Below are 113,248 nucleotides of genomic sequence, written 5' to 3' on the forward strand. Positions count from 1 at the left end.
GAATTTCTCCGCTACCACACCTCATCCCCGCACTTTTCAACGTGCGTGGGTTCGGCCTCCATCCAGTGTTACCTGGACTTCACCCTGGACATGGGTAGATCACCTGGTTTCGGGTCTACGACCACATACTCATTCGCCCTATTCAGACTCGCTTTCGCGCTCCGTCTCTTCAACTTAACCTTGCATGTAATCGTAACTCGCCGGTTCATTCTACAAAGGCACGCTATCACCCATTAACGGGCTCTAACTACTTGTAGGCACACGGTTTCAGGATCTCTTTCACTCCCTTCCGGGGTGCTTTTCACCTTTCCTCACGGTACTGGTTCACTATCGGTCACTAGGAGTATTTAGCCTTGGGAGATGGTCCTCCTGCTTCCGACGGGATTTCTCGTGTCCCGCCGTACTCAGGATCCACTCTGGAGGAACGAAGTTTCAACTACAGGGCTTTTACCTTCTCTGGCCGGCCTTTCCAGACCTGTTCATTTACCTCGTTCCTTTGTAACTCCGTATAGAGTGTCCTAACCCCAGGAGGCAAGCCTCCTGGTTTGGGCTAATCCTGTTTCGCTCCGCTACTCAGGAATCGCGTTTGCTTTCTTCCTCCGGGTACTTAGATGTTTCAGTTCCCGGGTCTGCCTTCAATACCCTATGTATTCAGGTAAAGATCCTATCCCATTACGGATAGGGGTTTCCATTCGGAAATCTCCGGATCAAAGCTTACTTACAGCTCCCGAAGCATATCGGTGTTAGTACCGTCCTTCATCGGCTCCTAGTGCCAAGGCATTCACCGTGCGCCCTTTCTAACTTAACTACTTCGGTCGCTGATCGACTGCGGATCTGCGTCAGCTCTCGCTCCGCTCTCACGTACTGAAGTACGCTCCGGTGCTCACTCGGTCGCTTCCTTGATCTCCTTGCCGCTCATCGTCTTCATGGTTTGTGCTCTTACTTATTTTTAAATAAGAGAAAAAAACTAAGATGGCGATTACTCGGTTATTGCTTCTTCATTAACATTATCTAGTTTTCAAAGAACGAATCTATCATTGAGAGATTGGACTCTCAAAACTAAACGAACAAAACGCGTCACGTTTCATGTAAATATCCTTAGAAAGGAGGTGATCCAGCCGCACCTTCCGATACGGCTACCTTGTTACGACTTCACCCCAATCATCTGTCCCACCTTAGGCGGCTGGCTCCAAATGGTTACCCCACCGACTTCGGGTGTTACAAACTCGTGGTGTGACGGGCGGTGTGTACAAGGCCCGGGAACGTATTCACCGCGGCATGCTGATCCGCGATTACTAGCGATTCCGGCTTCATGCAGGCGAGTTGCAGCCTGCAATCCGAACTGAGAATGGTTTTATGGGATTCGCTTAACCTCGCGGTCTCGCAGGCCTTTGTACCATCCATTGTAGCACGTGTGTAGCCCAGGTCATAAGGGGCATGATGATTTGACGTCATCCCCACCTTCCTCCGGTTTGTCACCGGCAGTCACCTTAGAGTGCCCAACTGAATGCTGGCAACTAAGATCAAGGGTTGCGCTCGTTGCGGACTTAACCCAACATCTCACGACACGAGCTGACGACAACCATGCACCACCTGTCATCCTGTCCCCCGAAGGGGAACGCCCTATCTCTAGGGTTGTCAGGAGATGTCAAGACCTGGTAAGGTTCTTCGCGTTGCTTCGAATTAAACCACATGCTCCACCGCTTGTGCGGGCCCCCGTCAATTCCTTTGAGTTTCAGCCTTACTGTACTCCCAGGCGGAGTGCTTAATGCGTTTGTCGCAGACTAAAGGGCGGAAACCCTCTAACACTTAGCACTCATCGTTTACGGCGTGGACTACCAGGGTATCTAATCCTGTTTGCTCCCACGCTTTCGCGCCTCAGCGTCAGTTACAGACCAAAGAGTCGCCTTCGCCACTGGTGTTCCTCCACATCTCTACGCATTTCACCGCTACACGTGGAATTCCACTCTTCTCTTCTGCACTCAAGTTCCCAGTTTCCAATGACCTCCCGGTTGAGCCGGGGCTTTCACATCAGACTTAAGGAACCGCCTGCGCGCGCTTTACGCCCAATAATTCCGGACAACGCTTGCCACCTACGTATTACCGCACGCTGGCACGTAGTTAGCCGTGGCTTTCTGGTTAGGTACCGTCAAGGTACCGGCAGTTACTCCGGTACTTGTTCTTCCCTAACAACAGAGTTTTACGATCCGAAAACCTTCATCACTCACGCGGCGTTGCTCCGTCAGACTTTCGTCCATTGCGGAAGATTCCCTACTGCTGCCTCCCGTAGGAGTCTGGGCCGTGTCTCAGTCCCAGTGTGGCCGATCACCCTCTCAGGTCGGCTACGCATCGTCGCCTTGGTGAGCCGTTACCTCACCAACTAGCTAATGCGCCGCGGGCCCATCTGTAAGTGATAGCCGAAACCATCTTTCAGCTTTCCCTCATGTGAGGGAAAGAATTATCCGGTATTAGCCCCGGTTTCCCGGAGTTATCCCAGTCTTACAGGCAGGTTGCCCACGTGTTACTCACCCGTCCGCCGCTGACTTCAGGGAGCAAGCTCCCATCAGTCCGCTCGACTTGCATGTATTAGGCACGCCGCCAGCGTTCGTCCTGAGCCAGGATCAAACTCTCCATATAAGAGTTGATTTAGCTCATAAGTTGTCTTTTTAAAAAAGACTAAAGAATTAACGTTGACGTTTTTGTTCGTTCAGTTTTCAAAGATCAATTTCTCTTTGTTATATTTTACCTTATCGCTCAGAAGCGACTTTAACAATATAACATGTTATCCATTAGCAAGTCAACAACTTTTTAAAATCTTTTTTCTCTGTTTAACATGCCTTGTTGAGGACAAGAATTAATATACCATGACTTATTAAATGTTTGCAATATAATTTTTAAAAATGTTTATCTTTATATTTTCAGTGCACATTATTATAAATCTCTTCTCTATATAAATTGTTGTTTTGGAATCAATTTAAAAGACGGTACCTTTACGAAAACTTTATTTATTTTAATTGTTCTGTAGCCAGATCTCATAAAATGTGCATTTTCTTAACATCAAATTTATACGCATTTCACCTGAACTTTTGAAAATTCATTATATCAGTAACATATTATTCGAAATCTTCATTTCACATACCCACAAACTTATCCACCACTAAACACTTATTAATTCAGTTGTCAACAAAGTTATCCACATCACGTGGATAACTTTGTTCAGTTTTCCACACTTTTATAAGCTTCTTTTAACAATAATTAAATTTATACATAATTTATTGATTAGCCGTCACGGGAGTGAGAAAACAAGTTTAAATAATAACAATATAAAGATATAGTAATAGTTTTGGTTATTTTTCATAAAATCTATTAACTCTACTATAAACGGAAGGTGTGAATGACACTGGAAACCGCAGCACTATACCTATCAGTAATCATGGCTATATTTTTATTTGCTTACGCCTATTCAGAGGGCATAAAAATTGCAAATTCAGATGAAGAGGTCTATGGGGGCACCTTCATCTTTTCTGTTACAGCCGCATTTATCTTTTCTGCTCTAACCTACGTATTTAGATAAAAAAATCTCCCCATCCCAGGGAGATTTTTCTCTTATATAACTATAGATAGATTATCCATTTATCCGGAAACCGTTGTTTTTTTCTTCAATTCTTTCATCCGGATCCTTCTCTCATCTAATAAGAAGAGAGTTATTCCTCCAATTACGATTGTTCCACCGAGTACTTGTGTCCATAAAATCGACTCATCAAGCAAATAATAAGCTAGAATTGCAGCACCAACTGGCTCAAATAAGATGGCCATAGAAATAGTTGAGGTGCTTAGCCATTTTAGTGACCAATTAAATAATGTGTGTCCTAGCAGGGTTGGAACTAGAGCCAGCAATATAAAATATACCCAGTCACTGGTTCCATATGAGATTAAAGGTTCATTAACGATTAACACGTAGAATAACAATGTAACAGTGCTTATACTGTAGACAACAAAAGTGTAAGTAACGAGCGATATCCTTTTTCTGACGGTTTGACCAAACATTAAGTAAGCCGTTACCAGGGCACAGGCAATGATTGCAAGTATATCCCCGAATAAAGCGGTCCCGCTGATTTGAAAATCTCCCCAGCTGATAATAACACTGCCCACAATTGCGAAAAGCCCGCTTAATATTGCTTTCCAGGTAAACTTTTCTTTAAAAAAGAAATATGTGCCTGCAAATGCAAATAAGGGCTGTAGTGTTACAAGGACTGTAGAACTGGCTACAGAGGTGTAGTTCAATGACTCAAACCAAAGAATAAAATGAAAAGCAAGAAAAACACCGGCAACGATTGAATAGATCCAATCCCGCAGTGTAATAAGACGAAGTTCCGGAACATACTTTAAAAGAAATACAGGCAACATGAAAAGAACAGAAAATAATAATCTGTAAAAAGCAATGACTCCCGATGGGGCGCTGGATACCTTCACCAATATGGCTGAAGTAGAGACAGAAATGACGCCAATTGCCAGGGCAACATAGGGATTTATTTTTTTATCTGACATTTTTTAATACTCCTTGTTTCTGTTTCCTAATAATTAGGGTATATTTCATTTTACAACGTATAGTCAAACTTTTACTACGGTTTTATTTTAGCAGGATTTTAAAGATCATATTTTGGATATATAATACTTAAAAAAGCAGGAGATATTATGAGCAGTTTAGAGATAGAAATATTAATGAAGCTGGGTATTTCAGCAGTCCTGGGTCTTGTTATAGGCCTGGAGAGAGAATTAAAAAGAAAGCCGGTCGGCCTAAAGACCAGTTTAGTTATTTCCATAGTAAGCTGCCTGCTGACTATTGTGTCTATAGAATCGGCCTATATGTTTCCCGGTAATGATGACATCAACATAACGATGGATCCGCTCCGTTTAGCTGCCCAAATTGTTTCAGGAATCGGCTTTTTGGGTGCAGGCGTTATTTTAAGGCGGGGAAATGACAGTATTTCGGGTCTTACAACAGCAGCTTTAATTTGGGGGGCAGCAGGAATCGGAATTGCTGTAGGAGCAGGCTTTTATATTGAAGCAATGGCAGGAGTCGCGCTGCTTATTATTTCAGTAGAGGTAATTCCTCTTATCATGGGCATAATTGGCCCTAAACGCTTAAGAGAAAAAGAAATCAATCTGCAGCTGAAAGTAAGGGATAAAGAAAATATCGCTGACATCATCCCAGCGGTAAAAGACCTTGATATATCTATAAAACATATTCGCATTAAAGATTTAGAAGATGAACATCTGCATCTTGTACAGCTGATAGTTGCCGTCGACTATAAAAGAAGAACTACGGATGTTTATTACAGCGTTTCAAGTATCCCTGGAGTGCAGTGTATGGAAATCGATAGTATGCAGTAAAATTTTTTAATAATTCCTCTTGCAAGATAACTCCGATGTGGTTATAATTTTTCTTGTACCACTTCTCGGGGGATTAGCTCAGCTGGGAGAGCGCAACGCTGGCAGCGTTGAGGTCAGGGGTTCGAGCCCCCTATTCTCCATAAAACAAAAAAGCTGCAAGGCCTAAAACAGGCTTTGCAGCTTTTTTTATCTCATTAACTTGTTATTCCTCCACTCTTTCATCCTTCCCCGCCAGCCAAAAAGCCGCGGCAATGGAGGCAATGATCACAATAAACGGTGCATAAAACATCACAAATTCCGCCATAATTTCCTCCTATGCATGGTCATCTCTCTTCCCCTGAACATAGTCTTTATTGAACAGGAACAGTCTAAGCAGCAGGTAGAGGGACGGCAGGAGCAATCCCAGTCCTGCTATGAAGGCAATGATAAGGGCAATGGCCATAGCTTCGTTTGTAAAACCGTCATAAATGGTCAGGTATGGATAAAGCAGGTACGGATAATGCGAGATTCCGTAGGCAAAGAACGCCACTAGGAATTGGCCTGCCAAGAGCCCAAATGCGAGTCCATACAATTTACGCTTCCATATTAGATAAACAGTCCCGGCAAACAGGATGAACGAGATGCCGAACAGCCACCATAGGTCCATTAATCTGCTGAAATGCTCAGGATTGTGATTCCGCAGTTCGACAATAATGCCTGTCGCTGTTACAATAGCAGGCACCGCCCATATAAGAGCGTATTTTCTAAGCAGCTCTGTGGCCGGTTCATCGTTTGCTTTATTGGCATACCACGTCAGGAATACTGCTGATATATATAAAACTGCTGCTATACTCAGTACAACGATGCTCCATGTCAGCGGACTGGTGAACAATGCCCAATAGTCAAGCTCCAGCCCTGATGATGTCTCACTAACGAATCCGCCTTCTGATATGGTCAGGACAATGGACAGGGATGCAGGAATGAAAAGACCTGAAAGTCCATACAGGTAGGTCCATTTTTTTTGTCTTAGCCCGCCGTAGGTGGTAAAAGCGTAATAAGATCCACGGATGGCAAGCAGGACGACCGCAATGCTTGCCGGCACCAGCAGGACCGTTCCATAATAATAGGCTGTTTTTGGAAAAAATCCGACAATCCCTACGAAGAAGAACACCAGGAACACATTCGTAACTTCCCAAACCGGTGATAAATAACGCTGAATAATACGGGTTAAAATATGCTGTTTTCCACGGAAAAGACTGTATGCGTTGAAAAATCCTGCTCCAAAGTCAATAGAGGCAACGATGACGTATCCAAATAGAAACAGCCATAAGACGGAAATTCCGATAATCTCAAGCGTCACCGCTGATCACCCTCTTTCTCCAGCTCACGGTCGGCCAATTCCTGTTCGACCGGATTTTTGCGGAACATTCTGGTGAGGACAATGATGCTTCCAATTGCCAGCACCAGATATAATCCTGCAAACAGCAGAAGCATAAGGTCGACCTGGCCGCTTGAAGTGGCAGCCTCTTCAGTACGCATGATGCCCCTCAGAATCCACGGCTGCCGGCCCACTTCCGCAAACCACCAGCCCGCTTCAATCGCAATTATGGATAAAGGACCGCCCAGAACGATGAGCCACCGGAACCATTTCGACGTAACAAAGCGCATTTTAAACCAGGTGCCTAAGACATAGATGAGTGAAAGTGCCGTCATCCACATACCGATGGTCACCATAAGGTCAAACAGGTAATGGATATATAGCGGCGGAATTTCATCCTCCGCAAATTGGTCAAGTCCGATCACTTCGGCATTCGGATTGCTGTGCGCAAGGATGCTGAGTGCATATGGAATCTTAATTGCATATTTCACTTCGCCGTCATCAAGAACCCCATAGAGCATTAACGGTGCCCCTTCTTCTGTTTCAAAATGCCACTCGGCAGCAGCCAATTTTTCAGGCTGGTATTCCGCAAGGTATTTTCCGGAGAAGTCACCAATTACCGCTGTAGCGATCGAGAAAATCAATCCGATTTTCATTGTGAGCAACAATGCCTTCTTATGGTAGATATGATTCGATCCTTTTAGAAGGCGAAAAGCTCCTATTGATGCCAGGACAAACGCTGATGTCATATAGGCTGTTGAAAGCACATGTGCAACCTTCGTTGGCATGGCGGGTGTGAACATTGCCAGTATCGGGTTAATATTTACCAGCTGGCCATTCACAATGTCAAAGCCCTGCGGTGCATTCATAAATGCATTTACCATTGTAATGAAAATAGCAGAAAATGAAGCCCCAATTGCAACTGGTATTAATAAAAGCATATGCTTCTTCTGATTCTCAAACCGATCCCATGTATACAGATAAATCCCAAGGAAAATCGCTTCAAAGAAAAAGGCAAAAGTCTCCATAAACAAAGGCAGCGCAATGACATTGCCTGCTAGTTCCATAAAGTTAGGCCACAGCAATGATAGCTGCAGGCCGATGGCTGTCCCCGTAACAACACCGACAGCCACCGTAATAACAAAACCGCGCGTCCATCTTCGGGCGAGCAGAATATAATGTTCATCCTGTTTTTTTATCCCCACCCATTGTGCAATCATAATCATGAGCGGGATGCCGACACCAATGGTGGCGTAAATGATGTGGAAGGATAATGTCAGCTCAGTTAAGACACGGCTGAAAAAGACAGATTCTTCATTTCCCATTTAACATTCTCCTTTTCCTATCCTGCAAAAATGCGTCCAATAAAAGAAAGCCCCATAATGATAGCCACTGTAAAGGCAAGCCACATTAATATGCGTTCCTGTTTTTTATACATTCACTCACTCCTCTTGAATGCTCATTACATCACATTATTCCACAGTTTTGAAGAAAAAGCTGTGACACTAAAACAACATTTGTATGAGGAAAATATGAAATCTTATGTATTTCCTTTTACAATTCCCTATTCCCTTTTGAGAAGCAATTAAAACGAAAAGGACATTGGAATTTGCCAATGCCTGGTTCAACTAATCTTCTAACTTATATGTGTTTTACGTATAAGCAGCCCTTAAGGCAAAATCTCAGCTTTTGTTAATTCTACTCTTTTCCTCCATTGGGCAGACTCCTGTTTTTTCTAATTAAATTTTCTCTAAGCGGTATAATTTATACTTGAATTTGCCGAAAAAATCCCGGTGCATACACACCGGGCAAGAGTTATATATTTTTCAATGCTGTTTCTGCATCTTCTTCACCTGAAACCAGATCAAATGCGCGTTTATAGGTGTTCTCATTATCCAGGACAGCATAAAGAGTTTTAGCTACATCCTCACGGGGAATGAAGCCGCGCTCCAAATTTTCTGCTGCTTTGATTTTGCCGGTTCCCTCTTCATTTGTCAGGCCGCCTGGACGAACGATTGTGTAATTCAAGCTGCTGTTTTCCAGAATCCTGTCGGCATAATGCTTTGCAGCGTAATAAGGCTTGATCGTATCACTCCACTTATCGCGATTATTCGCCTGTATGGCGCTGACCATTACAAACCGGTCCACACCAGCCCTCTCAGCCGCTTCTATTGTTTTTACCGCACCATCTAGGTCGATCAGCAGAGTTTTGTCATAGCCGGTATTTCCGCCTGAACCTGCAGTAAACACAATTGCATCGCAGCCATTGGCTGCTTCAGCCAATTCATCAACTGTTCCTTCAAGGCTTGCGACTGCCGTCTCAACACCCATATCCTCAAACCGCCGGGCCTGCTCTTCTTTTCTGATCATTGCTCTTGCTGTATGTTTATCAGCTTCTTTAATAAGCTTTACCAGCTGCTTTCCGATTTGTCCGTTTGCTCCCACGACAAGAACTTTCATGAATACCTGCCCCTTTCTGTTTATGTGGTCTTAATTATTTCAAAAGAAAATAGCGATATCAATGAACTGTTTAGGACCCCATACGGACAATCCGCTTTTTATAAAGAGCCGCAATTGTGTTCATGATTAATACAGGGATCTTCTTTGGAAAATATCTTTTTCTGTAAAATTTATAAAATGCATGCTTCAAGTCGTCCCACTGTGTACAATTCTTCGTTTGTTTAAATCGGGCAACATCAATGATTTTAATATGGCCATCCTCTGTAAGAATAATGTTGCGCAGGTGGATATCCGAAGGGTTAAGCCCTCTTTCCCTTGCCAGCTTTAAAGCCTCATCTATTTGCCTGATTTTCTCCTCTTCTATCGGGACTCCTTTTGCAAGACATTCAAACAAAGTCAGCCCCTGTACATAATCAATTACAATATAGTTATCTCCAGAGCCGTATAAAGAGGGATAGTACGGATGGTCAGGCAGCGCCCTGTATATCTCCGCCTCTTCCCTGGCCGTTCTTTTAAACTCCGGAAAAAATACTTTTAATACAAGATTAGTTTCTTTTATCCTAAAAGCAAATGCACTTCTCCCTGCTCCTATAAATTCCAGACTGTCGTCCTTCTCAAGAAGTCTGGTCCAATTAAGGCTTCTGGAAAATTTCACACTCTCTGCAAGCTGCTGATATGGTTTCATCATTAAACCTCCCTTTTCCAAACTCTTCCTGAAAAATAAAAGGCACTGAACCATTTATTGGTCTCAGTGCCTTTTAAACAAAAGAGACCTTACCAAATAAATGGTAAAGGTCTCGCAAGCAACGTTGTGTTGCCAGTAAAGCCGGAGATTCATCATCTCGTATTGACGACTCTACTTAACAGCTACTCCCCTTCAGGAAAAATCCGAACTATTTTGTTAACTTAATTATATGATTCAATAATCCATTAGTCAAACGATACGTTCCTGGAAACTGAGTGGATACTCCCTAAGCGGCTTTTACTTTTCAAAAATAGAATTTGAAAGCAATCGGAAAAGGTAATCAGTATGATCACGGAAGCCGGCTTCAATGCCAATTAGTGTAACATCCTTATCCTGCTCTTTCACCATGATGGCCTGGCCCTGTGCAGCACTGCGGTTTTTCCAGTGTCCTGCTACGAAGAAGTCTTCTTCATCAGCAATGGCTGCTAGCACTTCATCATTCTCTGTACCTGTATACCAGACTGGACGGTAGACAAATCCAAGATCATCCCCACTGTATCCTGCTGATGCACCGGTGCCTTTATAATCTACCTTAATGATTCCGTTGCTGTTGGACCCGCCAGTATTGATCATATCATCTGTCAGGCCCAGAGTCTTTGTTGCACGGGAAGCACCGGCACCAACAGCTATATATTTTCCGCCTTCAGAAACGAATCTTTCCACATTTGCTTTAAATGCAGCCAGTTCTTCCTGACTTTCAAGGCCGAATTCTTTGTTGGCATTACTCAAATTCAGAGAAATTAAATTTTCCGTTCCGCTGTAAACAAAGACATCATGGGAAGCAAGGCCATTATTAGCGACTTCTGATGGAGACAATTCAGTCACACTAAATCCTAGCCTCTTAAGAGCCAGTTTGGTGCCAGAGTGTGATTGCGCTTTGTTCATCCCTCCATCCTTTAATATGGCTACACTCACTTTGTTAATTGCCTTTGCGTCTGCAGGCACTTTTCCTGACAATATATTTAAGCCGGAATCCTTTACGGCTGAGGAAATAACATTGGCTGATCCTTCAGCATAGAAGTTTCCTTCACTGTCGCGTTTAACCATAACCCCCTGCTCAAGAAGTTCGTTCACAAGCTGAACAGCTTTCACTGAGCTGTTCGGTATGATAAATGGCCCGTTTCCGCTTAGTGAACCCTGTTCTTTTACATTATTTATCTTTGTTACTGCTGCCTTTACATCATTTTGAACAGCGATTGCTTCAAAGCCCCATAGCTCCGGAAGACTCCAGGCGGAAATATCATACATGGCCGGTGTATCATCTGTTATATCCTCGCCATCCCACAGCATCGTGTTTGCCAGACCTGCTTTTGCCTGATCCATCGGAACGATGTAAGTGCCCTTTGGATATGACTTGCCATCTGCTGCAAATGCTTTTGATGCCTGAACAACCTCGATATCATTCTTAATTAAATGATTAACTGCCTTATTTACTGCGGTTGGATCTTCCTCATTCACTGGAAGAATATATGCCTTCGGGAAATGGCCTTCTTCATGAAAAGGATGATCAAAATTAATGCCGCGCTTGAACATTTCAATTTGATCTGTAATCATTGCTTCCTTGTTATCGGTTGAATATTTCAGTGCTCCCATTATGGCATTGTACATCCAGCGCACGCCGTCCTCGTCATTTGTCGGAGCTTCAAGCGTATGGCCATAAGCACCATGGTACATGGCATACATCGGTGTGAAAATTGGCGGATAATCATCCCATCCAGCGGAATCATCCCGCTGCGGAATATATGCGCCATTCATTTCTTTATACAGGGTGCCTGTGTAAAGAGCCTTGTCCTCCATAATTTCAGCTTCCATCGCTTCTGCCTGATGATTAGCCCATTTTTGATATAAATCATATTCATAGTTAGGATTATGCGGAGGTGTACAAGGTTCAATCAAACCCTGTTTGTTTGGTGCATAATTTTTCACATATCCGTGAGTATCCAGGAAAACCATCGGATTCCACTCTTTAATAAGGGAGACGGTTTCTTGCGTTTCAGGCTGTGATTGCGTGACAAAATCACGGTTCAAATCAATTCCTTCCCCATTAAAACGGGTCGCATCCACCCGGCCATCAGGGTTTTGGACCACGTTGAAAATAAGGATGTTATTGTCCAGAATCTCCTTTGTTTCCTTGTCATTCTGTGTAGCAAAACGTTCAATCAGCTGCATCACTGCATCGCTTCCCACAAACTCCGTTCCATGAATCGATCCATTGATCATGATTGGCACTTTAAAATCCGGATTATTCGCAATCCAATTCTGGGCTTTCTCCGGGTTTTTGAACATTTGTTTTCTTAAGGCCTGAATCTTACCGAACTTGCCCTGTGCACCCGGATCTGCAATAGTCACGACATATAGAGGATATCCATCCGCGGAAGTACCTTTTACCTCCACCTTCACTCTATTAGACTGTTTTTCAATTTCTGCAAGTTTGGTCCCTATTACTGAGAATTTCATAAAATCATAGTTTTCGCTATTGAATAAACTTCCATCCATTTCCTCTGACACATTAACATTGATCCACTTGGGGCTGATCGCATGAGCAGCACTTAAAGGAACAGATGCCAAAATCCCCGCTGCCAAAATTCCAGATAAAGCTTTCTTTTTATTCATTATGTACCTCCAGATGCATTAGTTTGTATATTTATGAGATGAAGTTTATTTTAATTCAATTTGTTCAATTGTGGCAATGCTACTATTTTACTAAAATAGTCTATTTAAAAAGAAAAGAGGGACCAAGAAATGATCCCTTTTATTTACCTACTTAAATGCTTTAACTCCACCTTGCAGAGGAAGCAATATATGGCTTCTTTCCGGATCAATGGTTATCTTCGTGTCCGACTTTGGTCTAATAGTATAGTTATAATCACTAGATAGAACGACGACCCCCAGACGATCACCTTCTTTAAATACATAATCATCAGGCTGCATATCCCATGTAAAAGTATATTCACGGTCCGGTGTAAGCCCTGAAGATCTATTTTCACTGTGAATGTTTTGCGGATCCATCCACCCTCTAGTAACAATTTCCGGCTTTCCTTCCCCATATTTAACAAGGAGGGCTGTTAAGTTGGCTGTTTTCCGATCAATGCTAGCCCGAATTTGAATTTCCGGGGTTCCGCTCATGCGAATATCTTTTTCTAAAGGCGGAGTCAAATAGACGAGCCTATTAGCTAATGAAGCATCAGGATCCATAGCCAATTCTTCAGCCTTGATTGTGGCATCATCCACAAAATGCTGATCCTCCTTATTCTTGTTCGGTACAGGCTGCAGTTCTAAGCTGCCGCCTCCATCGGAAGCCGGCTTAAAATGCAATTTTGCATCAGAGGTTCCCTTAGCCGGCCAGTTTGCCTCTGTATACCATGTCTTATTCTCCCTCTGGATGTCAACCATTGGTTCATCCATGACATCATTTTTAATATCATATAGCCAGTAATCAAACCATTTATTTAAAGTAGGGAGCCATACATCGCGCCTGAAGCTGTAGGGGCTGGAATGGCCGCCTTGATGAAGCCACATTTTTCTGGGAACATCATTCTCGCCAAGCGCTTGCCACCAATCTGAAAAATGCTTTGTTTTAACATTCCAGTCATTTAACCCATGGACAATAAAGACACTTGCTTCAACCTGATCAGCATCCTTTGTATAATCTCTTTTACTCCAGAATTCATTGTAATCCCCGGTTTCCCTGTCCTGGCCTTCCGTTAATCCTTTTATGACATTGCTGCACGCTTCAGGGTTTTGCCTCGTTAAAATGGCTTCAGCCATATTATCCGCATCTTCACCCTGGTATCCGCCTGGCGCAATCACAGCACCGTTTGAACGATAATAGTCATACCAGCTGCTTATGGCCGCTATTGGCACAATCGTTTTCAGGCCTTCAACTCCTGTTGCAGCCACAGCATTAGGAAGTGTTCCATTATAAGATACTCCTGTCATCCCCACATTCCCTGTTGACCAATCAGCTTGTATTTCCTGTCCCTCTGCATTAAAAGCTTTCGTTCTGCCATTCAGCCAATCGATTACAGCACGTGTTCCAAGTATCTCATGCTCATCGCCGGTTGTAGGACATCCATCCGACAAGCCTGTCCCTACACTTTCTGCAAGAACAACCGCGTAACCTCTTGGTACAAAATAGTCATCATAATAACCTGGGAGATTTGCCTGCGGGTTCCCTTTTTCACCTTTACTTTTCCCTTTCTTCGGCACAGAGTTCAGTTCTACATCCACGTCATAAACCGGGACACCTTTAATTCCAGAACGGTAAGGACTCATTTCATAAATAACAGGAACCTTTAAACCTTCCTCTGTTTCCTTTGGCCTGATAATATCAGCACGTATTCGATCCAGTTTTCCATCTCCATCACTGTCAGTTGCTGTTTCAACAAATACTCTTTCGACAATGGCATCATCCAGAGAAAAAATGGGCTGTGTCATGCCATTTTCGACTTTAATCCGAGATTCAGCCGAGGCCATGCTGCTTTGGCTGTCTTTACCTGCTGCAGGCAATACCCCTCCGGCAATTAGCGGGAAAGCGATAACTGAGGTTATGAACACTTTTAATGCAGCTTTTTTCATAAAAATCCCCCTATACAAAATGATGTTATAATTTTCAGAATAAATTAAAAATGCTTAAGTTTCGATAGTCGAAAGACCTGTATTTTTTAAGTTGTATTTGATAATAAACTATTGGTCTCCTTCAAAGGTCATAATTTTACATGGCTAGTGTCTTGATTTGGTACTTTAAATCTACCATTTTTTACAATTTGGAAAGGTAAAGCCTTTCTTTTCTCACACATCTGAAAAATCTGCTAGTCTAATAGAATCGTTTTAACTCTTTATTAAAGGAAGCGAAGGTATGTAAGCGAATACATATAGCTGGATTACTAGTCGAGGAGGAATAAAAGATGAAAGTTGGAAAGAAAGCTTCTTCAATTATGCTTGCAGCTGTTCTGACAGCTTCAAGTTTGTATGCAGCGCCTGGTGAATTTGTGCAGACTGCTGAAGCAGCAGAAATCACAGCTGGAAACCCTGGCTCCAAAGCATTTGACCAGAAGGTAATTGCAAGGGTAGATGCAGTCCGAATGATGAAGGATGTCAGCTATTTATCCGAAACCATAGGGCCGCGGGTTGCAGGAACAGAAGCGGAAAAGCAGTCAGCTGATTTTATCCGCAAACGCCTTGAATCCTATGGCTACACAGTAGAAACACAAGAGTTCAGCATTCCGGATAAAATGGCTGGAGATTTGCACACTAGTGACCTGAAGGAAGTTCTTATAACCATTCCTTCCGGGTCAGGATCAACGCCTGAAGAAGGACTTACCTCTGAATTATATGATGCTGGATTAGGCAGGGCAGCTGATTTTTCAGAGGAAGCCTCAGAAAAAATAGCACTTATTTCACGCGGAGAGATTACTTTCTCGGAAAAAGTTACAAACGCAGTGAATGCCGGTGCTGCGGGGGTTCTAATTTATAACAATGCGGATCAGCCAGCACCCATGAATCCCTCAATTGGGGGCCCATATGACATACCGGTGGGAAGCATAACGAAGGCAAGCGGAGAAGCACTCCTTCAAGATGTTGCGGCACAAAACAAAACGGTAACGCTAACTGTCAAGAGCTTTAAAAACATAAAATCACAAAATATTATTGCCACCAAGTATCCTAAGCCTAATAAAGGCGGAGAAACTGACATTGTCCACATTTCTGCACATTTCGATAGTGTACCATTTGCTCCGGGGGCAAGCGATAATGCATCCGGAACTGCTGTTGCCTTAGAGCTGGCCAGAGTCCTGAAAAGCTATCCTGCTGACAAAGAATTGCGATTTGCATTTGTAGGTGCAGAAGAAATTGGTCTTCTTGGTTCTGAGTATTATGTCAGCCAGCTGAGCGGCAATGAAATAGAGCGAAGCATCGCAAATTTCAATATGGATATGGTAGGCACAGCATGGGAAAATGCAACTGCGATTTACATGAATACCCTTGATGGCCAGGCAAATATCGCAACAGAAACTGCCCTTGCCACAGCCGGGCGGATTGGCACCCCATCTGAGCTAGTTCTTTATCAGCGCGGAGCTTCCGACCATGTTTCTTTCCATGATGCAGGCATCCCGGCTGTTAACTTTATCAGACGTGAACCTGCCACTGCCAATCTTGAACCGTATTACCATACACCACTGGATTCCATCGAGCACATTAGTGCCGATCGGATGAAAGAAGCCGGGGATCTGATAGGCGCTTCGGTTTACAGCTTAATTCGAAAATAGGATTGACTTGAATCCCCGGATTTTCCCCGGGGATATTTTTTTTCGTTTTTTTACTTTCCAGCTATTTAGCATAAACGATGTGTTTACGTGCAAAATATGAGGGTAAACTATACTCGTTCTAAATTTCATGTTCAAATTATTAAGGGATTTACCGTTTAAATGGAAAAGAAATCGGGTAACATAATTGTAACATTACAAAAGAATTTACTATCTGCCCGATAGTCCTATATATCCCTAAAGGAGGGAGTCATCATGGATTTTGAACACGAGGCTGTCATACTAAAAAGAGAACTCTCCCTTCTCATGGATGAATATGAAAGGTGCGAGATTGACGACGTGAAAAATGAAATATCAAAGGATATTCAACTGCTGAGCCGTGCAATAGACGATATACTTAATTAAAGTATATGCTGGCATGGCTTTTTTTTATATTCTGTACAGCTGGCATTTTTTAGCAGTCAGCTGCTGAAACCTTTTGTAAATTAGGAGGGGTACTTTATGCCTCAGCACATCTATTACAGTTTCATACGTCTGCCCTTAGTAATCAGAATTCTGCTGATTGCCCTGATGGTGATCTTTCTTTTTGGCGGATTAATACATATTATTGAGCCCTCCTCCTTTCCGACATTTTTTGATGGAATCTGGTGGGCGGTTGTAACCGCTTCAACTGTCGGTTTTGGAGATTTTTATCCAAAAAGTACTGCAGGGCGCATAGTGGGCATTGCGCTTATTTTTACAGGAGCGGGCTTTCTGTCTACCTATTTTATTTCACTTGCAACAGCAGCAGTTACCCGGCAGAATGACTTCCTTGAGGGGAAAATCGAATATCGCGGTCAAAACCATATAGTTGTAATAGGCTGGAACGAACGTTCAAGGGAGATCGTTAATACTCTTGGAGGCGATGGGATGAACCATTCCATTGCTTTAATTGATGAAACACTAAGGTCAAATCCTGTTCCCCACAATAATGTACATTTTATTCAGGGACGCGCTAACAGAGATGATGTCCTCATGAAGGCAAATATATTTGATGCCCAAAAAGTAATCATAACAGCTGATCAGAACAAAGATGAACTGCATGCAGACATGAATTCAATTTTAACCTTATTGGCCATAAAAGGATTAAATCGGGATGTTCAATGCATCGTTGAAATATTAACTTCAGAACAGGCAGCCAACGCCAAAAGAGCGGGAGCTGATGAAATTGTTCAGACGAATGTCCTTACGAGCTTTGTCATGATTAACAGCGTTTCTTCCCAGGAGCTTGTTACTTCATTCCTTGATTTGCTGGGGCAGCTTGATAAACGCAAATTAACTTTTCAGCCTGCATCAGAAGATGTAGAAAATAAGACTTTTGCTGAACTTAGTGCCGAGCTTATGAAAGAAGGCATTCTGCTTTTGGGTGTTAAAAGAGGGGAAGAAACCCTTGTTAATCCTCCCCAGCCTTTTAGAATTCTTCAGCAGGATCAGCTGATTGTTATACTCGGTTAATCTTTTAATAAAATGGACTCCAGCTCTTCGACAAGCGCTTTGCCGAGATTAATGAATTCTTCCGGAAAACTGGCGTCCTTATCAACAGGCTCCGAGAATTGGTCGAAGGAGGCGCTGAAATTCCCTGTATAGGCGTGGTCATCCAGGCCGCGCTGGTACTTATGGGAAAGCAGAAACGGCCTGCCTATTTCCACCGTACAGCTTGGATCATCAAGCTGCCCATCAATCGCCTTAAATGGGACCCTTAAAAACTGATACCCCACCTCATCATCAATTTTATAATCAAAAGACCCGTGATCATAATCCCAGTTTCCGCCAATTGAATAGCCAACCGGCTTTAGAGCCTGCTCCAGCTTATATAAATCAAAATGCTTTCCTTCCACTTTTGAAGGTATCTCAATCACTGAATCCATCCCCTTTTACGCTTTTTGCTTAGTTTCTCCAAAGTAAGGGATATCATGAATGCGATTATCGAAGAATTATGCTTAGAATTAGAAGTTTCGCGGTTATATTGTTGTTTTCGCGGTTATTTGTAGAAATTCGCGGATATATCTGTTTTTTCGCGGATATATGTAAAATCTCGCGGATATATTAAAATTTTCGCGGTTAAACGGCATTTTTATCTTTGGATTAGAGGAGTTTCTTTCATAAAAAGGCAATTATTACTATTTAGAAAGGAGTGAATCTTTTTTTGATAATAAAAAATCGTTTAATACCTATCAGAATCCGACAAAATGAGGCCCTAATTAGGCGTATCCCAGCAGCTCATCCACAGAGACCAACTATTGAAGGTGATTTAGCTAAAAGAAAAGCTGGTTATCGAGGGGAACAGTCATTGGATTATTATTTAAGTCACCTACCTGATAAAGAATTTACTATCCTGCATGATTTAAGGCTTTATAGCGGATGCACTTATTTCCAAATCGACACCCTCATTCTTTCTCCATGTTTCGCTTTAATTATTGAAGTGAAAAATATCCTTGGAACGCTTCTATTCGATGAAACCTTCAATCAGTTGATAAGAACCAGAAATGAAAAAGAAGAAGGCTTCCCTAATCCTCTAATTCAAGCCAAACGCCAGAAAGCACAACTAAAAGCCTGGCTAATCCAAAACTTAGCAGTCGACATACCCATCGAATATCTAATTGGCATAAGCAGCCCCTCTACTATCCTGAAAACTTCTGCAAATCGCTCACATATTCCATTTCGCGTCATTCACATTGAAAACCTTATTGAAAAAGTAAAGATCTTTAAACAAAATTATCCAATAGAAGTTATTACATCCCGACAGATTAAAAAGATTTCGAGGGCACTGGTTATCAACCATATTCCTGGATTTATAAACGTCTTGGACCATTATAATATCTCTTCTCAAGAAGTTATTACAGGAGTGCAATGCCCAAACTGTCTTATTTTTCCAATGCGGCGTATCCATGGAGATTGGCTGTGCCCCCACTGCGGATGTAAAGATAAGAAAGCTCATCTGCCTGCTATCCAAGATTATCTTCTTCTGATTAGCCCCACTATAACAAACAAGCAAGCCAGAGTCTTCCTTCATTTAGCTTCTGAGGATACGACATTCCGCCTTCTGTCAGCAATGCCCAGTTCAGGCACTAAAAAAGGCAGAATATATTTTCTCCAATAAAAAAACGCCCACCCGCAGGCAGACGCTTCTCGCTATTACTTCAATCTCTTTTCAAGTTCAGCTTTTTTCTCTTCAAATCCTGGCTTTCCTAATAGGGCGAACATGTTCACTTTGTATGCTTCAACACCAGGCTGATCGAACGGATTCACTCCCAGCAGGTAGCCGCTCATTGCACATGCTTTTTCAAAGAAGTAAACCAGATAGCCAAATGTGTAGGCATCCATTTTTGGAATGGAAACGATCAGGTTTGGCACTCCGCCGTCTGTGTGTGCAAGCATTGTCCCTTCAAAAGCTTTGTTATTAACAAAGTCGACAGTCTCACCCGCAAGATAGTTCAGGCCATCAAGATCATTCTCTGCTTCTTCAATCGTAAGTTCATGGCGTGATTCTTCCACCTTGATAACCGTTTCAAAAAGGTCCCGGCGGCCTTCCTGCACATACTGGCCTAATGAATGAAGATCAGTGGAGAAGTTTGCTGATGAAGGGAAAATTCCTTTCTGGTCTTTTCCTTCACTTTCACCGAACAGCTGCTTCCACCACTCTGCAAAATATTGAAGTCCTGGTTCATAGTTGATCAGCATTTCAATCGTTTTGCCTTTGTTATAGAGAACATTGCGGACAGCAGCGTACTGATATGCTGCGTTCTCCTGAAGCTCAGATTTGCTGAAGTCTTCGCGTGCCTGTGCAGCACCGCTCATCATATCTTCAATGCTTGCACCGCTGACGGCAATTGGCAAAAGACCTACTGCTGTAAGGACCGAATAGCGGCCACCGACATCATCCGGAATAATAAATGACTCGTAGCCTTCTTCTGTCGCAAGAGTCTTCAAAGCACCTCTTGCTTTGTCGGTTGTAGCATAGATTCGTTTACGTGCTTCTTCCACACCATATTTTTCTTCCAGCATTTTGCGGAAAATACGGAAAGCCATTGCAGGCTCAGTCGTTGTGCCTGATTTGGAGATGACATTGATGGACCAATCTTTGCCGTCAAGAAGGTCCATTAAATCCTTCATATAAGCGGAACTAATATTGTTGCCCGCAAATAATACCTGCGGAGTGCCGCGCTTTTCTTTTGGAAGTGCATTATAGAAGCTGTGCTGAAGCATTTCAATAGCCGCACGCGCGCCAAGATAGGAACCTCCAATTCCAATGACGATAAGAACATCGGAATCGCTTTTAATTTTCTCAGCCGCTTTTTGAATGCGGGAGAACTCTTCTTTGTCGTAGTTTGCAGGCAGATCAATCCAGCCTAAAAAGTCGCTGCCAGCTCCAGTTTGTTCATGAAGGGAGTGATGTGCTACCTTCACGGCATCTTGCAGATATGTAATTTCATGTTCGCCAAAAAAAGGAAGTGCTTTTGCGTAATCAAAACGAACGTGTGTCATGAATGTCCTCCAATTTTTCTCAAATTTAAACAGCCTGCAGTAATTCTAGCTGTCATCCTTATACCACTTTAACGAAAGCCTCAAAGTTAATCAAGAATCATCCCCTAATGTAAGCGTGTCCAATTTTGACATATTTTTTACGCGCTAATGGTGATTGTCATTTTTCGGCGGAAAATGTAAAAGGACTCTGCTTTAGGCAGAGTCCAGCTTGGTATTATAAAGAAGCGCGGTAGATTGAAACCACGTCATCATGATTTAATTTCGCGAAATTGCCGAATTCACCGTTGACAGTCGCTTTGTCTGCCATCAATTCGATCTTGCTGTCATCGATATCATAATCAGCCAGGCGTGAAGGTGCACCAATGCTGTTCCAGAATTCACGAAGCTTTTCAATGCCTTCAAGCGCAGTCTCCTCATCTGTTTTTCCTGCCGGATCCACGTTAAATACACGGATAGCCAGCTGCTTGAATCGCTCAGGCTTCACGTTCAGATTATGCTTCATCCAGTTCGGGAACAGAATGGCCAGACCGCCGCCATGAGGAATATCATAAACGGCCGATACAGCATGCTCGATATTATGCGTAGCCCAGTCTCCCCGGTAGCCCATATTCAGAATACCGTTCAATGCCATTGTGCCGGAATATAAGATGATCGCACGATGCTCATAGCTTTCAAGGTCGTTAAGGAGCTTAGGAGCTGCTTCCATAATGGTAATCAGCAGCGATTCACACATACGATCCTGAAAATCGGTATTTTCTTCAAGATGGAAATAATGCTCCAGTACATGGGACATCATGTCCACAATTCCATATACCGTCTGATTCCTTGGCAAGGTGAATGTATTAACAGGGTCAAGGATTGAAAATTTAGGGAAAGTCACAGGACTGCCCCATCCATATTTTTCATTTGTTTCCCAGTTTGTAATAACAGAACCTGCATTCATTTCAGAACCGGTAGCCGCTAATGTAAGAACGGTTCCAAACGGCAGAGCTTTTGCAGCAAATGCTTTCTTGATAACCAGATCCCAGGCATCGCCAGCATATTTAGCACCAGCTGCGATAGCCTTTGTGCAGTCGATTACACTCCCGCCGCCAACTGCCAGCAGGAAATCGATATCTTCAGCTTTACAGATTTCAACGCCTTTGCGGACAGTGGAAATTCTTGGATTAGGCTCAACACCTGATAGTTCAAACACTTCAGCACCAATTTCATGGAGCTGCGCCTTCACTTTATCATATAAACCATTGCGCTTAATGCTTCCACCGCCGTACACAACAAGAACCTTCTTGCCATACTGCGGGATTTCAGTCTGCAATTGGGACAGCTGATCTTTCCCAAAAATTAATTTAGTCGGATTATAAAAGGTAAAATTTTGCATATCACCATCTCCTTTTCCACATCATTATCTTTCATATTTTCAGCTATTGCAAAAAGTACGATTCGAAAGGTGAACATTAGATATCCCGGGTTCTCAGATCATCTTTTTCATTATGGCTCTTAACGTTTATTACAATGAATATTTTTTATTTCCGTGCAGCAACATAATAGTGAACCTATACTACAAGGAGGAAACATCATGAGTGGCATTCAGCGTATTGCACTGGTTCTAACAATTATTGGCGCTATTAACTGGGGTTTAATCGGATTCTTCCAATTTGATCTTGTGGCAGCTATCTTTGGCGGTCAGGATTCAGCCCTTTCAAGAATTATATACGGTCTTGTGGGCATCGCGGGCTTAATCAATCTGGGGCTTCTTTTCAAACCAAATGAAGAACTGGAAAGAGAACCTGAAGCAAGGCCAACCCGTTAATGAATGCAAAAAATCCTTGCACATTGAGTGCAAGGATTTTTTTTATTGAATCAGTATTTATATACCGTTTACCGAATTAAACCCAGCCTCTGAAGCGGGATGCTTCAGACATTTTTCTCGCGCCGACCATATAAGCAGCAAGGCGCATATTTACTTCTCGCTGCTGTGAAGTCTGGTATACGTTATCGAAAGCCTGAACAAGCACTTTTTTCAGCTTTTCTGTAACTTCCTCTTCAGTCCAATAGTACCCCTGGTTGTTCTGCACCCATTCGAAATAGGATACGGTTACACCGCCTGAGCTGGCTAACACATCAGGAACAAGCAGGATTCCCCGGTCTGAAAGAATTTTTGTTGCTTCAAGAGTGGTTGGGCCATTTGCTGCCTCTACAATGATGGAAGCCTTAATATTATGGGCGTTTGCAGCGGTAATCTGATTGGACACAGCCGCAGGAACAAGGATATCGCAATCCAGTTCAAGCAATTCTTCGTTTGTCAATGTGTTATCAAATAGGGTCGTTACCGTTCCAAAGCTATCGCGTCTATCAAGAAGGTAATCAATATCCAGTCCATTTGGATCATATAGAGCACCATAGGCATCTGATATGGCGACCACTTTAGCGCCTGCATCATGCATGAATTTTGCCAGGAAGCTTCCTGCATTTCCAAATCCCTGAACAGCCACACGGGCTCCTTCAATGGAAATGCCTCGCTTTTTCGCAGCTTCCTCAATGCAGATCACTACACCCTGTGCAGTTGCCTTTTCCCTTCCTTGCGACCCTCCGAGAACAAGCGGCTTGCCTGTGATGAACCCAGGAGAATCATACTCACGGAGGCGGCTGTATTCATCCATCATCCAGGCCATGATCTGTGAATTCGTATAAACATCCGGAGCAGGTATATCTTTTGTAGGGCCAACGATCTGGCTGATTGCCCTTACATATCCTCGGCTTAAGCGTTCCAGCTCCCCCATTGACATGGAACGGGGATCACAAATGATGCCGCCTTTACCTCCTCCATAAGGAAGATCCACAATTCCGCACTTTAAACTCATCCACATGGATAAAGCTTTTACTTCATCCTCATTTACTTCAGGATGAAAACGGACACCGCCCTTTGTCGGTCCTACCGCATCATTATGCTGTGATCTGTAGCCGGTAAAAATTTTTATCGACCCGTCATCCATCCTTATCGGGATTCTTACCGTGAGCATTCTCAGCGGCTCTTTCAGCAGCTCATACATCTCATCTGCATAGCCGAGCTTGTTCAAAGCTTCCTTGATTACAACTTGAGTTGAAGTAAATAAATTTAAAGACTCTTCCATTTTTTGTTCAGTTTCTTTACCAGCTACTCCTGCAGCTCCCATCATGGCACCTCTTGATTTTAATATTTAGGAAAATTACAGCAATACTCCATAACCAGCGGGCCTGCATCACAAATTCAGATACAGGGGCCAACTGTCCGTAATTTTGTATTAGCTTAATACTTTATTGATTCTTTCAATTGCCCAATCAAGCTCTTCTTCAGAAATGACTAAAGGCGGGGCAAAACGAATAACCGTGTCATGCGTTTCTTTGCAAAGCAAACCCTGTTCTTTAAGCTCTTCGCAATATTTGCGTGCTGGCTCATTCAGCTCAACACCAATAAATAAGCCGCGGCCGCGCACTTCCTTAATGACAGGATTATTAATTTCTTTTAATTTGTTCATGAAATATTCGCCCAGTTTAAGGGATCGTTCTGCAAGCTTTTCTTCAACCAATACGTTCATGGAAGCAACAGATACGGCACAAGCCATTGGGTTTCCTCCAAATGTTGAACCATGTGATCCAGGATTAAATACCCCAAGAACATCTTTATTCGCAACCACACAAGAAATCGGGAATACTCCTCCTCCAAGCGCTTTCCCTAAAATGTACATGTCAGGATCTACATCTTCCCATTCGCAAGCAAACATTTTTCCGGAGCGCGCAAGGCCTGCCTGAATTTCATCTGCAATGAATAATACATTGTTCTCCTTACAAGTTTCATATGCTTTTTTCAGGAAGCCCTCCGGAGGAATCACAATTCCAGCTTCACCTTGGATTGGCTCAATTAAAAAAGCAGCCGTATTTTCAGTGATTGCTTCTTTAAGAGCTTCAAGATCTCCGTACGGAATCAGCTTAATGCCCGGAAGCATAGGTCCGAAACCCCGTTTATATTCTTCTTCAGAAGAAAGCGAAACCGCTGTCATTGTTCGGCCATGGAAGTTACCTATACAAGCAATGATCTCTGCCTGGTTATCTGCAACACCTTTTACATCATAAGCCCAGCGGCGTGCAGCTTTGATTGCCGTTTCAACTGCTTCTGCACCTGTGTTCATTGGCAGGGCCATTTCTTTATTTGTCAGTTCGCAAATCATTTCATACCAAGGCCCCAGCTGATCGTTATGGAAAGCACGGGAAGTTAGCGTTACGCGGTCAGCCTGATCCTTCAGCGCCTGGATGACCTTTGGATGGCGGTGCCCCTGGTTTACAGCTGAATAGGCACTTAGCATATCCATGTATTTATTGCCTTCAGGATCTTCCACCCAAACACCTTCCGCTTTTGAAATAACGATTGGAAGCGGGTGATAGTTGTTTGCCCCGTATTTTTCAGTTTGTTCGATAAGTGAATGTGATTTTGTCGCTTCAGTCAATTAAAATTCCTCCTTTTTCAGAATAGTCCTTTTTATTGTAACGTTAAGCTATCCTTCTTTAAACTATTTATGGTTTTAGCATGCACAGGATATGAAATATCCCGTACATGTTTTACAAGTCTCAGTACATTTCAGAAGTAGTCTTTGCCTGCATGTGCAGAAGAATGTAGTCAGGGCCGCCCGCTTTGGAGTCCGTTCCTGACATGTTGAATCCGCCGAATGGCTGGTATCCAACGATCGCACCTGTACAGCCGCGGTTGAAGTATAGGTTTCCAACATGGAAATCTTCGCGCGCTTTTTGGATGTGCTCACGGTTCTGCGTGATCACAGCTCCTGTTAAGCCGTACTCGGTGTTGTTGGCGATTTCAAGGGCATGGTCGAAATCTTTTGCTTTTGTGAAGCCAACAACTGGTCCAAAGATTTCTTCCTGCATTAAGCGTGCATCTGGTGCAAGATCAGCGAACACTGTCGGCTTGATGAAGAAGCCTTTCGAGCTGTCTCCTTCTCCGCCTGTCATCAGCTTGCCTTCTTCTTTGCCGATTTCGATGTAGCTCATGATCTTGTCAAATGCGCCCTGGTCGATCACTGGACCCATGTAGTTGCTCTGGTCTTCAGGGTTGCCCTGTGTTAATTCGTTTGTCAGTTCAACCACACGGTTAAGAACCTGATCGTATACATCTTCCACTACAACAGCACGTGAACACGCAGAGCATTTCTGGCCAGAGAATCCGAATGCAGAAGCTACGATTGAAGTAGCCGCCAATTCAAGGTCTGCTTCTTTGTCCACAACGATTGTGTCCTTACCGCCCATTTCAGCGATGACACGCTTCAGCCAGATTTGGCCTTCGTTTAATTTAGAAGCGCGCTCGTTGATGCGAAGACCCACGTCACGTGAGCCTGTGAAGGAGATGAAACGAGTGTCTTTGTGGTCAACCAAATAGTCGCCCACTTCTGCACCGCTGCCCGGCACGAAGTTTAGTACACCCTTTGGAAGGCCTGCTTCTTCCATCACTTCAACGAATTTCGCAGCTACAACTGGAGTTGTAGAAGCTGGTTTTAAAAGAACAGTGTTTCCTGCCACGATTGCCGCAACAGTTGTCCCGGCCATGATCGCAAGCGGGAAGTTCCAAGGAGAGATGATGATCCCCACTCCCAATGGAATGTAGTCATAACGGTTATATTCGTTCGGACGGCTGTTGACTGGAACACCGTCTTTGATTTTTAAGATTTGGCGTGCATAGTACTCAAGGAAGTCAATGGCTTCCGCAGTATCAGCATCTGCCTCGTTCCAAGGCTTTCCTGCTTCCTTTGTTAAAAGGGCAGAAAACTCATGTTTGCGGCGGCGGATAATCGCAGCAGCTTTGAATAAAACATCTGCGCGTGTTTCCGGCTTCACTTTTCTCCATGTTTTGAATGCTTCAACAGCAGCCTGCATCGCTTTTTCCGCAAGCTCGCGGTTTGCCTTTGAAACACGGCCAACTACTTCTTCTTTATTAGAAGGATTGATGGATACGATTTTTTCATCAGTGGAGATTCTTTCTCCTCCTATTAATAAGTCATAATCCTGTCCTAAATAGCTTTCGACTGTTTTTAATCCCTGTAAGTATGCTTCACGGTTTTCTTCTGTTTTAAAATTTGTGAAAGGTTCATGTTTGTACGGCTGTACCATGATGCCATCCCCCTTTAATAAATTCGTTTTTCATCCACCATTTTATTATGCAAGAACTGTGCCAAATATAAAAAGCTGATAAATGACAATTCTTATAAGCTGAAAGCAAAATCTTTTTGCGGTTTTTAAATAACTAATAGTTTTTGGTGCAAATTTTCATTGCATATATTCACTTAAATATATACTATTGAATAAACTGCCGAGTGAAGGAGATTACAATGAATCACAGGGAAATTGAACAGCTCCAACTAAAAAACAAGATCTTTCAGCGGATATTAGATGAAATTGATGTTGGTGTCCATGTAGTGAATGAGGAAGGAAGAACAACTTTCTACAATAAAAAAATGGCTCAAATAGAAGGCATGGATTATGAAGATGTATTGGATAAAAATCTTCTGGATGTGTTTTCTTTCAACCAGGACGAAGACAGCACCTTACTTCAGGCGCTCAAAAATGGCAGCAAAATTAAAAATGCCAAACAAACCTATTTTAACAATAAGGGGCAGGAAATCACCACGATCAATAATACTTTTCCAATTATGGAAGATGGTGAACAGATTGGCGCTATGGAAATCGCACGTGATGTGACCAAGCTTGAAAAGCTGATCAGAGAAAATATGAATAAACGCGGAGACACCCGCTATACTTTCGATAGTATTATTGGGAGCAGCGACGAGATCCATGAAGTGATTGAAGCGAGCAAAAGAGCAACCCGGACAAGTTCTTCTGTCCTGATTATCGGGGAGACCGGCACAGGTAAAGAGCTCTTTGCCCAAAGCATCCATAATGGCAGCAGCCGCTCTTCAAAGCCATTCATCTCTCAAAATTGTGCGGCCCTTCCGGACAGTCTGATAGAGGGTCTTCTATTTGGCACAAAAAAAGGGGCATTTACAGGCTCCATTGAAAGGCCGGGATTGTTTGAACAGGCAAATGGCGGGACTTTGCTGCTGGATGAAATCAATTCACTTAATCCATCCCTGCAGGCAAAGCTATTGAGAGTTTTACAGGAAAAAACGGTCCGCAGGGTCGGTGATACGAAAGACCGGACAGTAGATGTTAGAATTATAGCAACCATTAACGAAGACCCGATTGATGCTATCTCAGAAAACCGCTTGCGAAAAGATTTATATTACAGGCTGAGTGTTGTTTCCCTCTTCATTCCGCCTCTGCGAGAGAGGAGAAAGGATATCCGGGATCTTGCACAATTTTTCATAGAAAAATACAATCAGCTCTTTGGAATGAATGTAGCGGAAATCGATGAAGAAGTAATGAGCAAATTCGAGCAATACGATTGGCCGGGCAATGTACGGGAACTGGAGCATATTATCGAAGGAGCCATGAATCTGATTGATCAGGAAGAAACCATCACCTATGTGCATTTGCCTCTTCATTTCCGGAATAAGCCGCAATTCAAGGAGGAGCCGAACGAAACCGGACATTTGGAGGATTTGCTGATTCAGAAAAACAAGCCTATTAAATCACTTGAACAATATATACAGGAAGCTGAAACCTACTATCTAAAGAAAGTCCTTAAACACCATGGCAATAATATAACCCAAGCCGCAAAATCCCTTGGCATGAGCCGGCAAAACCTGCAATACCGGCTAAGGAAATACGGTGTCAGGAAAGAAACAGCTGATTGATGCCGCTTGAGGATTAGAAGTATAATTGGTTTGCAGATATAATGAATTCTTCGCGGATAAAACTAGATTTTCGTGATTAAATTCTAATTTGGCTGATAAAAATATTTTCCGCAGTTATATTCTAATTTCCGCAGATAAAAAACAAAAGCTCCTCCCGGGGAGCTTATTTGTATAGAATATCGTCCCGAAGCGCTGAAACGCGAGTCAAAGCTTCGTCGATATCCCTCTCACTAACCCCAAAGTGGGCAAGCGCATCATGCAGATGCTTGGCAATCGCGTTAAAGTGTTCGGGCTGCAGGTTCATACCCTCATGTGCTTTTGCCATGGAATTGCCTGAATATTGATTAGGACCGCCTAATGCATAGCTGATGAACTTGGATTGATGACGTTTTTGCTTAATCATATCCGTATGCTCAAAAAATTGATTGACGGTCGGATCCTTTAATACCAGTTCCTCGTAAAAATAATCAACCACCTTTTCAATGGCTTCTCCGCCGCCTACTTTTTCGTAAAGTGTCTGTTCTGCCATAACTATCTCTCCTTTCAACAAAATGTATTCTTTGACTAACTGAAGGTCCCTATCCATCAATCTTGACAGAAGTACTCCCATTTACTTTACCCTATTGCTTTCTCAAAAAAACAAAAAAGACTCCGAAGGGTCGGAGCCTTATGATGCTATTTGATCTTTTTCTTCCATTTCTTTTCGTTCCTGATCACTCATGAAAGTTATTTTGTAGCCAAGCATGGCAAAGATAATAGCCAGGATCGGCACAGTGAAATTTAAGATCGCATAAGGTGCATATTCGAAGGGATGAACGGCCAGTGTTGACATGATAAACACCGCACAAGTATTCCATGGAACAAAAACAGAAGTGACCGTACCGCCATCTTCAAGTGCCCGTGAAAGATTTTTGGATTGCAGATTTTTATCCTTAAATGCCTGTGTATACATTCTTCCCGGGAGCAGAATGGAAATATACTGCTCTGCAGCCGCCACATTTGTAAAGAAGGCAGATAGCACGGTAGTTGCTACTAAGCTTCTTGCTGAACGGGCCAATTTCAGTATCTGTTCAACTATGGCTTTTAACATGCCTGTCTGCTCCATAACTCCACCGAAGGCCATCGCCACAATCGTAAGGGACACGGTGTACATCATATCGTCAATGCCGCCTCTATTGAACAGCTCGTCCACCATTGTGTTGCCTGATTCTATTGAAAATCCGCCCTGAAGAGTGTTGACAGCATCCCCCACAGCACCGCCTTGGACAAAAATATGGCAAAGCCAGCCAAGGAAAACACCAACCGCAAGCGCAGGCAGTGCAGGTACCTTTTTTGCAACTAACCCTATAACAATTACAGGTACCAATAAAAGCCAAGGAGAGATGACAAAGTTCTCTGATAAAACATTCATGACTCCAGTAATTTTATCATTATTCAAATCATCTCCGCCAAATTGCCTCCCCAGAAACCAATAAGCAATAATGGCAATGGCCAGCGCCGGAAGGGTTGTGTAAAACATATGTCTTATATGCTCAAAAAGATCCGTGCCTGTGATTCCCGCAGCCAGATTAGTCGTGTCAGACAGCGGAGACATTTTATCTCCGAAATAGGCACCTGAGATGATAGCTCCTGCCACCATCGGAGCCGGGATGCCCATGCTGATTCCAATTCCCATTCCGGCAACGCCAATCGTTCCCATTGTAGACCACGAGCTCCCGATTGCAAGTGTGACAATGGCACAGATAATACAAATTGAGACTAAAAACATGGATGGCGTCATCAGCTTTAATCCGTAATAGACCATGGTCGCGACAATCCCCCCGCCAATCCAGGAGCCAATAGTCAAGCCAACCATTATGATAATCAGAATAGCCGGGAGGGCTAACTTAATGCCTTTATAGAATCCTTCCTCAATATCGTTCCACTTATAGCCAAAACGCCAGGCGATGAAAGCGGATACAATTGTTCCGGTAATTAAAGGCACATGAGGGCTTCCCTCAAACTTAACGATTGTAATAATCATGGCAGCAATCATCACCAGCAGCGGCAGCACTGAAAACCAAAATGGGATTTTCTTTCCTGTTTCTTGCATGTATGTTCCTCCTTTTTAAAGTTGCAGTTGGTTTAACTATTGCAAGATTAATGCCAAGATATAAAATTCCAACATTTTTCAGACTATTTACGTTAAAATTTTAATTTTCTTCTGTTTTATGCAGGTAAACATGCAAAATATCTTGTCGAGCGCCCGCTCATTTTGCACGAACAAGCAAATAATTTTTGCATCTCAATAAAAATAAAAAACCGGGCAGGAAACCCGGTTTATATATTTTATTACTTCTTAATAAGATCCTCGCGCTGAGACTGGTCAATCCACTCTTGAAGCTTATCCTTAAGTGTGTTGAATCCCTGTGCAGATTCGTCTTCCATTTTGATTGGAGCTGCTTGGCGCTTGCGAGGCTTTCTAGCTTTCGCTTCTGCTTGTGGAGCTTCTTCTGTTGCACGGATTGATAGACCAATTTTTCCTGCTTCTTCGTCAACAGATAGCACTTTCACCTTTACTTCATCGCCCACTTTAAGATGCTCATTGATATCTTTAACGAAACCATGAGTCACTTCGGAAATGTGCACTAATCCCTGTGTATTCTCATCTAATGCCACAAACGCACCATATGGCTGAATACCTGTTACCTTTCCTGTAATAACACTGCCTACTTCGATTTTCTCAGACATGAAAACACTCCTATTTAAATTCAAATTTTATCTCTTTATACGCAATAAAAAATTATATCATAACTTCATAAAAATATCAAAAATGATTTTGATGGCAATCACAGCCATTTTATCCCATAAAAATTCTGGACAGTCATTCATTATAATAAAACAATCCGCAAACAATATGTAGACATCTTTTTTAGTTTGTTAACGAAATGTTCATGAACTAGAGCAAGGATTTTAAGTTTCTCATGATAAAATATAGATAGAAGAAATTGACAGTGGGAGTGATGGATATGTCAAATATCGGCCATAACATTAAAGCTTGCCGCGAACGTGTAAATATGACCCAGCAGCAGCTCGCATTAAAAGTGAGAGTTGGGACGGGGACGATTGCAAAATATGAAAATGGAGACCAGATTCCTGATACCCAGACTGTTTTAAAAATTTCAACCGCCCTCGATATACCAGCTTCTGAGCTGCTTGAACAAGAACTTCAGAAGGGCCAGTCAGGAATCGATTATGAAATCGAACAGCTTGTGCGTGAAATTGGCACCAAAAAAGCAAAGCTCATCTTGCGCAAAGCAAAGGAATTCAGCGAGGAAGATTTCCTCCGTGTTATGCAAATGCTATATGAAATCAAATATGACCAAAAAGTTTTATAAAAGGAAGTATATAAAAAGGGAATACTGGTTAGCCTTGTAGTGTAAGGCTTTCTAGTATTCCCCCCTTTTTGAAGTTGACAATCTGTTGTGGATTGTCCTTTTTTTTATGCCTTTTGGTTTCGCTTTAAGAAATGGCCAATTCTCTTAATTGCTTCCTGCAGAAGTTCCATGGAAGTGGCATAAGAGCAGCGTACATGGCCTTCCCCGCTTTCGCCAAAAATATTGCCTGGCACCACCGCTACCTTTTCCTCCAGCAGCAGCTTTTCTGCAAATTCTTCAGAAGAAAGTCCCGTACTTTCAATAGATGGGAAAGCATAAAAGGCTCCGCCCGGCACATGGCATGTTAATCCAAGTTCATTTAGGGACTGAACAAAATAATTCCGCCTGCGCTTATAGCTCTTTTTCATATCCTCGACATCTGATCTACCGGTTTTCAAGGCTTCCAGAGCGGCAAACTGGGCCATCGTGGGCGCACACATCATCGCATACTGGTGAATTTTCAGCATCGCCTGGGAGATCGTCTCAGGTGCGCAGACAAACCCCAATCTCCAGCCTGTCATGGCAAACCCCTTTGAAAATCCCGAGATCAGGATGGTTCTTTTTTTCATTCCGCTGATTGTGGCAAAACTCGTATACTCGCCATCATAAGCAAGCTCCGCATAAATTTCATCTGAAAGAACCAGCAAATCGTACTTTTCAGCTATTTGGGCGATGGCCTCCAGTTCACTTCCATTTAACATTGTTCCAGTCGGATTATTGGGTGAACAAAGTATAATGGCTTTAGTCCGGTCAGTGATTACTTTTTCCAGCTGCTCAGGCAGAATCTTAAACCCATTCTCTTTTAAAGTCTGGACCTGAACAGGCACACCGCCCGCAAGAGACACTAATGGCACATAGGATACAAAGCTTGGTTCTACAACAATTACTTCATCACCCGGATCGAGGATTGCCCTAAGAGCTATGTCCAGCGCCTGGCTCGCTCCCACCGTCACAATTATTTCACTCCGGGGAGAATAAGAAACTCCGAAGCCTTTCTGCATATAGCCTGCAATTTCCTCCCGAAGCTCCATTAACCCTGCATTAGCCGTATAGGAGGTATATCCCTGCTCAAGGGATAGGATGGCTGCTTCACGCACTGACCAGGGTGTGATGAAATCAGGTTCCCCCACCCCAAGCGAAATGACTCCTTCCATTCCTGCAGCAAGGTCAAAAAAACGGCGAATCCCGGAAGGCTTCAGCTCTTCTACCGTTTTGGATAAATAGGATTTAGTTCCATTCATTACGGTGACACCACAATTCGTTTGTCGTCTTCATTTTGTTCAAATATAGTGCCGTCATGCTTATATTTTTTTAGGATGAAGTGTGTGGTTGTCGATAAGACAGAATCGAGAGTCGACAACTTTTCTGATACAAATCGGGCAACTTCATTCATAGAACGGCCTTCGATGATGACAGAAAGATCATAGGCCCCGGACATTAAATAGACAGACCTTACCTCTTTAAAACGGTAAATTCTCTGTGCAACTTCATCAAATCCTACCCCGCGCTTTGGAGCGACCTTCACATCAATCATAGCGGTAACTCCTTCATGACCGTCGACTTTTGACCAGTCAATAACGGAATTATAACGCACGAGCACCTTCATTTCCTCGAGTTTATCTAAAATAGTTTCAGTTTCCGCCTTACTTAATTCAGCCATTTTTGCAATGTCTTCCACAGGGATTCGTGCACTATTGTTTTCTAAAATTGCCAAAACCTCTATTTGCTTTTCAGTTAATTTCACCTTTGTCGCTCCCATCCTTTAGTGATTTACTCTATAAAATAGTTACATTATAGCAAAAACTGCGGAAAATAAATGTGTCACTTTCATTATTTATTAATTTCTTTAAAATCATATGTGTCAAGATTAAGTTTAAGGGGAAAATAAAGTAAAACTGGGACTAGGAGGGACAGGCCAATGGAACAAGCGACTTTTTCAGGAACAGAGCCAATTAATGGAACAGATGTTTATTATGAATACTACCAGCATGAGTCCTCCAGGGATACCCTGGTTCTGCTGCATGGTTTTCTGTCATCCACCTTTAGCTTTCGCAGGCTGATTCCTCTGCTGCAAACGGAATTCAATGTGGTATCAATGGATTTGCCGCCCTTCGGCAAAAGCGGGAAATCCCAGCAGTTCATCTACTCATACAAAAACCTGGCGGATACGGTTATCCGCTTATCAGAAAAGCTGGGCTTTGAAAAAGTTACTTTAGTAGGTCATTCCATGGGAGGCCAGATTGTTTTAAATGTCGCTCACTCCAAGCCTGATCTAGTAGACCAGGCAATATTGCTGTGCAGTTCCGGATATATGAAGCGAATGAAGCCGCATATCATCTTTTCAAGCTACATACCTTTCTTTCATCTGTATGTTAAATTATATCTTCAGCGATCAGGGGTAAAGCAGAATTTAAAAAATGTTGTCTACGATCATTCCATGATTGATGATGAAATGCTCTACGGATATTTGTCGCCATTTTTAGAAGACGATATTTTCCGAGCCTTAACCAGGATGATCCGCGACAGGGAAGGCGATATGCCTGCCGCTGCCTTGAAGAAAATAGAAACGCCGTGTCTTTTAATTTGGGGAGAACATGACAGAGTCGTCCCGCTTCATATCGGCAAACGGCTGAATAAGGATTTAAAAAATTCCAAGCTGGTGGTCTTAAAAGATACCGGGCATCTCGTGCCGGAAGAACGGCCGGAAGATGTTCTTCAGCACATTAGGAGTTTTATGAATACCGTTCGGGTACAGGAGAGTGTATAGGAAGTGTATTGTGAATAAAAATGGCAGCCCCCAAGGTCTGAGAGCTGCCGTTTTTTATGCTAAATAGCACAGGAGCCATTATTCTTGATTTCCAGAAGGCGCCCGGAGAGTTCTTTGCATTTTTCCAAAGGAATGATTTCCTCAAACGAAAATTCGTAAATCGATTGAATCTTCCTGGCCAATTTCACCTGATCATCCAGATCATGGACGGCTTGGACTGAATCAGCAATTTCAGTGTCATAATTGCCCGGCCCCACTCCGAATGGATCCCACTGATCCAGGGTGTAGACAAGCAAAAGATTCGTTTGCTGAATTTCCATGTATATCACCTTTTTATTATTCGGCAGATTGAGCCGCAATATTTTAATTTTTAGTATCAATATCATATCATAGAGTCAGGATACATAAAAGAATTCTAAAGGCGGTGACAGGATTGAATCGTTTTAATTTCCATCAAAAAATCAGCAGGGAAAATACAGCTTCTGTTAAGTGGGATCGGACCAAGGAGGTTTTTGGCAGATCCGATGTATTGCCCATGTGGGTGGCAGACATGGACTTTCAGCCTCCCGAAGAAGTGAAGAAATCCATTGAAGACAGAATAGCTCATGGGGTCTACGGATATACGTATGCACCTGATTCAACTGCAGAATCTATCGGACAGTGGCTATACAAGAGGCATGGCTGGAAAATCGAAAATGAGTGGATTCTATACAGCACAGGAGTCGTTCCCTCCATCGCAACCGCCATCCAGGCTTTTACTGAAAAAGAGGATAAAGTAATGCTGCAGTCTCCGGTATATACTCCATTCTTTGAGATGATTAAACAGAATGGGCGCACAGTCGTTAATTCTCAGCTGAACCTCGAGAATGGCCAGTACGAAATTGATTTTGCCGATTTTGAAAACAAATTGAAAGAGGGCGTAAAACTATTCCTGCTCTGCAATCCTCACAATCCGGGAGGCCGAATGTGGACAGAAGAGGAACTGAGGAAAATAGGGGAGCTATGTGTTAAATATGATTGCCTTATTCTTTCCGACGAGATCCATTCTGATTTAATTTATAAAGGCCATAAGCATTATCCCATTGCTTCACTGGATCCGCGATTTGCAGAACTCACAATCACCTGCATAGCTCCGACAAAAACCTGGAACCTTGCAGGGATTCAAGCTTCAGCTGCCATTATAAGCAATGAGAAGCTGCGGAAAGCTTTTCAGGCAGAACAGCACAAGCAAGGATTCTTCACGCTATCCGCTTTTGGAATTATCGGCATGGAAGCAGCTTACCGACATGGTGAAGAATGGCTCGATGGTCTAATGGATTATCTGGCTGAGAATAAAAGAACTGCTGCAGAATTTATCGGGGAACACCTCCCGGGTATTCGCCTGATGGAGCCAGATGGCACATATCTGCTATGGCTTGATTGCCGCGGATTGGGATTAACTGATGCCGAACTGCGCCAAAGCCTTTTGGAAAAAGGGAAACTAGCCCTGGAACCAGGCCCGAAATACGGTCCAGGAGGCGAAGGATTTGTTCGAATGAATATTGCCTGCCCGCATGAAGTATTGGCGGAAGGGCTGGAGAGGCTGAAAAGAGCTTTTGGGTGATAGTGTTTGTGGAGGCACGGCTGGGGCCGTGCTTTTTTGGTGTGCTGGGATATCGCGGTTGTCCATACTGATTAACTACCATTCTCTCTTGTTTCTCTTTTTTTTCGTCGTTAATACTTCTGATTAACTACCATTTTCCTCTTGCAGTTCCTATTTTCGGCGTTAATCCCTCTGATTAACTACCATTTTCCTCTTGTCCCTCCTATTTTCGGCGTTAATCCCTCTGATTAACTACCATTTTCCTCTTGCAGTTCCTATTTTCGGCGTTAATCCCTCTGATTAACTACCATTTTTCTCTTGCCCCTCCTATTTTCGGCGTTAATCCCTCTGATTAACTACCATTTTTCTCTTACCCCTCCTATTTTCGGCGTTAATCCCTCTGATTAACTACCATTTTCCTCTTGTCCCTCCTATTTTCGGCGTTAATCCCTCTGATTAACTACCATTTTCCTCTTGTCCCTCCTATTTTCGGCGTTAATCCCTCTGATTAATAACCATTTTCCTCTTGCAGTTCCTATTTTCGGCGTTAATCCCTCTGATTAACTACCATTTTTCTCTTGCCCCTCCTATTTTCGGCGTTAATCCCTCTGATTAATAACCATTTTCCCTTGCCGCTTCTAATTTCGGTGTTAATCCATCTGACCTCCATTCACTTTTTCTTCTCTTTGGCATGCTTGTTGGTAAAAAGAAGCTTTCCCCCTTCCCTTTTTCTCATAATTTCTAACTAAAATCCTCTGCACCACTTTCCCAGAACCAATACCACCGCACCAATCCACTATTGTGTTTGTAGTAATTTTCCTATCAGGAAACAAAACCGCAAATTCCTTCACGTTTCGCAGTACCGCAGTGTCCACCTTTTCTTTCGAACCACATCCCTCGCACGTTAAGTAACCTTGAGTTAAGGGGGTCAAAAACGAAGAACACGAATCACACAAAATCCCCTTCCTCAATTGGTCATAAGTGTATTCTGGAATCCGCACATAGGGATTCTCCTTCAGGCAGCTGGCATTTAACTGTTCAGCCAGCTTCCGGTTTCTTGATTTCGCCGCATTAGGGATAGTTTTTAATTTCTCCAGGAATCGTTTAAGCTGCGAAGGAAATACTGCAGGAATATTGATAGGAGCTTGATAAAGCTGAAAGCCGGGGTTAATGAAGATCAGATGTGATTTGATGGGAAGATGGTAGCCGAATTCTTTAAGGAGGCCCCGTAAAAGGGTTTCGCTTCTTTGCAGCTGGAGGAGGGGACTTTTTATTTCTGTTTTGGATAGCAGGGAATACCATCTCTCATTTTCTATGTAATAGTCACCTTCGTAGTTTTTCACTTCAAAGACGAATATAGTGTCGCCGGCGATAAGGAGGGTATCGATTTGGAAATGGGTATTGCTGTTTTCCAGCAATAGATCATTTAGTATAATGCAAGAGTCTGGCAAATCCTGAAGCTCCCTGTCAAAATGAAGCTCGCCTGCATAGCCCTTCTCTAAATGCAGATACTGATTTTCATTTTTCAAAGGCAGCTCCAGACGGCGGGACAGAAAGCGGAGCATTTCCAGCTCCTTTGGTTCGAAACGGAGTCTATTAATCGTAAATCACATCCTTTATTAAGATAATTTAATCTTATGAAAATTCTGCCATGACCACAAGCAAAATCCCCTTGGTTTTTACATCAAAGGGATTCATAGTACATATTCAGCAAGCACGCTCTGTACTTCGTATATGTTCAAGTTTTTATTAAAATGCTTTTCAATTGGTTCGTCTGATCCTGAGATCCAAATTTTTAATTCGGCCTCCAGATCGAAGCTGCCTGCGGTTTCAATGCTAAAATGGGTGATGTTTTTGTAAGGGATGGAATGATACTCGATTTTTTTCCCTGTGATTCCTTGCTTATCCACCAGAATCAGGCGCTTGTTTGTAAAAATGAATAAATCACGGACGAGTCTGTAAGCTTTTTCAACCTGTTCACTCGGGGCAAGGACTGCTGAAAATTCCTCCTGAACCTCATTAATGTCCGCTTCAGATGCATTGCCGATAAAACCATCGAAAATTCCCATTTAACCAACCTCCATTATAAGGTTTAACTCCATTATACGGATCGTCCGGAAAAATTCCCAGTGATAAAGGCTTTCCCTTCCAGGAAAGCCTTCAATTGTTTATTCTTCTGTTGATTGATCGTCCTGTGCTTTTTTCTGACCTTCTTCTTCTTTATCTTTTGAAATACGGCCGCAGGCAATGCGTTCTCCTGAATCTCCTGCCGGCTGAGTCATGCCATCATCTGGCCCGTCATGGATGACAATGGAGGTCCCTTCCTTTGTCAGCAAAGAATTTTTGTCTTCTTTTAACGTGACCTGGGGCGCCATAAAGTCAATCTTAACCTTTCCGTCATCCTCAACAATCAGGTTGGGGAGATCACCCGCATGTGAGCCTTTCGGGTGAAGCAGCCCATGCTCTTTATTGTCCGGGTTAAAATGGTTTCCGGCTGATTTAAAATCAGGGGGGTCGCATTCAGCCTTTTCATGAATATGGATGGCAAGTTCTCCCGGCGGCAGTCCGCTCAGATCCCCGCTCAATTTTACTCCGCTCGCCTGTTCCTGCACCTTAATTGTGCCTAATGAATCACCTGCAGCATTAAACATTTCAACTTCCGTATTCGTAATGTTCTCTTCCCCGCAGCCGGACAGAAGAAGAACAAAACCAAGCATCAGCGCTTTTCTCATGATTGAATCCTCCATCAAGACATTTTGTCTTTAGTGTTGCCCAATCACTTAATCAATAAACAAAAAAAGAAGAACAGCCCTCAGCTGTTCCCCCCTTGTCTATTTTGCCTGTCGATGCGCTCTTCAAGCTCTTTCGCCTTGGCTGCTTCGCGCTTTGACACACGGATAATTAATCTCATTGTAAGAATGGCCGCTACTAAAAAGATGGCAAACGTTACAGCTGCAGGGCCATATTCTGATTTATCTTCCGGAAAATATAGAAACAGCGACAGTACATACCATTGCAACATCCTAATCAATCCTTTCTGCTAAAAGCAGTGTCCACCGAATTATTATATCAGCAATGATTACACAGTCCAATGTTTAAACACTTATTTTAAAACCTCGATCTTTTCAATGACCACATCTTCCGCAGGCTTGTCCTGTTCGGCTGTTTCAACTGCTGCGATACTGTCGACTACATCCATTCCCTCAACAACCTGTCCAAAAACGGTGTGCTTATTATCAAGCCAAGGTGTACCGCCTTTTTCATAGGCTTTAATAATTTCTTCCGGATAACCTGCCTCTTCCATCTTTTCCATCATGCTTGGATCAAGCGTTGTGTTCTGAACAATAAAGAATTGGCTTCCGTTAGTATTGGGACCAGAGTTCGCCATGGATAAAGCTCCGCGGATATTATAAAGCTCATTGGAGAATTCATCCTCAAATGATTCACCGTAAATGCTTTCTCCGCCCATGCCGGTTCCCTCAGGGTCGCCGCCCTGGATCATAAAATCTTTAATAACCCGGTGAAAAATCAAGCTGTCGTAATAGCCATCTTCACTATGCTTAATGAAATTTTCAACCGCTTTGGGAGCCTGATCCGGGAAAAGTTTAATTTTAATATTCCCTTTTGATGTCTGCATTTCCACCAGTCTTTCATTTCCCTCGACTTCTTCGGTTAATTGCGGAAAGCTGTCCGGTGCTTCTTCACTTGCCTGGTTATCTGTCTGGCTTTCTTCAGTATCAGAACCATTTGCCTTGTCCTCTTCTTTTTCAGTGCTTGTCCCGCATGCTGCCAGAATCAGCATCAGAAAAAGAAGCGGTGTTAGAAAACGCCATTTCATTTTCTCATCCTCCTATGAAAAAACTAATCATTTTTTAGCTTACCTGATTTATTGAAAATTTGCACTTTGTTTTTTCAAGCTTCATAATGGTGCTAAAGAAAAATGCAAAGGAGAGGTTAGATTGGCAGAAGTAAAGATCGGCGACAAAGTAACAGCCATCTATAAAACAGGCAAATATATCGGGGAAGTTACAGATATCCGGCCACAGCATTACCTGGTCAGAGTGCTGGCGGTCCTAAAGCATCCAATGCAAGGCGATTTGCATAATCCAAAAGAGGCGGACGTGATACTTTTCCATGAGCGCCGCGCGCTTGCATTCAGAGAGCAGACCAATGTGCCTAAGCAGATGGTAAAGCCATTTGAAGAAGAAATGCCGGATTATAAGGATTCGCTGCAAATAGCTTTGGATAAAATGAGAACGGAGCTGGAAGGAGATTCTTCTCCCTGGGCAGAACAAAGCATAAGGAATCTTGACTCATTGGAAAAGGATTATTTTAAGTAAAATGAAAACAAGCCAAATCATTCTGATGGATTTGGCTTGTCAGGCAAATTTATTAAACAGTTTCGAGAAGTCCACCCGATCGCCAATTGTAGTAGGTTCCGGCTTCTGCAGATACTTCTTATCTTTTTCTACCAATCTGAAAATATTGTAAGTCGTTAGGGCATCATCTAAAGCTCGGTGGTGTTTTCCTGTTCCTTCCTTGCCGTATTCCTGAACGGCTTTCCATAATCCTGTCTGGTTTTGGTCCCCAAAAAAACGCTTATATTCCATCGAAAGGTCCACTTCCCTGCCTCTGAACGGAAAATCAACTCCAGCCTGGCTGCAATTATTCCTAAGCACCTTCATATCCATATTTCCCCACGTAACAATCGTGCATGGACGGTTCCTGTTCATATCCATCATTTTTTTCACCAGTTCAAGAAAATCGATGCCCCGGTCTACCTGTTCCTGTGTTATATGCAGAAAGGATTTGCAACGCTCGGACAATATCGGAAACCGGACAGGAGTTACATATGAAGAGAACTCTTCACAAACTTGATTGCTGATGACTGATACAATTCCCGCTTCGATAATTTCCGGAAAAAACCCTCTGAAAGCACTGCCTTTCTCAGGCATGGTAAACTCAAAATCAATAAATAGGTATTGGTGTTCCTCCCCCATGTTTTCACCTGCTTTCCATTAGAAAATTTACGCACACAATTTCTTATATTATAGCATGAAATATTTCAATTTTCTGAGTAAATTGCATTTAAGCCGGAATTTTTCAGCAGCATTTGCCTTCTTTTAAAAAAGCTTAACTCCGCAGAAAAAAAGCCGAAAAATAGGATAGAAGTTTAAAATAACGGAGGCGGATTCCTTTGCGTTCTTGGTCTGGATTTATGATCATCATTCTTTTGCTTCCTATTTTTTCTTTACTGGTATTTGCTGTCTCTGCTGAATCGCAAAAGGTCCAGGGATTCCATGAGCTGCTGGATGAAAAGCTTGAAATAAAAGAAGTCAGCCTGCCCCAGACAAGTTATATTAAAGCAGGCAACGGCAAGGTAATCTCTGAAATATATCATCCGGTAAACAGAATCAGCCTATCGTCAGGTGACATTCCCCCTTTTCTTAAGGATGTATTTATCACAGCAGAGGACCAGCATTTTTATGATCATGCCGGATTCGATGTTGCTGCCATTGGACGTGCCCTGGCCGGCAAGATCCATCCATAAAATCACTGATCTAAAAGGAAATTTGCTTTATAGCTGGGAGGATTTTCAAACGCAAATTTGGAGCGAAAAAACGATAGAAAAAGTGAGGGATTTAATGGCCAGGACTGTTCAATCCGGCACAGCCCGGAAAGCACGTCTGCCAGATGGTTATGCGGGCGGCAAAACAGGAACCACAAATGGCTATCATGATTTCTGGTTCGTGGGCTTAACTGGCCAGTACACAGCAGGTGTCTGGGTTGGAAAAGATCGGCCCGGCAGTCTGGCTGCTATCGAATCGGATTCTCCCCAGCTGCTGATTTGGAAGGATATAATGTCTGATTAAAATGATATGTTTACCTTAAAAGGAGGCCCTTTACAGCGGCCTCCTTTTACTATATCGGCAGACTGGCCATGATGCTGTTGTATATTTTCAAAGAAAGATAGAGTATACCGGTTAAAAGAGAAGACCAGACAATAAGCTGAAAAAAAATCACACCAGCGATGCCGGCTGCAGTCAATGAAGAACTGGCTTTATAAACAAAATAACTGAAATAAATAAAGGTGGCGGCCGCAAAGAGGATGCCAATTCCGGCATAACTGAACAGACTCAGAAGCGACAAGGCGCCTCCAATAAAATAGATGGCCGAACCTTGCCTTGCCTTTGTCAGACTTTCCCCTTCCAGATCTTTTGAAAAGAATAGAAGTGAAAGTCCATTGACCGTATCTGCAACCAATTTCAGGGCGGCAAACACCATAAAAAAAATGACCAGGAGGAGAACCGTAAGTGACAGCTTTACGCCGCCTTCTGAAAAGAACTCCAGCATCCCCTGGTAAACTCCTGATTTTTCCAGAAAATAAACTAATTCCATCTGGGTTTTTAATGCCAGAGAAGTACTAAACAAAATAATCGCGAAGAGTGGAAAATAACTCGTCAGATATGTATTTTTCATTTTTCCCCATCCATATACGCCTTTCTTTACTCTAGCTATCTATTATCAGTGAATTTCATAATTTTTACAACAGCTTATCCCGTCTGTATATTTCAGTGTTTCCCGGCATAGACATAAACTATATTCTAGTAAATCTTGCGGTAAATAGAGAAAAGGGGGCAGGAAATGAAAAAAGGAATATGCTGTTTTTTGTTTGCAGTCTTGCTGTCAGCTCAGTACCTTATGCCTGCGAAAGCTGCTGATGCTGAAAAAGAGTTCGAGGACATCCTTGAAGAACAGCTTCGCAGCACAGTTCATTATTACAGCGAAGACTCCTTTTCGGTCATTGATGCATACGGTATGCAGGGGCAAGTAACAAAAGTTGTTGCACCTGATGACCCGCAAACATCGCAAAATGAAGAGGAAATTGAAGAATATTCATCTCATATCGGAATTGTTTTTTTGGAATTAGAGCAAAAAAGAGATGACTTATTTATTTTTAAGAAGAAAGATTTCTTTTACTATGATTTTGATAAAAATGAATTCCTGACAGCATCCAATGTGCTCGGCAATGAATCAATCAGGGAATTTTTTGAATTGTATTCGGACGATATTGAGAAAAATATTACGCCCTTCTCCAAATTTCTCTTTTTATTCTTCCTTTCCTTCATCATTACGGTCCCGCTATTCATCATGATTTTTCATAACCGCGGCCGAAGCAAATTTTAATACAGCAGTAAGAGAGGATGAGCCGTATCTCATCCTCTTCTTGTTGTCTAGCTCCAGCGCCTACCCCCTCGAGGTGTCGGGGCTGGCAAGGCGCTTCCGCTTTTCTTATGACGCTGTCTGTATCCTCACATATTCTCTCGGTTCAAATACCTTCATCTTTTGTTTATTTTCAGCTTCCATTTTGTAATTTGCCGGTAATAATTCGACCACTTCTTCTTCGTCTGCCGGAATATAGAATTCCCTTTTGGTTTGGTGGTCCAATATCCAGGCGCCTGCAAACAGCAGGGCAAAGATTGTAATGGCTGCTGAAATTTTATGCTTAATCATGCACAACACCACCTAAGAGTAGTGTGCGTAGATCAATGATTTTTTATACAAAAATGCTGCTTTTGGAGAAATTTTTTCAAAAAAATTTTTCCTGATTAATTCGTGTTTCTACCTATTTAATAAGAATGGATAAATCCTTTACTGATAAGGGTTTGAAGAATGCACAGACTTTATTTTTAGGTTATAATTTGTTCAGAGGTGCATGAGCGGATAGTAATGATGAATATGGCACGCCTGTCATGCCTGCCCTGGCTGGATAATATGGGGGAAGGTGGAAAAACTTTTATTAAGCGCTTTACATATAGCAGAAAAAGTTTTATACATGCTGCGGAAGAAAAATACAGTTTTCCAAATATGCTGAACTGTTAGATGCCATATTTTGCCGCTTCATCAAGCTGCATAATAGGATCCTTTGTTGAGTAACACACAATTAATTTAAAGGGGGTAATGTTTTGTCTTTGCTTCACCTGGCAATAATTTCACCATTTTTGCTTGCCATCCTTGTGCCTATTGCGTACAAGCTGTTTAGGCAGATACATACGGGTTGGTTCGTACTTCCTCTGCCAATCCTTTTATTCAGTTATTTTATCTCTTATTTATCCATCACCTCCAATCAGCAATCCGTCACAAAATCTTTTTCATGGATTCCCACTCTTGGAATCGATTTCACGGCTAAAGTAGACGGGCTTGGTTTGCTTTTTTCTTTGCTGATTACCGGAATAGGGGCATTGGTTGTTCTGTATTCCATCTATTACTTGGATAAAAACAAAGAAAAACTAAACACCTTCTATGTTTACTTGCTTCTATTTATGGGAGCTATGCTTGGAGTTGTCCTTTCGGATAACTTGATTGTGCTTTATACTTTCTGGGAATTTACGAGTTTTTCTTCATTCCTGTTAATCGGGTACTGGTACCACAGAGAGAAATCAAGATATGGTGCACAGAAGTCGATGATCATCACGGTTTTCGGCGGTCTTTCTATGCTTGGAGGCATCATACTTCTTTATTTGATGACAGGTACTTTCAGCATTTCTGAAATTATTGCTCAATCAGATGAGATATTTTCACACTCATTATTTGTTCCTGCTTTGCTTTGCATTTTGCTTGGGGCTTTTACCAAGTCCGCACAATTTCCATTTCACATCTGGCTGCCGGATGCCATGGAAGCTCCAACACCCGTCAGTGCATATCTGCATTCAGCAACAATGGTTAAAGCAGGCATTTATTTAGTAGCACGTATGAGTCCGATATTTGCGGAGCATTCGCTCTGGCTCTGGCTCATTGCAGGATTTGGCATTACAACATTATTCTGGGGTTCCTTCTCAGCTGTCAAACAGACTGACCTTAAAGCCATTCTGGCTTTCTCAACGGTCAGCCAGCTGGGGATGATCATGTCCCTTCTCGGCATCGGTGCTGCAGCACTTCACTTCGAAACAGTAGATGACAGTTATTTCACAGTTGCCACTACAGCTGCAGTCTTTCATTTGATCAACCATGCCACCTTTAAAGGAAGTCTGTTCATGGTAGCTGGAATCGTAGACCATGAAACCGGAACCCGTGATATCCGCAAGCTTGGCGGTTTGATGAACTTTATGCCGATTACCTTTACTTTAGCGATTATCGGCACATTTTCCATGGCCGGGCTCCCGCCTTTTAATGGGTTCTTAAGTAAGGAAATGTTCTTCACAGGAATGGTCCGTGTTCTGGAAATGGATATTTTCAATTTGGATACTTGGGGATTCTTGTTCCCTGTTGTTGCCTGGGTGGCAAGTGTATTCACTTTCATTTACAGCATGATTCTTGTATTCAAAACGTTCACAGGCAAGTTCCAGCCTGAACAATTAGAAAAGAAACCGCACGAAGCTCCAATCGGGATGCTAATATCACCAATTATCCTGGCTTCACTCGTAATCATTATCGGTTTCTTCCCTAATATTATTTCAAATACGCTCATCTCTCCTGCACAGGCGGCCATCATGCCTGTTGAAGGGTATGTGTATGATACTCATATTTACTTCTGGCATGGATTTACGCCCGAGCTGTTCATGACTTTGGGTGTTATTACATTGGGAATTCTGCTTTTTGTCACTCTGCCGAAGTGGAGAAGTGTGTATAATTTGTTCCCTGAAAAATTGGCATTAAATCGTTTTTACGATTCTATGCTGGAAGTATCACAGAGGGCTTCCTTTAACATAACAAGGTTATATATGAACGGATTCATCAGAACCTATCTTGTGTATATCTTTTCATTTTTCATTGTTGCTTTGGCTACCACACTGGTTCTGAAAGATGCTTTTAAATTCGACACGAGCGAAGTGGCCACCATCCATTATGCGGAGGTTCTGCTGGCATTAGTCATCGCTGCTTCATCTGTTTCCATTCTATTTGTAAAATCCAGAATGACATCCATCATTCTGCTGGGGGCAGTCGGATATACCGTTTCATTGTTCTTTGTTATTTTCCGGGCGCCTGACCTTGCATTAACACAGCTTGTAATCGAGACTATTTCAGTCTCTTTATTCCTGCTTGCCTTCTACCATCTGCCAAAGCTTCGGCATGAGGAGCGGATGGGATTTAAGATGACAAATGCCCTTATTTCTGTAGGGGTGGGTGCAATTGTAACGATGATTGCCCTATCTGCACACAGCAATAAGATGTTTCCTTCAATTGCTCAATATTACGTCGAGAATACGTATAAGGAAGCTGCCGGGAAAAACATGGTAAACGTTATTCTTGTTGATTTCCGTGGCTTTGATACCATGTTTGAAATTACGGTTCTTGGAATTGCAGCTCTTGGAATTTTCGCTATGATTAAACTTCGCCTGGAAGGAGGAAAGAAAAATGAAAACAAATGATATTATTTTGCAGACCGCTACGAAAGTAGTTTTGTTTCTCATTGTTCTTTTCTCTGTCCATATCTTTTTTGCCGGCCATTATACACCGGGCGGCGGATTCGTTGGCGGTTTGCTGACATCGGGGGCAATTGTTCTGCTGCTGCTGGCTTTTGACATGAAAACTGTCTCAAAGATTCTTCCTGTCAATTATATTCACATGATTGCAGTTGGACTGCTTTTTGCAATCGGTACAGGGGCGGGAGCATTGCTATTTAATGTCCCTTTCCTTACCCATGCTTTTGGACATGTTGACTTGCCAGTCCTGGGGGACACTTCCCTCCATACAGCTACACTGTTTGACCTGGGTGTTTTTCTGGTTGTTGTTGGCGTTACGATGACCATTATTCAAACGATAGGGGAGGATGAATAATGGAAATATTAATGGCTTTCGTAATTGGAATTTTATTTATGTCAGCTACTTATCTCATGCTGTCAAAAAGCTTGCTGCGCATTATTGTCGGAACCGGGCTTTTAAGTCATGGGGCACATATGCTGATATTAACGATGGGCGGTTTAAAAAAGGGAGCTGCCCCGCTGCTGGGTGAAAACGCACCCTCATACACCGATCCGATCCCCCAGGCTCTTATCCTGACGGCAATTGTAATCAGCTTCGGGGTCACTGCGTTTTTCCTTGTGCTGGCATACCGTGCCTACCAGGAGCTTGGCACTGATAATATGGATCGAATGAGAGGAACTGAAGGAAATGATTAACTTTTTGATATTGCCCATCCTGATCCCTTTAGTTACGGGTGTCCTTCTAATCTTCGCTGCTAAACGAATCATGCTGCAAAGGTGGATTGCAGGCATTTCATCAGTGATCGCGATCATTTTTTCTGCCTTGCTGGTTCAGAAGGTGCGAATTGACGGGATACAAACGCTGGATGTTTCAAGCTGGGAGGCTCCGTTTGGGATCACGCTTGTTTCTGACATGATGTCAGCTCTGCTGGTGCTGACAACCAGCATAATCGCATTTCTATGCTTGATTTATTCATTTTGGAGCATTGGGGAAGCCAGAGAGAAGTTTTACTATTATGCTGCATTCAACTTTCTAATTGTTGGCGTAAACGGTGCCTTTACAACAGGGGATATCTTCAACCTTTTCGTATTTTTCGAGGTTATGCTGATGGCTTCCTATGTTTTGCTTGTTTTGGGCGGAAAGAAGGCACAGCTTAGGGAGTCCATTAAATACATCCTTGTGAATGTAATATCTTCCGCTCTGTTTGTTGTAGCTGTAGCTTATCTATATTCCGTTGTAGGAACGCTCAATATGGCGCATATTTCCGTTCGCATCAGCGAAGTCAGCCAAGGGAATCCCCCAGGAATTATTACAGTGATTGCTGTGCTATTTTTGATCGTATTTGGATTGAAAGGAGCCATCTTTCCTTTATATTTCTGGATGCCGGGCTCTTACTATGCACCGCCGGCTCCTGTTTTGGCTTTATTCGGAGCGCTGCTGACAAAAGTCGGAGTTTACTCCATTGCAAGAACCTATACGTTGTTCTTTTATCATGATACCGGTTTTACCCATCAGCTCTTGAGCTTTTTGGCGATTATGTCGATCATCGCCGGAGTCATTGGAGCCATTGCGTACTGGGATATTAAGAAAATTATCATCTACAATATCATCATTGCTGTAGGGGCGATTTTGTTTGGAATATCAGCGATGACGACTGATTCCCTTACCGGGTCCATCTTCTATTTGATTCATGATATGATTATTAAAGCAGCTCTATTTTTACTTGCCGGCATCGTTATTGCAATAGCCGGGACAAGCAATTTGCATAAGATAAGCGGGTTGATCAAGCGCTATCCTGGTCTGGGATGGACCTTCTTCATCGCAGCGCTTGCACTTGCGGGAATCCCGCCGTTAAGCGGATTTGTTGGAAAGCTTCTAATTGTTAAAGGCGGATTCGAAGCAGAACATTACTGGGGAGCAGGAATTGTCTTAATGTCCAGTCTTCTTGTGCTGTTTTCAATCATGAAAGTCTTCATTAATGGCTTTTGGGGTACACCCCGCGCTTATAAAGGGGAAGACAAAGTACCTGTCGGCAAAATGATGATTGCCCCGGTTATCCTTATTGTCCTTGCCGTTTTCTACGGAGTCGGCTCGGAGTATGTTTATCCGTATATCTCACAGGCTGCTGAAACTCTTGCAAATCCGGAAATATATATTGAAGCAGTTTTAAAGGAGTATTGAGTATGGCATTTCAAATATTATTAAATGTGTTCCTTGGGTTTATGTGGATGTTTTTAACAGGATCATACGAACCGGTTGCGTTCCTTAAAGGATACCTTTTTGGCCTGCTCATCATCTTTACTTTCAGAAGATTTTTCGATTCACGCTTTTATCTATTAAGAGTTGTGGCGGTAATCAATCTTTTGTTTCTTTTCATCAAAGAGCTGATCTTAGCGAACATCGGCGTGCTCAAAGTATTGTTAAGGCCCAAGCTTGATATGCGGCCAGGCATTTTTGCCTACCCCACTGTTCTTAAAAAGGACTGGGAAATTACAGTGCTCTCGAATTTGATCACACTGACTCCGGGGACACTGGTTGTAGACGTTTCTCCGGATAATAAGATTCTTTACATTCATGCAATTGATATTGAAGATGCAGAGGAAACCATTGATTCCATCAGGAACTCGTTTGAAAAAGCAATCATGGAGGTGAGCCGGTAATGCTGAATACTATTGTTCTAAGTGCCATCCTTATCATTTCGGCTGCCACCATCGGTTTGATTTACAGAGTGATTAAAGGGCCGACCACTCCAGACCGTGTGGTTGCACTTGATGCTATTGGCATAAATCTTGTTGCAATTGTTGCATTGATTTCTATCGCCCTTAATACAAGTGCGTTTGTGGAGGTTATCCTTCTGATCGGGATTCTTGCCTTTATAGGGACCGTAGCCTTCTCTAAATATCTGGAGAAGGGGGTTATTATCGAAAATGAACGAGATCGCTAATATTGTCATTATTGTGCTGATTATTCTGGGAGCTTTTTTAAGCCTTGTTGCAGCATATGGGGTTATCAGGCTTCCTGATATCTATACCAGGAACCATGCGGCTTCAAAGTCCGCTACACTGGGGGTTATGTCCATACTGCTAGGAGCCCTTCTGTTCTTTTATGTTAAAGATGGCTTTTTCAATTCCAGAGTGCTGCTCGGAATTATATTCATCTTCATGACTTCACCTGTTGCCGGGCATTTAATTGCCCGGGCAGCTTATAACTCCGGTGTAGAGCTATGGGATAAAAGTGTACAGGATGACTTAAAAGATGCACCACATATGAAAAAGGCTGGCAGTAAGGAACAATAAATGGGAAAACCGCAAGAAATCCTCTTGCGGTTTTTTTATTTTTTATTTTCTTTTTATTACCGCCATTGTGCATCTGGATGTGCAAATCAGCTTGTCACTTTCATCTGTTATTTTGATATCCCATACCATTGTGGTTCTGCCCTGATGCAGCACTGTTGCGACAGCCGTCACGATTCCATCCTTTTTAGCACGTATATGGTTGGCATTGATTTCAAGCCCTGCAACAGATTCCGTTTCTTTGTCGCAAAGTTCAAATGCTCCTATGCTTGCAACAGTTTCCGCAAGGGCGACAGATGCCCCTCCATGCAGCAGTCCAAACGGCTGGCGGGTGCGTTCATCAACAGGCATAGTAGCAACTACACGGCCCTTTTCAAGCGACACGATTTCCATTCCGAGTGTTTCGATTAAAGTATCTTTCAACTCCATTCCCCTATCCCCTTTCCATATGTAAAATGTTGTCATACTATACTTCATTATATAAGATCAAACTATGTATGTCCTGTAGGACAATCACAAAAAAGAGGTGACCGTCATGAATCGCGTTCGCGAAGGATTAATTCCAACTGTTCTCGGCACCGCTGTTACTGCGGCTGGATATGCAATGAAACAAAACCGCAGAACCAATAACATGTTATCAGATACCATCGTTGGTTTCGGGCTCGCTCATATTGTACTTGGAGCCATCGACCTGGTAGAGCACCGCAATCAGTATTAAGTAAAAAAGGCAGCTTCCAGGCTGCCTTTTTATTTTAAAGTCCCAACCCCTGATCATGCAGCTTTTCTTGCTCCTTCCCGCGCTTTCTTCTGGTGAAGCGAAAAATGAGGACGAGCAATGCAAAGCCTGCCAGGCCAAGCAGTAATTCTTTTTCATGTTTGATGATGGCATCAATATGATCTCCAAATACATAGCCGATCGTGAAAGTCACAGACAGCCATATCAGCGCGCCGCTGTACGCAAACAAAGCGAATTTTTTAAATGACAATTTACTGAAGCCGTATAAGAAAGGGAGAAAATTTCTGATACCTGGAACAAAATAACTGAAGGTGAGGGAAAAGGCATGATACTTTTCCATTAGTTTTAAAGAAGCATCAATCGTTTTAGACATCCTTTTACTTTTATGGAAGTATTTAAGCAAAGGCCTGCCGATCAAACGCCCGATTGTATAACAGGTTGACAATGCAGCCAAGATGCCAAGATAAATGACAATGAAAGCAAGCACAGGGTGAAGTGCTTTTAAAGAGGAAGAAAGTCCAACAGTCATCACGATCAATTCATTTGGCACAGGAAAAATAAAGACCCCTACCCAAAGCCATAGAAACAGCCCCAAATATCCGTTATTCTCAATGATTTCCAAAATCAGTTCGAGTTCCATCCGGGGCCTCCCATCTATGTAAGCAGTGCTCACTTATATATATATTCATTACACTAATATATTCTTCATGCGGTTCTTTTACCCCTTTTCTAATTATATCAATCCTTATAAAAATTGCCTTTCTAATGCACCTTATGCAAACCCTTTTTATCTATGCAGGGTGCAAGGTACATTTTTGCGCGAAAGCATTTTATTTTGTTTTCTCATAGGAATAGCCTTCGTTTCATATATTGGGAATGCGTGCATTGATTAATAATCGAAAGGGGCAGAACCGGATGTACCCCTATTATTATTTTCGCTACCCAAAGCCTGGATACAACCCTCAGCTTCAAAACTGCTGGAATTATCCGCAAGCCTGCCAGTCCTATTATCATCCTGTCCATTTCTACAGAACCTTTCCAGCTGTCGATCCTCAAATGTTCATGAGCTCCGCAAAAAAAATGGAAGTCCTCATGAGAGATGCCAGCACATTGCTTGTAAATATGGCAGAGTCAAAAAAGTTTTCTTATGAACTGATGTCAGCCGCTCAGCAGTCAAAAAAGGATGCAGTCGAAAAAATGATAAAATCAACAGGAATTTCCCGAATTCCTGAGGTGTCCTATACACCTGACGGGCTCAGCCTCCATTTCGAATCTGATAAAGAGGATCCCCAGAAATGCTGTGATCTTACACTAAAGCTGAGATGGATGTAAGTAAACATAAATAAAAAAGCTCTCAATCAAGAGAGCTTTTACCTGTTTAGCGATAATAAGGGTTTCCATATGGTCCATAGCCAGGGTATCCGCCACCGCCATAAGGAGCATATGGTGCAGCTGGCGGGCCATAGAATGGCGGCGGAGGGCCGTAAAATGGACGGGGAGCAAATAATGCTGCTCCTAGCCCGCCTCCCAGGAAACCGCCGAGCAGTCCGCCGACAAAAGGAGCTCCTAAAAAGAAGAACCTTTCGCCCCCGTTTCTATATGGGCTTCTATAATAATACATGCAGGGTAACCTCCTTAATTTTCAATGCCTTCTCTATTTAATATGCAAATGTCCGCATATTGAGTGGGCTACTAGAAAAGCGGAAGGCGCCCGCTTATCGGCTTATGACCTCGAGTCCCTAGGAGCGACAAGCTTATGACCTCGAGCCGATGGCGCCTGGAGCTAGACAACATTAGAAAAGCGGAAGCGCCTTGCCCACCCCCGACAAGCACAAGACGGTCCCTGTAAGAAGGTGTTTTTTCCTTCTGGAAGGGAACGGCTTATGACCTCGAGCCAATGGCGCCTGGAGCTAGACAGCACTAGAAAAGCGGAAGCACCTATGCACAAAAACTAAATCCCCTTAGCCACTGGCCAAGGGGATTTATGGTCTATTAGTTAGCTGCTTTTACTTTAGCAAATGCATCTTCGACAGAAACATACTCATAGCCAAGATCTTTCGCAACCGCTGGGTATGTGATGCTGCCGTTTACAACGTTTACGCCAAGCTTAAGTGCTGCATTGTCTTCAATAGCTTTCACAACGCCTTTGTTTGCAATCTGCAGCGCGTAGTTGATTGTAACGTTTGTAAGAGCAATTGTAGATGTTCTTGGAACGGCACCAGGCATGTTCGCAACAGCATAGTGAACAACGCCATGCTTATCGTAAGTTGGGTTGTCATGAGTTGTAATGTGATCAACTGTTTCGAAAATACCGCCCTGGTCAATCGCCACGTCAACAACTACTGAACCCGTCTTCATTGTTTTAATCATTTCTTCCGTTACAAGCTTAGGCGCTTTAGCTCCCGGGATGAGAACCGCACCAATTACCAGGTCAGCATCTTTAACAGCTTGTGCAATGTTGAAAGGATTAGACATTAACGTTTGGATGCTGTTTCCGAAGATATCGTCAAGCTGGCGCAGACGTTCTGGGCTTAAGTCGATAATCGTAACTTGTGCGCCAAGTCCGATTGCCATTTTTGCTGCGTTGATTCCCACTACACCGCCGCCAATGATGGTAACTTTTCCGCGTGATACGCCTGGAACACCTGCCAGAAGAATACCCATTCCGCCATTTGTCTTTTGAAGGAATTGAGCTCCAATTTGTGCAGACATGCGTCCTGCAACCTCACTCATTGGTGTAAGAAGAGGCAATGTACGGTTTACTTCTACTGTTTCATACGCGATAGCTGTAACACCTTTTTCAGTTAATGCTTTTGCAAGCTCAGGCTCTGCTGCAAGATGAAGATATGTGAAAAGAACCAAACCTTCACGGAAATAGCCATATTCAGAAGCTAGAGGCTCTTTAACCTTCATAACCATTTCAGCAGCCCATGCCTCTGCAGCTGTATCTACGATAACAGCTCCTACTTCTGTATAATCCTCGTTTGTGAAACCGCTTCCATTTCCTGCATCGATTTCTACAAGTACTTTATGTCCGGCTTTTACTAATGCATCAACGCTTGCTGGTGTCGCAGCAACACGATTTTCGTTATTTTTAATCTCTTTAGGTACTCCAATAATCATGGAAAAATCCCCTTTCAATCTATCAAATATGATATTTACTATTGTCAGTATAATAATTTTAGTAAAGCGCTGTCATTGTTAAATCGGTAAAATAAAAGAGCCTCCATTTGTGAAAATCTACAAATGGGGGCTCTTCTTTTCGATTCTCCGAATTTTAAGTTCAAGATATAAAGAAAGTTTTGTATTCGTATTCTTCAGATCAACTTCCCCGATATCGGTTATCCTCTTTAATCGATAATTCAAGGTATTCATATGAATATGCAGCTTTTTAGCTGTTTCATTCACATTGCTGTCATGATCAATGAAGGCTTCCAAAGTAGTGAGCAGATTGGTCCGATGCTCAAGATCGTATTTGTTAAGCTTTTCGATAGCCGGATGCTCATATGGTTCCAGCCTTTTCTTTTCGAGTATGGCATCAAGATAACGGAAAATGCCAAGCTGCTGATAGCTATAGACATGATGGATCTCTTCGGGAAATTGTTCTTTAAGGCGCAGGACCTGCAGTGCCTCCTGATAGCTTTTTTCAACTTTCTCATAGTGCTGATAAGTTGTTCCAGTTGCCCCGTTAATATGATCAATGCTAAATCGAGTCTTCATTTGATCAATGAAAAAATGGATGAATTCTATAAAGCCATTTTCGGAAAGAGCAGGTTCCGGCGGCGCAGCCAGAATAATAAATTCATTCCCCATCGCTGCATGAAAGGTTATATGAACCTTTTGGCTCGTCGAGATCAGATAAATGATATTTTGTTCTATTTTAGAGGTAACTTCTTCTTTAAACCTAAAGACAAGTACAGCAAACGGCGATGGCGGTTTAATGCTTAAATCCTCGAACCTTTCTGCGATTTCATCATGGCTAAGGAAATGGCCGGTTAACAGCTCCCAGAAAAAATCCCGGTAACCCTCAGCTCTTTTTTTCTTTTGGGCGTTTAATCTTAGCATCTCCGTCCTAGCAGACTGTGCAGCAAGCTTTAGCAGGTTCAGCTTGCTTTCTGTTAAGAGGGCTTCTTCTTCTACTGCCCATATGTAGCCTAATACTTCATTATGATTGCGTATGGATATGGCTACCCGATTTCCCAGCCCGATTTCCTTTATTTCAGGGATTCTAAGCGGTTCTCCGCTTTGCATCAGCTGCGGGATCACACGTTCCTTCCATAAACGATTGATCACCTTTTCAGGAACCTTTCTGCTGATAATCGTTGCGATTCTCGCGGTATCTGTCTGGTCATCATGTGTACTGTAGGCCAGCAGGCGATGGTTAACATCTTCTATTGTAACAGGGCATTCCAGGACATCGCGGATCTTATCTACCAATTCCTCCAGATCACTAAATGCCCTCTTAAACGGATCTTTTTCCATTTTATCATCACCCAATTGTAAAACTCCTTTAAACGCCAATTCACTTTTTCTATCCAATTATATTATACCTCAATCCAACCCTGCGCTCTACCAAAGTCATCAAGCCATTCGACATAATCCGCACAGTATTTTGTCAAAATTTTTATAAATTTGCTAATAGTTTTACTTCTCTTATTTGACTTGAAGTTATATTCAGATAATTTTACAATAGGACATGCTCAAAAAAAAATCATATAATAATAGTTTTGTTCACAGCAATTGAAAGCGTTAACATATGGGAGGCGATGGAATTTATGCTTGAGATGCTTAATAAAATTAACGGGGTGCTCTGGGGCACACCAAGTTTGATTTTGCTTTTTGGTACTGGTGTTCTTTTAACATTCATGCTGAAAGGCCTTCAATTCAGAAGGCTGATATATGCGTTTAAATTAGGGTTTACCAAAGAAGGACAGGCTTCATCTAATGATGAGGGCGATGTCAGTAACTTTAAAGCGCTAATGACAGCTCTCGCAGCAACAATTGGCAATGGTAATATCGCCGGTGTTGCCACTGCGATTACACTTGGCGGACCAGGGGCCATCTTCTGGATGTGGATTGTTGGTCTGCTGGGAATGGCAACCAAATATGCTGAAGCCTTGCTGGCAATGAAATACCGAGTGAAAAACGCAAATGGCGAGTACTCCAGCGGACCGATGTATTATGTAGAACGCGGTCTTGGCAAGAAATTCAAATGGCTTGCAGTTGCATTTGCAATCTTCGGAGCATTTGCAGCTCTTGGAATCGGCAACAGTGTTCAATCGAATACCATTGCAGCTGTTATGGACACTTCATTTGGAATTAATAATTGGATTACAGGTGTTATTCTTGCTGTACTGGCTGCTTTAATCATCTTTGGCGGCATTCAGCGTATTAGTACTGTTGCTGGATTCTTTGTACCAGTCATGGCGGTTCTTTATATTGGCGGGTCACTAATTATTCTTGCAGTTAACTATGATCAGATCATCCCTGGATTCCAGACAATCTTCTACTATGCCTTCAATCCGGTTGCAGCGACTGGCGGTTTTGTCGGTGTTGTAGTATCTGAAGCGATCAAGAATGGTGTTTCAAGGGGTATTTTCTCTAATGAAGCCGGTCTTGGTACAGCAGCGCTTATCGCAGGTAACGCAAAAACAGACCACCCTGTAAAACAGGCTCTTGTTGCGATGACTGGTACATTTATTGTTACAATCGTTGTTTGTACGATGACTGGACTGGTGCTAATCTTGACTGGTTTCTGGGACACAACAGGCGGATTGATCTCTGGTGTGGCGCATGACGGCAGCCTTGACGGCGGGGCATTAACAAGTGCAGCCTTTGCCCATGTTCTTGGAACAGCGGGTGAATATATCGTTGCGTTCTCTGTTATCTTCTTCGGTTTCTCAACAATCGTCGGCTGGTATGTATACGGCGAAAAATGCTTTGAGTACCTGGTTGGCACAAAAGGAATTATGGGATACCGTGCCATTTACATCTTTGCGACTGGCATCGGTGCGGTTGCCAACTTAACTACCGTTTGGGCTTTTGCTGATATGGCAAATGCATTAATGATGATTCCTAACTTGATTGCATTAATCCTTCTAAGCAAAGTGGTTGTTAAAGATACTAATGAATTCTTTGAAAACCACTATAAAGCAGCCAATAAGCAGCTTAAGAAAGCTGGCTGATAAGAAAAGCTCCAGACGCCCGCTTTTCTGCGCCTGGAGATAGACAATTATCTAAAGTTTTATACTTTCTTATTTTGTATATGTAAAACAAACACAGGTCCTGGATCTGTGTTTGTTTTTGTTTTAAGCTGTGTCCTAAAATATCTGCCGCCGGAATAACGAACATTCATTTTTCTCGTGAATATAGGCAAATATTCGATAGTGATAAAGAAATTCGTCAGTTAATATTCTTTCTCCTTCAAAAGAATAAGCATCTAAAAAAGCTTCTATTCTGTCTTCATCCTCTTCATCCCATACCCCTCTCATCCAGACTTTATAGGCAAGTCTGCTGTTTAAACCATGATATCCGCTTTCTTCAAAAAGCTCCTCTATTCGCTCCCTTTCCACCTTTCTTCATCCCTCCTCGTATGTTATCCATCCTTATCTGTTTTTATCTTCCTTATACATTTTGGGACAAGGCAAATATACAATTTAAGCACCACATGGGGTTAACTTGTCTATACTATATCGAAGTCTATTTTAAATCAGTAGGATTGATTTTTAATAACACTAAGGGAGGGATAACGATGGAATTGAACCAGTTATTTCATTTAGGCAATAAGACAGCAATTGTAACAGGAGGAGGACGCGGACTCGGGGAGCAAATGGCAAATGCGCTTGGGGAAGCAGGAGCAAATGTTGTCGTCTGCTCACGCAGCATTGAAGCATGTGAGCATGTCAGAAAAAATCTTGAAGCAAAGGGAGTTAAATCTCTGGCAATTGAATGTGACATAACCATTGAAGAAGACATTCAAATGGTCATCAGCAAGACCTTAGAGACATTTGGGAGCATCGATATTCTCATTAATAATAGCGGAACATCCTGGGTTGCACCTTTCCTTGAACTGCCTTCAGATAAATGGGACAAAGTCATGAATGTGAATTTAAAGGGGCTGTTTTTATTTTCACAGGCTGCGGCACAAGTGATGACGAAGCAGGGCAGCGGCAAAATCATCAATATTTCTTCAGTAAGTGGAATGAGGGGTACTCATTCCGCATTTCTTGATGCAGTTGCCTACAGTACAAGTAAAGGAGCCGTTATCGCACTTACAAAGGATTTAGCTGTAAAATTGGCCCCCGCCGGCATTCAAGTGAACGCTATTGCTCCAGGTTTCTTTCCTACCAGAATAACAAAGGTCCTGGAAAAATCGAGTTCAGTTATTCTCAGAAAGATTCCTGCCGGAAGATTTGGAAGTGAACAAGACTTAAAAGGAGCAGCTGTCTTTTTATCATCCAAAGCGTCTGATTACGTGACAGGTCAGGTTCTAGTCGTAGATGGAGGAATGACAGTTTCCCTCTAAGTCCGTTGATTTCCTGGTTGACTTCATAGAAAGGAGAATGTTTATGTCTATTAACCATACCGAAGCCCTATTACAGGCAATAAAAAAGTTAGGGACAAAAGTGGAAAGAGAACTGAATGATTCCATTCAGAACTCTATTAACAAAGAAGAAATATTTAAAAATCTAATCACCCGTTCCGAGGTGACCGCAGCAAGCATGAAAAAACTCCAGGAAGCCATTGAGACACTATCCATCCCTCTTAATTTCCCTACCAAGACTGACGTGTCAAACGCAGCAAAATTAACTGTGCAGGCTGAAGAAAAAATGGACCTGATTGACGAAAAAGTCATGGCTTTGGCTAAATCAGTGGAGGAAATAAAAAAGGCACTTGTCAGCCCTGCCGCGAATTCTCAAGCGGACCCAGATAATATTCTTCAAGTCTTATCTGATTTAAAGCAGTCGCTGGATCAGGAATTGGAATCTTCCAGCAGCAGTGAAAGCGCGGGAAAATAATGGAACAAAATACCACTTCCAAAAAACTGCATGGATTCTTTAAGACCATTCTCCAGCCCGATCCGGAGACCAATTCAACTCCAAGGACCGCAGTTTGGAAAAGAAATAAGGCTACACTCTGGCACTATGCCCCTTCCAGTAAAAAATACAAAATTCCGGTTTTCCTTGTATATTCGCTCGTCAATCAGCCCTTTATTTTAGATCTTGGTCCACAGAACAGTTTAATTGAGGCTCTGGCCAACAGCGGATACGATGTCTACTTGCTGGATTTCGGGATTCCGGGCTATGAGGACAAAGAGATTACGATGGACGATTATATTACTGAATACATCCGGAAGGGGGTAAAAAGAGCTTTATATCACGCCAAAGCAGAAGAAATAACCGTCATGGGCTTTTGCCTGGGCGGCACTTTTGCAGCCATTTATGCGGCCATTGCGGATGCGCCGGTCAAAAACTTAGTATTGTCTGTCGCACCGGTTGACTTCAGCGTCGTCCCTGTCTTTGATAAATGGGCAGAAGAATTGCGGAATGGAGAAGGCAGCCTGGACCCCATTTTTGAAGCATGGGGAATTATACCCGCCTTTGCCATCAAATCTGGTATGCGGCTATTTACTTCACCCGTTTATTACTCTCCTTATTTATCGCTTCTGGCCAGAGCCGACGATGAAGCATACGCCTCCCGGTGGAAACGTTTCAGCCACTGGACCGATGGCCATATTCCATTTGCCGGGGCAGCACTAAAGCAAATCAATCATGACCTTTTGAAAGAAAATAAGCTTGTGAATGGCACATTAACCGTCGGTGAAAGGAAGGCGGTGCTAAGCAATATCAAAGCCAATTTACTCGCTGTCGCTTCGGATAATGACCGCCTTGTTCCAAAAGAGCAGATTCTTCCGGTCATGGACCTCGTGTCAAGCGCTGATAAAACTTTTCATTTGCTTCAGGGGGGGCATGCCAACCTTACTTCAGAAGGAAAAGTTCCTGACTACATGGACAAATGGCTGTCATCAAGATCAGGACAAATATAATATTCATTCCCCTGCAACTGCAGGGGATTCACTTTTAAAGGAGGTATCTTAATGATTTTCTGGAATTTTCCAAATTATATTATATGCGACCACACTATCAGTGCCTATATGGGTTTCGCTTCATTTGTGTTTAAAGACTTATTCTATGTATAGCTTTTAAAACCATGCAATTGCTGCATGGTTTTATTTTTTTAATGTCTTTACTCAAATTGTGTTTTTAAGTGCAGAGTTGCAAATAATAAGAAAATGAACAAAAGGCAGAAGTCCCTTCCAAAATGAGAGCCTGACAGCAGGAATCTGCCTAATGACAAGAGCAGAAGGAGACTATTAATGGACATAAAGATTTTCAAAGCAATCAACCGATTGTCCGGACGTATTGCTTTCATGGACTTTTTAATGATTCTTATATCAAATAGGGCAAGGTATTTATTTTTATTCGTACTGGCATGCATGTGGCTGGCAAAAGGCCCCTCCAAAACAGCCGCGAAAAAGGCTGCTGCAGCTTCCCTGATCGCTATCCTGGTAAATAAGATCATTAAAATTTGTTATTTTAAGCCCCGCCCCTTCATAAAAAACAAGGTTGGCATATTGATCCCAGCCAAAAGAGATTCTAGTTTTCCAAGCAAACATACAGTGGTGTCGTTTGCTGCTTCTATTGTCATTTTTTACGGCAATCGATTTATAGGTCGTATTTTGCTGTGGGTTTCAGCCCTTACAGGCTTCGCTCGTATCTGGGCTGGCCACCATTACCCTTCTGATGTAATAGGCGGTGCAATTATTGGCGGTGCAATAGGCTGGATGACAGAAAAATGTTTACATCTGAATTCAAAAGCAGGAAATCAGGATTATAAAAAAATGTAAAATCCGCACTATCTTTGCCGAAAGAAAACTTGTTTTGTCAGCCGGGAAGGACTTCCCGTTATCCGGATAGAATCCATTGTGAAAACGGGAGGGGATCAGAATGAATACAAGTGCTGCTGCCAAATTGTTAGGAGTTTCGCCAAGCACTATTCAGCGATGGGTTAAACAACTGGGACTCCAGACGGAACGGAATGAACTAGGCCATTACTTATTTACGGAAGAAGACATCAACCTGCTTAAGCAGGTGCAGGATCAGCTTAACCAGGGGATTATATTGCAGGACGTTACGGTAAATGGAAAAAAGGCCAGAAAAGGTACGGTACAGGGAGAAACAGCTGAAACAGCCATGGAGAAAATTTATTTGAAGATCAGTGAGCTTGAGCAGCGGCTGAACGGAAAAGCGGATGATGTTGTCTCCTATCAGCTGCTGCAGCACCGCAGCGAAATAGAAGAGCTGCAGAAAGAGAATGCACGCCTGCTTAAACGGATTGAGGTTCTTGAAGCCAGGACAGCTGCAAAAAGCCGAAGCATCCCCGCTGACACCCTTCTGGTTTTTGATCAGGAGAAGCCCAGGAAGAAATTAAAAAAGAAAAATATTTTTACTATGCTATTCGGATTTTAATAGGCATAAAAGCGTTACGTGATGTAACGCTTTTATGTTGATTAATCATCCCAGCTGAATCGCTGCTCACGAAAGGGGTCACCATAGTTATGATAGCCGTTTTTCTCCCAAAAACCAGGCTTGTCAATTTCAGAAAACTCGATGCCTCTAATCCACTTTGCGCTTTTCCAGAAATAAAGATGAGGAATTACGGCTCTTAGAGGAAACCCATGCTCAGGAGTCAGGAGCTCACCGTTATGAGTATGGGCAAGAAGGCTAGTGCCTTTTAGAAAATCTTTAATGGGAAGGTTGGTGGTCCATCCTTCTTCCGCATGGAGGATTACAAATTGTGCAGTTTCTCTTACACCTGCCTGCCTGGCAATCTCAGCGGCGGAGACTCCCTCCCAAACATTATCAAGCTTTGACCAGCCCGTAACACAGTGGATATCATTTTTGTACTGTGTCTGAGGAAGGTTCATTACCTCCTCATGCGAAAGGGATAATTCCTTTTCCACTTCCCCAAATATCTGCAGATTCCATTCCTGCATATCCTTATAGTGCGGAACATTTCCATAATGCAGTACAGGAAAGGCCGTCGTCACATTTTGATTTGGCGGTACCCGGCTTGAGGTCGGTTTTCTGATTTTCCCAAAATACACTGAAGCCACCTCAGTTCTTTTTCCTTTATCGTACCCTACTTTACGGACTGATAAAAGCAATGAGAAAGCAGCCCCCTTTAAGGAAGCTGCTTAAATTTATAAGATAATTGCCGCCAGCCATCCAAACAGGATGAGCGGAATATTGTAGTGAAGGAATGTTGGCACACAAGTATCCCAGATGTGATTGTGCTGTCCATCTGCATTCAAGCCCGCTGTTGGACCCAGTGTGCTGTCTGACGCAGGCGAACCGGCATCTCCAAGAGCAGCGGCTGTCCCTACTAGGGCAATAGTTGCCATCGGGCTGAATCCAACCTCTAGTGCAAGCGGCACAAATATGGTTGCAATAATCGGGATGGTTGAGAATGAAGATCCAATCCCCATCGTAACAAGTAAGCCGACAAGAAGCATAAGCAATGCTGCAAGTGATTTATTATTGCCGATGATTCCTGCCGCTTGTTCAACAAGGCTTTCAACATCGCCTGTTTCTTTTAATACATCTGCAAATCCAAATGCAGCCAGCATAACAAATCCAATAAACGCCATCATCTTCATACCCTCTGTTAAAAGCTGATCTGCCTCGTTCCATTTAATTGCACCGCTGATATAAATAACTAAAATACCTGTCAGCGCCCCAAAGATCATCGAATCCAGCTGCAGCTGTACAATGAGAGCTGCTGCAATCGCAATGAGAGAAAAAATAATGCCCTTTTTGGAATAATTGCCTTTCTCCGTCTCAATTAATTCTGATGGACGATAATCCCTTTTTTTACGGTAAACAAATAATGCAACTAAAAGACCAGCTGCCATACCGGCTACAGGAATAAGCATAGCCTTCGGGATGTCTGCCATTTCCACTGCCAATCCGCTATTCTCCATATTTTCTGCGAGTATTCCGTGGAATATTTGGCCAAATCCTGCAGGCAGCAAAATATACGGAGCTGTCAAACCAAATGTCAAAACAGATGCTATCAGACGGCGGTCCATTTGCAGCTCATTCATAACCTTCAATAAAGGCGGAATTAAAATCGGAATAAACGCGATGTGAATCGGAATCAGATTTTGAGAAAAAATAGACATTAATAAAATGGAAAATATGATGAGTGCCTTTGATAATGCTTTCCCTCTCGATTCCCCGTCTTTCCCGACCTTTGCCAGGACCCAATCCACCAATAGATTCGGAAGTCCTGTTGCGGAAATGGCTAAGGCAAATCCGCCCAATAACGCATAACTTAATGCAACCTCCGCACTGCCGCCAAGCCCATTTGAAAAAACTTCTATTGTTTTATCTATGCTTAATCCGCCTGCCAGCCCGCCTGCCAATGCGCCCGCCACAAGGGCAAGAACCACATTGACACGCAGAAGGCTGAGAACAAGCATGATCAAAACTGCAAGTATAACTGCATTCATGATGCAACCCTCTTTCTGTACTTATGTTTCATTATACTTTACTGTGCTAAATCGGTAGAGAACTAAAACACAAGTATTAAACTATCATACTTCTACTTTTCTTGTCAATGATTTCGGGCAGATTCAGAAATGGGAGTTTGCGCCAGACGCTGTGTTGGCCGGTATTTTTAGGAATTAGCCGGTAAATCGAGGGTTTTGGCCGGTATTTCAGGTTAACCGGCCGGTAAAGTTCATTTCTTACAGTTCCATTGCGAATTCAAGCTAAAAAACTGCATAAAAAAACTCCGGATCTCTCCAGAGTTCTGAATTCATCTTTATTTTGCTTCAAATCTTTCAACCAGCAGTGCCAATGTACGCACCATAACGCCTGTCGCGCCGTCTGGTCCAAGATCATGGCTTTTAGCTGTTGTCGCTGTACCTGCAATATCAAGATGCACCCATGGTGTGTCTTCGGCAAATTCACCGACAAATCCTCCGCCCATAATGGCATGGCCGGCACGTCCAGGCGAATTGTTCAGATCTGCAACCTTGCTGCTTCTGATTCTTTCTTTATCTTTTTCAAAAAGAGGCAGACGCCAGATTGGTTCGCCAGCTTCATAGGATGCTTCCAGCACCTGCTCAAACCACTCTTCATTATTGGTTAATGCACCTGTTGTTTCTTCCCCCAGTGCAACAATGACACCGCCAGTCAGAGTTGCAACATCCACCAGGTAATCTGCTCCATGATGCTTTGCATATGTTACCGCATCAGCAAGAGCCAGACGCCCTTCTGCATCCGTGTTAAGGACTTCAATGGTTTTCCCGCTCATGGATGTGATGACATCATCCGGCTTAAACGCTGTTCCGCTCACCATATTATCTGTAGAAGGAATAACAGCGACAACATTTTGTTCAGGCTTCAGTTCGCCGATGATTTCCATTGCGCCAAGCACAGCCGCTGCACCGCCCATATCTGTTTTCATCCCGACAATGCCATCCTTCGGTTTAATGGAATAGCCTCCTGTATCAAAGGTAATTCCTTTGCCCACCAGGCCGATGACATCCTTCCATTCTTCCTTGCCCTGATATTTTATGACAATCATCTTAGGAGGCTCTGCTGATCCCTGATTAACTGCCAAAAGAGCACCCATGCCAAGCTTAAGCATGTCCTCTTTTTCAAGGATTTCCACTTCAAATCCGTATCTCCATGCCAGTTCAGAAGAGTAATTTGCCAGGTCAGTGGCGGTCAGCATATTGCCTGGCAGATTGACTAATGTACGGGCTGAGTTCGTTCCTTTCCCGTGGGCATACCCTACTGTAAGGGAGGCTTTTACATCTTCCTCATCTGCGGCTTCACAAAAAACGGCTATACTTTCAATATCTTTTTCCGGTTCATTCGATTTCTGTTTGTAATCTTCAAACTTATAGGTGGAAAGGGCAAACGCCTCGCTGGCTGCATGGGCTGCATCAAGCGCATCTACATTTCCTCCAATAAATGTATCAAGATAAACACCGGCATTTTGAAGCTTGGACGACTTCACTTCCTTAAATGCCCGGCCCAATGCTTCACGCAATTCTTCAAAGCTGAATTCTTTTTCTTTTCCAAGACCTACTGTTATTAATCGTTTTGCACCTATTTTTCCAAAAGTATGTATTTTTGCAATGGCTTTTTTCTTGGCAGAAATATCCCCGCTTTTCACCAGCTCTGTCAGATGGCCATCAAATTGTTCATCTGCACGGGCCAGCACACCTTCAAACCTGGCTGGTTTATCGAAGACACCAACGATCAGGCATTCCTGTTCGGCTGAGAAGTCAATTTCTTTCTTGACTGAAAACATTCTCGCACCCCCATAATATATTTTTCATCTTATTATATCGAAAATATTGAATTATTTCGACTATCTAATTTTATGATGTTTCTACTTTTGCTAATCTTCCAAATATAGCACCAGCTGCGGCAGTTTAGGAAGAGTTTCTATCATTTCAAATGGGAGCCGATCGATATCTTCCGGAAAAATAGAGAGGCATTCTTCAATAAACCCATACACATGCTCAAGATTAATCCCCCAGTGTTCAGGCCGGTAAGACTGCAAGTATTCCTGTGCCGCCTGCATCATCAGCCTTGCTCCTTTGACATTGCCGTATTCATAATGATAGATGCTGACACTCATTTGCAGCAGACCTTTCAGAAATAGATTGCCTTTGTCAGTCATCCACATTTCCTCAAGAAGATCATGGCATGTGTAATAGTCACCTTCATTGAAACTGACAAAAAATTCGTAGTATTCAAGAGGATAATCTTCCATGAAATCACCCCATGTTCAGGACTTCCTATCAATTTCATTTTAACAAAAAGGATAGAGATTATCCTATATATACAATCCTTAAGTATATTCTTTAATTATTGGGTAAAGAAAATAGAGACAGAAAGGAGAATGTTATGGATCCTCTATTATTTACCGCCTTTGCAGCAGGATATATCCTGCTGTTTTTCTGGGCGCTAAGCGCTGTAAAAGACAGCGGCCCCATTAGTGCTGCTTTCCTGCTTCCTGTTCTTCTCGGATTAATTTACGATAACGGAATTCTGGCTGCTGGCCGTTTTATCGGGGAGGGCAATACTTTAAAGCATCTGAATTATGCCCGTTTTGGATTCACGCCTTTTTCACGCCACTGCTTGTCCTTTACTCCTGGAATACTTTAAAACAAGCAGATTTAGAATCGGCCAAAACAGGCACATTTAAATGGATTGCCTATTTGCTTACTGCAGGATTAATTATTCTGGAACTTACTGCTGAGGTATTCGGACTTAAACTGGAAGCAAAGTGGGAATATGGTGTTCTTAGCTATTCAAATACAGAGACGCAGGGTGGCCCTCCCATTATGGTGCTGATTGTATCTGCTGTGCTGCTTGCGGCATCTGTTGTTATTTGGCGCAAACAGGGCTGGTTCTGTTTTTTTGCCGGATCTGTATTGATGATTATCGGAAGCGCCATTGATATTCCAATTGAAAGTGCAGCTGCCGTGAATGCCTTTGAATGGCTTCTTTTGTTTTCACTGACAGCAACAGCTTATTTTCAAAAAAAGCATCGATTAACAAAAACTTAAAATAGATCAGCTTGCAGGAAGGAACAATCTGTTGGAGAATATTAGTTAGTATAGCTTTCGACGTTCCCGAAACTGCATATTTGAAGCTGCAAGGGGAGTATCATACAACTTAGGAGGTGGTCTCATATGGAATTATTGACAAATTTTCCTTTATGGTCTGCTTTGGCAGCCATCTTCTTTGCCCAATTTGTAAAAGTGCCCATTCAATTTATTGCCACCCGAAAAGTGGATTGGTCCCTTTTGACAAGTACAGGCGGAATGCCAAGCTCACACTCAGCAGCAGTAACTGCCCTTTCAACCGGAGTGGCACTAGAGACTGGAATAGACTCCGCTGTATTCGCTGTCTCAGCAGTATTTGCCATTATCACGATGTTTGATGCTACAGGAGTGCGACGTCAGGCTGGGGAACAGGCAATTGTATTAAACCAGCTTGTTGCCGACTTCAATAAATTTGTTGAAGAAGCAAAGACATGGCAGAAGAAAGAAGAACAAGAAAAACAGAAAGAATTGAAGGAGCTGCTGGGCCATAAGCCGATAGAAGTTCTATTTGGCGGCCTGACTGGAATCCTATTAACTTTAGGACTTCATTATTTATTTTCCTGAAGGTTGTGATTTGAAGTGAAAATCCTTTCCTTATGCCCAAGCAATACGGAATTAGTGGAATACTTGGGTTTTACTGATATGCTCGCGGGGGTGGATGATTATTCGGATTGGCCCGGCCAAATCTCCAAGCTGCCCCGGCTTGGCCCTGACTTGTCTATTAATATGGACAAAGTGGAGGAAATGAAGCCTGATCTTGTGCTGGCATCCCTTAGTGTACCCGGCATGGAAAAGAATGTAGCAGAGCTAGAAAAAAGGCAGATTCCCCACATTGTTTTAAATCCTCAAAGCCTGGCAGATATTGAACAGGACCTGGTTTTTGCTGCTGAAAAAATCGGGAAGCCTGAAAGAGGCATTTTGGCTGCTAAAGAGTTTGCGGGAAAAATAGAGGAACTTAAGCTCATCTCAAGCAGGATTGAAAAAAAAACCAGCCTCTATTGGGAATGGTGGCCCAAGCCCGTATTTACACCCGGCAAGGTCAATTGGCTGACGGAAATCAGTGAAATTGCCGGTGGAATGAATTTATTCAGGGATGTTGAGCTTGCAAGTGTCCAGACTGATTGGGATGATGTCCTGAATCGGCAGCCGGATTATATCTGTCTCGCCTGGGTCGGTGTCAGAAGAGAAAAGGTAAAGGCGGAAATTGTCCTGAAACGTCCAGGCTGGAGTGAAATGGAAGCTGTTAAGCAGAACAGAATCCTGGTTCTGGAAGAAGAACTTTTTTGCAGGCCTTCACCACGGCTAATTGAAGGAGCCATAAAATTAGCTAAAAAGATCCACCCGCAGGCATTTTCTATGTTATAAAAATAAAAAGGCAAATCCGATTATTTTCGCGGATTTGCCTGCATTCCGAATTATTTTTTCTCAGATTTAATATATTGCTGTCTAAAAACCTGCATGGATTCATTTTCATTCAGTAATTTTAATTCTTCTTCCGTCAGGGTTCCATCGCCCATTTCAACGATGTAAACATCGAGCGTTTTCTTTCCCCAGTTATTATAAACATCATCTACTGTTTCATAATAAAGGTCCAATTTATTCCCTTTAATGGCGCCGCCTTTATCTGCTACAACACCATATCCATAATCAGGGATAAACAAAATCGTTCCAATCGGAAAAACATTCAAATCTGCTGCGACTGTAGAGTATAAATCTCTTTTTACTTTAACGCCTGAGTATGTAATGCCAAAGGACGGATGATCCGGATTTTTGCCTGTCGACTCGTAAAATGCCGTATATCCAGTAGCTATTACTTGTTGTTTCTGATACTGCGACCAGTCAATCGATTCTTCCAGTGTCGGCGGCTGTTCACTTGCCACAGCTTCACTCGCAGAAATCTTAGGCTCCAGACTCACTGCCTGCTTTAAAAACTTAAATGCTACGCCAACCGATTTTAATGTATGGTCAAACTTTGAATTTCCATCCTCGTCAGCTTGTTCAGCATCACTTTGATGCAGCTGAACAATTGATCGTGCTTCCACTCCGGAAATCGAATGGAAAGTTGTCAATAACGCGCCTATAAATAAGGCTGACATTACCGAACGTTTCATCCATATTTTTAATTTGCTCATCTATTACACTCCTCCCAAAGTTATTCATTTCCCATCTTCGAGAGAAATATTCATAACTTATGGGAGCGGAAGCCTCCGAGCATCCATTTTCAGAAAGGCTAAAGCCAGTAATACCATAGGCTTGGGCGATTTGATCACACTAATCAAAAAAAAATAAAAAATCCCTGCCGTCAGCAGAGATTTCATAACAAATTTAAAACATCCGATATCCTTTTTTACGGAGCAGCCTAATCGTAATTCCGGCAACGATGGCGCCTGCCATTCCACTGCTTAATATGAGGATGTCAGCCAGAGCGAGGCTGGACAATTCAACACCAAGACTGGAAAACGATTCCCCCGGGTTTTGAAAATATTCAATAAAACGAACTTTATCGATGATAAAGATGGCGATAATAGGATAAATAATGGCCATGATCCAAGACATTCTTAACAGCATATTTAATATAAAACCTATCCCAAAAAACAGCACAAAAAATAGAAGCATCGAAATAGGCAAAACGAAAATCGTCATTTGCATGAACTTGTTTCCTCCCTTAGCACATCAATATTTAGTGTACTTTAATGTGGATTGGGGAGTCAACAAGAAAAGCGGAAGCGCCTTGCCCATCCCCCGGACACCTCGAGGGGGTAGGCTGCTTGTGCTAGACAGTTAGCTAATTTCAGAATTTATACATTCTCTTTTGAAAAGAAAAACTTCGCATTCCGCGAAGTTTTTGGTTTATTCCTTTTTCTTTCCTGTACCTCCGCAGCAGCTGCAGGTTTCAGATCCACCTAACAATAATTGGAAATACCCTTTCCCTGAACAATACATACACTCTTTATTTTCATAATTCTTAGCTGTCATTTCATTCATCTCCTTTGAATTTTGTAACTGAATTTTCTGATAATATATCAAGGATATGAATAAATGAAAAGCTCCATATTTCATGAAAAACTATCGTTGGAAACGCATACAAGCATTGTTTGCTTCTATTTTCTCGTTCTATCTCTAAATTTCAGAAAATTATAAAAATAGTTTATATGCTGTGTATCCGAAAGTATCTCCCGGATTAATGCCATTAATCAAAGGCTTTGTAGAGGAATCAGAAGAATCTAATATGTATTTTAAAAGAACTGATCCATCCGGGTCATTAGCCAGCTCTTTCGGATCACGATACTGCACGTCAAAAAGTTCACTTTCCTGAACTTTTAATGATTGTCCAGGCTCTGCTTCAAGCAAAAACAAAACCATATTATCGCTGACTTCCCCTTTGATAACACCTGTACGCAATCCAAGCAAGCCTTTCACTGAACATTTGATTCCCGTCTCTTCTTCTACTTCACGCACTGCAGCTTCATCAGCAGTTTCGCCTGGTTCCACAAACCCTGCAGGCAGAGACCATTTGCCTTTAAGGCCTCCGTATTTCTTTTTAACGACAAGCCAGTTGCCTTCTGGGGAAATAACAAGCCCAGAAACCGCAAGCCAGACTTTTCCCCTTTTATGTTCGACTCCCATCCGAAAACCCCCTTTTACATAAATTCTACCACGAAAAATCTCCATTAAAATAGGGACAGACTATAGAGTCCATCCCCTTATATAAATGATAGCTGATTTATTAAAGAACGTTGAATTTACCTTTTTTCAATACAAGTGATGGTCCCCCAACCATGTAAAGAGCACGGTTATCGATCATCTTCTTCATGAATGAAGCTTTAGTACCAACCATTTTCTTGCCGAATGCAACACCGATCGCATCGTGTTCACCAAGAGAACAAACAGTACCTTTAATATCTGGAGTAAATGTTTCAAGTTCAGTTTTATTGCGGATTAATGCAGTAATGTTTCTTGCACATACTTCACCCTGCTGCATAGCAATTTGTGCAGTAGGAGGGTATGGACGGTTAATTTCTTCATTGATGATTAATGAGCAGTCGCCGATGATAAACAGATTATCATGGCCAGGAGCACGCAAATCAGGCTGAACTTTTACACGGCCGCGCATTGCTTCGATGCCGGAATTTTCAATAATAGAATTTCCGCGCACACCTGCAGCCCAGACAACAGTTGCAGCTTTGATTTCTTCTACTTCATCTTCGCCCTTACCAACGATGATGCCTTCAGGCGTAGCTTCCTTAATAGCTGTTCCAATCATGAATTGTACGCCTTTTTTCTCCAGGTGAGATACAGCGTAATTAACAAGCTCAGGATCGAAGCCAGGAAGAACCATTGGCGCTGCTTCCACGCAAATGATTTTCACTTTGTGGTAGTCTACATCGTACTCTTTGCAAAGCTCAGGAACACGGTTTGCCAATTCTCCAAGGAATTCAATGCCCGTGAAGCCTGCACCGCCGACAACTATTGTAAGGCGCTCGTCTTTTTTCTCGGCGTCTGTATTGTAAGTAGCAAATTGATATTCAATATGCTCACGGATCTGACGCGCAGCATTTACATTGACAATAGAAAATGCATGTTCCTTAAGTCCTTTAATACCGAATGTTTCCGGCTCGGCTCCAAGAGAAACAACTAGATAATCATAGTCAATTTCGCCATTTTCCAAAATGACTTTCTTATCTTCTGTTTTAATTTCAAGAGCAGTTCCCTGAACGAATTCAACTTTGTTGCGGTCAATAACATCTTTTATATCATAGCGTACACGATCGTGATGAAGTGTTCCGGCTGATGCTTCATGCAGCCATGTTGTTTCATAATGGTAGTCATTCTTGTTCACTAAAACGATTTCCGCTTCGTTAGTTCCTACAGATTTCTGCAAACGGGTTGCAACCATCAAACCGCCGTAGCCTGCACCGAGGATAACAATCTTTGGCTTTCTCAAGTGTATCACTTCCACCTTTTTTAAGTATTTTCTAATGTTTTCTTATCTTCCACTGCTTTATATTTTTTATAGCAAAAAACATAAAAAAACTTTGTGATGTTATTCACGAATCAGTTCAAAAAAACTCAATAAAATTGTCATAAAATATTAACATTATTCCTCCATTACATCTTATTCTACTTCATATAGTTTTTCAAGCCTAAAAAAATAGACGAAAAACTTAAAAATCTCAGGATAACTTAAAAGAATATACGTGTTTTTAATTCAGGGTTTTCATTTGAAATCTTCCAATTATTCATAATATTTACCTCGATTGATGAGGTTTTAAACGATTTATGTTAGAATAAAGAGTGGAATTTCAATACATACGTGGGGGGATATTGCATGAAAGAAGATCAAAAAGTGTATGACATAACCATCATTGGCGGGGGGCCAACTGGTTTATTCACTGCTTTCTACGGTGGCATGAGACAAGCATCAGTAAAAATTATTGAAAGCTTGCCACAGCTTGGGGGACAATTATCTGCTCTTTATCCTGAAAAATACATATATGATGTTGCCGGCTTCCCGAAAGTCCGCGCCCAGGAATTAATTGATAACCTTAAGGAACAAATGGCTAAATTCGAGCCCACTGTATCACTTGAACAATCTGTTGAAAAATTAGAGAAACAAGCTGACGGAACATTTAAGCTTACAACCAATAAAGAAGTGCATTACTCAAAAACCATCATTATCACTGCCGGCAATGGCGCGTTCCAGCCTCGCCGTCTTGAACTTGACAGCGCAGCTCAATACGAAGGCAAGAACCTTCATTACTTCATCGATGATTTAAATCAATTTGCCGGCAAGAAAGCAGTTGTTTTCGGAGGCGGGGATTCTGCAGTAGACTGGGCATTAATGCTTGAGCCTATCGCTGAAAAAGTAACGATTATTCATCGCCGCGATAAATTCCGCGCGCATGAGCACAGTGTAGAAAATCTGCAGAACTCTAAAGTCGAAATCAAAACACCTTATGTGCCTGCTGAGCTTATCGGTGACAGCGAAGGAATCAAACAAGTCGTACTTGAAGGTGTTACTTCAAAGGAAAAAGAGGTATTCGATGTTGATGCTGTGATCGTAAACTACGGATTCGTTTCCTCCCTTGGCCCAATTAAGGAATGGGGTCTTGAAATTGAAAAAAACTCCATTGTTGTTAACTCAAGAATGGAAACAAATATCGAAGGCATCTATGCTGCCGGTGATATCTGCACATACGATGGAAAAGTGAAGCTTATTGCCTGCGGTTTCGGTGAAGCGCCAACTGCAGTGAATCACGCAAAATCCTACATCGATCCAAAAGCGAAAGTCCAGCCAATGCACAGCTCTTCCATGTTTGGCAAATAAGATATGAAAAGGACGGCCCTTCGGGGACCGTCCTTCTTTGAGGCAGCTATTCGAAAATCAGTTCAGTAACTGTCTAGAAGCTTTAAAGGCAGTATTTAGCACTCTTCCGGAGTACCTGTATTTGAAGCGGTACGGAAAGAGGATCCACAGCCGCAGGATGCAATGGCATTGGGATTGTCGATTGTGAATCCGCCGCCCATCATAGATTGTTTGTAATCAATTTTTGTGCCTTTTAAGATAGGGGCGTCTTCCTTGCTGACAAGAACCTGGATACCATAGTGATCTGACTGGATATCATCTTCCTCTACTTCATGGGCAAACCCCATTCCATAGGAAAGTCCGCTGCACCCGCCTCCTTTAACGGCTACACGCAAGAATGCATCTTCTTCCTCATTTTGTTTCATCATTTCTTTTATATGCAAAGCTGCTGCTTCTGTTATATCCACAACTTGTTCCATGTTATTCCCTCCTGTCCATGTAAGGATACTTCTATATTCATAGTATATACAGTAAAGTGTATGTGCTCAACTTAAGAGACTTTTTCTTTTTATTGTTTTTTCTGAACACTGCATAATAAATAGTTCTTTACACCCTGAATCTAGGTGAAACATGGTACAATAGTCATAATAGTTATCTTCGGAGGTGGCATTCTATGCAGCAATTAAAGCCTACTTATGATAAAAAATGCAAATGCAGAGTCTGCAAAAAGAGTTTCACCACAAAAAAAATCCGCTCCCGATTTGTAAAAGCATCTAATTATGACAGTGATTTTTGCCCAAATTATTCTGATGAAAGCATGAATCCTCTTTTATATCATATTTATACTTGTCCGCATTGCGGCTACTCAGAATCTGAGGACTTTTCCCCTTATTTCCCGCCAGGAGCCCTGGATATGATCAATTCTAAAGTTGTGGATGCCTGGATACCCCAGGATTATTGCCAGGACCGCACCATCACTGCTGCAATCAACACCTATAAGCTGGCTATTTATTGCGGAACTTTAAAAAGGGAGAAGCATATTATTATGGCTGGTTTATATGTCAGACTGGCCTGGCTCTGCCGGAGTATAAAGAATGATAATCAAGAACAGCGATTTTTAAAGCTTGCTCTAAAAGAATATTCGGAGTCTTATATGTCAGATGATTTTAAAGGATCATCCATTTCTGAAACGAGGATTTTCTATCTGATCGGAGAGCTATCCAGAAGGACATATCAGTCCGAACAGGCTGTTAAATACTTTTCGAAAGTAATTGAACTGCAAAGCCGCTCCACTGAACTTAAATTAATTGAAATGGCAAGAGAACGATGGTATGAAATGAGATATGAACAAAAAGCTGATGCTAAATAAGGAAAAAAGAAAAGGAGCGAATTTATATCGCTCCTTTTCTATATTAAAACATCGGATTTTCATCCAGATATTGATATATATTTTCAACCAGTTCATCTGGTGTTTCTCCAGTAACCACTTCTCCGTTCACAAGCGCAAAAAGAGTGCTTGCACATTTGCCGCAATACCCGAGACAGCCATATTCGATGACATCCAGATCATAATCCTTTTCCAGCTTTTCCAGCGCTTTTTGAGATCCGCTGGCCAAATTGCTGATGCAAAATTCGATGATTGGCTTAATCACATCTTTCACCTCTCTACCCTGTTAATGCTACCTTTTTTACTTGAATTCTGCAAGAAATGGATTCCTTTCTCTCCTTTAAAAGTGCACATATTTACCACTTCATGTCGTTTATTGTCAAGTTTCCTGCTGATATGTGTTGTGATTTTGACACAATTTCGTTATACTTTTTATGGGTTTGAGGTTATTAATATCATTTATTTATTTTTTTAAGATAACTAATTAACGTTTATTTGAGTTCGGATAAAGTAAACAGTACGGACATAAAGGGGAAATATACTATGAAAAATCTTGTGATACTTGGCGGAGGTTATGGCGGTATGAGGGCGCTTGCACGACTTTTGCCTAATCAGCTTCCTGATGATGTCTCCATTACACTAATAGATCGTGTGCCTTATCATTGTTTAAAAACTGAATATTACGCTCTTGCTGCAGGTACCATTTCTGATCAGCATGTGCGTGTATCCTTCCCTGAACATCAAAGATTGACCATAAAATACGGTGAAGTGACAAAAATCAGCATCGAGGAAAACAAGGTATATCTTCAGGGTGAAGAGCCTGTTTCATATGATGATATAATAATAGGCCTTGGATGCGAAGATAAGTACCACAATGTTCCAGGAGCCGACATTCACACATATAGCATTCAAACAATTGAAAAATCCCGCAGAACGTATGAAGCTTTAAATAATCTATCACCAGGCTCTGTTGTTGGAATTGTCGGTGCAGGACTAAGCGGAGTGGAACTGGCTTCTGAATTAAATGAAAGCCGTCCAGATTTGAAAGTCAAATTGTTCGATAGAGGGAAGCATATACTGTCTGCATTCTCTGAAAGATTAAGCACGTATGTAGAAAATTGGTTTTTAGAACATAATGTAGAAATTATTAACCAATCAAATATTACTAAAGTAGAAGAAAAAACCCTTTATAATCATGACGAAGCCATCCACTGTGATGCCATCGTATGGACCGCCGGCATCCAGCCGAACAAAGTGGTTCGTGATATGAATGTGGAAAAGGATCAGCAAGGACGCGTAGTTTTAACCAAGCATCACAATATCCCTGGAAATGAACATGTCTATGTGGTAGGGGATTGTGCAAGCCTTCCGCATGCACCAAGTGCCCAGCTTGCTGAAGGGCAGGCAGAGCAAATCGTTCAAATCCTGTTGAAACGCTGGAAAGGTGAAGAACTCCCTGAAACATTGCCAGTAATCAAGCTAAAAGGAGTTCTTGGATCACTGGGCAAAAAGCACGGATTCGGTCTAGTCGCAGAACGCCCTATCACAGGACGCGTTGCCCGCCTGCTAAAATCAGGGATTTTATGGATGTATAAATATCATAATGGTTAAGAGGGCCCATTGCGGGCTCTTTTTTTACGCTTTAACCCCAAATAGCGGATAACGATAGAGATTAATTCATATTTGCACCATGACTTAGCTGAAAAATTGATTTGAAGGGAAGTGACCGATAAATCAAAAAACTGACCGATATTTATGGTAAACTGACCGATAAAATCAAAATCTGACCGATATTCTTGTATAAATGCTGGAGAGAAGAAAATTTGACTACAATATCCAGAAGAAAACAAAAAATTTAAATCACTACCGTCAAAAAACGATAAAATCTAACCTCTAGCGCAGCAGAATCAGCTGATATTATAAAAATCTTTCCAAATAAAAAATGAGCATCCCTTTCGATGCTCATTTTTTTATTAAACTGCCTGGTATCCGTACTTTTCCATTTCCGCATAGATCGTTTTTAATTTCGGATTGCCTTCACCGACAATTTCTTCCTCAATCAGGACAACCGGGTAAAACATATCCTCCTCTATCACTCGCAAGGCGAACTCCTTTTTGTCCTCTTCTTCGGGCGGATTATGAATGTCAACATATACGATTTTAAAAGGCTGATTGGCGAATTTGCGGGATACTGCCGCCTCCAGCCATTCGTATGTCTCCTTGGATGATGGCAGATTCACACAGCTTGGACAAAGCTGCTCCGCACCATACACAGTGATTTCAATTTCTTTTTTCAATCTTCTCTCCCCCTATGCAAAACTTGTTCTTATCTTCATTTTACAACATTAACAAAGAGCAAACCTAATAAAATATTCTCCTAATGAGTGGAAATTACGCTCTTGGAATAGATTTTTAAGACTGATTTGATTATAATAAATGTATGGAAAGGAGTCGATTTCACATGGCAGAACAAACGACTATGACTGAACAAGTTCAGGAAGTATTAGATAAATTGCGCCCATTCCTTCTTCGCGATGGCGGGGACTGTGAATTGGTGGATGTTGAAGATGGCATCGTTAAATTGCGCCTTCTTGGTGCATGCGGCAGCTGCCCAAGTTCAACGATTACGTTAAAAGCCGGTATTGAGCGCGCTCTTTTAGAAGAAGTACCTGGTGTAGTCGAAGTAGAACAAGTATTTTAATTTTACCTTACAAAAAGCGATGTCGGCATGACATCGCTTTTTTTATTTATACTATATGGCCGACTTCCAGCTCAGTTAGGCTTTTTTTTAAAACAGTGCTGCCTTCCTGATCAATTTTAAGGAAAAGGATTTCCATTTCCGGGAGAACCCGCTGAAGCCCTTCATCCACTGCTGGAGCACATTCTGGCTCAGCAAGGCAGAGAACCGCCGGTCCAGCACCGCTTAAGGCAACTCCAAATGCTCCGAGTCCAGGTGCTGCTTTTTCTATGACTTCCAAATGCGGAACCATTTTCTTTCGGTAAGGATGGTGGAATAAGTCTTCACTCATCATCTTGCCTGCCAGGGAATAATTCCCGCTAAGCAGTGCTGCTACCATGACATTGCCGACTGCCCCAGCCTGTACGGCTTCTTTAAAAGACCATTCTTCAGGCAGGACGCCTCTGGATTCCTTTGTAAGGAGCTCTTCTTTTGGCACCACTGCTATAACATCAAATTTTATATTTTTAATGCTTTGAACAGATACCTCTTCCTCTGACATACAGCCAATGACAAGGCCTCCGAGAAGGGAAGCTCCTGCGTTATCAGGATGCCCCTCCATTCGTGATGACAGCTCCAGCTTTTCATACTGGCTCAGCTGAAGGCCGCAAAACACGTCAGCCAGTTCAATTCCCGCTACAATGGCAGCAGCGCTTGATCCAAGTCCCCTTGTTAGGGGGATATCACTTGAAATGCGGGCTTTGCATCCTGGAAGCTCTCTTCCGTACTTCTTTGCGGTATCCATTGCAACTTGAAAAATAAAATTCGTTTCATCTGAAGGGTAGATGCTTAGCGGCTCTGATAAAGGAACCATTTCAAACTTATCTGCCCTCTCGGCTTCAAGCGTCAAATATAAATTTAAGGCGAGGCCGATCGAGTCGAAGCCAGGCCCGAGATTTGCCGTGCTGCCCGGTACTTTGATGACAACCATTTCACCTTCGCTCATATGTGAACGGCTCCCTTGATATGATCTGCTACTGCTTTTTCATCGTTAGGCAGCGAAACTGGTTTAACAGGGCTGCAATCAATGGCTGTATTAGGATCCTTCAGTCCGTTCCCAGTCAGGATGGCCACAATCTTTGTTTTATGCGGAATCTCCCCATTGCGCAGCTGTTTATATACCCCCGCAAGCGAAGCACATGAAGCTGGCTCAGCAAAAATCCCTTCAGATGAAGCAAGTTTACGATACATGCATAGAATCTCTTCGTCGCTGACTTCATCAATTTTTCCATTTGATTCAGACAGGGCTGCATTGGCTAAGTGCCAGCTCGCAGGATTTCCGATTCGGATGGCTGTGGCAATCGTTTCGGGATTTTCAAACACACGGTTATGAACGATGGCCGCTGCCCCTTCAGCCTGTACCCCATGCATTTTCGGAAGTCCTGTACCCCTTGCTTCATTGTATTCTTTAAACCCTTTCCAATAGGCAGAAATATTGCCTGCATTGCCCACAGGCAGAGCAAGGATATCCGGAGCGCCTCCAAGCTGGTCGCAGATTTCAAAGGCCGCTGTCTTCTGGCCCTCAAGACGATACGGATTAACCGAGTTTACGAGTGTAATAGGTTCTGTTTCGCTTATCTTCCGCACCATTGCCAGTGCCTGGTCAAAATTACCTTCAATAGATACGACTTCCGCTCCATACATAACAGCCTGTGCCAGCTTTCCCATGGCGATTTTCCCTTCAGGGATGACAACCACACATCTTATGCCGGCTCTGGCTGCATATGCAGCCGCAGCTGCAGAGGTATTGCCGGTGGAGGCACAGATGATGGCGTCACTTCCTTCTTCTTTTGCCTTTGCAACAGCCATAACCATGCCTCTGTCTTTAAATGAACCTGTTGGATTTGCTCCTTCCGTTTTCACATAGAGGTCAATGCCCCAGTCCCTCGAGAGTTTATCCAGCCTGATCAGGGGAGTGTTGCCCTCATTTAAAGTAAGCATTGGTGTATTTTCATTAACAGGCAAAAAATCTTTATATGTTTTTATAAGGCCTTCCCATCTCATACTCTGGCGCTCCCTTCCACACGATACGAACTTTTGATTGTTTGGACTGCCGGCAAATCTCTTAAACTTACTAAAATATCCTCATAATCCTTTAAAGATGCCTGGTGGGTAACCAGGACAATCTCAGCAAGCCCTTTTTCTTTTAAAGGAAGCTGCAGGATTTTTTCAAAGCTGACATGATGCTCAGAAAAAATGGATGTGATGTTGGCAAAAGTCCCTACCTCATCTTTTACATGCAATCTTAAGAAATACTTCGAATATATTTCATCTGCACCTTTTAATTTCTTATCATATTGAGGGGCTACTGCGCTTTTTCCATTTACGCCAAGACGCATATTTTTCATGACACCAACGAGATCCGATACCACAGCTGTAGCTGTAGGCAGACTACCCGCCCCAGGTCCGTAGAACATCGTTTCCCCTACCGCTTCACCGTAAACATATACAGCATTGTATTCATCCTGAACCGATGCAAGCGGGTGAGACTCGGACAGCAAAGTCGGCTGGACACCTACTTCCACCTTCTCCCCCTCCCGATGGGCAATCCCGATCAGCTTCATCGTGTAGCCAAGCTGCTTGCCATACTGCAGGTCCTCTTCTGTAATCTCCGTAATGCCTTTAACCTTTACGTCATCAAGGTCAATATTCATGGAAAAACCGAGTGTTGACAGGATCGCCATTTTCCTTGCTGCATCAAGGCCCTCCACATCTGCAGTCGGGTCACTTTCCGCATATCCCAGCTCCTGGGCTTCTTTCAGAACTTCCTCATAAGCGCTCCCATTCTTGCTCATCTTTGTCAAAATAAAGTTCGTTGTCCCATTCACAATTCCCATCATTTTTGTAATTCTGTCTGAAGCCAAACCATCTACCAGCCCTCTTAAAATGGGAATGCCGCCGGCAACACTTGCCTCATAAAAGAGATCACATCCGTTTTGCGCTGCAGCAGCCAGCAACTCAGGTCCATAAACAGCCATTAGATCCTTATTTGCCGTCACCACATGCTTGCCATTATCCAAAGCTTTCTTTAAATGATTTCTTGTTTCTTCTATGCCGCCCATTACTTCAATTACTACATCTATATCAGCATCATTTATAATGTCTTCAGGATTTAGCGTCAGCAAATTCCTGTCTACTTTAACGGCTCTTTCTTTATCTACATCTTTAACAAGAACTCTCTTTACAACAACCGGACAGCCGACTTGGTGCATGAGCTTATCCTGATGTTTCTCAATGATTTGCACGACACCCGATCCAACTGTTCCTAACCCTAATAAACCGATTGAGATTGATTCCACGCTAGCTCCCCCTTTAGTGTTCACTATGTAAGTACATTTGTATTTGTATAGTAGACATTATAGGGGTCAAGCGGCATTTTTACAATAGGCAATTTTCCGAAAACAATATGTGGAAGCGCTTAACATACTGTTTTATTGCGCTTTTATTTTTTAATTTTTTTTTATCTATCAATAAAGGCACCCTGCTTTGGGGTGCCTTTATCACTTCTATTTGACCGGTGTCTTCGGTTTCTTTTCTGAAAGGACAAGATCAATGTTTTCCACACACAGCTGCATCATGGCATAGCGCGTTTCTATGCTGGCACTTCCGATATGGGGCATAGCCACCACATTTTTCAGCTCCAACAGCGGGTGGTCTGCACCAATTGGCTCCTCCGCAAAAACATCCAATCCTGCAGCAGCAATCTCTCCTGCATTCAATGCTTCATATAAATCCTGTTCATTTACAACCGGTCCTCTGGAGGCATTCACAAAAACAGCATTGTCTTTCATCTTCTGGAATGCATTTCGGTTAAATAAATTTCTTGTTTCTTCTGTCAAAGGCGTCAGGCAGACAACGAAATCTGAGCGTTCGAGCAATTCATCAAAGCTGACATATTGGGCTCCCAGTTCCTGTTCCGCATCCGGCTTCCTCGAGCGGTTGTGATATAAAATCTCCATATCAAATCCAGCTGCACGCTTTGCAACTGTTTTCCCGATATTCCCCATCCCTACAATACCGATTGTTTTATGATGCACATCCTGACCTGCCAAAAGCAGCGGACTCCAGCTCTTCCAATTGCCTTTCTTCACAAACTCAGCAGCCTCCACCATTCTGCGGGCAGCAGCGAGCACAAGTGCAAACGTCAGGTCGGCAGTTGAATCATTTAATACCTCTGGCGTATTGGTCACCGTGATTCCGAGCCTTTTTGCTGTCTCAACATCCACATTATCATGGCCGACAGCCATATTGGCTATGATTTTCAGCTTCCCTCCTGCTTTCAGAACTTCCTCATTCACCGTCTCTGATAGCATAGTTAAAAGGGCATCTGCTTTTCCCGCCTCTTGTAAGAATACATCGTAAGGAACCGGCACATCTTCCCGATCCCACATTTCAACTGTGTACTTTTCTTTTAAAATGGCAATAACATCTTCAGGCAGCTTCCTGCTGATAAATACGTATGGTTTCATTAATATATCCCCTCTTTACATTCTCAAGCTTATGTTCCTTTCGCCAATAAAGAGGTATTTCCCTGCCTTTTTTCAGCTCTTAATCCAATTCACCAGAGGAATCCGGAGTTTTTTGATGGGAACCTCGGCAAATTCGAAAAAACCGCCCAGAAAACGCTCATGGTCATCAGATTGCCAGAGATACTTCTGCAGGCGCTCCTGAAGCACTAGCTTCTGCTGTTCAGAATCTGCGCCATAATAATTTTCTACTGTTTCAAAATAATGGAGAGGAAATAATAGACGGGCGTAGTATAGCCGCCATGAGAAGGAGGATAATGGCACTACACTTTGATATTCCGATAAAAATTGGCGGAGATCCGGCTGATACGTTTTGATATTATGGAAGTATTTTTCTCTCGTCCATTCCGCCAAATCTCTGGATGAATGGTCAAATACCCAGTCAAATGGATTTTTCATATAATAACTGTCTCCCCAGGTGGCCGATGTTAGTCTTATATGACAAACGGTTCCGCTGTCTGCCATTTCGGGTTCGTCATCAAGCTCTGTATCCACAAGATATTGAATCGAATTTTCAGCCAGCCCCATATAGTATGGAAACGACTCTAAAAACATTCTCTCAAAATCATTTTCAGGTTTTTGGAAAAGCATCTCATTCCACACCTTTTCCATTTGGTCCAGCCGCTGTTCCCAAAGCTGTTTCCACTGCCCGATTCTGCTCGTTTTTTTCACTGGAAAAGAAATGCTCCTGCCTCTGTAATGGAACTTTGCCAGCTTTCGCCCAAACTGATTTTGTTTTCTGCTCAGTGTATGCCGATTAACAAGAATGCAAAAGCGGCTATCGTTCCAATCAATTGACTGTTTGCCTTCCTTCGTCTTCAAAAAAGTGCTTATGTTCCTATCCCCGTTATTGGAAAGGTGTTCAGCCATTTGGTCCAGTTCTTCGAGTTCTTCTTCATCTGTATGCCCCGCAGGCACAAGCAAATAGAGCTGTCCCTGTTTTCGGCACGCATCATATTTTCCGATTCTCATCGTATCCTCTGCTTCTATGCCAAATTGTTCTTTCAAAAGTGTTCTAAACATTATACCACCTCATTTTGGAGAGATCCTTATGGGATATATATGATAGAAGACTTTAAAACTTGTTGTTTTCTTGGATAAGACTGTGTACCATGGAAATGATATAGGAAATGAAATTTTTCCGTTTCAGCGGCAGCGGGCATATTTGATAAAAAAAGGGTATATACATAGTGAAAAGAATCTAAAAGTGCATAACACAGGACCTTACGCTGGGTCTGGACTTTTCCGCAATTATTTAATAACCAGAAAAGGTGAAGCCAATGAGTGAAGAAAAAAAAGTAGTTAACGTTACAGAGCAGACAGCACGTAAATGGCTCCATGAAAGAGGAGTAGAAATTCAGGATATAGCTGATTTAGTGTTCTTCCTCCAAGAGAAATATCACCCCAATTTACAGATGAAAGATTGCATTTATAATGTTGAGCGTGTTTTATCAAAAAGAGAAGTCCAAAACGCCATTTTAACAGGCATTCAGCTTGATATGCTGGCCGAGGAAAAGAAGCTCTTAGAGCCGCTGCAGTCTATTATCGCTACAGATGAAGGTTTATACGGAGCGGATGAAGTATTGGCCTTATCCATTGTAAACGTATATGGTTCCATCGGATTTACCAATTTTGGATATATCGATAAATTGAAGCCTGGCATTCTGAAGGATCTGAACGATAAGAGTTCAGGAAGATGCCATACCTTTCTCGATGATATTGTAGGAGCTATCGCTGCAGCCGCTTCGAGCAGACTGGCACATAGTGCCGAAAATGTGGAATAGAAAAGGATGGAGAGCTATTCTCCATCCTTTTTCTACTTAAAGTCCCAATCCGCTAATGACTCTAGCACAAACTCAGGCTTTTTCTCATACCCCTTCAATAACTCTTTCGTTGTTACACCCGTATGGACAAGCAAGGTATCCATACCGGCATTCATTCCTGCTAAAATATCAGTATCATAGTTATCCCCAACCATCAGGGTTTCTTCCTTAGCTGTTCCCAGCACCTTTAAAGCCTGCTCCATGATAATCGATTCCGGCTTTCCGATAAATACAGGCAGTGTTTGTGTCGATACAGTGATGACAGAGGTTAGTGACCCATTACCCGGAAGCAGCCCTCTTTCTGTTGGAATGGCAATGTCTCCATTTGTGGAAATGAATGCTGCTCCATTCCGGACAGCCAGACAGGCGATGGATAGCTTTTCATAGTTAATCGAGCGGTCAATCCCCACCACAACGTAGTCCGCATGCTCCTCAGCAAAGCTTAGCCCCTTTTCAGCCAGCGCTTCCCGTATTCCTTCTTCTCCAATCACATATACAGAAGCATCTTTTTGCTGTTCATATATGTAGTTGGCAGTGGCCATGCTCGTTGTAAAAACCTGACCCTCTTCGGCAGGGATGCCAAACTTCACAAGCTTATCCGCCACCTGGGCTGGTGTTCTGGACGAATTATTCGTCACAAACAAATATGGCAGATCCAGTTCCCGAAGCTTATTGACAAAATCAGCTGCCTCACTGATCAGCTCTGTTCCTCGATACATGGTGCCATCTAAATCGATTAAGTAACCTTTATATTTTTTCACAGCCATCACTCCCAAATGATCTATGCTTTTATTAGTTTCCCTATAAGTTTTGCTTTTCAACTTGGCTATCACCCATAAAAGCTATCTTAAAGGAACGTGGTGAATTGTGCAATTTTTCATGATTGCAGGGATTTAATAATGTGGTAATTCCCGCAAAAAAACTCCTTGAACAGGAGCCCTCGCTTAATCTTGCTTTATTATATAATGACAGCATCCATCACCGGCTGCCATACAGGATTTGATATCAACATTATCAGCAGAAAGAAAATCTTTGATAAACTCTTTTTCAGACCTGCAGATTTGTTTAAATTCTTCTGCTGTTTCAATATATGGGCAATTAAACTCTTTGAGATGGACTTGGCCATCCTCTATTCGCACTTCCGGCATAAACCCTTCAAGCAGGAGGAGGTCCTCAAGAACTTGAAGCTTTTCTGAAAAAGATTTCCCGGCTGTCTGAATCTCATACTGCTGTACGAGACGGTTTTTTCTTCTGGAAAACAACTCTGTAATTAAATGGCCCTGCCCCATGTTTTTTAATTCTGTTAATAATTCAACACTTAGCTGCTTGTATTTTTTCGGAAACAGATCTTCTCCTTTTGCCGTTAGCTGATAAAGCTTTGAAGGGCGCCCTTTTGTTTGCCTCTGGATTGCAGACGTAATATAGCCATCTTTTTCGAGAGCCTGAATATGCTTTCTGACGGCCATTTCTGAAATTCCCAGCTCTTTGGCCATTTCCAGTATGGAAAGTTTTCCTGCTGTTTTGATTAACCTCAAGATCACTTCTTTTGTTGAGTTTTCTCCAACATGCATGACATTCACCGCCCTTCTCTTTATTCTAGCCTAATATGCTCCCTAGGAACAAAAGCGGAAGCGCCTTGATCAGATGAACTCCAACTAAAAACCGCCACGTCCTGTGGCGAACGTTTAAGCCAGCACATCCTGTGCAAGTCCGACAGGCATAAGACGAATCACGCAGGAAACCTCCCAAAGCAAGCTTTGGTCGGGCGATGAATCGCTGACGAAGCGTTCCTTGTCCTGATTTCTGGAGTGATTTGGCTTATGACCCGAGCGGCTAGGCGCTGGAGCTAGATGCAGACAACCTTTCCACAGAGTTATTCATACAGTTCCATTTTATAGTTTCCTATACAGAGAAAAAGATCGGATTTCTCCGATCTTTATTGAGGTTTAAAAGCAGAAACCGGTCCCAGTTCATTGATTAAATACTCCCTGACCCGGCCCGGAAACTCTTTAATCATGGGCATATGAATGCTTATAGCTGTTTTTAGCCCCTCATGATTGACGTCTGTGTAATTTTGGACGAGCATTTTACGATATGTAATGAATTGTTTAAAGCTTTCGCTCATTTCTTTGCTGATAACCTTTTCGTCATCAAGAATATCCACGATATCATCGTAGCTGCCTGGATCCCTCATGATAAAGCCGTCTATCATCGTATTTCCAGTATCAAGGATAGCTTCGATCATAATTTGGGCAATCCGTTCCAAGGCTGCCTTTTCAATAGGGGATGTCCACTCTTTCACTTCTTCAAAAAGGGAGATTTGCTGTTCCAGATAACTAAGTGTGTCTTCGATCTTTTCCCTGTCTACGAAATACATAATGCTTCCTTCCTCCTATGAAGATTTCAGGCTCTTGGTTAAAGTATCCGGCCGAGCGTAGAAATATCCCTGAGCTAAATCGACATTGTTTCTGGAGAGAACCGATGCCTCCCCTTCACTTTCAATTCCCTCGGCAACCACCAGTGAACCAGCTTCTTTCGCCACTAAAAGAAGACCCTTCAGCATGGATTCTTTTACCCTGTTCGTATCAATGCCTTTAATGACGGAACGGTCGATTTTTATAATATCCGGCATAATCTCACTTATGGAATTTAAACTGGCATAACCTGCACCGGTGTCATCCACAGCCACCCGAAATCCTAATGTTCTTAATACCTTTATATTGTATATAAAGTTTTCAATACCTTCAATGGGATCACGTTCAGTAATTTCAAGTGTGATCTGCTCAGGGGGAATATTTTTATAGCCGGTGAGCATTTTCTTTACATCCCTGACAAACCTTTCATTCCCTATTGTAATCGGGGTGAAGTTAATAAATATATCCTGGGTGCAGCCTGTCTTGGTTATCTGTTCAAGTGTTTTTTCAAGTACGATAAGCTCCAGATCATAAAGGCTGCCCGTCTGCCGCGCAATGGTAAAAAGCTGTAGAGGGCTTTCCAGGGAAGTGCCGCTCGGACCTCTTGTGAGCATTTCCCATGCCTTTACCTCGCCTGTAGCCACATTAATAATTGGCTGCGCCAGCATTCTGATATCCTTTTTAGCTACAATCTTATTTATTTTGTACATCATTTCATTAAACTCGGATCTGACCCTTTTTTCGGCCATTGCGAGTGCATGCTGATGGGCTTTGTAAACTGCTTCCTGAACAGACGAATAATACTTCTTTTCAACAAACATATATCCCGCATCAATAATCGGCTTTATATGTGGTGTATCATTATGTATGTATTTTTCAGCTTCCCTGACAATTTTTTTCAGTGTTTGATCAATTTCTGTCACACAATCCCTGCTATGGTCCACATTCAATATCAAGGCAAGGCCATCGCTATAATGATCATGCACGATAATAATTTGATTATCTTCAAGTTCCCGCTGAATGACAGCCAAAAATATTTTCTTGATGTATTTTATAAACTGTCTGAAAGAAAGCTCACCCAGCTGTTCGGACAGGTTTTGCCAATTTTTAAAATTAAAAACAGCTACGGCCACTTCAAAACCTTGTTTCAGCGCCAGATTTACTCCTTCTGCAACCGGGTCACGAATAATGAATTGGGGAGGGAAATACTTTATCTTATTTAAAGGAAGCATAAGTTTGCCCCAATTTCCAATCGGCTTAAATCTTTTTAAGAAATGGTGGACCATACCTTTCATTCCTCTCAGGTGCCAACTTTATTTTTAAATTGCCTATAAGCCTTTATTACTATGCTACCCTACCAGCTATTGTATCGCAATATTTTGAATTTAGTTTTTTTTCCTTCAATAGAAAAAAATATATATTCAGCCAATCAAGGGTGAAAAGAGAAAAAAGAATCATCCCCTTCGAACATAAACTTAACAAGGACATGCTATAATCGGTATATAAAACAACTAAGGAGTGTTATATTTGGCAGAACGCTTTTTCTTATATGATGATCTCGAAGATACAAAAACCAGATTTGTCAGCTTTATGGGAGAAAACCAGCGATTCGATTTGGCTATTGTTCGTTCCGATCGCTATTACGGCAAACAATTGGTCCTTGATATCCAGGGAAGCCGATTTGCCATTATTGGAGAAGATGATTTAAAGGAAGAAGGCTATCTTGAACATGTATTTCAGCTTTCTGAGGAAGATGCAGAGGAGCTTAAGTCATTTCTGATGGAAATCGTTTAATATACGATAATAAACAGATACTAAGGGGGAACCTATTTTGGTGGGTTCTCCTTTTTCTTCTTTAAAGACCCTGCTGCATATAACTTCCTAAGGAGTGATAGCATGGACGATAAAGAAAGACGCACATACACCGATTTCTCAAATGTGGAAACGCAAAGGAATTTCCTTATTCCCGAGGACTTGCCTGAAGGTGCCTATGGCTCTCCCAGAAATGCGGATGAGCCGGTAGAGAACAAAAGCACCCCATGGCGAGAGGGCCAGCGCTATTACAGTGCCTTCAATTATGAGTTTAAGTCCCTTCACCAAAACTTGCCGCGGCAAATGCCAGGGGCGCACCCGCCGCATGATGACCCTGATAAAAACGAAGAACCGCCATATACAGAGACTTAAAAAAAGCGCAAGCACATTCAAGGGGGCAGGCGCTGGAGCCAGACAGTTTTTCAAAAAAGGGCAGGGTTTCACCCAGCCCTTTTTAGCTTTTCACTTTTTTCACAACAAAATAGGCACATCCGAAATTACAGAATTCATAAAGATATTCTGTAAGTGTGCTGATTTTTGTATCAAATGAAGCCTTCTGGTTCTGATCATCGAAAAAACCGCGGAGACGAAGCTGTCCATATCCCCAGTCCCCAACAATATAGTCATATCTGGATAAAATTTCGCTATATCTCCCCCGAAATGCTTCCTCATTGAAACCATTCCGTTCTTCCTGAATTAATTCATAACAAACATTATTAATGCAAACCATTTTTTCACCTCTTCTTAAGAGCATATGTACCAGTATTATATTGGAAATAACAGGATATGAAAACAAACCAATGAATTGTCCTAATTAAATTATAACTGATTCCCCATCAATTACTAAGAGAAAAAAATTCAGCCGTGGCAATTCTATAGATGAGGAGGTGTCTATAGTGAAAAAATCACTAATTATTCTTGGCATTAGCGGCGTGGCTGCACTGACTGCCTGTCAAAACAATGCCGCAAAAGAAGATATTTATGAAGAAACCGGTAACACAATAAATGTAAATGACCAGCGTGCCGATTTGTATAATAGAGATATGGGCAACGGCCGAAATGGCCGAAACAATGTCAGCGAAGACTTTGGATATGTCCGCCATCAAAAAAGCCCAATCATGGGAGACAACGTTTCAGCGGACCATTATGCTGCTATTGACCGTGAACAGGTGGCAGATATTATTGGGAAATATTGCACTGAAGTGCCGAATGTGGATGATATCTCCACACTTGTTACAGACGAAGAAGTCCTGATCGTATATAACACTGACACCGAAAATCGCAATCAGACAGCTGATCAGGTTAAAAAGATGGCCATGTCTGTTGTTCCAAGATGGTATCATGTCTATGTAAGTGATGATACATCCTTAAGAAAAAATGTTGAAAACTATGCAACGGTTGATTCCGATGGCCGAAATGCTGAAAATGGCATCAACCAATTAATTAAACAAATGCTTAAATCTCCTCAAGGAGAAAGAATGAGTGAAAGTGAAAATGAAAACGGTGAAATGCAAGGCGAAAGAAACGATGATATGGATAAAGATGATCTCGGGGAAAACGTCAAGAAAGCAGGGAACCGTTAATCATTCAGCAGTATGAAAAAAGAGTCCAGCGATGGCGCTGAACTCTTTTTTTCATCTTATGCTTCCTGAATTTCCTTTTCTCCCATAAGCTGCTTTTGCTTAGATGCGGCATTTACCTGCTCATCAGCATGATAGGAAGAGCGGACAAGCGGGCCTGCTTCACAATGGCTGAATCCTTTGCTCATTGCAATGTCCTTCAGCTCCTGGAATTCTTCAGGTGAATAGTATTTCAAAACCTTAAGATGTTTCTTGGATGGCTGCAGATACTGCCCTATTGTCATAATATCAACATCATGAGCACGCAGATCATCCATTACCGCAATTATTTCCTCTTTTGTTTCGCCAAGCCCGATCATCAAGCTGGATTTTGTAGGAATATCTGGCTGCATCTCTTTTGCACGCTTTAAAAATTCAAGAGAGCGCTTATATTTTGCACGCGCTCTTACTCTTGGAGTCAGGCGCTCAACTGTTTCGATGTTGTGGTTAAGAATATCAGGTCGGGCATCCATAAGCATTTTCAGGTTATCATACACACCGCCCATGTCTGAAGGCAATACTTCAATCGTAGTGAACGGGCTTTTTCTTCTGATGGCACGGACCGTTTCTGCGAAAACAGCAGCACCGCCGTCCTTTAAGTCATCTCTTGCTACAGCTGTTACCACTGCATGCTTTAAGTTCATTAGCGCTACGGAATCTGCCACGCGTTCCGGCTCCTGAAGATCCAATTCAGTTGGCAGGCCCGTTTTGACTGCACAAAAACGGCAGGCACGCGTACAAACATCCCCAAGAATCATGAACGTAGCAGTTCTTCTTACTGCCCAGCACTCATGAATGTTGGGGCACTTAGCCTCTTCACAAACAGTATGCAGATTCTTTTCCCTCATCATTTTTTTAAGACCAGTATAATTTTCATTCGTGTTTAACTTTATTTTCAGCCATTCCGGCTTGCGCAAGTACTCCTCTTTTTTGCTCATTTTCCCACTCCTTAAACTGAAGCTAGACGTAAAGAAAGGCGCAAGCGCCTTGCCCACCCCCGACAAGCACAAGACGAGCCTCACGGAAAGGCGTTCTTTGCCTTTTTGGGAGGATTGCCTGAAATGTGGAGGCGACTGCCCAGGGACGAAAGGCATAAGACGGTCCCTGTAAGAAGGCATTTTTCCTTCTGAAAGGAAACGGCTTATGACCCCGAGTCCCTAGGAGCCGCAACTAGACAAGCTTGTGACCTCGAGGGGGTAGGCGCTGGAGCTAGACAGTTATCCGACTTCAGAATTAATACATTCTTGCCTATTAAAAAAGCCAGTCATAAGCAAATTCCGACTAAGCTGATTAGGCTTCACCTGATGCCACTTTATCATAATGAATTGAAGAGGACAAGCCGAAGATTCTGGTATTACCATTAATTGATATTTATTAAATTATCCATTCCTCACAAACTAAATAAGCAGACCATAAAAGAAGGGAGGATTTCCGTGCGGATATTATTTACCGCAGCTGCGGCCTTATCGTTTTTTCTGATTTCCTTATGCACAGTCAGCGCCCAAGAAAATCAAGCTGATGTATATAAACAAAGAATGACCTTATATAAAAAAGTTGAAGCTGTTACGAACATCCCCTGGTATTACCTTGCGGGGATTGATCAGTATGAACGGAATGTCCGGCAGTCCAGAAGGGATATTCCCAAAGCAGAAGGCATTACAGGCATCTATTTCAAACCTGAAGAGTGGGCGGGGATTTTGAATCCAGATCCATCCGATGAGAGTCCTACATCAATTCAATTTTTCAACGGAATAGGAATGGACGGAGACGGGGACGGAAAAGCCAGCTTGAAAAGTGATGAAGATGTTCTTCATTCCTTTGCCAATTTCCTTCTCTCCTATGGTACAGACCATGATAATTTAAAAATTGGATTGTGGAACTATTATAAGCGGGATAAAGCTGTCGGCATCATTATCGGCAAAGCCCAGGTTTATAAGCAGTTCGGCCGCCTTGATCTTGATGATCACGCCTTCCCTGTCCCTTTGAGGAGCAATTACAGCTACAGAAACACCTGGGGTGACGCAAGAGGATGGGGCGGAAGAAGGATTCACGAGGGAACCGATATTTTCGCTGATTACGGGGTGCCCGTCCGGGCTACATCCTATGGAATAGTGGAAATGAAAGGCTGGAACAAATATGGAGGATGGAGAATCGGCATCCGTGATATTAATAACAACTACCATTATTTTGCCCACTTAAGCGGGTTTGCAAAGGACCTCAGGGTTGGTCAAATCGTTGAACCTGGCATGTTGATAGGAGGAGTAGGAAGCTCCGGATATGGGCCTCCGGGTACATCAGGCAAATTCCCTCCACATCTCCATTATGGCATATACAAAGACAATGGCTATACTGAGTGGTCCTATGATCCTTATCCCCATTTAAGACTATGGGAAAGACAGGATCGCATAAAAGCCAGAAGAAAATAAACAAAAATGAAGGACTGCCTTTTTAACCAGGCAGTCCTTCATTATTTATTTAGCTTTTTTAGCTTTAGACACGGCATTCAGGATACTTGCTGCAAGACCGCCCCAAATAATGAGCATCCCAACCACCATCATTGTAATTGCACTTCCAGACATTATTGAGATACCTCCTTATCAGCTGGTATTGTAAGCTTAGTTTGTGTATCGTTCTTTTTAATAGCCATAAACACAAAGCCTAAGATAATGGCTCCAATTGCTACTCCCCATCCGGAATAGAGAAGGAAGCTAGTAGGATACCCTTCATAATTTTCTCTAATATTCGTAATAATGTTTTGAACCATCATATACCCAAGCACGATCGGCGTAATAGCTGTCAAGCATATTTTCCACCAGGCACCCAGCATAATATCAGACACAGAATCGGCATGATTCTGAAGATTCTTGAGCTCCTTTAGCACCCAGCCTACAATAACAACCTGTACTAGTCCTGCTAAGGCAACACCAAATTGGTTGATGAAGTAGTCCGCTGCATCAAGGAAGTATAATCCGCCCTGTGTCGCAAAGAGGATGGAAATAACAGCAGATAAACCGCCGCCAACAAGAACAGCTTTATTACGTGATACATTAAACTTATCCTGTACTCCGGCAACAAATGTTTCAACAATTGAAATTAGCGATGTTAAGCCCGCCAGTGTTAAACAGATAAAGAAGAAAGAACCGAATAACCCATTTAAAGCAGGGAATTCGTTAATGATTTGCGGGAATACCACGAATGCTAATCCTACACCGGATGATACAACTTCATTAATTCCTACACCCTGCTGTGCAGCCATGAATCCTAATGCGGCAAAAACCCCGATCCCTGCAAGAAGTTCAAATCCAGAGTTTGCAAAACCTGTAATGAAAGCACTATTTGTCAAATCCGTTTTCTTTGGAAGGTAGCTTGAATAAGTTACCATGATGGCAAATCCAATTGATAAACTAAAGAAGATCTGGCCATATGCAGCTACCCAGACTTTAGGATCTGCTATCATCTCCCAGTTTGGCTTAAAGAATGCATCCAAACCTGCAATAGCCCCATCGAGTGTCAATGCGCGAACAACAATAATTAAGAATAAAACTACAAGGACAGGAATAAAGATTTTGTTCGCGATTTCGATACCTTTTTTAATTCCCTTGAACAGGATTCCAAGTGTTACTGCCCAAACGATAACTAACGGAATAAATACCCCCGGCACAATCCCGCCTACTTCTCCAGGTGTTTCGGCAAGCTTTAAATATTCTCCAAAGAGGAAGCCGTTTGGATCGTCACCCCATTTGAGATTAAATGAGAAGCCTGCGAAAGACATTGCCCATGCGATAATAACTGCATAATATGTTGAAATCACAAATGAGATGGCTACCTGCCACCAGCCTAACCATTCGTACTTTTTACTTAATCTAGCATAAGACAATGGTGCTGAACCGCGATACTTATGGCCAATTGTAAATTCCATAATCAGAAGCGGTATACCTGCTGTCAGCAGAGCAAACAAATATGGAAAAAAGAATGCTCCCCCTCCATTTTCATAAGCAACTGCCGGGAAACGCCAAATGTTTCCTAGACCAATTGCAGAACCCACAGCTGCCATTATAAAACCAGCTCTGGATCCCCACTGCGGACGATTATCCATAGTAATTCCTACCCCCTGTAAATTATCCCAATTAAAAAGAACAATTGGAACTTTTTATATTTTCAGATAATTAAATCTAACTAAGCCTAGTATAGCTAGTTTTTGATATTCTGTCAAAACATTATTTTGGGAATAATAATATTTTTCTAAATAATTCTTTTTAGCACACTGCCAGAGTAAAGCAACTAAGAAAATTAATATATCCCTATTTTAATTTCCATTTGAATTCCACTCGACCAAGAGTTATTTCAACAAAGCTGATCAAGTATTCTTTGTCCTCACCCCCCTTAGTAAAATTTATTCCCTAAAGCCAAAAACTTTCATTATTTATTCAGAAAATTCTAAATTAAATTGATGAGATGCCAAAATTACCCTTGTTTCGGCATCCTGGTCCAGGGAATATAACCAGTGTGCTTAACCATTACCAAATTTAGCATAAAGCACTACAGAGGAGGTTTTACAAATGGATGCCAATATTATCGGAGTTTATAATTCACAAAGGGAAGTAGTAAATGCCATTCAAGAACTGCAAAATGACGGATATCCTGTTCAAGATCTATCCATCATTGCGCAGACAGAACACCTGGATACGTCTCTTGAAGATAAAACCGGTGTTCATACAGAGACCTTCGAGACTAAAGATAGAGACAGCAGTGAGAGCGCAGGATTCTTAAATAGTCTGGCATCATGGTTTGATGATGATCGCATGAGCAGCGACTCTGCAGGTGAAAAATTCAGGGAACTGGGCATGTCAGATGATGAAGCACGCACGTATGAAACTTATGTGAACGAGGGAAAAATCATTTTATACAGCGATAGAATTGATACTGCAACAGGCTTTACCAATGCCGGAACTGTTGAAGCCAGAGTGGACAGCACTTACACTGGGGGATATAGCCAGCAGAGAAATCCAGCTGAAGAAGAGGAACAATCATTAAAACTTCGGGAAGAACAGCTGGATGTGTCAAAAGAACGCGTTCAAGCCGGAGAAGTTGAAATCCATAAAGACGTTGTGGAAGAACAAAAAGCAATTAATGTACCAGTTGAGCATGAAGAAGTGTATGTAGAAAGAAGAAAAGTGGATGATCCAACTGGCGTAAACACCTCACCTATATCAGATGAGGAAACAATCAGGATCCCAATTACAGAAGAGCGTGTGGAAGTCTCCAAAAAGCCTGTTGTCACCGAAGAGATTGTCGTAGGCAAACGGGAAGTTCAGGAAACGCAGCAGGTTAAAGAAAACCTCAAGAAAGAAGAAGTGCATCTTGAAGGCGGCTGTGAATACGTTACTGACGATGAAGACTTAAATCGTTCTCTTAATAGAAGAAATAATGACAACCTATAATTAAAAGGGTCCCTTCAGGGGGACCTCTTTAATAATGATGGATGAACACCAAAAAAGGCCTTCTCAAAGAGAAAGCCTTTTTTCTATAGTTTTTTAACTAGCCCTATTTTCCTGCCATGCTTCTTTTTTGCCACGGCCAAGGAAAGCAAATGCCGCTACAAGAACAGCCACCGTAAGTAATGCGATTGCAGTGCTGCCAGTAAAACCGATGATTAAATAACCAACAGCAGCGATTCCCGCTGAAATCAAGGCATATGGAAGCTGAGTCATCACATGGTCCATATGATTACATCCTGCCCCGGTTGAGGAAAGAATCGTTGTATCGGAAATCGGCGAACAATGATCTCCGAAAACCGCACCGGCAAGGACAGCTGACATAGCCGGCAATAACAGGGTGATATCTGTTGCAGCAGCAATGTCTCCTGCAATCGGAAGCAGGATGCCGAAAGATCCCCATGAAGTTCCAGTACTGAATGCCATAATTCCCGCTATGACGAAAAGTAAAAGCGGAAGCCAAGATGTGCTCATATTTGAGCTTTCCACAAGACCTGCTAAATACTTTCCAGTTTCCAGACGGCCGATCAAATCAACAATCGCCCAGGCAAACAGCAAGATATAAACAGCTGGAAGCATGGATTTAATGCCTTCCCATACCCCTTTGCCAAAAACATTTGGGTTAACACCTTTCAAAGCAAAGGCCTGTCGGAAGAATAATCCCAATGATACCAATAGACCCACTAGTCCTCCAAGGATAAGTGATTTTGAGACATCTGTGTTTTCAAATATTTGTAAAATAGTCGCACTTCCTTCAACCGCCTGTGAACCCGTCCAAAACATCGAGCCCACGGTACCTATGACAAGTGCTATAATCGGCCACACAAGATCTCCGACCGATCCTTTTGAACTTGTAGGAAGGTCATCCTTCAGTTCACCAGGCGCCGGCTTCTCAGGATCCATTACTAGACCCTCTTCAACTGCCCGCTTCTCATGGACCTTCATTGGCCCAATTTCCAGGCCTCTTAATGCAACAATAAACACAATAGCGAGGGTAGCCCATACATAAAGATTCATTGGAATCATTTGAATAAATGCCGAGAAAGCTGAATACTCGGTAACATTATGGGCAGCAAGGATAGTTCCAATCAGCGCAATAATGTATGCTCCCCAGCTTGATACTGGTGAAACCACACAAACAGGTGCTGAAGTCGAATCAATCAAATATGCAAGTTTCGCACGGGATACACGCTGGCGGTCTGTAATCGGACGTGAAATCTGGCCGACAGCCAGAGCATTGAAATAGTCGTCAATGAATATGATAATACCTAAAACAGCTCCGACAATCTGTGCGCCTGCACGGGTCTTGACCCGCTTCATCGCCCATTCTCCAAATGCACGGCTACCGCCTGAAATAGATATAAATGCAGTAATAACTCCTAATACAAGCAAGAATAGAATAATATATACATTCCAGGTGTTCAGCTCTCCGTCTGAAACAAAAATTCCTTTTACAGCATCCCAAATGATGCTGAATGTTTCTGTGATGCTGAATTCAGCCAGCAATAGTGCGGCTGTTACGATCCCCACTCCCAATGACAGCAATACACGCCTAGTCAGGATAACCATGGCGATTGCTACCAAAGGCGGCAGCAGGGAAAAAATCGTGTTTGCCATTACTTGTCCTCCTCTGAAATTTGATTGGTGTCCAGCTACAGGCGCCGATAAGCGGGCGCCTGTAGCTTTTCGTAGGGGAACAACAAGGATGATGACAGAGTCAAAATAAAAAAAGAGTAACGATAGAGAAAAATCTATCATTACTCTTTTGAAGTAATTAGTTTCTCCATCACGATCTGTAGCTCCCCATTATGAAGGCTTTGACAAAGTATATTCATACTTTCCCCTCATAATGACAGTGTTACTCCTATTCGAAGTAACCCCAGCAAGATTAGTTCTGACTCACTAATCATACTTCGGCAACATTCCCTTTCGGCTGCGGTCTTAGTTGTCATCCTCGCACAGCATACTCTTGAATCTTGCGCCTCTACCCCATCGGATATGATAAGGTTTTTATGAAATTATATTGAAATTTTATCAAAATACTAATCTATTTGCAAGTGTTATTGGCCGGCCGGTATTTCTATGGAAGGCGAGGTGCCCCCTCCGCCATTGTAAAATTGCGGGACCTTTCCCGGGTAGATGCCATAAGCGGCAAGTACATCCTCCTGTACAGTGATAATTTTGGTGGCAAAAGGAATAATGATTTGAACCTGCACATCCAGACGGACCAGTACCTTTACTTCAACATTATTAATGCCGTGATCCTTTGTTTCAGTTATAAAATTGGAGGTAACAGAGCCCACTGCATTAAATTTCACCGGTATCCGGGGACCCAGGTTTCCGAGAAGCGCATTATTGGTTGCCTGGCCAAGCGGCACGTAATAAACAATTCCATTTGTATGCTGCATTTGTTCCGTGTTGATTTCCACGTCTGTAAAGGACTCCAACGCATCTAAATCGCCCTTCTCCGCTTTCTTAATATTATCCTGAACCAGTTCGGTTACTTCCGCTTTGACCCTGTTCAGCTTTTCCACATTGATGCTGACAACACCGCTTTCACTTGCTTCAAACATATCTTCCAAATCCATCACATTGGTAATTTTTTTATTAATCGCATTGTTTATCACCAATGATGCGATTTTCCTTGTCTGTGAATCGGCATAGCTCATAAGTGTAGGCTTAAGCCCTTCGTTGATAATCCATAGGCCGGCAGCAGTTGAAATGACGAAAAATATAAAGGTCAATAGAAATACATAACGAAATGGCAGAGGACCTTTCCGGGGCAGCCGGCCGCGAAATTTTGCCAAAACAAATCCCCCCTTTACAAGCTATATGTATGCTGTAAAGGAGGGAACTAGGCTCAAAAATCCAAAATAGTTTATTGTTGTACAAAAGTCGTATCGCAGCCTATAATGACAGAATTCAATTCAATCCGCAAATCGGCTTCATATGGCTCGACATTCCTGCCCTTTTCTTCAAGTATGCGAATGACTGGCCTATCACTCAAACCCGCGTTCTGCCGGCAGACAACGCCTTTCCTGCCATCATTCAGCTCGACTGTAACACCCACAGGATATACCGCGACCGCCTGTCGAAAAACTTCGATTAGCCTCTTATCAAATAACTTTTCTGCCCCTGCATACAAAATCTCCAGACCTTCATGCGGGAGCATGGCCTGTCTGTAAATGCGATTAGATGTTACTGCATCAAACACATCGGCAATCGCAATAATCTTGCCGAAATCATGTATCTCGTCTCCCTCAAGGCCGCGCGGGTAGCCGGAACCATTCAAACGCTCATGATGCTGAAAGGCACAATGTGCAACAAGGAGCGGAATCGTCTCTACTTTTCTTAATATATTAAATCCATCTTCAGGGTGCTTCTTTATTGATTCAAATTCTTCCGCTGTCAATTTACCCGGTTTCAGAAGAATATCTCCTGGCACCTTCATTTTTCCTACATCATGGAGAATAGCACCTAGCCCCAGGATTTCAAGTTCCTTTGGCAGGAGCTGAAGCTTCATCCCGATTGCCAGAGAATAAAGGGTTACATTCAGGGAGTGTGTGAAAATATAGTGGTCATATGTATAAACATCTGATAGGATCGTAAGCAGCTCCCTATTTCCCCTTATTTCACCGATTAGCTGACGAATTAGCCCTGATAGCCGTTTAGAGGCTTTCTCAATCACTAAAGAGCCTGTTAATTCTTTATTTGCTTCTACTTCCTTCAGAACCGATTCTATGGTTTCGATAGCCTTCGTTCGCATTTTGGCAGTCAGAGGGTCCTTATATTGGATATCCTCAGTGCGCCAATCCCTGATATACACATAAGTAATACCCATTTCCTGCAATTTGTGTATTAATTTATCAGCCAGCTCCACACCTTCATGCAAGAGGACCTGACCCTTGTCATTATATATAGCCTTGGCCAAAACGCTGCCAGTCTCAATTGTATTGGTTGCTGCTAATCTCATATGTATCTCCCATATCCTATTTTCAGTGCTACTTTATATTTCGGGTATAATTTGGTTTTATTTACATTATACGACAAAATTCCGGCATTGGCGGAAGTTCTCAAATTTTTTATGAAAATTGATTCTTATGCCGTTTTTAAGGATAACTTTAGGTTGCTCGTCTTCATTCCGGGGTGCTTTATTCCTCAATTATGTATTTTATGTGCGGAAAGCCATTTTTTATATGCGGATAAAAAAATTTTTGTGCGGATAGCCGTTTTTTATGTGCGAATAGTAAAATTTATGTGCGAATAACCCGTTTTTACTTCCGGATAAAAAATTATATGCGGATAACCTGTTTTTACGTGCGGATAAAAAAATTTATGTACTACGAAGCCCTTTATATGAACTAATTAAAAAAGACAGCCCTATTAAGGCATGCCTTTAGATCATTTTAAGAAGTGCTTCTCTTCCAATCGTCCCTTTAACAATGCCCAGTTCCTCTGCCTGATATGTGACAGATTCGAGGGGGGCATTTAACAGCTGCTCTATGGTTTTTACGCCGACCGCCCTGCCGGCGATTACTTTGCGGTCCTTAAGCTTCTCATTCAGCAAAGCTACATCAAGGGCGCCGCACATGATATACCCTTTATCATTCGTTACAACCAGCAGATTGGTCTTCGGCAATTGCACCGATACACTCAAAAAATTATGGCCATCTATATCAATCGGTTTCAATTCAATCATACTTGCCGCCACTCCTTTCCTTTTCCCTTACACAATATGTGCGGACAAGGGAAAGGGTGAAAGTGCCAGGTACCACTTCAAGGCCACAGGCATCTGACACCGCTTAAAATAAATCAAGCTGTCTGGGAGCGAGCTGCTGGTATTCGATATCAAGCAGGCCGATCATTTGTTTAGCGTTGTCTGCCGCGTCACCGCCAGAGTTATTATTGAAGACGACGAATACATTTTTACAATTTTTTTCAAGCTGTTTTAGATGTTCTGCCCATTCAGCCAGTTCTTTTTCGTTATAGCGGTAAAGATAGCGGACCTCGCGCCAGTTGTCTCCCTTCTTTTTCTGCCAGCCATGAAAATTACGGCCATGAAACCGAACAAGCACCTTATCAGGACTGGTTGTTTCCAGGACAGTTGGAACAGAACCCTCACCGGCTTGCGGCTCGTCGCAGATGCTATGAATCCAGCCTTCTTCTCTCATAAATCTTAAGGTGCTTTCCTTAAACTCCGGCCGAAACCATGATTGATGCCTAAACTCAAGGGCACATGGGATATCCCCCATCTGCTCTTTGCACCAGCGAAGATAGTCGACATTGGCTTTTTTGCAGTCAAACCATGGCGGAAATTGAAACAGCACCATAGCCAGTTTGCCGGATTCGATATAAGGCTCCAATGAGTCTTTAAAGGCTTCAAACATTTCTTCTTTGCTCTCAAAAGGGATTTCGCCTCTCTGATGGCCGGTCATGCCCTGATAGGCTTTTACAATGAAATGAAAGCCTTCTGGGGTGTCTTTCACCCATTTAGCGGAATTACGCTGTGGCTGAACTGCATAAAAAGCAGAGTCCACCTCCACAGTCGGGAAATGGCCCGCATATTCTTTTAGCTTATCTCTAGGTGAAACATTGCCCGTATATAGGCTATCATGGTCGCCCCAGCCTGTTACGCCTATGATAATCATTGAAACACCTCCGTTTTTTTACTTTACTTTTACTTTTAACGGAAATTTCAAACTGAAACTCTATATGATTATAATTCATAAAAAAGTTTCAATTTTCCAAGATTTTTAATCCAGTTTACCATAGGATTTTTTAACCTTCCTTAAAATAATAAACAATTGATTGCTAAGTATTAAATTTATTGAACTTCAAGTTCTTGCCGTATATAAAACAAGACGCTTTCTCCTTAACTCGAAGAAAGCATCCTATGGCTATGAAAAATTCTTATTTTGTTACTCCTCTGATATTACCCTATATTGTGAAGTGGCCAACTTATATGAATTAAAATGGACCAGTATAAGCTAGTTGAACGTTTTGCTCCTTTTGCACTTTTATTATTTCATTTATTCATTTTTCTGCCTTGAGTCTGGAATTGTTTAATGTTAACTTTCACGTTAATATCTATTGAAGCTTCAGGAAACTGTTCCTCCCAATTTTTCTTTACTTTTTTCCACACTTTCGGTTGATTGATTCGTAAACTCTCTCCAAATCCAGCGACATCTACTTTTAATTCTTTTTGGGTCTTGGCTAATCCTGCTTCCATTAATCGCATAAATTCTCTTTCAACTTGCTTTTCTGCATTCCGAATAAACTTCTCATTAAAAGCATCACTGTTTGGAATCCAATCTTCAGCTAATCGGCCTTCAGTATTAATGTTTACTGTATACGAAATGGCCTCTCCATTTACCTTAGGCTTAATAGTACTTTTTAAGTGATCAATTTCATATGAAATGATTTTGTCCGTTTCCTTATCAACTCCTGTTACGGCACCAGCTTGAGCTTCACCTGTAATACAATTAATTCCAAAGGTTTCATCTTCATTAAGCTCCCCAATCATTTTCTGTGTATTCCCTTTGATAACTGCTGCTCCAATGATTTGAACTCCATCTTTAAATTTTTGTACTTTCTGAACCAAAAAACTTGAACTAGCCGACATTTTTTCCGAGAAATCGCCTAAGGATAATTTGGTGGGCATTTTTGCCGTTTTCGTTTCCATATTTTCTGTTATAGACAATAGCTTTAAAGCAGGTACTGGATCCTTCGTTCCTTTTATGCTTAATATTTCGCTTGCTTTCTCCTCTGAGATCAATACATGAACAGTCCGTCTTATTTCATGGTCGCGAAAGAAAAAATTCAATAATTGGAGCAAATTAATGGATTGTGCCGCTTCCTTACTAATGACCAATACTTTTAAATGGGCATAATTCGGACTGCGGCTTGTAACCGTGGAAGCTTCACGGCCCGCTTCAAATAAAGAGGACTCATCCATTGTTAAGTTTTGAAATGGTGCTGCTTGACTGCCGCCGCCTCCATTCTCTCCAGCCAAAACTTTAGGTACAACAGATTGAATTGTAAATTCAGGAGTTAGGCGCTTTGTTGAATATTCTTGATAATCCACTCCGACACCAACAGCTAGACCCATATCTTCAATATCAATGCGATCCCAACACCCTCCCATAAAAAGAATCGAGATGCAGCAGCATATCAAGATGCTTTTTTTAATTCTTCGCATTTCGTTTCCTCCTTATGAAGGCAATGATTAAAAAAAATACGGGGATAATTCCTGTAATTACGATGGCCAAGTTGCCAATATAGTCACCTAATTTAAAAACTCCATTTATATCTTCCGGATACATCGCACATAGATAAATGAAAGGTATAAGACCATACACAAAAGGTTTGTACGCTTTCTTAAAAACTTGACTCAAACCTAAACTAGCAAAATAAAAATTCATAATAAAGGATGTAAACGTTGTAATCACCCAAAGAATGATAAAAAAGCTTTCAAACCTTTCTAAAAGGAGAAATTTCATTTCAATTGATTTGACCAGTTCAATCGTCGGCCATGTTAACAGCCTGACCTCATCTATTGATAATGAGCCAACAACAGCTATTACGATCAAAATATACATAAATAAGGGGATAAATAACCCTACGGCTGCAGCTTTCATAGCTTGCTGCGATCTTTGCATATAAGCGATTAAAATAAGAAAACTTTCAATTCCAGCAAGAGATAATGCAGTGGGCTTAATCCCGTTAACAACTGGCATAAACCCTTCACCTAAGATCGGGCGAAGATTATTTAAATCAACATTTGTTACACTAAGTCCCAGCATAAATAAAATAAATACCAAAACAACCGGAAAGTAAATTTGAAGCAATTTTACAATAGGATAAATGCCGCTAATCACGATATACACCCCTACAGCGATATATACGATAATCACTACTTCTATCGGAGTTTTATCTAACAAATAAGCGCGAAGCACTTCAGCCATTGATCGCGCCTGATATCCACCAACTAATATAAAATATTTAATGATAAATAGATTAAAAATGAAACCTGCCCATTTACCAACCAATATAGGACTAAATTGAAAAATCGTCATTCCTTTAAATTGAAGACATAACTTGGTTATAAAAAATGCAGCAACAAATGTGATTCCGCCACTAATGATCATACTGATCCAAATATCCGGCGTTTGAACTTCCTCTGCACTCACGCGGGGTAATGTTACAATCCCAACACCAATGACCGTCATTGCTAAAGCAACTGTTGCTTGAGTAGATGTAATTTGTTCATTTGAACCATTCACTATGATCTTCCTTTATTTCATCCGAGTGGAGTCTTTTGGTTTTAACATTTCAGGTCTCTCTTTTAGAACACTATATGGTAATCGAAGTATTGCATCCTTCCAATCCTTAAATTGATATGGAACAAATGGAGAGGTATAGTCAACACCAAAACTTTTAAGCTTGACAAGATGAATCGTTAAGGCCATCGCAAACATAATAATTCCAAATAACCCTAATACAGCAGCTGAAAGCATCATTCCAAAGCGTAATATACGAATAGCTATTGCCGCCCCATACTGCGGTAAAGAAAAGGACGAAATTGCCGTGACTGCCACAACAATGACCATCATTGGGCTGACTAAGCCCGCTGTTACAGCTGCCTCCCCAATAACAAGCCCTCCTACAATTCCAACTGTTTGTCCAATTGGTTTTGGAAGCCTGACTCCAGCTTCCCGCAGTATTTCAATTGTGATTTCCATCAATAATGCTTCCACAATGGTTGGAAAGGGGACTCCTTCCCTGCTTCCTGCAATCGAGATCACTAAATCAGTTGGAATTAACCCTGGGTGATACGAAACAAGTGCTACATATAATGAAGGACCGAATAAAGAGACAAACGCTGCTCCAAACCGCATGAAGCGAATGAGAGAACCAACAAACCACCGTTCATAATAGTCTTCTGGCCCCTGAAGAATAGAGGTAATCGTGATTGGCAGCAGCAATACAAAAGGCGTTCCATCAACTAAAATGGCTACACGTCCTTCTAATAATCCACTTGCTACTTTATCCGGTCTTTCAGTTGTTATGAGTTGTGGAAACGGGGATAAAAAATCATCTTCAATGAACTGCTCAATAATCCCCGATTCAAGTATTTGGTCAATATCAATTTTTTCTAATCGTTTTTTGGCCTCTTGGATGATGCTGTCATTTGTAATATCTTTTATATATGCTACGATAACCGGTGTTTGACTTCTGCGTCCGATTGTATATTTGTCTAAAACTAAATGGGGATCTCTAATTCGCTTTCGAATTAAAGACATATTCACAAGAATATTTTCGACAAACCCTTCTCTTGCCCCCCTTACAGTAGCTTCTGTAATTGGTTCTTCAATTTGTCTTGATGGCCATTTTTTTGTTCCAAGTAAAAGGGATGTATCGACGTTATCAATTAATAATGCCGTATCTCCATTCAAAACCTTCATCACACAGTCTTCTATCTTGTTGTTTTCTTCTACATCCGTTAGCGTTACAACATGGTCTTTAATGATTTCTTTGATGTGAGAGCCGGTGGCCCGGTCTTCTTTTACATAGCATTCTCGCATTTGAAGTTCTAACATGATTGACTTTAATATTTGTTCATGAATTTGCTCTTTATCGGCAAGCCCTTTAATAAAAACGACAGCTGCTTTGACGTTATATAAGTCAATATAAAATCTGCGAATCGCGATATCAGGATTATTTCCTAAGATATTTTGTAATTGCTCGAGGTTAGAATCCAAACTCGATGAAAAGAATACATTCGTTCCATGTATCTTTACTTGTTCATGACCATTTTTCGTTTGTTTTTGCCTTTTTTGCAACCAAGCCCATCGATTCATCTCCCTCACCTGCTTACATGAAATATTTTTTGAAACGGGTAAGTTTTAAGTTGCTTTAGGTGTGGAAATTTTGTTTAAGGGGGGGTGCTAAATCCTTAACTAGATTTAATAGATCGTAACCATTTTGAAACTTTGGAAATAGAATAGGGAATGATAAAAGCTAAACAAGCACCTAATAAATGTTCCCATTTTGGAAGGAAAGATATGATATTCTCCATAAACTCATCACCTACTTTCTATTTTCACCCAACACTTTATTTATCATTCATTTCTAGACATAAAGAAATCGGCAGAAGGACTTGGATTAAAGATATAGGTTTAATAACTGCCTTCATGCAAAGGTGGAGCCTCTTAAACAAAAAAAGATTGAACGGCATGGCCGTTCAATCTTTTTTTAAAAATTTTATTATTAACCGATGGAACCTTCCATTTCGAATTTGATTAAATCCCAAAATCAAACTCTATATTAATATGAAGAAACACGTTAAAAATCAGTGTTTTTTATTATTCCAGTTTCAAACCATTTCAAAGTTTTTAAACCTGTTTCGGCACAAAATCGGCACACCTAAAATCTGAATCATCTTATGTCCTCTTTAGTAAAGATCATACACAGCAGCCCCACATCTGTACAATATTGGTTCAGTATCTCCCTTCTACTTTCAGTTGTAGTGTAAAAGACAAGTACAGGCTTATGCTTATATTGCTTTTCGATTGCTGGAGAAAGAAGTTCATACTGTTTTATTTTCTTTTTATTTTCAGCCATGGATTGAGTACGATCGACTTCTAAAAAGTGAAAAACTTTATGATGAGTAAATGTTGCATCAGGAATAATTGAGGTTTCTTTGTAGGTCAGTCCGCTTTGGTACTTAAAGGTGATTTTCTCTTCTATCCTCCAGTCTTGTGGACGGTTGAAATAAAGGTACATATCGTTTCTGAGAAGGTGATGATCAACAGACAATGACCATTTCACTTCTTTATCAGAACCAATCAGATCCATTCCGGTAGTGTTAAGATAATACACATATTTGCCATTGTACATTTTAATGTGTAGAAAGTCTTTCATCCGATTCAGCACTTTTAGCGCGTTCCGATCGGTACCCAATCCATGCAATACCTGCAGATGTTCTCTTGAGGCAAAGACCAATTTATCCAAACTTAACAAGATCTTCTCCTGGCGGCTCTTCTTTTTCTCGATACTCGACAACATTTTCTGGGGCTCCTTTCATTGATTGTGGTACCTGGTATCTCTCTAATCTTCTCCACATTTCATGATCTTCTAAGAGTGGAACCTGCATCTTCTGGAGCTCATGAGTTTTATAGAGCCCCCTACCTTTCACATCAGATGGCAGCTCCTCAGCTCCCCTTTCATCGATGGCCACTTCTGAAGCATAACCAGATGGCAGCCTGAATGTGACTTTTCCATCTGAATTTTGCTTTATGGAACGGGGCAAGGTGTCTGAAGTTGGGTCAATACTGGGTACAGAAGATTTCTCTGTACCCAATACCACCCCCAATCCGAGTGATCTCACCTAAATAATATTGACAAGCTCCAAGTACTTCTTTTGTAACGGCATCCATCCACTTCTCAGGAGCCAATTGCGCTGCTTCATCCACAATGATGAACTTCCTTTTTTTAATTGGAGTATTAGAAATGTTTGTAAAGAATTTTTTGTGAAAGTACTTATATTCCTCCTGCATCTGATTGTGGATACCTTCAAGCATGATACCAGCTTCCATTGTATTGCTGGCAACGCCTTTTACTTGCTCCAGAAGCTTATACCTTCCAAACTCCAGACCGCCTTTTAAATCGATGGTATACAGCTCCACATCTTGTGGATGGTATTCAATCAGATAAGTAACCAGGACCTTGAGAAAAACAGTCTTTCCAAATCGGGTAGTCCCCGCCACAGTCATATGAGGTATCTTTTCAAAGTCATGCCAGAGCATCCCTTCCAGGACCTTACCTAACGGAATCACCCATAAGTTCTCGCCTGCCTTCTTATGGTCCTCTGGATAGACAGGACATTCCGGAACAAGTTTATATGGGAATAAGTCCGGAATATCCTTCTTAAACACTTTAATCACTAAATACTTTCGTGGATCTTTAGGGATTACCCAGGCTTTAAATTCGACCAATACCGGCCGGCTTAATCCATCAGAGAAGAAATGCACCTTTTTTTCCATTTCAGCCATTTTTGTTGCTGGCAAGCCTAGTGGAATTTGAAATACATATTTAGTTCCGATCTCCTCTCCTCCGTCCACAATAGGATATTTCTTTTTAAACTTAGGGAATTGAGGATCCCCTTTTTTATTAGTGATTCCGTACCCTGTGTTTTCAAATATCGTCTGAATGCTTTTCTTTTCATTGCTCCCTTTAGGGATGGCCGCAGCTCCTGCAACCAAAAGGGGAAATGCTAACCACTCAATCATTGGCCAAACGCTCCTTTCCGAAGTGAACTTGTGAAACAAGTGAATGAGGACTTTAGCGAAAGCTAAAGGAGTTTCACTCATACCGAACTATTTAATACAAGCTCTATGCATTGAAAACATTGATATCCGAACAGACTGGAGAACTGACTGCCTAAAACCCGATGACCAGGCTGCGTATGAGTGGGTTCTTGAAAACAGCCCACCCAAGAGCAAACAGAACACCTCCCAGACCAACTGCCCGAACAGTCACTTCATTAATCTGCACGCCACATTTTTCTAAAAAAAAGAGGGCCATTAAGACAGCCCCTGTACCTACAAAGAAGGTCAGTCCCCCGTCTACCATGGATAGTAATCCGGGATCTGGAGCCATATAGGAATACCCAGAGACAAACTGTTTAAAAGGAATAACCTCGACTCCCACGTTTCCCTTCCTCCTTCAGCTTTCTTTTCAACTTGGCTGCCGTTTGATAATAAACGTCATCATAGCTTTCAATGCCAGCATCCACACATCGATACCTTTCCAGGTAGTTCATGATCATGCAGCAATCATCCGCAGTTTTTGCACTGAAATACATCTGGTTCATGAAATCCGAGGAAAATAGAAATTCTGTCTCATCCAGCTCATTAAAGTTGCTTTCGTGCATTCTCTTTTTAGTGTCTTCGCTATCCCTATAACCGTCAAAAATACTTTTTATAATCCCGTTTATCATGTACCTCCACCTCTTTCTGTCAGTGTCTGATACAGTTTATGGGTTGATCACTATAAAATTGCCTGTCTATCCCAATTATTTTTGTATCTTTCAAAAATAAACATTGAAAGGGATAATTTTACTTTGTGTGGAATATTAATTTAGGTGATTTGAATGAAGAAATTAAAAAGCAACTTAGGATGGCTAATTGAGAAATCAGATTACAACAGGGAATTTATTAGGAAAAGATATGGTAAGTCAGCTAACACAATAAGTAACTGGTGTACCGGTAAAAGCCACCCTAGCGTTAAAGAATTGTGGGATCTTGCCGAATTATTAGGTGTAAAGGTAGATGAACTTTACACATTGAAGGAGGAAAAAAAGGAGGAAAAAAATGAGCAATAAAACAATAATAGAAACAAAATGCACCTGTAAAGGCTGCGGGAATGTTTGGTTTTATGATAAAAAAGATGAGAACACAATTAAAGCAGAAAAAATGGAAGCTTTGGGAAGTGATCTAAGTAACGCTGGGAAAAGTATGATGTGCTGTGGTGGATGTTTACCGGCATTATTTATACCTAATAAAGAAAAAGTAAAGGTAAGGGATTTAAATGTATGTGAAAAGTGTGGTTCTAAAGCTGTAGTGAAAGAAACAGTAACGCATAATGTTGAGTAGCATTCTAATAATCATTACAAGAATTTACCAAAAATTCCTCTCTCCTATTAAGCCCAAAAGAGTAAAATGTAGATTTTATCCAACTTGTTCAGGATATGCCATCCAGGCTATAAGAAAATATGGCGCTGTTAAAGGCACTAAAAAAACAATAAATCGTTTAAAAAGGTGTAATCCCTATAATAGAGACAGTTGCATTGATTACCCATAAAATTGAAGAAAGCGCCCTCAAAGCTGAGGAGCGCTTTCTACTTTTAATATATCTAAAAAGGGGATTTTAATCGTCTCATATCCAGATTCAACATGAATTAATTTTGTCTGACCGTCTAGTTTTACAATTTTCCCTTGCACCTGTTCTTCTTTTTTAAAGACGATCAAAGTAACCTCAGTTTTTTCATTATGAGCTTCAACTAGCTGATTCCCTAATTCTTCAAGTTCAAAATCATCTCGTGATGGACGTTGGGGTTTGGACTTTTTCGGCATTTTCACTCCCACTTTTTAAGCTCCTCTCCTTATCTTTTGTTCAGGCCCGACCGATAAAACACTCCTTATAAAAAATGTCCTTTCAATCGAACCTCCTTTATTATAATCTTATGCGAACCCACGTTCGATTTCAAGTTGAATGCAGAATATATGTTCGTGTATAATTTATCTAAAAGGAAAAGGACTATGGATAATGAAAGTGATAATCCAAACAACCCTAAATGTTGAAGGTAACCGAGGATTTAGAAATGGAGAATTCCATGTAAGGGATAGCGAATTTAAGAAGGACCCTGATTTTGCTGTTGCTGTGGTTGCTTATGAATGGATCCAGCAGCAGAAGCGTGAGAGTGGTCAGAGAGAGACAATTATTGAAAAAGTGACCTGGAATGAGAAAAACGATATAACACAGATAGTTAGAGAAATAGTGCCGGTTTTGCCGGAAGATAATTTGCCATTTTAACTCAAAAAAGCCCCTCTAAATTGAGAAGGGCTTTTTTCATAAGATAGATGCCTATAAAACGGCTGCCATTACAGACCGCTTATGTGTATATGTTGTCACACGTTTTATAGGGCTTACTCTATCTTAGTATTATTAATATGCACAAAAAAAGACCAAAAATACCTGGTCAGTAAAAAAATGGGTGACATGGCGCAAAACCTATATATCGACTACCACATAGGCAGTTTATGTGTAAAATGTTGTCACACGATATTATAGGGTTTACTTGCGCCGTATTAGATGTCTTTATATTAACATTACTTGTTTTCGATTGTAAACAAAAATGTATTAAAATAATACACTAAAGACTAACAACTTTTTGTTGTCCGAAATATCTTCTTGGGAAACGCTCGCTTTGTACAACTTTACTTGAGATTAAATCATAATTATAATTGTGCCCATGTTCATATTTAGAATTGATCGCATTAGCCACAAAATCTGCTGCTTGTATTGGATAAGAATTCTGCGATTCAATATATCTAACCTCAATATCAAGGTCAAGATTTAAATCATAATTTAGTCTAATTTTAATGTAGTTTTCAAATGAATTTGTTGACTCTACCTTAATTGTTCTTTTATCTAGATTAATTACTAAGTGTTTAAGACCTCTTCTCATTGCTACTGGTTCAATAATGAATTTGAGCATATAGTTATAAAGAAGGTTTTCATCCTCAAGTAATTTCGATTTAACATGATGAAGGTCTGCCACAATGTATCTAATATTCAGGTCTTTTGAAGCTATTTTTCTAAGAAAATAATCTTTAATTATTGGGTTTGAGTCACTAGCTTTAATTTCATCAACATTTTCAAATCTAGTGAATTCTTTTTTCACCTTTAATACAGTCTTTTTCATTACATTACTTAGAGGTTTCGTAAAAGGCATTTCAATGCAGGCAATAGTAAAATATCTACCTTGCTTACCAAGATTACCTGATTCGTCAAAATTCAATATCAGCTTGTCACCCATACTTTGGAACAGTCCTTTTCAATATACTGTATTTCTTTTGTCTTATATATATTGATGTAATTTCCATTATAGCATCTTTAGCCTACAATATGTAGGATTAAATAATTATATGTCACTAGATGTTGATTAATGTAAAAAGCCCTCTCAACTGAGAAGGGCTTTTAAAGATTCAGTTTAATATTAACTCTAAGAAAAAGTCATCAATTTGATTATTATTTTTTGAAAAACTTCATGGTCTGCTAATATTAATTGTCTTAAGATGTTATCTAATCTTACAGAAAACTCAACTAGATCTTCTTCAGAACCACTTATATTCGAACCGTGAAGAATTACAGATCTATAATTATAAGCCTTTTTGATAAAATTATATATGTCTATTTTTTCTTGTGCCGAAGCACCCATTAAAGCAGCTACTCTTTCTGCAATCCTATGATTAATTTCAGATTTAGCAGTACTAAATAAACACTCTAAGGCAGTACAATACAAAACTATTTTCATGGGTAACGCATGACTGGTTCTTGCCCCCATTGTAAAATACTGTGCCTTAAACATTCTGCCAGGATTACCTTTTTTATAAAAATGATTGCTTTCTGGATATTTACCTCCAAAAGTCTCCTCTTTTATTTCATCAAGGGAAATTGGTGTGAAAGTTTGTATAGCTGAATCAATTTCATTTCTTGTAAACTCACTTATACCTTCTTCACAAGAAGCAACTTTAAATATTTCTCCTAAAGAAGCTTTAAATGAACGACCATCTTCTATACTATCTTTATAAGTAATCAAAAATCCATCTCTAACATAAATACCATTATCTTTTACAAGCCAGAGGTCTGTTACAAAACTTTGTGCCTCTCTAAGAAAAGCAAAAGTAGTCATTGTGCCTTTTTTACCCATTTCTTCCATAGACGAAATTTCAGGGAATTCTCCATACTTATAGTAATAAACAGTATCATTAAATTCATCAACAGAGTGAACACCCGCTGTCGATTGCATCAATATGGAATTAAGGATTTCCGATCTTACTTCCTCCCCATTGGAAATCCTAGTTCCAGGATACAGTTGTATTCCTTTATTTAATTTAACATCTATTTTCATATGATGAAGAATTGTTATAAACTTGTATTTCATTTCTAATTAACTCCTTTAGAAGAATATAAAAATTAGTTCGAGATAACTTTTAATATCCTTCTAAATTGACGATTATTTATAAATATGTTGTAGTACCTCTAAAATAAAAAGTCTATTTAATCAATTGAACCCATTAAGTTATGCCTTTTGACTTCAAAACAGCCTGTAACTTCTTTTGAGTATTAGGGCCATATATCCCATCTACTTCATAAGGCAAATAAACCATCTGAAAGCGCCTTAAGGCATCTTTAGTTTTTGCCCCGTATATACCATCGGCAGTACCACATTTGAAATAAACAGCGTTCAAAGCTCGCTGCAGTTTCTTAACGTTCTCCCCTTTGCTTCCTTCCCTTAAAACTCCAGAAGGCAATGGATACCTGTATGTTTCCTGAGCTTTTTTAGGCTGATCAGGTTTCGGTGTGTATGCATTTTTGGCTTTCCCTAAATTAATCTTCTGGCCAATCTTTAGCTTGTTAGGATCCACACCTGGATTTGCGACAATCAAATCATTCACAGTAATGCCATCAATGTTGTTAGCAAGCCCCCAGAATGTATCACCTTCTTGGATAACATGAAAATCAGGAGATGTTTTAGAAGGTACATTCCCATCGAGAAACTTAAACACTTTCTGATAATCAAATACGCAGCAGGCTTTCCAAGAATACCCCGGCATTTCTTGATGTGATTTGTCGCGCTGACCAATTCCATCTTTAACAAGGGCTGCCTGTAATTCATCGATGGTCGCCTTTGTTGCGTCATCTAATTTTTCTGTTCGGAAATCACCAGCAACGCAGATTCCAAGAGCAAATTGATTGCTGTCACCTACATGATAAGTGCGCATACTAATATCATTAGCATATACAATTCTAGCTCGCTCGCCTTTAGTAGTTTTCACTTTATTTTTCGGCTCAATTACTAAATGATAACCAACACCAGGCCATCCTAGAGAAACATGATACCTTGCAAAAGCTTCAGCAGTTGAACCTGCAAGATTGCTTTTCGTTAAGGAATGATGCCAAACCCGATCAGTGATTTTCTTTACCCTTTTTGAATATGCTCCTTTTTTCGGAAGCTTCCCTCTCATATCCACAAGTTGCGGCAGTTTTTCAAATGCATATGCCATAATAACCTCTCCTTTTTATATAAATAAAGCCACCCGGAAGGGCAGCTTATTTGCCGTCATCTTCAAATGCATTAGATGAGCTGAATGGTTTTACCGTATTATCTTTCTTCATCAATCCTTGTGCCTGTAGAGCCTTTTTCTGCAGCTGGGCCTTCTTGCTGGTGTACGTGTTCTTCCAAACAGTCCAGGCATTAACAGCAATAAAAATACTAAGAATCACAAAGTTTGCTATATCATTGGCAAATGGAGTGATATCGACATTGGAGATTCCGTTTAGGCCTAATGCAAATAAAGAAAGCCACCCACTTAAAAGGATGGCCCAGTCTTTCCACGTTTTCGGTTGTTCGTACATTTTAACTACCTCCAAATATTTTTGTGATTTGATCCCATTGCGAAATGACAATTGATAATACTCCTACAATTCCGGTCCCCCCCAATAACCCAAGAAATATATCTTTGCGTGTGGTTATTTTCAAGGTTTTTATGCCGTACATTTGCTCTAGCAGTTTTTGGTTCATGGTATTTTGATCGTTCAGCATCGTCTTAGTTGAACTAAACTCTGTTAGCAATGTATTTTGTGTCTGTAGCTGTACTTTTTCCATATCCGAAATCTTGGTGATTACCTTGTCATAGTTGTCTTCCAACTTTGATATTCTCTCTTCATGATCGTCTAGTCTCTGTGGCACGTCCATCTCCTCCAATGTCCATTGCCCCCCCCTTTTTAACACAATATATTGTTCTCTATAAAATTACTCTGCAGGTGGCTGGTAATCCCCAGCCAAAAACTCTACACCACTATCTATAAGGTGTTCGTATGTTGCAGG

Annotated in this window: 126 protein-coding genes, 1 tRNA gene, 2 rRNA genes, 1 pseudogene and 1 riboswitch (2 of these 131 only partly in view); of the genes and pseudogenes, 49 read left to right on the forward strand and 81 right to left on the reverse strand. The window is 41.8% G+C overall.

Translation table 11 applies throughout. The features are described 5' to 3' along the window. Positions 1–808 (reverse strand): 23S ribosomal RNA (locus IRB79_RS23975); it reaches 2,088 nt to the left of the window's first position. 294 nt (positions 809–1,102) lie between these two features. Continuing rightward, positions 1,103–2,637 (reverse strand): 16S ribosomal RNA (locus tag IRB79_RS23980). Together the 16S and 23S rRNA genes form the textbook arrangement of a ribosomal RNA operon. Positions 2,638–3,394: 757 nt before the next feature. On the opposite strand from IRB79_RS23980, the gene IRB79_RS23985 reads away from it, so the two are divergent. After that, positions 3,395–3,574: a hypothetical protein gene (locus IRB79_RS23985; protein ID WP_243505624.1), complete on the forward strand. Its 180-nt coding sequence runs from the start codon at positions 3,395–3,397 to the stop codon at positions 3,572–3,574. Between the two features lie 59 nt (positions 3,575–3,633). Here the strand turns inward: IRB79_RS23985 and IRB79_RS23990 are convergent, their stop codons facing one another. After that, a complete protein-coding gene (locus IRB79_RS23990; protein WP_243505625.1) occupies positions 3,634–4,548 on the reverse strand; it encodes a DMT family transporter in 915 nt (304 codons plus the stop codon). 147 nt (positions 4,549–4,695) lie between these two features. Here IRB79_RS23990 and IRB79_RS23995 point away from each other — a divergent pair, with 147 nt between their 5' ends. Together IRB79_RS23995 and IRB79_RS24000 are read left to right on the forward strand one after the other, a co-directional pair. Further along, positions 4,696–5,394 (forward strand): MgtC/SapB family protein, encoded by a 699-nt coding sequence (locus IRB79_RS23995; protein ID WP_206846152.1) that lies wholly within the window; start codon positions 4,696–4,698, stop codon positions 5,392–5,394. A gap of 67 nt (positions 5,395–5,461) precedes the next feature. After that, positions 5,462–5,534, forward strand: a tRNA-Ala gene (locus IRB79_RS24000). A gap of 62 nt (positions 5,535–5,596) precedes the next feature. On the opposite strand, the gene cydS is transcribed toward IRB79_RS24000, so the two are convergent. The 7 genes from cydS to IRB79_RS24030 all read right to left on the reverse strand — a co-directional run bounded on the left by cydS (position 5,597) and on the right by IRB79_RS24030 (position 14,534). After that, positions 5,597–5,698 carry a cytochrome bd oxidase small subunit CydS family protein gene (gene cydS, locus IRB79_RS28255; RefSeq protein WP_372530258.1) on the reverse strand — a complete coding sequence of 34 codons (102 nt, stop codon included), beginning with the start codon at positions 5,696–5,698 and terminating at the stop codon, positions 5,597–5,599. Between the two features lie 9 nt (positions 5,699–5,707). Continuing rightward, positions 5,708–6,733, reverse strand: a complete 1,026-nt coding sequence (locus IRB79_RS24005; RefSeq protein WP_243505627.1) for a cytochrome d ubiquinol oxidase subunit II — start codon at positions 6,731–6,733, stop codon at positions 5,708–5,710. Next, positions 6,730–8,076, reverse strand: coding sequence for a cytochrome ubiquinol oxidase subunit I (locus IRB79_RS24010; protein WP_243505629.1), 1,347 nt, complete (start codon positions 8,074–8,076; stop codon positions 6,730–6,732). The genes IRB79_RS24005 and IRB79_RS24010 overlap by 4 nt, the downstream gene beginning before the upstream one ends. Before the next feature lie 490 nt (positions 8,077–8,566). Continuing rightward, the gene (locus IRB79_RS24015; protein WP_243505630.1) at positions 8,567–9,211 is read right to left on the reverse strand and encodes an SDR family oxidoreductase; all 645 of its coding nucleotides are present in this window, start codon (positions 9,209–9,211) and stop codon (positions 8,567–8,569) included. A gap of 70 nt (positions 9,212–9,281) precedes the next feature. Then, positions 9,282–9,896, reverse strand: coding sequence for a protein kinase family protein (locus tag IRB79_RS24020; RefSeq protein ID WP_243509640.1), 615 nt, complete (start codon positions 9,894–9,896; stop codon positions 9,282–9,284). A gap of 297 nt (positions 9,897–10,193) precedes the next feature. Then, positions 10,194–12,569, reverse strand: a complete 2,376-nt coding sequence (locus IRB79_RS24025) for a M14 family zinc carboxypeptidase (protein ID WP_243505631.1) — start codon at positions 12,567–12,569, stop codon at positions 10,194–10,196. A 147-nt stretch (positions 12,570–12,716) separates the two neighbouring features. Then, on the reverse strand, positions 12,717–14,534 hold the full coding sequence (locus IRB79_RS24030; protein WP_243505635.1) for a Xaa-Pro dipeptidyl-peptidase: 1,818 nt from the start codon (positions 14,532–14,534) through the stop codon (positions 12,717–12,719). A 329-nt stretch (positions 14,535–14,863) separates the two neighbouring features. Here IRB79_RS24030 and IRB79_RS24035 point away from each other — a divergent pair, with 329 nt between their 5' ends. From IRB79_RS24035 to IRB79_RS24045, 3 genes are all read left to right on the forward strand, one after another. Continuing rightward, the gene (locus IRB79_RS24035) at positions 14,864–16,222 is read left to right on the forward strand and encodes a M28 family peptidase (RefSeq protein WP_243505636.1); all 1,359 of its coding nucleotides are present in this window, start codon (positions 14,864–14,866) and stop codon (positions 16,220–16,222) included. 252 nt (positions 16,223–16,474) lie between these two features. After that, on the forward strand, positions 16,475–16,624 hold the full coding sequence (locus IRB79_RS24040; RefSeq protein ID WP_175609186.1) for a hypothetical protein: 150 nt from the start codon (positions 16,475–16,477) through the stop codon (positions 16,622–16,624). A gap of 96 nt (positions 16,625–16,720) precedes the next feature. After that, complete coding sequence (locus IRB79_RS24045; protein WP_243505637.1) at positions 16,721–17,713, forward strand: potassium channel family protein; 993 nt, start codon at positions 16,721–16,723, stop codon at positions 17,711–17,713. Here IRB79_RS24045 and IRB79_RS24050 read toward each other — a convergent pair. Then, entirely contained in the window at positions 17,710–18,117 is a 408-nt protein-coding gene (locus IRB79_RS24050; protein WP_243505638.1) for a YugN-like family protein, read from the reverse strand. The genes IRB79_RS24045 and IRB79_RS24050 overlap by 4 nt on opposite strands. Positions 18,118–18,404: 287 nt before the next feature. Here IRB79_RS24050 and IRB79_RS24055 point away from each other — a divergent pair, with 287 nt between their 5' ends. After that, entirely contained in the window at positions 18,405–19,358 is a 954-nt protein-coding gene (locus IRB79_RS24055; RefSeq protein ID WP_243505640.1) for a nuclease-related domain-containing protein, read from the forward strand. Positions 19,359–19,393: 35 nt separating this feature from the next. On the opposite strand, the gene IRB79_RS24060 is transcribed toward IRB79_RS24055, so the two are convergent. Both IRB79_RS24060 and IRB79_RS24065 read right to left on the reverse strand, forming a co-directional pair. Further along, positions 19,394–20,743, reverse strand: coding sequence for a glucose-6-phosphate isomerase (locus IRB79_RS24060; protein WP_243505643.1), 1,350 nt, complete (start codon positions 20,741–20,743; stop codon positions 19,394–19,396). Positions 20,744–20,957: 214 nt separating this feature from the next. After that, positions 20,958–22,121 (reverse strand): iron-containing alcohol dehydrogenase, encoded by a 1,164-nt coding sequence (locus IRB79_RS24065; RefSeq protein ID WP_243505644.1) that lies wholly within the window; start codon positions 22,119–22,121, stop codon positions 20,958–20,960. A gap of 198 nt (positions 22,122–22,319) precedes the next feature. Here IRB79_RS24065 and IRB79_RS24070 point away from each other — a divergent pair, with 198 nt between their 5' ends. Next, positions 22,320–22,553 (forward strand): DUF378 domain-containing protein, encoded by a 234-nt coding sequence (locus IRB79_RS24070; RefSeq protein ID WP_009331627.1) that lies wholly within the window; start codon positions 22,320–22,322, stop codon positions 22,551–22,553. Positions 22,554–22,629: 76 nt separating this feature from the next. Here IRB79_RS24070 and IRB79_RS24075 read toward each other — a convergent pair whose 3' ends face one another. The 3 genes from IRB79_RS24075 to pruA form a co-directional block, all read right to left on the reverse strand. After that, positions 22,630–23,874 carry a Glu/Leu/Phe/Val family dehydrogenase gene (locus IRB79_RS24075; RefSeq protein ID WP_243509642.1) on the reverse strand — a complete coding sequence of 415 codons (1,245 nt, stop codon included), beginning with the start codon at positions 23,872–23,874 and terminating at the stop codon, positions 22,630–22,632. Positions 23,875–24,024: 150 nt separating this feature from the next. Beyond that, positions 24,025–25,224 carry an ornithine--oxo-acid transaminase gene (locus IRB79_RS24080; protein ID WP_243505646.1) on the reverse strand — a complete coding sequence of 400 codons (1,200 nt, stop codon included), beginning with the start codon at positions 25,222–25,224 and terminating at the stop codon, positions 24,025–24,027. Between the two features lie 121 nt (positions 25,225–25,345). After that, positions 25,346–26,893: an L-glutamate gamma-semialdehyde dehydrogenase gene (pruA, locus tag IRB79_RS24085; protein ID WP_243505648.1), complete on the reverse strand. Its 1,548-nt coding sequence runs from the start codon at positions 26,891–26,893 to the stop codon at positions 25,346–25,348. A 218-nt stretch (positions 26,894–27,111) separates the two neighbouring features. Between pruA and IRB79_RS24090 the strand changes: the two genes are divergently transcribed. Next, a complete protein-coding gene (locus tag IRB79_RS24090; RefSeq protein WP_243505650.1) occupies positions 27,112–28,536 on the forward strand; it encodes a sigma-54 interaction domain-containing protein in 1,425 nt (474 codons plus the stop codon). A gap of 163 nt (positions 28,537–28,699) precedes the next feature. Here IRB79_RS24090 and IRB79_RS24095 read toward each other — a convergent pair whose 3' ends face one another. The 3 genes from IRB79_RS24095 to yugI all read right to left on the reverse strand — a co-directional run bounded on the left by IRB79_RS24095 (position 28,700) and on the right by yugI (position 31,266). Then, positions 28,700–29,065, reverse strand: a complete 366-nt coding sequence (locus IRB79_RS24095; protein ID WP_243505651.1) for a group I truncated hemoglobin — start codon at positions 29,063–29,065, stop codon at positions 28,700–28,702. Between the two features lie 138 nt (positions 29,066–29,203). Next, the gene (nhaC, locus tag IRB79_RS24100; RefSeq protein WP_243505652.1) at positions 29,204–30,628 is read right to left on the reverse strand and encodes a Na+/H+ antiporter NhaC; all 1,425 of its coding nucleotides are present in this window, start codon (positions 30,626–30,628) and stop codon (positions 29,204–29,206) included. A 239-nt stretch (positions 30,629–30,867) separates the two neighbouring features. Continuing rightward, on the reverse strand, positions 30,868–31,266 hold the full coding sequence (yugI, locus tag IRB79_RS24105) for a S1 domain-containing post-transcriptional regulator GSP13 (protein WP_009331635.1): 399 nt from the start codon (positions 31,264–31,266) through the stop codon (positions 30,868–30,870). Between the two features lie 278 nt (positions 31,267–31,544). Between yugI and IRB79_RS24110 the strand changes: the two genes are divergently transcribed. Next, positions 31,545–31,913, forward strand: a complete 369-nt coding sequence (locus IRB79_RS24110; protein WP_221879372.1) for a helix-turn-helix domain-containing protein — start codon at positions 31,545–31,547, stop codon at positions 31,911–31,913. Between the two features lie 104 nt (positions 31,914–32,017). On the opposite strand, the gene IRB79_RS24115 is transcribed toward IRB79_RS24110, so the two are convergent. Both IRB79_RS24115 and IRB79_RS24120 read right to left on the reverse strand, forming a co-directional pair. Beyond that, entirely contained in the window at positions 32,018–33,193 is a 1,176-nt protein-coding gene (locus IRB79_RS24115) for an aminotransferase (protein ID WP_243505656.1), read from the reverse strand. Continuing rightward, entirely contained in the window at positions 33,193–33,696 is a 504-nt protein-coding gene (locus IRB79_RS24120) for an Lrp/AsnC family transcriptional regulator (RefSeq protein WP_243505657.1), read from the reverse strand. Before IRB79_RS24120 ends, IRB79_RS24115 begins: the two co-directional genes overlap by 1 nt. 174 nt (positions 33,697–33,870) lie before the next feature. On the opposite strand from IRB79_RS24120, the gene IRB79_RS24125 reads away from it, so the two are divergent. After that, positions 33,871–34,719 (forward strand): alpha/beta fold hydrolase, encoded by an 849-nt coding sequence (locus IRB79_RS24125; protein ID WP_221879375.1) that lies wholly within the window; start codon positions 33,871–33,873, stop codon positions 34,717–34,719. Positions 34,720–34,778: 59 nt separating this feature from the next. Here the strand turns inward: IRB79_RS24125 and IRB79_RS24130 are convergent, their stop codons facing one another. Further along, positions 34,779–35,039, reverse strand: a complete 261-nt coding sequence (locus tag IRB79_RS24130) for a DUF1871 family protein (RefSeq protein WP_243505659.1) — start codon at positions 35,037–35,039, stop codon at positions 34,779–34,781. Between the two features lie 113 nt (positions 35,040–35,152). On the opposite strand from IRB79_RS24130, the gene IRB79_RS24135 reads away from it, so the two are divergent. Then, positions 35,153–36,322 (forward strand): MalY/PatB family protein, encoded by a 1,170-nt coding sequence (locus IRB79_RS24135; RefSeq protein WP_243505662.1) that lies wholly within the window; start codon positions 35,153–35,155, stop codon positions 36,320–36,322. A 629-nt stretch (positions 36,323–36,951) separates the two neighbouring features. Here the strand turns inward: IRB79_RS24135 and IRB79_RS24140 are convergent. The 5 genes from IRB79_RS24140 to IRB79_RS24160 form a co-directional block, all read right to left on the reverse strand. Continuing rightward, a complete protein-coding gene (locus tag IRB79_RS24140) occupies positions 36,952–37,866 on the reverse strand; it encodes a nuclease-related domain-containing protein (protein ID WP_243505664.1) in 915 nt (304 codons plus the stop codon). 129 nt (positions 37,867–37,995) lie between these two features. Then, the gene (locus IRB79_RS24145) at positions 37,996–38,370 is read right to left on the reverse strand and encodes a PH domain-containing protein (protein WP_009331643.1); all 375 of its coding nucleotides are present in this window, start codon (positions 38,368–38,370) and stop codon (positions 37,996–37,998) included. A 99-nt stretch (positions 38,371–38,469) separates the two neighbouring features. After that, positions 38,470–39,033, reverse strand: coding sequence for a superoxide dismutase family protein (locus tag IRB79_RS24150; RefSeq protein WP_221879380.1), 564 nt, complete (start codon positions 39,031–39,033; stop codon positions 38,470–38,472). 80 nt (positions 39,034–39,113) lie between these two features. After that, entirely contained in the window at positions 39,114–39,323 is a 210-nt protein-coding gene (locus tag IRB79_RS24155) for a hypothetical protein (RefSeq protein ID WP_009331645.1), read from the reverse strand. An 81-nt stretch (positions 39,324–39,404) separates the two neighbouring features. Beyond that, positions 39,405–40,139 carry a peptidylprolyl isomerase gene (locus IRB79_RS24160; RefSeq protein WP_279401038.1) on the reverse strand — a complete coding sequence of 245 codons (735 nt, stop codon included), beginning with the start codon at positions 40,137–40,139 and terminating at the stop codon, positions 39,405–39,407. Positions 40,140–40,260: 121 nt separating this feature from the next. Between IRB79_RS24160 and IRB79_RS24165 the strand changes: the two genes are divergently transcribed. Beyond that, entirely contained in the window at positions 40,261–40,641 is a 381-nt protein-coding gene (locus IRB79_RS24165; protein WP_243505666.1) for a kinase-associated lipoprotein KapB, read from the forward strand. A 39-nt stretch (positions 40,642–40,680) separates the two neighbouring features. Here IRB79_RS24165 and kapD read toward each other — a convergent pair whose 3' ends face one another. Further along, entirely contained in the window at positions 40,681–41,301 is a 621-nt protein-coding gene (kapD, locus tag IRB79_RS24170) for a 3'-5' exonuclease KapD (RefSeq protein WP_243505667.1), read from the reverse strand. A gap of 197 nt (positions 41,302–41,498) precedes the next feature. Here kapD and IRB79_RS24175 point away from each other — a divergent pair, with 197 nt between their 5' ends. Further along, a complete protein-coding gene (locus tag IRB79_RS24175) occupies positions 41,499–41,852 on the forward strand; it encodes a transglycosylase domain-containing protein (protein ID WP_243505669.1) in 354 nt (117 codons plus the stop codon). Next, complete coding sequence (locus tag IRB79_RS24180) at positions 41,794–42,174, forward strand: penicillin-binding transpeptidase domain-containing protein (RefSeq protein ID WP_243505671.1); 381 nt, start codon at positions 41,794–41,796, stop codon at positions 42,172–42,174. The genes IRB79_RS24175 and IRB79_RS24180 overlap by 59 nt, the downstream gene beginning before the upstream one ends. A 49-nt stretch (positions 42,175–42,223) precedes the next feature. Here IRB79_RS24180 and IRB79_RS24185 read toward each other — a convergent pair whose 3' ends face one another. Beyond that, on the reverse strand, positions 42,224–42,781 hold the full coding sequence (locus IRB79_RS24185; RefSeq protein WP_243505673.1) for a DUF5366 family protein: 558 nt from the start codon (positions 42,779–42,781) through the stop codon (positions 42,224–42,226). Positions 42,782–42,946: 165 nt separating this feature from the next. Between IRB79_RS24185 and IRB79_RS24190 the strand changes: the two genes are divergently transcribed. Further along, a complete protein-coding gene (locus IRB79_RS24190; RefSeq protein ID WP_243505674.1) occupies positions 42,947–43,489 on the forward strand; it encodes a hypothetical protein in 543 nt (180 codons plus the stop codon). 105 nt (positions 43,490–43,594) lie between these two features. Here the strand turns inward: IRB79_RS24190 and IRB79_RS24195 are convergent, their stop codons facing one another. Continuing rightward, positions 43,595–43,816 (reverse strand): hypothetical protein, encoded by a 222-nt coding sequence (locus IRB79_RS24195; RefSeq protein ID WP_243505675.1) that lies wholly within the window; start codon positions 43,814–43,816, stop codon positions 43,595–43,597. 452 nt (positions 43,817–44,268) lie between these two features. Here IRB79_RS24195 and IRB79_RS24200 point away from each other — a divergent pair, with 452 nt between their 5' ends. The 7 genes from IRB79_RS24200 to mnhG are packed head-to-tail and all read left to right on the forward strand — an operon-like array spanning position 44,269 to position 50,022. Further along, entirely contained in the window at positions 44,269–46,671 is a 2,403-nt protein-coding gene (locus IRB79_RS24200; protein ID WP_243505676.1) for a Na+/H+ antiporter subunit A, read from the forward strand. Next, positions 46,658–47,080 carry a Na(+)/H(+) antiporter subunit B gene (locus tag IRB79_RS24205; protein ID WP_206840368.1) on the forward strand — a complete coding sequence of 141 codons (423 nt, stop codon included), beginning with the start codon at positions 46,658–46,660 and terminating at the stop codon, positions 47,078–47,080. The genes IRB79_RS24200 and IRB79_RS24205 overlap by 14 nt, the downstream gene beginning before the upstream one ends. Next, the gene (locus IRB79_RS24210) at positions 47,080–47,421 is read left to right on the forward strand and encodes a Na(+)/H(+) antiporter subunit C (protein ID WP_035332022.1); all 342 of its coding nucleotides are present in this window, start codon (positions 47,080–47,082) and stop codon (positions 47,419–47,421) included. Before IRB79_RS24205 ends, IRB79_RS24210 begins: the two co-directional genes overlap by 1 nt. Next, positions 47,414–48,907 (forward strand): Na+/H+ antiporter subunit D, encoded by a 1,494-nt coding sequence (locus IRB79_RS24215; RefSeq protein ID WP_243505679.1) that lies wholly within the window; start codon positions 47,414–47,416, stop codon positions 48,905–48,907. The genes IRB79_RS24210 and IRB79_RS24215 overlap by 8 nt, the downstream gene beginning before the upstream one ends. A gap of 2 nt (positions 48,908–48,909) precedes the next feature. Continuing rightward, positions 48,910–49,386: a Na+/H+ antiporter subunit E gene (locus tag IRB79_RS24220; RefSeq protein ID WP_206840363.1), complete on the forward strand. Its 477-nt coding sequence runs from the start codon at positions 48,910–48,912 to the stop codon at positions 49,384–49,386. Next, positions 49,386–49,670 carry a Na(+)/H(+) antiporter subunit F1 gene (locus IRB79_RS24225; protein WP_009331658.1) on the forward strand — a complete coding sequence of 95 codons (285 nt, stop codon included), beginning with the start codon at positions 49,386–49,388 and terminating at the stop codon, positions 49,668–49,670. The genes IRB79_RS24220 and IRB79_RS24225 overlap by 1 nt, the downstream gene beginning before the upstream one ends. Continuing rightward, positions 49,654–50,022 (forward strand): monovalent cation/H(+) antiporter subunit G, encoded by a 369-nt coding sequence (mnhG, locus tag IRB79_RS24230; RefSeq protein ID WP_009331659.1) that lies wholly within the window; start codon positions 49,654–49,656, stop codon positions 50,020–50,022. The genes IRB79_RS24225 and mnhG overlap by 17 nt, the downstream gene beginning before the upstream one ends. Before the next feature lie 42 nt (positions 50,023–50,064). Here mnhG and IRB79_RS24235 read toward each other — a convergent pair whose 3' ends face one another. Then, complete coding sequence (locus tag IRB79_RS24235) at positions 50,065–50,448, reverse strand: hotdog fold thioesterase (RefSeq protein WP_243505680.1); 384 nt, start codon at positions 50,446–50,448, stop codon at positions 50,065–50,067. Between the two features lie 106 nt (positions 50,449–50,554). On the opposite strand from IRB79_RS24235, the gene IRB79_RS24240 reads away from it, so the two are divergent. Then, a complete protein-coding gene (locus tag IRB79_RS24240) occupies positions 50,555–50,737 on the forward strand; it encodes a hypothetical protein (protein ID WP_009331661.1) in 183 nt (60 codons plus the stop codon). A 34-nt stretch (positions 50,738–50,771) separates the two neighbouring features. Here IRB79_RS24240 and IRB79_RS24245 read toward each other — a convergent pair whose 3' ends face one another. Beyond that, positions 50,772–51,395: a DedA family protein gene (locus IRB79_RS24245; RefSeq protein ID WP_243505681.1), complete on the reverse strand. Its 624-nt coding sequence runs from the start codon at positions 51,393–51,395 to the stop codon at positions 50,772–50,774. Positions 51,396–51,640: 245 nt separating this feature from the next. Between IRB79_RS24245 and IRB79_RS24250 the strand changes: the two genes are divergently transcribed. Beyond that, complete coding sequence (locus IRB79_RS24250) at positions 51,641–52,087, forward strand: YuzC family spore coat inner layer protein (protein WP_243505683.1); 447 nt, start codon at positions 51,641–51,643, stop codon at positions 52,085–52,087. Between the two features lie 46 nt (positions 52,088–52,133). Here the strand turns inward: IRB79_RS24250 and IRB79_RS24255 are convergent, their stop codons facing one another. The 3 genes from IRB79_RS24255 to IRB79_RS24265 all read right to left on the reverse strand — a co-directional run bounded on the left by IRB79_RS24255 (position 52,134) and on the right by IRB79_RS24265 (position 55,252). Continuing rightward, positions 52,134–52,376: a hypothetical protein gene (locus IRB79_RS24255; protein ID WP_243505685.1), complete on the reverse strand. Its 243-nt coding sequence runs from the start codon at positions 52,374–52,376 to the stop codon at positions 52,134–52,136. A 371-nt stretch (positions 52,377–52,747) separates the two neighbouring features. Then, a complete protein-coding gene (gene ald, locus IRB79_RS24260; protein WP_243505686.1) occupies positions 52,748–53,878 on the reverse strand; it encodes an alanine dehydrogenase in 1,131 nt (376 codons plus the stop codon). A 117-nt stretch (positions 53,879–53,995) separates the two neighbouring features. Continuing rightward, a complete protein-coding gene (locus IRB79_RS24265) occupies positions 53,996–55,252 on the reverse strand; it encodes a PucR family transcriptional regulator (RefSeq protein WP_243505688.1) in 1,257 nt (418 codons plus the stop codon). A 278-nt stretch (positions 55,253–55,530) separates the two neighbouring features. Here IRB79_RS24265 and IRB79_RS24270 point away from each other — a divergent pair, with 278 nt between their 5' ends. Next, a complete protein-coding gene (locus tag IRB79_RS24270; protein WP_431833401.1) occupies positions 55,531–56,940 on the forward strand; it encodes an alanine/glycine:cation symporter family protein in 1,410 nt (469 codons plus the stop codon). 135 nt (positions 56,941–57,075) lie between these two features. Here IRB79_RS24270 and IRB79_RS24275 read toward each other — a convergent pair whose 3' ends face one another. Then, positions 57,076–57,327, reverse strand: a complete 252-nt coding sequence (locus tag IRB79_RS24275; RefSeq protein WP_243505691.1) for a hypothetical protein — start codon at positions 57,325–57,327, stop codon at positions 57,076–57,078. A gap of 179 nt (positions 57,328–57,506) precedes the next feature. On the opposite strand from IRB79_RS24275, the gene IRB79_RS24280 reads away from it, so the two are divergent. The 5 genes from IRB79_RS24280 to IRB79_RS24300 all read left to right on the forward strand — a co-directional run bounded on the left by IRB79_RS24280 (position 57,507) and on the right by IRB79_RS24300 (position 61,284). After that, positions 57,507–58,280, forward strand: coding sequence for an SDR family oxidoreductase (locus IRB79_RS24280; RefSeq protein ID WP_243505693.1), 774 nt, complete (start codon positions 57,507–57,509; stop codon positions 58,278–58,280). A 43-nt stretch (positions 58,281–58,323) separates the two neighbouring features. Beyond that, positions 58,324–58,773, forward strand: coding sequence for a hypothetical protein (locus IRB79_RS24285; protein WP_243505694.1), 450 nt, complete (start codon positions 58,324–58,326; stop codon positions 58,771–58,773). Beyond that, a complete protein-coding gene (locus IRB79_RS24290; RefSeq protein WP_243505695.1) occupies positions 58,773–59,801 on the forward strand; it encodes an alpha/beta fold hydrolase in 1,029 nt (342 codons plus the stop codon). Before IRB79_RS24285 ends, IRB79_RS24290 begins: the two co-directional genes overlap by 1 nt. A 330-nt stretch (positions 59,802–60,131) precedes the next feature. Further along, positions 60,132–60,662, forward strand: a complete 531-nt coding sequence (locus tag IRB79_RS24295) for a phosphatase PAP2 family protein (protein ID WP_243505698.1) — start codon at positions 60,132–60,134, stop codon at positions 60,660–60,662. Between the two features lie 100 nt (positions 60,663–60,762). Further along, positions 60,763–61,284: a MerR family transcriptional regulator gene (locus IRB79_RS24300; protein ID WP_243505699.1), complete on the forward strand. Its 522-nt coding sequence runs from the start codon at positions 60,763–60,765 to the stop codon at positions 61,282–61,284. Positions 61,285–61,325: 41 nt separating this feature from the next. Here the strand turns inward: IRB79_RS24300 and IRB79_RS24305 are convergent, their stop codons facing one another. The 4 genes from IRB79_RS24305 to IRB79_RS24320 all read right to left on the reverse strand — a co-directional run bounded on the left by IRB79_RS24305 (position 61,326) and on the right by IRB79_RS24320 (position 65,614). Then, entirely contained in the window at positions 61,326–61,922 is a 597-nt protein-coding gene (locus IRB79_RS24305) for a sulfite oxidase-like oxidoreductase (protein ID WP_243509645.1), read from the reverse strand. A 96-nt stretch (positions 61,923–62,018) separates the two neighbouring features. Then, the gene (locus IRB79_RS24310; RefSeq protein WP_243505700.1) at positions 62,019–63,329 is read right to left on the reverse strand and encodes a Na+/H+ antiporter family protein; all 1,311 of its coding nucleotides are present in this window, start codon (positions 63,327–63,329) and stop codon (positions 62,019–62,021) included. Positions 63,330–63,643: 314 nt separating this feature from the next. Continuing rightward, positions 63,644–65,146: a leucyl aminopeptidase gene (locus IRB79_RS24315; protein ID WP_243505701.1), complete on the reverse strand. Its 1,503-nt coding sequence runs from the start codon at positions 65,144–65,146 to the stop codon at positions 63,644–63,646. A gap of 90 nt (positions 65,147–65,236) precedes the next feature. Next, positions 65,237–65,614, reverse strand: coding sequence for a DUF309 domain-containing protein (locus IRB79_RS24320; RefSeq protein ID WP_243505702.1), 378 nt, complete (start codon positions 65,612–65,614; stop codon positions 65,237–65,239). A gap of 134 nt (positions 65,615–65,748) precedes the next feature. Here IRB79_RS24320 and IRB79_RS24325 point away from each other — a divergent pair, with 134 nt between their 5' ends. The 4 genes from IRB79_RS24325 (at position 65,749) to IRB79_RS24340 (ending at position 67,817) form a co-directional block, all read left to right on the forward strand. After that, complete coding sequence (locus IRB79_RS24325) at positions 65,749–66,009, forward strand: hypothetical protein (RefSeq protein ID WP_243505703.1); 261 nt, start codon at positions 65,749–65,751, stop codon at positions 66,007–66,009. Between the two features lie 53 nt (positions 66,010–66,062). Continuing rightward, positions 66,063–66,413 (forward strand): hypothetical protein, encoded by a 351-nt coding sequence (locus tag IRB79_RS24330; RefSeq protein ID WP_243505705.1) that lies wholly within the window; start codon positions 66,063–66,065, stop codon positions 66,411–66,413. A 126-nt stretch (positions 66,414–66,539) separates the two neighbouring features. Continuing rightward, positions 66,540–67,016: a divergent PAP2 family protein gene (locus IRB79_RS24335; protein WP_243505707.1), complete on the forward strand. Its 477-nt coding sequence runs from the start codon at positions 66,540–66,542 to the stop codon at positions 67,014–67,016. A gap of 15 nt (positions 67,017–67,031) precedes the next feature. After that, the gene (locus IRB79_RS24340) at positions 67,032–67,817 is read left to right on the forward strand and encodes a cobalamin-binding protein (RefSeq protein ID WP_243505709.1); all 786 of its coding nucleotides are present in this window, start codon (positions 67,032–67,034) and stop codon (positions 67,815–67,817) included. A gap of 50 nt (positions 67,818–67,867) precedes the next feature. Here IRB79_RS24340 and IRB79_RS24345 read toward each other — a convergent pair whose 3' ends face one another. From IRB79_RS24345 to IRB79_RS24365, 5 genes are all read right to left on the reverse strand, one after another. After that, positions 67,868–68,584 (reverse strand): 3D domain-containing protein, encoded by a 717-nt coding sequence (locus IRB79_RS24345; RefSeq protein ID WP_243505714.1) that lies wholly within the window; start codon positions 68,582–68,584, stop codon positions 67,868–67,870. A 193-nt stretch (positions 68,585–68,777) separates the two neighbouring features. Next, positions 68,778–69,101 (reverse strand): YuiB family protein, encoded by a 324-nt coding sequence (locus tag IRB79_RS24350; protein ID WP_206840335.1) that lies wholly within the window; start codon positions 69,099–69,101, stop codon positions 68,778–68,780. Between the two features lie 201 nt (positions 69,102–69,302). Continuing rightward, positions 69,303–69,428 carry a YuiA family protein gene (locus IRB79_RS24355; RefSeq protein ID WP_019380032.1) on the reverse strand — a complete coding sequence of 42 codons (126 nt, stop codon included), beginning with the start codon at positions 69,426–69,428 and terminating at the stop codon, positions 69,303–69,305. A 159-nt stretch (positions 69,429–69,587) separates the two neighbouring features. After that, positions 69,588–70,079, reverse strand: coding sequence for an NUDIX domain-containing protein (locus IRB79_RS24360; protein WP_243505715.1), 492 nt, complete (start codon positions 70,077–70,079; stop codon positions 69,588–69,590). Positions 70,080–70,179: 100 nt separating this feature from the next. Then, entirely contained in the window at positions 70,180–71,397 is a 1,218-nt protein-coding gene (locus tag IRB79_RS24365; RefSeq protein WP_243505717.1) for an NAD(P)/FAD-dependent oxidoreductase, read from the reverse strand. A 384-nt stretch (positions 71,398–71,781) separates the two neighbouring features. On the opposite strand from IRB79_RS24365, the gene IRB79_RS24370 reads away from it, so the two are divergent. Further along, a complete protein-coding gene (locus IRB79_RS24370; protein ID WP_221879413.1) occupies positions 71,782–72,780 on the forward strand; it encodes an NAD(P)/FAD-dependent oxidoreductase in 999 nt (332 codons plus the stop codon). 95 nt (positions 72,781–72,875) lie between these two features. On the opposite strand, the gene IRB79_RS24375 is transcribed toward IRB79_RS24370, so the two are convergent. Beyond that, a complete protein-coding gene (locus IRB79_RS24375; RefSeq protein ID WP_221879414.1) occupies positions 72,876–73,238 on the reverse strand; it encodes a HesB/IscA family protein in 363 nt (120 codons plus the stop codon). 194 nt (positions 73,239–73,432) lie between these two features. Between IRB79_RS24375 and IRB79_RS24380 the strand changes: the two genes are divergently transcribed. Then, positions 73,433–74,128 carry a DUF2225 domain-containing protein gene (locus tag IRB79_RS24380; RefSeq protein ID WP_243505719.1) on the forward strand — a complete coding sequence of 232 codons (696 nt, stop codon included), beginning with the start codon at positions 73,433–73,435 and terminating at the stop codon, positions 74,126–74,128. Positions 74,129–74,171: 43 nt separating this feature from the next. Here the strand turns inward: IRB79_RS24380 and IRB79_RS24385 are convergent, their stop codons facing one another. Next, the gene (locus IRB79_RS24385; RefSeq protein ID WP_009331689.1) at positions 74,172–74,411 is read right to left on the reverse strand and encodes a YuzB family protein; all 240 of its coding nucleotides are present in this window, start codon (positions 74,409–74,411) and stop codon (positions 74,172–74,174) included. A 278-nt stretch (positions 74,412–74,689) separates the two neighbouring features. Between IRB79_RS24385 and IRB79_RS24390 the strand changes: the two genes are divergently transcribed. Then, positions 74,690–75,757, forward strand: coding sequence for an NAD(P)/FAD-dependent oxidoreductase (locus IRB79_RS24390; RefSeq protein ID WP_243505720.1), 1,068 nt, complete (start codon positions 74,690–74,692; stop codon positions 75,755–75,757). 362 nt (positions 75,758–76,119) lie between these two features. On the opposite strand, the gene IRB79_RS24395 is transcribed toward IRB79_RS24390, so the two are convergent. Continuing rightward, entirely contained in the window at positions 76,120–76,443 is a 324-nt protein-coding gene (locus IRB79_RS24395; protein ID WP_243505724.1) for a YuzD family protein, read from the reverse strand. A gap of 182 nt (positions 76,444–76,625) precedes the next feature. On the opposite strand from IRB79_RS24395, the pseudogene IRB79_RS24400 reads away from it, so the two are divergent. Then, positions 76,626–76,847: pseudogene (locus IRB79_RS24400) on the forward strand (NifU family protein); the annotation flags it as partial. 46 nt (positions 76,848–76,893) lie between these two features. On the opposite strand, the gene thrB reads toward IRB79_RS24400, so the two are convergent. From thrB to yutH, 5 genes are all read right to left on the reverse strand, one after another. Then, on the reverse strand, positions 76,894–77,829 hold the full coding sequence (thrB, locus tag IRB79_RS24405; RefSeq protein WP_243505726.1) for a homoserine kinase: 936 nt from the start codon (positions 77,827–77,829) through the stop codon (positions 76,894–76,896). Beyond that, positions 77,826–78,887, reverse strand: coding sequence for a threonine synthase (gene thrC / locus IRB79_RS24410; RefSeq protein WP_243505727.1), 1,062 nt, complete (start codon positions 78,885–78,887; stop codon positions 77,826–77,828). Before thrC ends, thrB begins: the two co-directional genes overlap by 4 nt. After that, a complete protein-coding gene (locus IRB79_RS24415; protein WP_243505729.1) occupies positions 78,884–80,182 on the reverse strand; it encodes a homoserine dehydrogenase in 1,299 nt (432 codons plus the stop codon). The genes thrC and IRB79_RS24415 overlap by 4 nt, the downstream gene beginning before the upstream one ends. 207 nt (positions 80,183–80,389) lie before the next feature. After that, positions 80,390–81,352, reverse strand: coding sequence for a 2-hydroxyacid dehydrogenase (locus tag IRB79_RS24420; protein WP_243505731.1), 963 nt, complete (start codon positions 81,350–81,352; stop codon positions 80,390–80,392). Between the two features lie 72 nt (positions 81,353–81,424). Further along, positions 81,425–82,432 (reverse strand): spore coat putative kinase YutH, encoded by a 1,008-nt coding sequence (yutH, locus tag IRB79_RS24425; protein ID WP_243505732.1) that lies wholly within the window; start codon positions 82,430–82,432, stop codon positions 81,425–81,427. 257 nt (positions 82,433–82,689) lie between these two features. Here yutH and IRB79_RS24430 point away from each other — a divergent pair, with 257 nt between their 5' ends. After that, complete coding sequence (locus IRB79_RS24430) at positions 82,690–83,193, forward strand: phosphatidylglycerophosphatase A family protein (protein ID WP_243505733.1); 504 nt, start codon at positions 82,690–82,692, stop codon at positions 83,191–83,193. Between the two features lie 32 nt (positions 83,194–83,225). On the opposite strand, the gene IRB79_RS24435 is transcribed toward IRB79_RS24430, so the two are convergent. The 4 genes from IRB79_RS24435 to IRB79_RS24450 all read right to left on the reverse strand — a co-directional run bounded on the left by IRB79_RS24435 (position 83,226) and on the right by IRB79_RS24450 (position 86,878). After that, positions 83,226–83,993, reverse strand: coding sequence for a TIGR01457 family HAD-type hydrolase (locus IRB79_RS24435; RefSeq protein ID WP_243505735.1), 768 nt, complete (start codon positions 83,991–83,993; stop codon positions 83,226–83,228). A 183-nt stretch (positions 83,994–84,176) separates the two neighbouring features. Further along, a complete protein-coding gene (locus IRB79_RS24440; protein WP_243505737.1) occupies positions 84,177–84,803 on the reverse strand; it encodes a helix-turn-helix transcriptional regulator in 627 nt (208 codons plus the stop codon). A 365-nt stretch (positions 84,804–85,168) separates the two neighbouring features. Further along, complete coding sequence (locus IRB79_RS24445; RefSeq protein WP_243505739.1) at positions 85,169–85,609, reverse strand: DUF86 domain-containing protein; 441 nt, start codon at positions 85,607–85,609, stop codon at positions 85,169–85,171. Between the two features lie 15 nt (positions 85,610–85,624). Then, positions 85,625–86,878, reverse strand: coding sequence for an EAL domain-containing protein (locus tag IRB79_RS24450; RefSeq protein WP_243505742.1), 1,254 nt, complete (start codon positions 86,876–86,878; stop codon positions 85,625–85,627). 295 nt (positions 86,879–87,173) lie between these two features. Here IRB79_RS24450 and IRB79_RS24455 point away from each other — a divergent pair, with 295 nt between their 5' ends. Then, positions 87,174–87,440 (forward strand): DUF3055 domain-containing protein, encoded by a 267-nt coding sequence (locus IRB79_RS24455; protein ID WP_206840312.1) that lies wholly within the window; start codon positions 87,174–87,176, stop codon positions 87,438–87,440. 102 nt (positions 87,441–87,542) lie between these two features. After that, positions 87,543–87,830, forward strand: coding sequence for a cytosolic protein (locus IRB79_RS24460; protein ID WP_113883627.1), 288 nt, complete (start codon positions 87,543–87,545; stop codon positions 87,828–87,830). Positions 87,831–87,912: 82 nt separating this feature from the next. Here IRB79_RS24460 and IRB79_RS24465 read toward each other — a convergent pair whose 3' ends face one another. Further along, entirely contained in the window at positions 87,913–88,188 is a 276-nt protein-coding gene (locus tag IRB79_RS24465) for a YutD family protein (protein WP_206840310.1), read from the reverse strand. Between the two features lie 166 nt (positions 88,189–88,354). Between IRB79_RS24465 and IRB79_RS24470 the strand changes: the two genes are divergently transcribed. Further along, the gene (locus tag IRB79_RS24470; RefSeq protein ID WP_243505743.1) at positions 88,355–89,041 is read left to right on the forward strand and encodes a YhcN/YlaJ family sporulation lipoprotein; all 687 of its coding nucleotides are present in this window, start codon (positions 88,355–88,357) and stop codon (positions 89,039–89,041) included. 56 nt (positions 89,042–89,097) lie between these two features. Here IRB79_RS24470 and lipA read toward each other — a convergent pair whose 3' ends face one another. Continuing rightward, complete coding sequence (gene lipA / locus IRB79_RS24475) at positions 89,098–90,015, reverse strand: lipoyl synthase (RefSeq protein WP_009331718.1); 918 nt, start codon at positions 90,013–90,015, stop codon at positions 89,098–89,100. Between the two features lie 495 nt (positions 90,016–90,510). On the opposite strand from lipA, the gene IRB79_RS24480 reads away from it, so the two are divergent. After that, positions 90,511–91,503: a M23 family metallopeptidase gene (locus tag IRB79_RS24480; RefSeq protein ID WP_275721338.1), complete on the forward strand. Its 993-nt coding sequence runs from the start codon at positions 90,511–90,513 to the stop codon at positions 91,501–91,503. Positions 91,504–91,548: 45 nt separating this feature from the next. Here the strand turns inward: IRB79_RS24480 and IRB79_RS24485 are convergent, their stop codons facing one another. Both IRB79_RS24485 and IRB79_RS24490 read right to left on the reverse strand, forming a co-directional pair. Further along, positions 91,549–91,656, reverse strand: coding sequence for a methionine/alanine import family NSS transporter small subunit (locus IRB79_RS24485; RefSeq protein WP_243505745.1), 108 nt, complete (start codon positions 91,654–91,656; stop codon positions 91,549–91,551). Further along, the gene (locus IRB79_RS24490) at positions 91,656–93,173 is read right to left on the reverse strand and encodes a sodium-dependent transporter (protein ID WP_243505746.1); all 1,518 of its coding nucleotides are present in this window, start codon (positions 93,171–93,173) and stop codon (positions 91,656–91,658) included. The genes IRB79_RS24485 and IRB79_RS24490 overlap by 1 nt, the downstream gene beginning before the upstream one ends. A 463-nt stretch (positions 93,174–93,636) precedes the next feature. On the opposite strand from IRB79_RS24490, the gene IRB79_RS24495 reads away from it, so the two are divergent. Beyond that, positions 93,637–94,518: a YsnF/AvaK domain-containing protein gene (locus IRB79_RS24495; RefSeq protein WP_243505747.1), complete on the forward strand. Its 882-nt coding sequence runs from the start codon at positions 93,637–93,639 to the stop codon at positions 94,516–94,518. Positions 94,519–94,611: 93 nt separating this feature from the next. On the opposite strand, the gene IRB79_RS24500 is transcribed toward IRB79_RS24495, so the two are convergent. From IRB79_RS24500 to IRB79_RS24560, 13 genes are all read right to left on the reverse strand, one after another. Beyond that, the gene (locus IRB79_RS24500; protein WP_243505749.1) at positions 94,612–96,189 is read right to left on the reverse strand and encodes a Na+/H+ antiporter NhaC family protein; all 1,578 of its coding nucleotides are present in this window, start codon (positions 96,187–96,189) and stop codon (positions 94,612–94,614) included. A 171-nt stretch (positions 96,190–96,360) separates the two neighbouring features. Further along, a riboswitch (Lysine riboswitch) is annotated at positions 96,361–96,567 on the reverse strand. Positions 96,568–96,632: 65 nt separating this feature from the next. After that, a complete protein-coding gene (gene yunB / locus IRB79_RS24505; RefSeq protein WP_243505753.1) occupies positions 96,633–97,379 on the reverse strand; it encodes a sporulation protein YunB in 747 nt (248 codons plus the stop codon). 71 nt (positions 97,380–97,450) lie between these two features. Then, a complete protein-coding gene (locus tag IRB79_RS24510) occupies positions 97,451–98,545 on the reverse strand; it encodes an HD-GYP domain-containing protein (protein ID WP_243505754.1) in 1,095 nt (364 codons plus the stop codon). Positions 98,546–98,968: 423 nt separating this feature from the next. Next, the gene (locus IRB79_RS24515) at positions 98,969–99,271 is read right to left on the reverse strand and encodes a YunC family protein (protein WP_243505756.1); all 303 of its coding nucleotides are present in this window, start codon (positions 99,269–99,271) and stop codon (positions 98,969–98,971) included. Positions 99,272–99,374: 103 nt separating this feature from the next. Then, positions 99,375–100,220 (reverse strand): DUF72 domain-containing protein, encoded by an 846-nt coding sequence (locus tag IRB79_RS24520; RefSeq protein WP_243505757.1) that lies wholly within the window; start codon positions 100,218–100,220, stop codon positions 99,375–99,377. A 377-nt stretch (positions 100,221–100,597) separates the two neighbouring features. Further along, positions 100,598–101,770, reverse strand: a complete 1,173-nt coding sequence (locus IRB79_RS24525; RefSeq protein ID WP_243505759.1) for a Ger(x)C family spore germination protein — start codon at positions 101,768–101,770, stop codon at positions 100,598–100,600. Beyond that, positions 101,757–102,854 carry a GerAB/ArcD/ProY family transporter gene (locus IRB79_RS24530; RefSeq protein WP_243505762.1) on the reverse strand — a complete coding sequence of 366 codons (1,098 nt, stop codon included), beginning with the start codon at positions 102,852–102,854 and terminating at the stop codon, positions 101,757–101,759. The genes IRB79_RS24525 and IRB79_RS24530 overlap by 14 nt, the downstream gene beginning before the upstream one ends. A gap of 12 nt (positions 102,855–102,866) precedes the next feature. Beyond that, positions 102,867–104,432 (reverse strand): spore germination protein, encoded by a 1,566-nt coding sequence (locus IRB79_RS24535; protein ID WP_243505763.1) that lies wholly within the window; start codon positions 104,430–104,432, stop codon positions 102,867–102,869. A gap of 577 nt (positions 104,433–105,009) precedes the next feature. After that, positions 105,010–105,594 (reverse strand): replication-relaxation family protein, encoded by a 585-nt coding sequence (locus IRB79_RS24540; RefSeq protein ID WP_243505764.1) that lies wholly within the window; start codon positions 105,592–105,594, stop codon positions 105,010–105,012. Next, positions 105,578–105,934, reverse strand: coding sequence for a hypothetical protein (locus IRB79_RS24545; RefSeq protein ID WP_243505766.1), 357 nt, complete (start codon positions 105,932–105,934; stop codon positions 105,578–105,580). The genes IRB79_RS24540 and IRB79_RS24545 overlap by 17 nt, the downstream gene beginning before the upstream one ends. Further along, entirely contained in the window at positions 105,900–106,862 is a 963-nt protein-coding gene (locus tag IRB79_RS24550) for an FtsK/SpoIIIE domain-containing protein (RefSeq protein WP_243505767.1), read from the reverse strand. Before IRB79_RS24550 ends, IRB79_RS24545 begins: the two co-directional genes overlap by 35 nt. Before the next feature lie 151 nt (positions 106,863–107,013). After that, positions 107,014–107,283 carry a hypothetical protein gene (locus IRB79_RS24555; RefSeq protein ID WP_243505769.1) on the reverse strand — a complete coding sequence of 90 codons (270 nt, stop codon included), beginning with the start codon at positions 107,281–107,283 and terminating at the stop codon, positions 107,014–107,016. Further along, positions 107,258–107,572 carry a hypothetical protein gene (locus IRB79_RS24560; protein ID WP_243505770.1) on the reverse strand — a complete coding sequence of 105 codons (315 nt, stop codon included), beginning with the start codon at positions 107,570–107,572 and terminating at the stop codon, positions 107,258–107,260. Before IRB79_RS24560 ends, IRB79_RS24555 begins: the two co-directional genes overlap by 26 nt. Positions 107,573–107,725: 153 nt before the next feature. Here IRB79_RS24560 and IRB79_RS24565 point away from each other — a divergent pair, with 153 nt between their 5' ends. Genes IRB79_RS24565 through yidD form a run of 3 tightly spaced genes read left to right on the forward strand, consistent with a single transcriptional unit; the run spans position 107,726 to position 108,435 of the window. Further along, positions 107,726–107,956 (forward strand): helix-turn-helix transcriptional regulator, encoded by a 231-nt coding sequence (locus IRB79_RS24565; RefSeq protein ID WP_243505772.1) that lies wholly within the window; start codon positions 107,726–107,728, stop codon positions 107,954–107,956. Continuing rightward, the gene (locus tag IRB79_RS24570; protein ID WP_243505774.1) at positions 107,946–108,227 is read left to right on the forward strand and encodes a hypothetical protein; all 282 of its coding nucleotides are present in this window, start codon (positions 107,946–107,948) and stop codon (positions 108,225–108,227) included. The genes IRB79_RS24565 and IRB79_RS24570 overlap by 11 nt, the downstream gene beginning before the upstream one ends. Continuing rightward, the gene (gene yidD / locus IRB79_RS24575) at positions 108,217–108,435 is read left to right on the forward strand and encodes a membrane protein insertion efficiency factor YidD (RefSeq protein ID WP_243505775.1); all 219 of its coding nucleotides are present in this window, start codon (positions 108,217–108,219) and stop codon (positions 108,433–108,435) included. The genes IRB79_RS24570 and yidD overlap by 11 nt, the downstream gene beginning before the upstream one ends. A gap of 17 nt (positions 108,436–108,452) precedes the next feature. On the opposite strand, the gene IRB79_RS24580 is transcribed toward yidD, so the two are convergent. After that, complete coding sequence (locus IRB79_RS24580) at positions 108,453–108,719, reverse strand: YolD-like family protein (RefSeq protein ID WP_431833402.1); 267 nt, start codon at positions 108,717–108,719, stop codon at positions 108,453–108,455. 181 nt (positions 108,720–108,900) lie between these two features. On the opposite strand from IRB79_RS24580, the gene IRB79_RS24585 reads away from it, so the two are divergent. Then, positions 108,901–109,167 (forward strand): hypothetical protein, encoded by a 267-nt coding sequence (locus IRB79_RS24585; protein WP_243505777.1) that lies wholly within the window; start codon positions 108,901–108,903, stop codon positions 109,165–109,167. A gap of 340 nt (positions 109,168–109,507) precedes the next feature. Here the strand turns inward: IRB79_RS24585 and IRB79_RS24590 are convergent, their stop codons facing one another. The 6 genes from IRB79_RS24590 to IRB79_RS24615 form a co-directional block, all read right to left on the reverse strand. Continuing rightward, positions 109,508–110,173, reverse strand: coding sequence for a DUF3800 domain-containing protein (locus IRB79_RS24590; RefSeq protein WP_243505778.1), 666 nt, complete (start codon positions 110,171–110,173; stop codon positions 109,508–109,510). A gap of 186 nt (positions 110,174–110,359) precedes the next feature. After that, positions 110,360–111,301, reverse strand: coding sequence for a HEPN domain-containing protein (locus IRB79_RS24595; protein WP_243505780.1), 942 nt, complete (start codon positions 111,299–111,301; stop codon positions 110,360–110,362). Between the two features lie 133 nt (positions 111,302–111,434). Next, a complete protein-coding gene (locus tag IRB79_RS24600; protein ID WP_243505783.1) occupies positions 111,435–112,424 on the reverse strand; it encodes a peptidoglycan-binding protein in 990 nt (329 codons plus the stop codon). 46 nt (positions 112,425–112,470) lie between these two features. Continuing rightward, positions 112,471–112,776 carry an SPP1 phage holin family protein gene (locus IRB79_RS24605; RefSeq protein WP_243505785.1) on the reverse strand — a complete coding sequence of 102 codons (306 nt, stop codon included), beginning with the start codon at positions 112,774–112,776 and terminating at the stop codon, positions 112,471–112,473. Position 112,777: 1 nt separating this feature from the next. Continuing rightward, complete coding sequence (locus IRB79_RS24610; RefSeq protein ID WP_243505786.1) at positions 112,778–113,125, reverse strand: hypothetical protein; 348 nt, start codon at positions 113,123–113,125, stop codon at positions 112,778–112,780. Positions 113,126–113,173: 48 nt separating this feature from the next. Beyond that, positions 113,174–113,248, reverse strand: the 3' end of a protein-coding gene (locus IRB79_RS24615) for a CD1375 family protein (protein ID WP_243505787.1). It continues 75 nt past the right edge of the window; only the last 75 of its 150 coding nucleotides appear in the window; its start codon lies off the right edge, out of view; the stop codon is at positions 113,174–113,176.

It is taken from the genome of Cytobacillus oceanisediminis, from assembly GCF_022811925.1.
In the GTDB taxonomy this organism is placed as follows: Bacteria; Bacillota; Bacilli; order Bacillales; family Cytobacillaceae; genus Cytobacillus; species Cytobacillus oceanisediminis_D.

What these genes read in the sequence shown, in the direction of transcription:
- IRB79_RS23985 (WP_243505624.1), top strand. Translation starts at nt 3,395, where the DNA reads ATGACACTGGAAACCGCAGCACTATACCTATCAGTAATCATGGCTATA.
- IRB79_RS23990 (WP_243505625.1), bottom strand. Translation starts at nt 4,548, where the DNA reads ATGTCAGATAAAAAAATAAATCCCTATGTTGCCCTGGCAATTGGCGTC.
- IRB79_RS23995 (WP_206846152.1), top strand. Translation starts at nt 4,696, where the DNA reads ATGAGCAGTTTAGAGATAGAAATATTAATGAAGCTGGGTATTTCAGCA.
- cydS (WP_372530258.1), bottom strand. Translation starts at nt 5,698, where the DNA reads ATGGCGGAATTTGTGATGTTTTATGCACCGTTTATTGTGATCATTGCC.
- IRB79_RS24010 (WP_243505629.1), bottom strand. Translation starts at nt 8,076, where the DNA reads ATGGGAAATGAAGAATCTGTCTTTTTCAGCCGTGTCTTAACTGAGCTG.
- IRB79_RS24015 (WP_243505630.1), bottom strand. Translation starts at nt 9,211, where the DNA reads ATGAAAGTTCTTGTCGTGGGAGCAAACGGACAAATCGGAAAGCAGCTG.
- IRB79_RS24020 (WP_243509640.1), bottom strand. Translation starts at nt 9,896, where the DNA reads ATGAAACCATATCAGCAGCTTGCAGAGAGTGTGAAATTTTCCAGAAGC.
- IRB79_RS24025 (WP_243505631.1), bottom strand. Translation starts at nt 12,569, where the DNA reads ATGAATAAAAAGAAAGCTTTATCTGGAATTTTGGCAGCGGGGATTTTG.
- IRB79_RS24030 (WP_243505635.1), bottom strand. Translation starts at nt 14,534, where the DNA reads ATGAAAAAAGCTGCATTAAAAGTGTTCATAACCTCAGTTATCGCTTTC.
- IRB79_RS24035 (WP_243505636.1), top strand. Translation starts at nt 14,864, where the DNA reads ATGAAAGTTGGAAAGAAAGCTTCTTCAATTATGCTTGCAGCTGTTCTG.
- IRB79_RS24040 (WP_175609186.1), top strand. Translation starts at nt 16,475, where the DNA reads ATGGATTTTGAACACGAGGCTGTCATACTAAAAAGAGAACTCTCCCTT.
- IRB79_RS24045 (WP_243505637.1), top strand. Translation starts at nt 16,721, where the DNA reads ATGCCTCAGCACATCTATTACAGTTTCATACGTCTGCCCTTAGTAATC.
- IRB79_RS24060 (WP_243505643.1), bottom strand. Translation starts at nt 20,743, where the DNA reads ATGACACACGTTCGTTTTGATTACGCAAAAGCACTTCCTTTTTTTGGC.
- IRB79_RS24065 (WP_243505644.1), bottom strand. Translation starts at nt 22,121, where the DNA reads ATGCAAAATTTTACCTTTTATAATCCGACTAAATTAATTTTTGGGAAA.
- IRB79_RS24070 (WP_009331627.1), top strand. Translation starts at nt 22,320, where the DNA reads ATGAGTGGCATTCAGCGTATTGCACTGGTTCTAACAATTATTGGCGCT.
- IRB79_RS24075 (WP_243509642.1), bottom strand. Translation starts at nt 23,874, where the DNA reads ATGGAAGAGTCTTTAAATTTATTTACTTCAACTCAAGTTGTAATCAAG.
- pruA (WP_243505648.1), bottom strand. Translation starts at nt 26,893, where the DNA reads ATGGTACAGCCGTACAAACATGAACCTTTCACAAATTTTAAAACAGAA.
- IRB79_RS24090 (WP_243505650.1), top strand. Translation starts at nt 27,112, where the DNA reads ATGAATCACAGGGAAATTGAACAGCTCCAACTAAAAAACAAGATCTTT.
- IRB79_RS24095 (WP_243505651.1), bottom strand. Translation starts at nt 29,065, where the DNA reads ATGGCAGAACAGACACTTTACGAAAAAGTAGGCGGCGGAGAAGCCATT.
- nhaC (WP_243505652.1), bottom strand. Translation starts at nt 30,628, where the DNA reads ATGCAAGAAACAGGAAAGAAAATCCCATTTTGGTTTTCAGTGCTGCCG.
- yugI (WP_009331635.1), bottom strand. Translation starts at nt 31,266, where the DNA reads ATGTCTGAGAAAATCGAAGTAGGCAGTGTTATTACAGGAAAGGTAACA.
- IRB79_RS24110 (WP_221879372.1), top strand. Translation starts at nt 31,545, where the DNA reads ATGTCAAATATCGGCCATAACATTAAAGCTTGCCGCGAACGTGTAAAT.
- IRB79_RS24115 (WP_243505656.1), bottom strand. Translation starts at nt 33,193, where the DNA reads ATGAATGGAACTAAATCCTATTTATCCAAAACGGTAGAAGAGCTGAAG.
- IRB79_RS24125 (WP_221879375.1), top strand. Translation starts at nt 33,871, where the DNA reads ATGGAACAAGCGACTTTTTCAGGAACAGAGCCAATTAATGGAACAGAT.
- IRB79_RS24130 (WP_243505659.1), bottom strand. Translation starts at nt 35,039, where the DNA reads ATGGAAATTCAGCAAACGAATCTTTTGCTTGTCTACACCCTGGATCAG.
- IRB79_RS24140 (WP_243505664.1), bottom strand. Translation starts at nt 37,866, where the DNA reads ATGCTCCGCTTTCTGTCCCGCCGTCTGGAGCTGCCTTTGAAAAATGAA.
- IRB79_RS24145 (WP_009331643.1), bottom strand. Translation starts at nt 38,370, where the DNA reads ATGGGAATTTTCGATGGTTTTATCGGCAATGCATCTGAAGCGGACATT.
- IRB79_RS24150 (WP_221879380.1), bottom strand. Translation starts at nt 39,033, where the DNA reads ATGAGAAAAGCGCTGATGCTTGGTTTTGTTCTTCTTCTGTCCGGCTGC.
- IRB79_RS24155 (WP_009331645.1), bottom strand. Translation starts at nt 39,323, where the DNA reads ATGTTGCAATGGTATGTACTGTCGCTGTTTCTATATTTTCCGGAAGAT.
- IRB79_RS24160 (WP_279401038.1), bottom strand. Translation starts at nt 40,139, where the DNA reads ATGAAATGGCGTTTTCTAACACCGCTTCTTTTTCTGATGCTGATTCTG.
- kapD (WP_243505667.1), bottom strand. Translation starts at nt 41,301, where the DNA reads ATGGGGGAGGAACACCAATACCTATTTATTGATTTTGAGTTTACCATG.
- IRB79_RS24180 (WP_243505671.1), top strand. Translation starts at nt 41,794, where the DNA reads ATGCCGGATTCGATGTTGCTGCCATTGGACGTGCCCTGGCCGGCAAGA.
- IRB79_RS24185 (WP_243505673.1), bottom strand. Translation starts at nt 42,781, where the DNA reads ATGAAAAATACATATCTGACGAGTTATTTTCCACTCTTCGCGATTATT.
- IRB79_RS24190 (WP_243505674.1), top strand. Translation starts at nt 42,947, where the DNA reads ATGAAAAAAGGAATATGCTGTTTTTTGTTTGCAGTCTTGCTGTCAGCT.
- IRB79_RS24195 (WP_243505675.1), bottom strand. Translation starts at nt 43,816, where the DNA reads ATGATTAAGCATAAAATTTCAGCAGCCATTACAATCTTTGCCCTGCTG.
- IRB79_RS24205 (WP_206840368.1), top strand. Translation starts at nt 46,658, where the DNA reads ATGAAAACAAATGATATTATTTTGCAGACCGCTACGAAAGTAGTTTTG.
- IRB79_RS24210 (WP_035332022.1), top strand. Translation starts at nt 47,080, where the DNA reads ATGGAAATATTAATGGCTTTCGTAATTGGAATTTTATTTATGTCAGCT.
- IRB79_RS24215 (WP_243505679.1), top strand. Translation starts at nt 47,414, where the DNA reads ATGATTAACTTTTTGATATTGCCCATCCTGATCCCTTTAGTTACGGGT.
- IRB79_RS24220 (WP_206840363.1), top strand. Translation starts at nt 48,910, where the DNA reads ATGGCATTTCAAATATTATTAAATGTGTTCCTTGGGTTTATGTGGATG.
- IRB79_RS24225 (WP_009331658.1), top strand. Translation starts at nt 49,386, where the DNA reads ATGCTGAATACTATTGTTCTAAGTGCCATCCTTATCATTTCGGCTGCC.
- mnhG (WP_009331659.1), top strand. Translation starts at nt 49,654, where the DNA reads ATGAACGAGATCGCTAATATTGTCATTATTGTGCTGATTATTCTGGGA.
- IRB79_RS24235 (WP_243505680.1), bottom strand. Translation starts at nt 50,448, where the DNA reads ATGGAGTTGAAAGATACTTTAATCGAAACACTCGGAATGGAAATCGTG.
- IRB79_RS24240 (WP_009331661.1), top strand. Translation starts at nt 50,555, where the DNA reads ATGAATCGCGTTCGCGAAGGATTAATTCCAACTGTTCTCGGCACCGCT.
- IRB79_RS24245 (WP_243505681.1), bottom strand. Translation starts at nt 51,395, where the DNA reads ATGGAACTCGAACTGATTTTGGAAATCATTGAGAATAACGGATATTTG.
- IRB79_RS24255 (WP_243505685.1), bottom strand. Translation starts at nt 52,376, where the DNA reads ATGTATTATTATAGAAGCCCATATAGAAACGGGGGCGAAAGGTTCTTC.
- ald (WP_243505686.1), bottom strand. Translation starts at nt 53,878, where the DNA reads ATGATTATTGGAGTACCTAAAGAGATTAAAAATAACGAAAATCGTGTT.
- IRB79_RS24270 (WP_431833401.1), top strand. Translation starts at nt 55,531, where the DNA reads ATGCTTGAGATGCTTAATAAAATTAACGGGGTGCTCTGGGGCACACCA.
- IRB79_RS24280 (WP_243505693.1), top strand. Translation starts at nt 57,507, where the DNA reads ATGGAATTGAACCAGTTATTTCATTTAGGCAATAAGACAGCAATTGTA.
- IRB79_RS24285 (WP_243505694.1), top strand. Translation starts at nt 58,324, where the DNA reads ATGTCTATTAACCATACCGAAGCCCTATTACAGGCAATAAAAAAGTTA.
- IRB79_RS24290 (WP_243505695.1), top strand. Translation starts at nt 58,773, where the DNA reads ATGGAACAAAATACCACTTCCAAAAAACTGCATGGATTCTTTAAGACC.
- IRB79_RS24295 (WP_243505698.1), top strand. Translation starts at nt 60,132, where the DNA reads ATGGACATAAAGATTTTCAAAGCAATCAACCGATTGTCCGGACGTATT.
- IRB79_RS24300 (WP_243505699.1), top strand. Translation starts at nt 60,763, where the DNA reads ATGAATACAAGTGCTGCTGCCAAATTGTTAGGAGTTTCGCCAAGCACT.
- IRB79_RS24310 (WP_243505700.1), bottom strand. Translation starts at nt 63,329, where the DNA reads ATGAATGCAGTTATACTTGCAGTTTTGATCATGCTTGTTCTCAGCCTT.
- IRB79_RS24315 (WP_243505701.1), bottom strand. Translation starts at nt 65,146, where the DNA reads ATGTTTTCAGTCAAGAAAGAAATTGACTTCTCAGCCGAACAGGAATGC.
- IRB79_RS24320 (WP_243505702.1), bottom strand. Translation starts at nt 65,614, where the DNA reads ATGGAAGATTATCCTCTTGAATACTACGAATTTTTTGTCAGTTTCAAT.
- IRB79_RS24325 (WP_243505703.1), top strand. Translation starts at nt 65,749, where the DNA reads ATGGATCCTCTATTATTTACCGCCTTTGCAGCAGGATATATCCTGCTG.
- IRB79_RS24335 (WP_243505707.1), top strand. Translation starts at nt 66,540, where the DNA reads ATGGAATTATTGACAAATTTTCCTTTATGGTCTGCTTTGGCAGCCATC.
- IRB79_RS24345 (WP_243505714.1), bottom strand. Translation starts at nt 68,584, where the DNA reads ATGAGCAAATTAAAAATATGGATGAAACGTTCGGTAATGTCAGCCTTA.
- IRB79_RS24350 (WP_206840335.1), bottom strand. Translation starts at nt 69,101, where the DNA reads ATGCAAATGACGATTTTCGTTTTGCCTATTTCGATGCTTCTATTTTTT.
- IRB79_RS24355 (WP_019380032.1), bottom strand. Translation starts at nt 69,428, where the DNA reads ATGACAGCTAAGAATTATGAAAATAAAGAGTGTATGTATTGTTCAGGG.
- IRB79_RS24360 (WP_243505715.1), bottom strand. Translation starts at nt 70,079, where the DNA reads ATGGGAGTCGAACATAAAAGGGGAAAAGTCTGGCTTGCGGTTTCTGGG.
- IRB79_RS24370 (WP_221879413.1), top strand. Translation starts at nt 71,782, where the DNA reads ATGAAAGAAGATCAAAAAGTGTATGACATAACCATCATTGGCGGGGGG.
- IRB79_RS24375 (WP_221879414.1), bottom strand. Translation starts at nt 73,238, where the DNA reads ATGGAACAAGTTGTGGATATAACAGAAGCAGCAGCTTTGCATATAAAA.
- IRB79_RS24380 (WP_243505719.1), top strand. Translation starts at nt 73,433, where the DNA reads ATGCAGCAATTAAAGCCTACTTATGATAAAAAATGCAAATGCAGAGTC.
- IRB79_RS24390 (WP_243505720.1), top strand. Translation starts at nt 74,690, where the DNA reads ATGAAAAATCTTGTGATACTTGGCGGAGGTTATGGCGGTATGAGGGCG.
- thrB (WP_243505726.1), bottom strand. Translation starts at nt 77,829, where the DNA reads ATGAGCGAAGGTGAAATGGTTGTCATCAAAGTACCGGGCAGCACGGCA.
- thrC (WP_243505727.1), bottom strand. Translation starts at nt 78,887, where the DNA reads ATGAGATGGGAAGGCCTTATAAAAACATATAAAGATTTTTTGCCTGTT.
- IRB79_RS24420 (WP_243505731.1), bottom strand. Translation starts at nt 81,352, where the DNA reads ATGAAACCATACGTATTTATCAGCAGGAAGCTGCCTGAAGATGTTATT.
- yutH (WP_243505732.1), bottom strand. Translation starts at nt 82,432, where the DNA reads ATGTTTAGAACACTTTTGAAAGAACAATTTGGCATAGAAGCAGAGGAT.
- IRB79_RS24430 (WP_243505733.1), top strand. Translation starts at nt 82,690, where the DNA reads ATGAGTGAAGAAAAAAAAGTAGTTAACGTTACAGAGCAGACAGCACGT.
- IRB79_RS24440 (WP_243505737.1), bottom strand. Translation starts at nt 84,803, where the DNA reads ATGCATGTTGGAGAAAACTCAACAAAAGAAGTGATCTTGAGGTTAATC.
- IRB79_RS24445 (WP_243505739.1), bottom strand. Translation starts at nt 85,609, where the DNA reads ATGTATTTCGTAGACAGGGAAAAGATCGAAGACACACTTAGTTATCTG.
- IRB79_RS24450 (WP_243505742.1), bottom strand. Translation starts at nt 86,878, where the DNA reads ATGCTTCCTTTAAATAAGATAAAGTATTTCCCTCCCCAATTCATTATT.
- IRB79_RS24460 (WP_113883627.1), top strand. Translation starts at nt 87,543, where the DNA reads ATGGACGATAAAGAAAGACGCACATACACCGATTTCTCAAATGTGGAA.
- IRB79_RS24465 (WP_206840310.1), bottom strand. Translation starts at nt 88,188, where the DNA reads ATGGTTTGCATTAATAATGTTTGTTATGAATTAATTCAGGAAGAACGG.
- lipA (WP_009331718.1), bottom strand. Translation starts at nt 90,015, where the DNA reads ATGAGCAAAAAAGAGGAGTACTTGCGCAAGCCGGAATGGCTGAAAATA.
- IRB79_RS24485 (WP_243505745.1), bottom strand. Translation starts at nt 91,656, where the DNA reads ATGTCTGGAAGTGCAATTACAATGATGGTGGTTGGGATGCTCATTATT.
- IRB79_RS24490 (WP_243505746.1), bottom strand. Translation starts at nt 93,173, where the DNA reads ATGGATAATCGTCCGCAGTGGGGATCCAGAGCTGGTTTTATAATGGCA.
- IRB79_RS24495 (WP_243505747.1), top strand. Translation starts at nt 93,637, where the DNA reads ATGGATGCCAATATTATCGGAGTTTATAATTCACAAAGGGAAGTAGTA.
- IRB79_RS24500 (WP_243505749.1), bottom strand. Translation starts at nt 96,189, where the DNA reads ATGGCAAACACGATTTTTTCCCTGCTGCCGCCTTTGGTAGCAATCGCC.
- IRB79_RS24510 (WP_243505754.1), bottom strand. Translation starts at nt 98,545, where the DNA reads ATGAGATTAGCAGCAACCAATACAATTGAGACTGGCAGCGTTTTGGCC.
- IRB79_RS24515 (WP_243505756.1), bottom strand. Translation starts at nt 99,271, where the DNA reads ATGATTGAATTGAAACCGATTGATATAGATGGCCATAATTTTTTGAGT.
- IRB79_RS24520 (WP_243505757.1), bottom strand. Translation starts at nt 100,220, where the DNA reads ATGATTATCATAGGCGTAACAGGCTGGGGCGACCATGATAGCCTATAT.
- IRB79_RS24525 (WP_243505759.1), bottom strand. Translation starts at nt 101,770, where the DNA reads ATGCGAAGAATTAAAAAAAGCATCTTGATATGCTGCTGCATCTCGATT.
- IRB79_RS24535 (WP_243505763.1), bottom strand. Translation starts at nt 104,432, where the DNA reads ATGAATCGATGGGCTTGGTTGCAAAAAAGGCAAAAACAAACGAAAAAT.
- IRB79_RS24550 (WP_243505767.1), bottom strand. Translation starts at nt 106,862, where the DNA reads ATGATTGAGTGGTTAGCATTTCCCCTTTTGGTTGCAGGAGCTGCGGCC.
- IRB79_RS24560 (WP_243505770.1), bottom strand. Translation starts at nt 107,572, where the DNA reads ATGATAAACGGGATTATAAAAAGTATTTTTGACGGTTATAGGGATAGC.
- IRB79_RS24565 (WP_243505772.1), top strand. Translation starts at nt 107,726, where the DNA reads ATGAAGAAATTAAAAAGCAACTTAGGATGGCTAATTGAGAAATCAGAT.
- IRB79_RS24570 (WP_243505774.1), top strand. Translation starts at nt 107,946, where the DNA reads ATGAGCAATAAAACAATAATAGAAACAAAATGCACCTGTAAAGGCTGC.
- yidD (WP_243505775.1), top strand. Translation starts at nt 108,217, where the DNA reads ATGTTGAGTAGCATTCTAATAATCATTACAAGAATTTACCAAAAATTC.
- IRB79_RS24585 (WP_243505777.1), top strand. Translation starts at nt 108,901, where the DNA reads ATGAAAGTGATAATCCAAACAACCCTAAATGTTGAAGGTAACCGAGGA.
- IRB79_RS24590 (WP_243505778.1), bottom strand. Translation starts at nt 110,173, where the DNA reads ATGGGTGACAAGCTGATATTGAATTTTGACGAATCAGGTAATCTTGGT.
- IRB79_RS24595 (WP_243505780.1), bottom strand. Translation starts at nt 111,301, where the DNA reads ATGAAATACAAGTTTATAACAATTCTTCATCATATGAAAATAGATGTT.
- IRB79_RS24600 (WP_243505783.1), bottom strand. Translation starts at nt 112,424, where the DNA reads ATGGCATATGCATTTGAAAAACTGCCGCAACTTGTGGATATGAGAGGG.
- IRB79_RS24605 (WP_243505785.1), bottom strand. Translation starts at nt 112,776, where the DNA reads ATGTACGAACAACCGAAAACGTGGAAAGACTGGGCCATCCTTTTAAGT.